Here is an 88,045-nt window from a genome sequence, read left to right on the forward strand (position 1 = left end):
ATGATGTTCATCTCTTGATCCTTTGTGGTGTCAGTGGTGCGGTGGGGCTTCAAGCCCTGCAGGCGGTGTGTCCGCCCAGGACTTCTGCCACCCAATCCGCGATGTAGTGGCCCGCATTGATGCTGTTGTCAAAGCTCGCGTGCTGCGAGCCGCCTTCGCGGTCGGTGAACACCTTGAGTTCTCGCCGGGGGCTATTGACCAGCTGCTCGTAGGTGCGGTGCGCCCACTTCAGCGGGATTTGCGAATCACGCTCGCCGTGCGTGACCAGGAAAGGCACGCGGATCTTCTCGACCACGCCGTCCAGGTGCACGTTCTGCGCGATCCGCATGAAGTCGTCGATGTCCTTGGCACCCCATACCCAGCACACGTGGGCCCAGTAGTGCGGCACCGGGAAGTCGCCTTCTTTCTGCAAGCGGCGTTCTTGCACGTCCCGCCAGTCGTGGTTCGCGCCCCAGGCCACGCCGCAGGCAAAGCGCGGCTCCATCGCCACACTGCGCGGGCAGTAGTAGCCTCCCAGGGACACGCCTTCGCAGCCGATGCGCTTCGGGTCCACGGCGGGGTGTTGCTCCAGCCAGTCCACCACGCGGCTGGCCCAGTGCTCGGTGTCGTACCGCGCGGTCAGTCCGTGCAGACGCAGGGCTTCGCCGGTCCCTGGCTGATCCACCACCAGGGAGGACACGCCACGGTGGGCCAGCCACGCAGGCAGTCCAACCAGGTGCTTCATTTCCTTGGTCGAGTCCAGCCCGTTGAGCTGCACCAGAATCGGCGCCCGCTGGCCCGGCCGGAGCCCCTTGGCCGGGTAATAGAGGGCAGAGAGGTGGGTTCCCTCGTACGGAATTTCCACGCGCTCCAATGGATCGCCCAGCAGGGCCGAGCCTTTGAGGAACAGCTCCAGTTCGCGGCGGTAGATGGTCAGGCGGCCCGGTGCGTTGTGCGCCTGCAGCCGCTCAGCGGTGATCAGGTAGCTCGCAGCGCGCCGGTACTTCTCACCGGCCGAAAGCATGCGACCCCGGGTTTCGTCTTCTTCAGCCAGTCCGCAGAGCTTGTCGGCCATGCGCACCCAGGTCTCGCGAAAAGCCTGCGTGCCCGCAGCGTCCGGGGCCTTGGCGGCCTCTTGCAGGGGGGCGCACATCTCCTCGATTTCGCCGATCCGCGCGCCCATTTCAATGGCGAGATCGACGGACAGGTTCCAGACGTAGTTGGTGGGGAAATACTTGAACATCTATTTCAGACTCAGGGTTGGGAACTGCGGGGGCGCGGCGTGATGCCGATGCTGGAGAAGAAGCGGGCCGTGGCGGGGTCTGCGAAGTCCGGCACAAAGCGGAAGGCCCGGATCTGGCCGCCCTCGATGCGCAGCGCATCGCTGCCGACGATGCGCTCCACGCCCGCCTTCTCATACAGCGGGCTGCGCACCTCCAGCCGGGCGGTCAACTCACTGGCGCGCACCTCCACCGAAAGCACAGTGAGCCGTGCGCGCGGCTGCACCACGGTCTGGTCGATGTAGAGCGCCAGGCAGGTCGGGTTGTCCATCGGCGCAGTGCAAGCCGGGTAGTCCGATCGCTCGACATCCGGGGCGATCAGCGCACGCACCGCACCCATGTCTGCCGCGTGCACGGCCTGCACATAGCGGTCGAAAACCGCCTGCAGCTCGGCGGGCGTGGCGGCATGGACCAGCGCGCAGGCGGCCATCAGGGGCAACGCCATCAGAGATTTGTGGGTCATGGTGTGCAGTGCGGAATGTGCGAGGTCAGTGCTTGATCCACAGAGGAATGGCGATCCCGATGCCCAGCACGTTGTTCTTGGTGGTATTGGCGGCGTAGAGGCCCCGCTGGTAGCTCAGGCTCACGCTGAAGGGGCCGGCGTTGTAGTTGAGCGAGGGCCCCAGCGCAAAGCTGCGTGCGCGGTTGTCCTGGATGGTGGCGCCGCCTTGCTTGTCGTCCGTGAACTGGTGAAGGTACGAACCCACCATGCCCATCTTCCAGGGGCCGACGTTCCAGCCAGCGGTGAATTCGCCCACATAGCCGCTGCCCGAGCGGTAATGGGTGGTGCTGTTTTCACGGTTCACCATCAGGCGGTTGATGAGGCCAATATCCAGGCCGCTCGGATCGGTGTGGCGAATCCCGAGCACCGGCTGGACCGAGGTGTAGCCGGTGGACACGCTGGGCCGGTGCGGGTCGTAGGAGCCATTGGGCAGCGCGATGTCCAAGCCCGCCACGGCATAGGTCTTGTCTGTCAGGCTCCAGCGCAGCACGGCGGGCGAGACGGTGATGTTGGCCACCCCGCTGTGCCGCTCGCCGTGGCCGGCGACGTCGGTGCGCAAGGAGACGGCAGGAATCACCAGCTGCGAATACAGCCGTGCGCCCAGCACCGTCATGTCGTAGGACGCCAGCAGCCGCGTGGTGGCCGAGGTTGCGCTCAGCTTGAACGGGATGGGTCGCTTGTCACCGTGGTTGTCATACAGACCGCTGGAGGTGGTGTGGTGCACCTGCTCCAGCACAAACAACCCGGGAATGGGCGGCAGGCCGGCCACGTATTCGCCGGTCGATCCGACCGGGAAGGGCGACACGCCCCCTTCGAAAGCCTGGGCCTGGGGTGCGCCCAGCAGGCTCAGCAACATGCAGCCCGCCGCCTGCCCGGCGCGGGAAAGTACCGTCTTCATCGTTGTCTCCTTTTTCTACGCATCCAGCCAGGCTGGGCGTGTTTTCGCTTTGCTCGACAGGGCCTCGGTAGCACGGGTGGGCCCCTCATCGGGTCTGCCAGGTGGCAGGACGGGAGCGAGATTAAGATCGGCCTTAACTTAGATCAAATGGATTGATTCCATTCGCAGTATTGATTTCATGAATAGCTCAGGGACTCTGCGGCCCCCTGTTGCACCTGGCTGGGTGCACGGAAGAAACCACATGCCCTCATCGATGCCTGCTGCCCATGCGCTTTAACAAACTGGACCTGAACCTGCTCGTGGCACTGGACGCCCTGCTCACCGAACGCAGCATCAGCCGCGCCGGGGAGCGCCTGCACCTGAGCCAGCCCGCCACCAGCAACGCGCTGGCGCGCCTGCGCACCTATTTCGACGATGAGCTGCTGGTGCAGCAAGGCCGCACCATGGTGCTGACGCCGCGTGCCGAGGGGCTGCTGGACCCCGTGCGCGAGGTCCTGATGCGCATCGACAGCACCATCGCAGAAAAGCCCCGGTTCGACCCCGCCACCTCCACCCGCAGCTTCACCCTGCTGGTGTCCGATTTCACGACCACGGTGCTCATGCAACCGCTGATCGAGCAGCTGTTTCAGGAAGCGCCCGGGGTGCAACTGCACCTGCGTGCGCAGAACAACCGGCCTGTCGAGCAGTTGGAGGAATACGGGGCCGACGTCCTCATCATTCCCGAGCAATACGCCTCGCCCAGGCACCCGAGCGTCACGCTGTTCGAGGAAACCTACCTGTGCATCACCTGGGAGGGAAACCCCCACATCTCCGAAGCGCTGAGCTTTGACGACTACCTGGCCGCCGGCCATGTGGTGGCCGACTATTCGGGCGCGCGGCACATCCCGGCGTTCGACGGCTGGTTTCTCGAACGCTTTGGCGTGAAGCGCCGCATCGAGATCTCGGCGCCCACCATGGCCGCCCTGCCCAGCCTGGTGATTGGCACCCACCGTGTGGCCACGGTGCACAAACGCATCGCCCTGCGTGCCGTTCAGCTTGGCCTGCCCGTGCGCATCTGGGAGCCGCCCCTGGAGATTCCGCCCATGCGCCAGAAACTGCAGTGGCACCGGCACCGCGACAAGGACCCTGGGCTGGAGTGGCTGCGCGAGCGGGCCATGGCCGTGGCCGCACGCATCTAGCCCACCCATGCCGCTGCGCTGCGTGCAGTGCAGTGCAGTGCAGTGCAGTGCGGTGGGGTGGGGTGCGCAAAATGTCCCGTTTTGATCGGAAACCTGGCCGAACACTGCCGCTATGGGCGGGGTGTGCAAGCCACAATCGGAGCCCGTCCACGGCCACTCCCGCAACACCATGCCCTCTTCCCTGCGCCCCCGCGACCTCGCCCTGGCCCTGCTCGTCATCGTGGTCTGGGGCCTCAATTTCGCCGTCATCAAGGTGGGCGTGGCCGGTGTGCCGCCCCTGCTGCTGGGAGCGCTGCGCTACCTGCTCGCAGCCTTCCCCGCACTGCTGTTCGTCAAGCCTCCCAAGGTGCCGCTGAGGCTGTACCTGCTGTACGGCATGACCATGGCCGTGGGCCAGTTTGCTCTGCTGTTCACCGCCATCCACATCGGCATGCCCTCGGGCCTGGCGTCGCTGGTGTTGCAGTCGCAGTCGTTCTTCACCCTGCTGCTGGCCGCGTGGTGGCTGCGCGAGAAATGGCACGGTAACCAGGTGGCGGGCCTGGCGCTGGCGGGCTGCGGGCTGGTGCTGATCGGCAGCGCGCATGGCGCCTCCATGCCCCTGGCAGGCTTTGCGCTCACGGTGGCGGCAGCCGCCATGTGGGGCTGCGGCAATATCGTCACGCGTGCCGTGGGGCGGTATGGGCCAATGAACCAGTTTGCCTTCATCGTCTGGTCCAGCGTAGTGGCGCCACTGCCTTTTGTGGCGCTGTCGCTGTGGCTGGATGGGCCCGCCACGGTGTGGGCGGCCGTGCAGCACCTGTCCTTCCAATCGATGGCCGCCGTGGCCTATATCGCGTGGATTTCGACGCTGCTGGGCTTCGGGCTGTGGACCTACCTCATGTCGCGCTACCCCGTGAACCGCGTGGCGCCCTTCACGCTGCTGGTGCCCGTGGTGGGCCTGACCACGGGCTGGGTGGCGTTTGGCGAGCAGTTGCTGCCCGTGCACTTTGCAGGCGCCGGGCTCTTGATGGCGGGCTTGGTAGTCAACGTGTTTGGCGGCCCGGCCTGGGCGGCCATGATGGGACGGCTGCGCGGCGCCCAGTAGACGGTCGGTCGGACGCAGGCCGCTACACCGCCAGCGGCAACTCGGTGGTCGAGAGCACGTTGCGCAGCACCATGAACGAGCGGACCTGCCGCACCCCCGGCAGGTAGAGCAGCTGCTCGGCATGCAGGCGGTTGAAACTGTCGTTGTCGCGCGTGCGCACCAGCATGAAGTAGTCGAACTCGCCGGTGACCACATGGCATTCCATGCAGCCGGATACCTTGGCAGCCGCCTTTTCAAACTCGGCAAACGACTCGGGCGTGGAGCGGTCCAGCACCACCCCAATCATCACCAGCATGCCCGCACCCACCGCCTGGGGGTTGAGCAGCGCCACCACCTTGTCGATGAGTCCCAGGCGCCTGAGGCGCTCCACCCTGCGCAGGCAGGCGGGCGGGCTCAGATGCACCTTCTCGGCCAGCGCGACGTTGGACAACGACGCATCACGCTGCAGCTGGCGCAGGATGGCTTTGTCGGTACGGTCCAGCTCGGCCGAGACATCAGCCTGCGGCGCATTCTTGGGACGAACTTTTGTTGCGCTCATAGATCACCCAGAGAAATATTTATCCCTGACATTCTGATCCATCAACCTGAAACACTGAAATTTTGGAAAATTTTGCAACCACTTGACGCGCGTGTTTTTCTACGATGAAGGCACTGCAAGCCCCCCCGCTTGCGCCCCCTCTTCATCGACCGGAACACCGCCATGAACCTGCAGAAATTTGCCCGCCATCCGCTCACCTTCGGCCCCTCTCCCATCACGGCGCTGCCGCGCCTGTCGGCCCACCTCGGCGGCAAGGTGCACCTGTATGCCAAGCGCGAGGACTGCAACTCGGGCCTCGCCTTCGGCGGCAACAAGACGCGCAAGCTCGAATACCTGATCCCCGAGGCGATTGCGGGCGGCTACGACACGCTGGTCTCCATCGGCGGCATCCAGTCCAACCAGACGCGCCAGGTGGCCGCCGTGGCTGCACACCTGGGCATGAAGTGCGTGCTGGTGCAAGAGAACTGGGTGAACTACTCCGACGCGGTGTACGACCGCGTGGGCAACATCGAGATGAGCCGCATCATGGGCGCCGACGTACGCCTGGACGCAGCGGGCTTTGACATCGGCATTCGCCCCAGCTGGGAACAGGCCATGGAAGACGTGAAGAAGGCTGGCGGCAAGCCCTTCCCCATCCCCGCAGGCTGCTCCGAGCACCCGTACGGTGGCCTGGGCTTTGTGGGCTTTGCCGAGGAGGTGCGCCAGCAAGAAAAAGAGCTGGGCTTCCAGTTCGACTACATCGTCGTGTGCTCGGTCACGGGCAGCACGCAGGCGGGCATGGTGGTGGGCTTTGCGGCCGACGGCCGGGCGCGCAAGGTGATCGGCATCGACGCATCCGCCAAGCCCGAAAAAACCCATGCCCAGGTGCTGCGCATCGCACAGAACACGGCCAAGCTGGTAGAACTGGGCCAGGAGATCACGGCCGAGGACGTGATCCTGGACACCCGCTACGGCGGCCCCGAGTACGGCCTGCCCAACGAGGGCACGCTCGAAGCCATCCGCCTGTGCGCCCGCCAGGAGGGCATGCTGACCGACCCGGTGTACGAAGGCAAGTCCATGCACGGAATGATCGATATGGTGCGAAAGGGCGAATTCCCCGAAGGCTCCCGCGTGCTCTATGCGCACCTGGGAGGGGTGCCGGCGTTGAACGCCTACAGCTTTCTTTTTCGCAACGGCTGATGCGTCCAGCGAGCAGCGACGGCTGGCACAGCTGGCCGGGCTGTCGTTGATCTGAGCACCTGTTCAAAGGGCCCTTGACCGCCAGGCAAGGGCCCCGCCCGTACCCCCGATCCAAGGAGCCCCCATGAAGTGCTTGCAGCTTGTCAGTCGGCGTAGCGTGATCCTCGTGGCGGCAGCCGCCGCGGGGCTGGGACTCGGCACGTGGCGACTCGCCCATGCCGACGGTTATCCCGCCAAGCCGGTGCAGTTGGTCGTGCCCTTTCCGCCGGGGGGCGCCGTGGACATCGTGGGCCGCACCATCAGCAAGAAGCTGGGCGACCGCCTGGGCCAGCCCATCGTGGTCGAGAACAAGGCGGGCGCGGGCACCGTGGTCGGCGCGGCGTATGTGGCCAATGCGCCTGCCGATGGCTACACGCTGCTGATCAGTTCTGGCTCCACCTTCACCGTAAACCCCGCGCTGAACGCCAAGCTGCCCTACGACCCCGTCAAAAGCTACGAGCCCGTCGGCCTCGTCGCCCGTGTGCCCCTGATTCTGCTGGCCCACCGCGATGTGCCCGTCAACAACCTCCGGCAGCTGATCGCTGCCGTTCAGCGCACGCCCGACAAGTTCTCCTACGGCTCGTTTGGCAACGGAACCACGGGGCATTTCGCAGCCGAGCTGACCTGGTCGGCCGCGGGCATCAAGCTGATGCACGTGCCTTACCGGGGCAGCGCCCCCGCCATGGCAGACCTGATGGGCGGGCAGATTCCCTTCACCATCGACACCGTGGCGGCAGCGCTGCCACAGCTCAAGGCAGGCAAGATCAAGGCCATTGCCGTCACGGGCGCCACGCGGGCCACGCAGCTGCCCGACGTGCCCACGGTGGCAGAAAGTGGCTTTACCGGCTTCTCTGCCGATTCCTGGCTGGCCGTAGTCGCGCCGCGCGGCCTGCCCGCCGAGGCCAAGGCCAAATTGCACAAGGCCCTGGCCGAGACCCTGGCAGACGCCGAAATCCGCAGCAAGCTCATCGCCGCAGGGCTGGAGCCGTCTTACGCCACGGGCGATGCCGTGCTGGCTCAAATCGAGGACGAGCTGCCACGCATGCGTGCGATTGCGCAACGGGCGCAAATTCGGGCGGACTGAACCCGCCCAGCCACGGGCGGCTTGCACTCTTGGCCGTCAGGCCGCCAGCAGCTTCTGCACCCGCTCGCGCAGCAGTGTGGGCTGCACCTCGGTCGATGCCACGGCAGAGCCCACATTCAGCCCCACCCGGCTGTAGAACCCCCGGCGAAACGGCCGCACCATGGCGCCGCCCTTTTCAATGCGGCTGAAGTACGAGCCCCACAGGTTGGTCAGCGCCATGGGGATCACCGGAGCCTCTACGCCCTCTGCACGCGCACGCTCGATGATCTTCATGATGCCGCCCTTGAACTCCTGCAATTGCCCGTCCTTGGTGATGCCCCCCTCAGGGAAGATGGCCAGCAGATCGCCTTCGCGCAACACCTGGGCCGCGCGGTCAAAGGCCGCTTCGTAGGTCTTCGGGTCTTCCTTGTACGGCGCAATCGGGATCGCCTTGGCCAGGCGGAACAGCCAGCCCAGCACGGGTACGCGGAAGATGCGGTGGTCCATCACGAAGTAGATGGGGCGCGGGCTGGCCGCCATGAGCAGCACCGCATCCACAAAGCTCACGTGGTTGCACGCCAAGATGGCTGCGCCGGTGGACGGCAGGTTCTCGTCACCTTGCACCTTGAAGCGGTACACGAACCGCGAAGACACCCAGGCCACAAAGCGCAGCAGGTACTCGGGCACCAGCATGAAGATATAGAACGCCACCACGGCGTTGGCCAGGCCGGTGAAAAGGAAAATCTGCGGCACCGTGAAACCCGTGCCCAGCAAGGCGCCGGCGATGAGCGAACTGCCGATCATGAACAGCGCGTTCAGGATGTTGTTGGCCGCGATGATGCGCGCGCGGTGCGTGGGCTGGCTGCGCATCTGGATCAGTGCATACATGGGCACGCTGTACAGGCCCGCAAACAGGCTGAGCAGCGCCAGGTCCAGCATCACGCGCCAGTGCGCACCCTGGGCCATGAAGGCGGCCAGGCCCATGATCTCGGACGCCGGCAGGCTGCGCGACGCGAAATACAGGTCGATGGAGAACACGCTCATGCCGATGGCGCCCAGCGGCACCAGGCCGATCTCGACGTGTCGGCGCGAGAGCACCTCGCACAGCAGCGAGCCCACACCAATGCCGATGGAGAACACCACCAGCAGCAGCGACGCCACCTGCTCGTTGCCATGCAGCACGTTCTTGGCCAGGCTGGGGAACTGGCTCAGGAACACCGCGCCGAAGAACCACATCCAGCTGATGCCCAGCAGCGAGCGAAACACCACGATGTTCTCGTGCGCCAGCTTGAGGTTGCGCCAGGTTTCGGTGAAGGGATTCCAGTTGATGGTCAGGCCCGGATCGGTGGCCGGCACCGAGGGGATGAACTGCGCCACCGCACGCCCGACCAGTGCCGCCACCACACAGGCCACGGCCACCGTGGTGTGGCCGATGCCCGGGATGGCCACCAGCAATCCACCCGCCACATTGCCCAGCAGGATGGCCACAAACGTGCCCATCTCGACCATGCCGTTGCCGCCCGTCAGCTCACGCTCGTTGAGCACCTGGGGCATGTAGGCAAACTTGACCGGGCCAAACAGCGTGGAGTGCACGCCCATCAAGAAGGTGCACAGCAGCAGGATGGGGATATTGCCCGCGATGAAACCCACGGCCGCCACCAGCATGATGGCGATCTCCAGGTTCTTCACGAAGCGGATCATCTTCGTCTTGTCGTACTTGTCGGTCAGCTGGCCCGAAGTGGCCGAGAACAGCAAGAACGGCAGGATGAACAGGGCGCCGATCACCAGCCCTGCCATGGCCGGCGGCAGCCAGTCCACGCTGAGCTGGTAGGTCACCATCACCGTGAAGGCGAACTTGAAGAGGTTGTCATTGGCCGCCCCAGAGAACTGGGTCCAGAAGAATGGCGCAAACCGCCGCTGGCGCAGCAAGGCAAACTGGTTCGGGTCCTCGTGCGTGGGCGCGGGGGCCACGCTGGTGGAGGCGGTGTCGGGGCTCATGCGTTTCTCCTCGTTTCCGATGGGTTGGCTTGTTGGAATTTTCCGGACCTGCGCTTCATGCGCCGGATCTGCGGGCGACACCCACGGCGTGGGCGCCATTCTGCCCGGACGGCATGACCAGCGACATCGCCGCCGCGTCACTGTGGCGCAAAGCCACCAGCGACCCAAGTGCCGTCAGCACCGGCCAGGCCGCGCCCGCCGCCAGCACATGCTTGAGGCTGTGGCCTGACACCCATCCGCCCGTGGCCTCGAACACCGAGTGGTCTGCCGCCTCCAGCAGCTTGGCCAGGGCGTACAGCACCACCACCACGCCCAGGTGCAGCGCCAGACCATCGACCCGGCGTGGAAGGCATGCCAGCACCAGCACCACCAGCAAACCGCCCAGTTGCACCACGGCCCAGGGCAACAGGTTGCCGGTGTGCACCCAGGCCCACACGGCCATCGGCCCGGCCAGCAGCACGGTGCCAGCGGCGGCCACGCCCGCCCGCGCGCTCACCCGGCTGGCGGCCGCTAGGCCCAGCAGCCCCGCAAAGGGCAGGACCATGCCCAGGCGGTCCCACAGCAGGCCTGCGTCCTGCGGCTGCCAGTGGTACAGAGCAGAGCCTGCGGCGGTGCACAGCAGCCCGCCAAAGAACAGGGCGGCCAGCGCACGGGAGGTGGCGTCCAGCGTGGCCGGCGGCACACGGCGCAGCACCCACCAACCCCATGCACCTGCCAAGGCAAAGGCCAGGTTGCTCAACACATCCAGCGCACAGGGGATGCCCCACAACGTGCGCTGGTCGGCAAAGTCATGCTGGTGCGCACTGGCGGGCAGCACCGGGCCGAACAGCGCCAGGGCAAGTAGTGCAGTCGCGCCCAGCAGCAAGCCGGTTTCGGGACCCGACAGTCGCGATAGCGTTGCCAGGCCGCGCGCACGAAGGGGAGTCACAGGGGAAGAAGACATCACACACACCGTAGAAAGTGAACGATGCCGCGCAGTGTGGGCAGCGGCCGCATCGGCCGCCTCAAAAAGTCGCGCAAGGGGCTACCCACGCACCTTCGGGTATTGATAATCGATACCCAGGAGCCCCGCACCATGAGCACGACCGCCGACCTCGTCACCGCCCTGAAAAAAGAACTCAAGACCGCTCAGATGACCTACGCCGACCTGGCGCAGGCGCTGGGCATGGCCGAGTCCAGCGTCAAGCGCATGCTGGCCAAGGGCGACATGCCGCTGTCGCGCATCGACGCCATCTGCCGCGCGCTGGCGCTGGACTTTGCCGACCTGGCGCGGCGCGTGGCCGACGAGCAGCCCTTGCTGAAAGAGCTGACCCACGAGCAGGAAAAAGCCGTGGTGGCCGACAAGAAGCTGCTGCTGATGGCGATCTGTGTGCTGAGCCAGTGGACGCTGGAGCAGGTGACCGGCTACTACCGCCTGACGGACGCCGAAGGCATCAAGTACCTGGCACAGCTGGACCGCATCGGCATCATCGAGCTGCGGCCGCTCAACCGCTACCGCCTCAAGCTGGCCAAGACCTTCCGCTGGCGCCCACATGGCCCGGTGATGAACTACTTCCGCGACCATGCGCTGCTGGACTACTTTGCGGGCGGCTTTGACGGACTGGGCGAAGGCGTGCTGCTGGTGCACGGCAACATCAGCCGCAGTCTGGCGCCCGCCTTCATGGAGCGCATGCAGCGCGTGGCGCAGGACTTTGCCCAGCAGCACTTGGCCGACCAGAAGCTGCCCGACCGCGAGCGCGAGGGCTACACCCTGCTGCTGGCCATGCGCAGCTGGGAGTTCGAGGCGTTTGCCAGCATGCGGCGGTAAGCCTCCCGCCGATTTCGCGGGCCCCAGCAAGCGGCAGCCGTCGCTGCCCGCCAACTTCTGCCCTTGGTTGAGTGCAGCGGCCGCCTCACAGGTGCGGGGACTGGCCGCAGTGCCATGAACCAGCCTCCAATCACTATCTTTTTGATAGCTATCGGCGCATGAAACACCTGCGCATGGGGCTAAAAACGCCTCAAAACCCTCCTTGCGCCCGGCAAGAGGTGGCTTGACGCCACAAACAGAAACAACTATTCTTTAAATTGCAAATTTAATCAATTTAAGAATAGTCAAATGAAAACCACCCGCCAGCAACAAGACGCCACGCGCCGCCAGATCGTGGCCAGCGCGGTGGATCTCATGACCCGCCAGGGCTTTGACGGCACGACGATGAAAGACATCGCGCGGGCCGCCGGTATCGGCGACGCCACGATCTACAAATACTTCCCCACCAAGGACCGCATCGTGCTGGGCTACCTGGACGACGTGGCCCACCAGGCGCTGGCCGACACGCTGCAGACGCCGGGCTTTGCGGGCTACGGCCTGCAAGAAAAGCTGCAGCGCCTGACCGATGCCGTGCTGGAGCGCCTGCTGGCCGACCGCGAGTTCGTGGCCCAGGTGCGCGGCCTGGCCCGGCGCTCGCCGCTGTCGATGCTGGCCGAGCCGCTGGCAGCGCGCCAAAACCTGCGCGATGCGGTGGCGGGCTTTCTGGAAGCCGCCGAGGCCAGCGGCGAGATCGAGCCCTGCGACTTCAAGGGCCTGGCGGGCAGCCTCTACACCGACTACCTGGCGGGTGTGGTGAGTTACTGGCTGGCCGACACCTCCGACGAATTTGCCGACACCACGCAGCTGGTGGACCTGTCGCTGGGCGTGCTGGTGCAGGCGCTGCGCGGCGGGCTGGTCAACCGCGTGCTGCAACTGGGCGGCTTTGTGCTGCGCAGCCAGATGGCCCGCATGGTGCAACACGGCAGCGGCCTGATGGGCATGCTGCACATGGCCCAGCAGGCCATGGCCAGCGCCCCCACAGCCCGGGCACCTGCTCCCATGGCAGCCGCCGCCGCAAGCCCGGCCACCACGCCTTCGCAGCCCCCCCGAGCACCGCGCAAGCCCCGCGCTGCCACGCCCCCCACCGGGGCACCGGCCGCCCAGCCCAAAGCCACGCCCCGCAAGAAAAAGAGCGCTCCATGAATGCGACCCCTGCCCTCGCCGCGCCCACCACCGCGCGCGCCACACAAGTGCCGCCCGGCACCGCCATCCACGCCACACTGCCGGGCGCAGATTTTTTTGATGCCTACGAGGTGGCCGACCGGCACCCCACACGCTCTGCCCTGCAGTCGTGGCTGGACGTGGCGGCCCGCACCCCGGCATGGACCCGCGCCCTCATGTTCGCGCGCAACAAGGCCGTGCGCCTGGTGGGCCTGAAGGACCTGGGCCAGTTGGACGATGGCCATCCGCACGCCAGTGGCCAGCCTCTGCGCGACGCGCGCAGTTACCGCGTGGGCGACCGCGTCGGCATCTTCCGCATCCGGCATCTGAGCGACACCGAGGTGGTGATGGGCCAGGACGACAAGCACCTGGACGTGCAGGTGTCCATCTGCAAACAGCCCGCCGCCGCTGGCGCCACGCCCCGCGTGGTGCTGAGCACGGTGGTGCACATCCACAACACACTCGGCCATGCCTACATGGCGGTGATCACGCCCATCCACCGTGTCATAGCGCGCGGCACGGCGCAGCGCCTGGCAGACCATGGCCAAAACTGACTCGGAAGCACCCCGCACCGGCAAGCTGGCCCGCAGTGCCATCACGGGGCTGGCGGCAGCGCGCATCGGCATGGCCGAGCTCTCGCACCGCACGCGCAAGCGCTCGGCCCAGGCGCAGGCCGAGCACGAGGCAGCACTGGGCCGCATCCTGTTTGCTGCGCTGGGGCAGCTGCGCGGCTCAGCGCTCAAGGTGTCACAGCTGCTCAGCATGCACCCGGGCCTGCTGCCCGACGGCGTGCGCAGCGAACTGGCTCGCGCCCACCACCAGGCCCCGCCGCTCAACCGAGCCCTGGTGGGCCGCGTGTTCCGCCAGGCCTTCGGGCAGGAGCCAGAGGCGCTGTTCGACCACTTTGAACCCGCTGCATTTGCCGCCGCCAGCCTGGGCCAGGTGCACCGCGCACAGCTGGCCGGCCACGGCACGGTGGCTGTCAAGGTGCAGTACCCCGGCATTGCCGCCACCATTGCGAGCGACATGCAACTGATGCGCGCCGCGCTGCGCGCGCTGGCCCACACCGACATGCCTTTGCCTGCGGATGCCGTGCTGGACAGCGTGATGACCGAGATCGAGGCCACGCTGCTGCGCGAGGTGGACTACCTGCAGGAGGCTGAACAAATGCAGTGGTTCGCCCAGCACGCGGCCAGGCCAGGCGTGGTGATGGCGCAGCCCCTGCTCTCGTACACGCGGGCCCAGGTGCTCACGCAGCAATTTCTGCCCGGCCAGCCGCTGCAGGCCTGGCTGGCCACACAGCCATCGCAGGAGCTGCGTGACCAGGCTGGGCAGCACCTGTGGGACTGGTTCATGCACTGCATTTTTGTGCTGGGGCGGGTGCATGCCGACCCGCATCCGGGCAACTTTCTGTTCGCGCCCGATGGCACGGTGGGCGTGCTCGACTTTGGCTGCACGCGTGCCCTGCCCAGCGCATTCCGGGCGCAGGTGGTGCAGGCGTGGTCGGCCCTGCTGCGCGCCCCCGCCGACCCCGCGCGCAACGCGCAGGTGCTGCAGGCCTACCAGGCGCTGGGGCTCTTGCGCAAGGACCTGACCGTGCAGGCCTACGCCAGCGAACTCGCCCCCGCACTGGCCGAGATGCAGGCCTGGCAGATGGAGCCCTTCACCCAGCCGGTGTTTGACTTTGGCACCAAGACACCGCCGCCCATCACCCCCGGCCAGCACCAGCGCGTGCTGGGCCAGCACCTGGCCCAGGTCCCTGGCGAGATGCCCGCATTCGAGCGCATGTGGATGGGGCTGATGCACCTGCTGACGCAGCTGGGTGCCCGCGTGCACACCCGGGCACCCGAGGCGCTGGCCATTCACCCATGACCAACACGGCGCTGACCCTGGCGGCAGCCGGGCTGGCCCTGGTGGGTGTGGCCCATTCGGTGCTGGGAGAGCTTCTGCTGTTTCGCAGCCTGCGCACGCAGGGGCACCAAACGGCGAGGCGCCTGGAGCCCGGCACTGCGCGGCAGGTGCTGCACACCCCGCACCTGCGCATCCTGTGGGGCACTTGGCATGTGGCCTCTGTGCTGTGCTGGGCGTTGAGCGCCCTGCTCTGGCGCCTGGGCACCGCGCCTTGGGACGCTGCCCTGGGCGCCTGGGCCGCCGATGTGGTGGGCCTTGCCACCCTGGCCAGTGGCGTGCTGGTGTTCTTTGCCACGCATGGCAGACACCCGGCATGGTGTGCTTTGCTGGTGATTGCGGCGCTGGTGTGGTGGCGCTGAAGCAAGCCATCGCGGGCGGGTGAATGGGGGACGCCGACGCAGGATGCCTGGGCAGTCGTGACAAACATCACGATGCAACCGTTTGCCTCCGAAGTCGGCAACACAACTTCACAAAGCTTCGCAATGGGACTACACCGGCTTGACGCAGTGTGCGCACCATGAAGTCTCCGGTTCCGCAAGGAATCACATCTGAGGAGAACCTTATGGCCCGCAAAGCACTTGCCGCTGTGTCCATCGCCCTGCTGTCGCTGGGCGCCGCGAGCGCGGCGCAGGCGCAGACCAGCGCCACCGTTGTCATCCAGGCTGGTACACCCGTCTACCGGCAACCCGCCCCGGTACTCGTGCAGTACCAGGCACCGCCCCCGCCCCGCTACGAGGTGGCACCCCACCCGCGCCGCGGCATGGTGTGGGTGCCCGGCCACTGGGAGTGGCGCGGCCACCGCCATGTGTGGATGCAGGGCTACTGGGTGAAGGCCCGCCCTGGCTACCACTACCGCGAGCCCCGCTGGGTCGAACACGGCGGCCGGTGGAACATGCAGCCCGGGGGCTGGGACCGAGATGGCGACGGTGTGCCCAACCGCCATGACCGGGACCGCGATGGTGATGGCGTGCCCAACCGCTACGACCATCGCCCGGACAACCCCTACCGCCGTTAAGCCGAGGGGCGGCCGCCTGCGGTAGCGCGCAGGCCAGCCCCAGAGCGCCCCCCTGCGCCTACGCCAGGGGCGGCATCGCGCCTACAGCGCGGCGCCGGGTGCCCGTGCACCATCGAAACACCCGGTTCCGCATCGAACCACCCACAGGAGACACTCATGGCCCGCCACCCGCTCACCGCAGCATCCCTCGCGCTTATGGCGTTTTTGGCCTTCGCTCCTGCGCAGGCCGCCACCCAGGGCACCGTCATCATTCAGTCCGGCCAACCCGAGCGCGGCTACCAGACTGCGCCCACCTACCAGGTGATTCCTGCGCCGCCACCTCCGCGCAATGAAGCGATGCCCCGCCCTCGCCGAGGCCAGGTATGGGAAGAAGGCCACTGGGAATGGCGTGGCAACCGCCACCATTGGGTGCGCGGCCACTGGGTGCAGGCGCGCAACGGTTACCAATATCGCCAGCCCCAGTGGATCGAACGCGAAGGCCGGTGGGAGATGCAACGCGGTGGCTGGGACCGCGACGGTGACGGTATCTCCAACCGCAACGACCGGGACCGCGATGGCGACGGTGTGCCCAACCGCCGTGACAGCCAGCCGGACAACCCGCGCCGCAATTGAGGGAGCAGCTCCCGCCGCGACCAGGGCGCTGAGCAGGCCCCGTCCCCGCGGTAGCAGCGAACACTGCTACCGAAGCAACAACACAGCCCGACCGAGCCCCGGAAAGTCCGCCACCACCTCGGTACCTGGCGCCACCAGCACGGTGCCGGTGCACGCCCCCGTGGTGACCCACTGCCCCGCGCGCAGCCCGCCCAGGCTGCGCGCGCCTTCGTTGGCCAGCCACACCAGCAGCCGCAGCGGGTCGCCCGCCGGATTGCCCCAGGTGGCATGCTGCACGGCCACGGCCCCGTTCACCGACAAGGTCACCGCTTGCGCCAGGGGCTGCACGGCAGCGACATCGGTCACCCCAGCCCCCACGATCAACGCCCCGTGGCAGGCCTGGTCGGCCAGACGGCTCCACTCGCCCTGTTGCGCCCAGGCAGCAAAGCGCGTGTCGCACACCTCAATGGCGGCGCGCACCGACACCACCGCCGCCAGCACCTCGGCGGCGCTGTAGGGCGTGGCGCGGGCGGGCAGGTCAACCCCCAGTTCGTACACCAGCTCCGCCTCCACGCCCATCACGGCAAAACCCGCGGCAGACAGAGCAACCGCCTCACCCGCTGCGGCCACCCACACCGAATCGCGCGTGAGAGCGGCCCGCGCGGGTTGCGCCTGGGGCGACGCGGCGCCGACCTTCCAGCCTGCGATCTCCCCGCGCGCACGCACCACGGCGTCCTGCACCGCGTAGGCCTCGGCGGCATCGCGTGGGCGAAGCCCTGCGGGAAAGTCCAGCGGGCGGGGGGTGCGCCCCTCCCGGGTCTGGGTGATGACGGCGGCGCTGGCGACAGGGTCCAAAGTGGCGGGGGGCATGGCAAAACTCTCAGTGGGACAAGGGGTCGGCGGATTATCGGCACCTTCACCAGCGGCCCCGCCCCGCTGCATCAGCAACGATTGCGACCCATTAGCAGCCGGAGTCGATCTTGCGCGCAGGCTTGGCCCCTAGAATCGGCCTCGCAGGAGAGCACGGCAGCCACAGGCCGCCGCTGCACCGAAGGCGCAAACTCCCATACACGCTCAGGTCCCGTACTGCACCATTCATCAAAGCCGTCTGGAGAGCCGCCTCGCGCAACGCGAAGCGCACCGAAGGAGCAAGCCGCAGCCCGGGTGGGTGGCGGTGAATCTCTCAGGTACCAAGGACAGGGGGAGCGGCAGCTAGGGCATTCATGCGCCAGCTGTTAGCTATTGAATTCATAGCTGCCAGCGCATGTTGTTCTAGCGCCAGAGCCCAGAAAGGCTTTGAAAATCATGCGCGTGATCGTTTTGGGCGCCGGCTTGCTCGGCGTGACTTCGGCTTATTTCCTTTCGCAACTCGGCCACGAGGTGACCGTCATCGACCGCCAGGGTGCGCCCGGTGCCGAGACCAGCTTTGCCAACGGCGGCCAGATCTCGGTGAGCCACGCCGAACCCTGGGCCAACCCCAGTGCGCCGCTCAAGGTGCTGCAGTGGCTGGGCAAAGAGGATGCGCCCCTGCTGTTCCGCATCCGCGCCGACATGCGCCAGTGGCTGTGGGGCCTGTCCTTTTTGCGTAACTGCACGCCAGCGCGCACGCGCCACAACATCGAGCAAATCGTGCGCCTGGGCACCTACAGCCGCGACACGCTGCAGCAGCTGCGCGCGGCAACCGGCCTCCAGTACGACCAGCGCACGCAGGGCATCCTCCACTTCTATACCAACCAAAAGGAATTCGACGGCGCGCTGGCCCCGGCCGAGCAGATGCGCCAGCTGGGCTGCGAGCGCCAGGTCATCAGCGCCGACGAGGCCGTGCGCCTTGAACCAGCGCTGGCCCACATCCGCCCACAACTGGCGGGCGCCACCTACACGGCCGAGGACGAATCGGGCGATGCCAACCAGTTCACGCGCGAGCTGGCCAAGCTGTGCGAGACGGCGGGCGTGCAGTTCCGCATGGGCCACCACATCACCGCATTGCGTGAAGTGGCTGGCCGCATAGACCACGTGGAAGTGACCAATGCCGAAGGCCGCTTCGAGCGCGTGCGCGGCGATGCGTTTGTGCTGGCCATGGGCTCGTTCAGCCCGCTGCTGGCACAGCCGTTGGGCATCCACCTGCCGATCTACCCGGCCAAGGGCTACTCGGTGACGATGCCGGTGAAAGACGCCAGCAAGGCGCACCAGGTGAGCCTGACAGACGACGAGTTCAAGCTCGTGTTCTCGCGCTACACCAGCGAACGCGGCGGTGATCGCCTGCGCATTGCCGGCACGGCCGAGCTGAACGGCTACGACCGCCACCTGAACCAGGTGCGCTGCGAGGCCATCGTGCGGCGCGTGGAGCAACTCTTCCCTGGCGCGGGCGACGCGAGCCAGGCCCAGTTCTGGAGCGGCCTGCGCCCCGCCACGCCCAGCAACGTGCCGCTGATCGGCAAGACGAAGGTGGGCAACCTGTTCCTCAACACCGGCCACGGCACGCTGGGCTGGACGCATGCCTGCGGCTCGGGCAAGGCGTTGGCCGACATCGTGAGCGGCCGCGTGCCCGAGGTGGACTTTGCGTTCCAGGGCTTGCAGGGGCGCGCGGCGGGCGCGGCGCTGGTGCCGTCGCGCACGGCGGCCTGAAGTAGCGCGCGATTGCAGCGAGGCAACGCTGCTGCAACCGCCGCGAGAGGCTGCGCCTACTTGGCGGCGCCTGTGGCGTGTGCCACAAACTGCGCCACGGCCAGCATGTCCTTCTCGCTCATGCGCTCGGCATAGGACGGCATCACGCCGATGCCTGCCTTGAGCGCACGCAGCACACGGCCGGCGTCGGGTTTCAGCTCATCCAGCACCGGGCCTACCTGGCCCTCGGCACCGGCGGCCTGCAGTGTGTGGCACACGGCGCAGGCGGGCTGGATCTTGGTGAACAGCTCCTTGCCCCGCGCCAGTTCGGCAGGGTCGGCGGCCCAGGCCGACGCACAGGCGCCAGCCGACCACACCGCCACGGCGAGGCGGCGCGCTCGGTTCAATCCACCCATGTCAGGCCACGGTCACGGTGACGGCGTGGTCGCGCCAGCTGGCGTTGTTGTAGCCGCCCAGGTTTTCCTCGCGCTGCTCGGCCTGCACATTGCCTGCCGTGTCGGTGGCGCGGCTGGCCAGCACATGGTTGCCCACCTCCAGGCGCACGGGCAGCGCAAACTGTCGCCAGGCAAAGGGGCCCAGATCGGGGCCGATGAGCTTGGCCGCCAACCAGGTCTTGCCGCCATCGGCCGACACCTCCACGCCCTTGATGCCGCGCGTGCCGCCAAAGGCCACGCCATGCACCTGCACCTGTCCGGGCTTGAGTGCCCCCTTGTCGGGCAAGGGGCCGTTGATCCACGACTTCACGCCCATCTCCCACACCGAAGGCTGGTCGGGGCTGGCCTTGCTGCCGGGCGGCGACATGCGGTAGCCGTGCGACATGATGCGCGCCTGCGACTGTGCGCTGGTAAACGCCACGCGCTTGACGTACTTGATGTTGTTCACGCCCTGGTAGCCGGGCACCACCAGCCGCAGCGGCCCGCCATGCGCCAGCGACAGCGGCTCGCCGTTCATCTCCCAGGCCAGCAGGGCGTCGTCCATCGCCTTCACGGGCACCGAGCGCTCCACCAGTACCGACAGCGGGTCCACACCTTCGGGCAGCTTCTCGCCCCCCGTGCCGGTCAGGTAGGCGGCACCATCGGCCAGCCCGCCCAGGGCGGCCACCACGTTGCGCAGCGGCACACCGCTCCAGACCACACAACCGGCGGCGCCCACCGACCAGGGGGTGCCGCTGGGCTTGCTGGGGAAAAAGCCCCGGCCATTGCCCGAGCACTGCAGCACGGTGGCCACGGTTTCCACGCCCAGCGTCTTGAGCTCAGCCAGCGTCAGGCTGCGCGGGCTCTTGACCCCTTCGACGGACACCGTCCACGCGTCGCGGTTGTCCAGGATGGCCGCGTCGGGCGCAGGCAGGTTGTTGCGCACGTACAGCTGGTTGGACGGCGTGATGACGCTGGTGCCGAACGCGGAGCGGCGCGTCTCCAGGGTGCTGCTGCTGTGCACGATCAACGCATCCGGCGACTTCCACCCCGCATAGGCGGGCAGCGGCTTGGCCGCAGAGGCTGCGGCCTGCTGGGCCCGCGCACTGCCCGTCCATCCGGCCAGGCCCAGCGCGCTCAGGGCGGCAGCACTTCCAGCCAGCATGTGGCGGCGCGGCAGGGTCATCGAATCTTTCATGGAAACGTCTCCAAATAGTGGGGTGGACAAAACCTTGTAGCCCCTCGCCATTGGGCGGTGACGGGGGATCGGGTCAGCCCGCATTCTGTAGGGCAGCTCCTCCTGCCGCACGCGCGGCGTCGTTAGCAGAAGTAACAAGAACAAAAGATCGGAAACATTCGTACGCAGGTGCGGGGGGCATGGGCATATTCGCGCTTTGTTTTGGGGAGAGGAGCAGCGCAATGAACACCACCAGAAAACCGAACCGAGGCCCGCTGGGACTGCTACTTGTCCTATGGCTGGGTTGCAGCGCAGCCCAGGCCCAGCTGACGGCCATCGTGGCCGTGGAACCCACAGCCCGCAAGGCGGCGCATTCCATCCTGCGCACCGCTGCCGAATCGGGCCTGTCGAAAGCCGCGGGCCAGTCGGTGGCACTGACGACCAGCGACGATATGGCCGACGTGATGCGCGCCACCCGCAGCGCGGGCTATGACATCTTCATTGGCCCCGCCCAGGTGGCGGCGTCTGCGTTGCAACGCGGCTACGAACTGGTGGGCGCAACGCAGAAATCAGACAGATACCTGCTGGTCGGGCTGCAGCAGTTGGCGACAGTGCCTGCGATGAAGGGCCGCAGGCTCTACCTGCCCCAGCAGGACTCGGTCTACACCTACATGGCGCGCGGCATGCTGAACGAGGCAGGACTGTCGTTCCAGGACCTGCGCGCCGTGCAGTACGAAAAATTTCCCCAGGCGGGCCTCACCGCCCTGACCCTGGGCACGGCCGATGCCACCGTGGTGCGCGAGGACGACTGGGCCGAATGGTCTGCGGCGCACCCCGGCATCGCGCGGGTGCTGGCCACGTCGCAGCCCGTTCCGGGCGGGTTCTCCATCGTGGTGAAAAAAGACCTGCCGGCGGATGCGCGCAACAAGCTGGCCCAGTGGTTCAACGCGTCGTCCTCCGCCAGCGGCCTGCCGCCAGTCTCCGTGCGCCCGGAGGCGGTGGAATACCGTCGCGTGGCCGAGCTGGGGCTGTTCACGCCCACCAGCCTGCCTGGGGTCAACCGTGTCACCGCGCGCGAGGCCCAGACCCTGCTGGCGCAGGGCGCCACGCTGGTGGATACCCGCACCGAAAAGGAATTCAAGACCAAGCGCATCCGCGGGGCCGTGTTCGCTGCGTATGTGGAAAAGAGCCTCAAGGACGTGGCCTTCAATGCCGCGCAGGATGACTTCCAGGCGCTGGACAAGCTCCAAGGGCTGGACAGAGCCAAGCCGGTGATTTTTGCGTGCAATGGCGCCGAATGCTGGAAGTCCTACAAGGCCGCCAAGGTAGCCTCCGCCAAGGGCTTCCAGTCGGTGTACTGGCTGCGCGGCGGGTTGCCCGAATGGGACGAAACCGGCCTGCCAACCGAAGGTGGCTAGGAGTCTGCGCAAGGCCTCTGGCCCCTGTCCTTACAATTGGTCGCTTCTCAACTCCCAAGGGCGCGCAAGGCGCCCTTTGTATGGAAATAGCAATACTGTTCGCCCTCATCTGTCTCAACGGCCTGTTTGCCATGTCAGAGATCGCTCTGGTCACGGCCCGCAAAGTCCGGTTGCAAAAGCTGATTGATGAGGGCGATAGCGGTGCCGCCGCGGCCGTGAAGCTGGGCGAAGACCCCACGCGCTTCCTCTCCACCATCCAGATCGGCATCACGTCGATCGGCGTGCTCAACGGTATCGTGGGCGAAGCCGCGCTGGCCGCGCCGCTGGCCTCGTGGCTGGAGCGCCTGGGGGTGCCACTGCCTTACGGCGGCTACGCGGCCACGGGCCTGGTGGTGGTGCTGATCACGTACTTCTCCATCGTGGTGGGCGAACTGGTGCCCAAGCGCATCGGCCAGTCGTACCCCGAGACCTTTGCCCGCCTAGTGGCACGGCCCATCAACTTTCTGGCGCTGGCCACCAAGCCGTTTGTGCTGCTGCTGTCGACGTCCACACGCACGCTGCTGCGCCTGTTGGGTGTGAAGGAAACCAGTGGCAGCCCGGTGACCGAAGAAGAGATCCACGCCATGCTGGTCGAAGGCACCACCGCCGGCGTGATCGAGTCGCACGAGCACACCATGGTGCGCAACGTGTTCCGCCTGGACGACCGCCAGATCGGCTCGCTGATGGTGCCGCGCGGGGATGTGGTGTGCCTGGACATCGATGCTCCGTTTGAAGACAACCTCCAATGCATTGAAGAGTCCGACCATGCGCGCTTTCCGGTGGTGCGCGGCGGCATGGACAACATCCTGGGGGTGATCAACGCGCGCCAGTGGCTGTCCCGCACCCTGCGCGACAAGGCGCGTGGTGGCCTGGCCGACCAGCCGCTGCAGACGGCGCTGTACGTGCCCGAGACCATCACGGGCATGGAGCTGCTGGACAACTTCCGCTTGTCGGACGTGCACATGGCCTTTGTGATCGACGAATACGGCGAGGTGCAGGGCATCGTCACGCTGCAGGACCTGATCGAGGCCATCACCGGCGAGTTCCAGCCGCGCGACCCCGAGACCTCGTGGGCGCTGCAGCGCGAGGACGGCAGCTGGCTGCTGGACGGCCACATCCCCGTGCCCGAGCTGAAGGACCGCCTGAACCTGGACGCCGTGCCCGAGGAAGAGCGCGGCCGCTATCACACCCTCAGCGGCATGATCATGCTGCTGACCGGCCGCCTGCCCAAGGTGACCGACACGGTGCAGTGGGAGGACTGGAAGCTGGAAGTGGTGGACATGGATGGCAAGACCATCGACAAGATCCTGGCCACGCGGCTGACGCCCGAGGAAAAAGCCGAGTCCGACGAGAACGGCGCGGGCTGACCGGCGTTGACGATGGCGGGGGCTGCTGCGCCAGCCAGCCCCCTCCCCTCGTCTACCTCAGGACGGCAAGGGCTCGCCGTCCACAAACACGGTCAACACACCGGTGTAGCCGTACAGATGGTGGTGGGCGATCTCGCCGCCCGCAAAAAAGCCAGCCAGTGGCACATCGCCCAGCGCATGGCGCACGATCTGCAGCTCGGCGCTGGGCCCGCCAAAATGCGGCCCGCCCCGGCCCGAGCAGCTCACATAGATCGCACCGCAAATGCGCCGCCCCGTCTGCGGTTGCGCTCCAGCATGTCCGGCAACGCCCGGCGCAGCGGCCAGTTCCCCTGGCGCGCCGGACGCCACCATGGGCGCGGGTTCCAGCTCCTCCGGCGATAGTTCCTCGCGGATCTCGGCGCAGATGCGCATGAGGTCCGCCCGTGCGGCCGCCACGTTGCGCTGGCAGAACGCCAGGTGCATGCCGGGCTCCACATGGTCGGCCAGGGCCACACCCCGGCGGGAGCCGTCCAACCCCAGGATATGGCGCACGCGCGTGTCGGTGCCAAAGTGGCCCGTGCGGCGCTGGCCCTGTGGCTGCTCACCCGCACTGACCAGCCCGGCCAGCGTGGCGCGCACCTTGCGCAGGGCAGGCTGCGGGTCGCCACTGTCGAGCGACACCTGCAGCGTATCGAGCAGCACATCCAGCGCCGGCTCGCCATCCAGCGCAAGCACCACGTTCTCCTGCGCGGCCGTGATGGTGTGCAGCGCGCCCACGGGCTGACAGCCCTGCGTGACGCGCGACACCAGCGACACGCCCGCGCCAAACGCCACGCCCGAGAGCCCCCCGTCAAACACCCCGCTGGCACCGCCCTGCCCGGCCATGTTGCCGTCGCCGCCCACGGCAAACTGCACGCTGGCCGTGCGGCTGGCGCTGAGGCCGCCAAACAGGTAGCCGGTGTCAGTGCGCGCTGCCATCTCGGTCAGCAGTTCGGCCAATTCCGGCGTGTGGCCGTCGGCATGCACCAGCGCTGTGTGGGCCACAAAGCCTGCGCTGGCATGCGGCGCATGGGCGGGCAGCGGCGCCACGCCAGAAAACACGCGGTACTGGTCGGCCGGCACATCGAGCAGCATGACCGACAGCGCGGGCTCGTCAAAGTACTCGGCATTGTTGGCCGATACGCCCACGCCCACGGTACCGCTCCAGTCGGTCACCTCGGGCAGTTCGCTGCTCAGGTAGTCGAGCAGCGCCTGGGCCTCGTTGGCATAGTGGTCGGTGATGTACAGCAGGCCCAGGGTGGGCGCCGACGCGTAGTCAGGCAGCGCCATCTGGGCGCGCAACTGCGCCAGTACCAGCGCAGCGGCCATGCGCCACTGCGGGTGGGTGGCATGGCCGGTGGGGAAGAGTTTCATGGTGATGGTCTCCAGGCCTGGGCGGGGGTGGGGCAGTGCCGCGCCATCTGCGGGCTGCCACACCGGCCCGCTTTGGCGTCAGCCCGCTCGCTTGCGTGCCGCAGGGCTGCGGGTGCTGCCGGCCTTTGTGGCGGCGGGTTTCGTGGTGGTTTTGCGGGCTGCGGGCTTCTTGGCGGCAGCGGCCTTTTTGGCAGTGCCCGCTGATGACGCGGCGGCGCGCTTGGCGCCGCCCTGCATGGTCTGCATGCCCTTCGCGGCAAACTGGCTGGCCATGCCGGTGGCCGTCTTGAGGGCTTCCTTGGCCAGGCCGGTGGCCATGTTCTTGGTGGTGTCGATGGCGGTCTGCTTGGCCGCGTCCTTCATGGCGTTGGTGGCAATCTGCTGGAACTGGCTCGTGAGCGCGCCCCACCACTGCATAGGGTCCACCACGGCAGGCTCGGCGGCCACCGCTGTCTTGCCCTTGGCTTTGCCTTTGGCGGGCTGAGGGGCGGGCTCGGTGTCAGCGGGCTCCTCCTCGGGCTCGTCGGCAGCGCTGGCGCGGCCCGTCACGCGGGCGGCAGCACCCGCCACGGCCTCGGCGGCGCCGGTCACCGTGTCAGCGGCTTTTTGCACGCCACTCATCACCGTGTCGGCGGTCTTGAGCTTGAAGGCGTTGGCCACGTCGCCCATGCTGAAGTTCATGCCCTTGAGCGTGGCCAGGGTCATCTTCTGCACCTCCAGCGCCTGGATGGTGGCGGCCAGCGCGCGCGAGTTCTGCTCCAGCCAGAACTGCACGGCCTTGAGCTCGTCGATGCGCTTTTCCAGCTCTTCGACGCTGATGGTGGGCGCCACCCAATTGCTGAGGTTGGGCAACTGCGGAATGCTGCTGGACGCCCCCTTGGCAAGGCTTTGCAGAAAGTCAAAACCGGGGACGAATTTGCCGAAACCGAAGTTGGATGTGTCGCTCATGGCCGCTCCGCAAGAGGTGGGTCGTGAGAACCTGCTGAAGGTTCTGAGGAGTCACAGCTTACTCCAATGCGTTGCGCTCGCGAAGGCGCCGCGGCGGCTGTCACCTCAGTGTTTATGCCCATCCATCATGCTGCCCGCCGTGGCGCCACCGGGTGCAGCGGTGCCCACCGGCAGCGTGAGGTTGAGCTTGCTTTCCACGCCCTTGGCGTCCTGGAACACCAGGGTGATGGGCACCGTGCTGTCCTTGGCCAGGGGCGCCTTCAGGTCCAGCAGCATGATGTGGTAGCCCCCGGGCTTGAGTTCCACCGTCTTGCCTGCGGGCAGGTCCAGCGTAGGCACCGCACGCATCTTCATGATGTCGCCTTCCATCTTCATCTCGTGCACCTCGGCAAGGCCGGCTGCGGGCGACTCGGCACGTACCAGGCGAGCACCGTCCTTGGCGGTCAGGCGCATGAATGCGCCCGTGGCCTTCTGGCCCTGCACGCTGGCACGCGCCCAGGCGCCTTCGACCTTGACGGCGGCGGTCTGGGCCCATGCAGGGGCACTCAGCAGTGCGGCAAAGACGGCAGCGGTGTGAAGCAGTTTTTTCATGGTGAATGTCTTTCGGTTTGCGAGAGGAAAAAGGGAAGCTGCAACAGGCTCTGGGTCCGACTGTCAATGATTGTGGGCAGCGGCGCCACCGGTGGGCAGAATCTCCAGCGCAGCGGCAGGGGACTTCAGGTCCGACAGCTGCTGGCCTGCCTTGGGCACGTCGGTCCAATCGTTACGGCCCTCGGTGCAGACCTGGCGCACCGGCCAGTACACGGTGCCCGCCTGCTCCGGCGCCTGGGCCACGAGCACAAACTCGTCGTAGTGAGCGCTCTGCAACATGTCGTCCGGCGTCTTGGCCGTCCAGGTGATGCGCACCACGTCTTCGGTGATGCTGCGGCCGTGGCTGGCGTAGGGCTGGGCCAGCTTGTCGCGCTGCACCTCCAGCGTCCAGCCCGGCTTGGGCATGGGGCGTGCACCGCGCATGCCTGCAGGGATGTCCACCACGACCTGCCGCGTGGGCGACGCGCCGCAGCCGTGGCCGACCTTGAACGCGGCCTTGTAGCTGGCGCCGGCCGGGGCCACCTGGTATTCGAGCACCACATGGGCAGATGCAGTGCCAAACAGGGCTGTAGCGCTAGTCAAACATGCGGCAGCAGCTATCTTTTTCATAGTATTCAGAGACATGGGATATTTTCCTTTCAGAGGCTTACCTTCAGCTCGGCCATGTAGCTGCGCTGCGGGTAGGGGTGGAAGTTCCAGAACTGGTAGTTGTTGACGTTGTCGATGCCCACGGCGGCGCTGACCGCTTTGGTGATCTGGTAGCGCACGCGCACATCGGTGGTGAAGTAGCGGCTCGCGCCCTGGTAGGCAAAGCCGTTGGGGTCACTGTTGTCGAGCGTGCTGTACTGCTTGCCGCTGTAGCGCGCGCCCAGGGTGTACGACCACTTGTCATCGGGCCGGTAGGTGGCCACCGCAGTGGCGCGCCACTCGGGGATGCGGGGCTGCCATTGGCCGACGCTGGCCGGAAACTTGTCGTTGCGCGTGATCTTGGAATCCGTCCAGGTCAGGCTGCTGCCCAGCTCCAGCCCGCGCACAAAGACGTTGGTGGCCTGGTACGACAGCTCAATGCCCTTGGTACGGATGGCATCCACGTTCTGCACGTTGGTCACGTTGGGTGTGACGAGCACATTGGTTTGCGAGTACAGCGCGTCCTTGGTGCGCTCAAGAAACGCGGTCAGGCGCAGCAGGCCATTGCCCATGTCGCGCTCGGCGGTCAGCTCGGTGGTCCAGCTCTTCTCGGGTTTCAGATTGGGGTCGTTGTTGATGAGCGTGCCACTGCCGCTGATGCCGCCCTGGTACAGCTCGGCCACGGTGGGCATGCGCACGGCGCGTCCGGTGGAGGCCTTGAGCACCCACAGGTCGCTGGCCTGCCAGGCCACGGCAGCCTTGGGCGACACATAGGTCTCGTTGCGCTCGGGGTGGCTCAGCGTGGTGGTGGCGTTGCCGGTCTGGCCATTGCTGGCGCTCCAGCGCTCGGCGCGGGCGCCCAGCACGGCCTTCCACCGTGGCGCGATCTTCCAGGTGTCTTGCGCCCACAGGCCAATGAGCTGCGTGTCGCCGTTGAAGGCCTGGCTGCGGGCGCCGGCATCACCGCTGATCCAGTTCGTCGTAGCGTTTTCGATAGTGCGCAGTTGGTAGCTGTCGCGCTGCAGGCCAAAGTCCACGATGTGCGTGCCCTGCAGCCCATCGGGCCGCCAGGTGCCCTTGGCGGCCAGCGTGTTCCAGCCCGTGCCCTTGCTGTTGACGATGCGCCCAGCCCCGCCGTTCAGCGCGGCAGGCAGCGCCACGGTGGCCGCGCGCAGGGTGTCGGTCTGGTAGTCGTAGAGGCTGGCGGCCACCTCCCAGTCAAACACGCCCTGCGTGCGGCTCTTGACCGACAGGCCGTGCATGAAATGGGTGAGGTCTTCGTTGGACACATTGAAGTCCGTGGGCGCGAGCGCAAACGAGCGGCCATTGATGTTGACCGTGCCGCTGTAGACCGCATTGCCGTTGGCGTCGCGCAGGTAGCTGGTGGGGCGCCCCTCGGATGCGTTGTGCCACCAGCCGAAGGTGTAGGCGGCGCGCACGGTGGACGAGAAGTCATAGGCGATCTTGGCCTTGATGTGGTCTTGCTGCGTGTGGTACTGGGTGGCCGTGCCCAGCAGGTACCAGGGCTGGTTGCTGCGGTTGTTGCCCAGCACTGCGCCCGTCACCGGCGTGCCCGCATTGCCCACGGTCCCCGCAGACACGAGGCGCGTGGGGAAGGTGAGCGGCTGGCCTTCGCTGTCGGTCTTGTTGAAGTTCAGGAACCACGACCAGTCGCCATTTCTGTTGCCCACCGAGGCGCTCACCTGCTTGCCCCCATAGGTGCCGTTGGTGCTGTACAGGTCAAAGGGCTGGTGCTGATAGCTGACCTGCCCGTGCGCCTCGAACTTTGTCGGCATGCGCGTGACGTAGTCCACCACCGCGCCCACCGAGTTGCCTGCGTAGGCGGCCGAAAACGGGCCGTAAAGCACGTCCACGCGCTCAATTTCTTCCGGCGTGACCAGCATCCAGCGCGGCGCGTTGGTGGGGCCGTTGCCCAGGTAGTTGCTCAGCAAAATGCCATCGGCAAACACCATGGACCGCGCCGGGTTGCCCGTGCCCGAGGCGCGGGTGGACAGCACTGCGTGGTTGTAGTCGCCGATATAGCGCTTGCGCACCAGCAGACTAGGCAGGTACTTGAGGGCGTCTTCGCTGTCGGTGGCGTTGATCGCATGCTCGATCTGCTCACGCGTCACGCCCTCGATGGTGGTGGGGATCTGCGTGGGCAGCGAGGTGGGCTGGCCCCCGCTGATGGTGACCACGCCCAGCTCCTTGACCGGGGCATGGCTGGTAGTGCTGGTGCTCGTGCTGGTGCTGGTGCTGTCAGCGGTCTGGGCGAATGCGGATGAAGCCCCGGCGGACGCGATGCCAAGGATGACGGGAAAGGCACTGGCCACGGCCAGCGCCATGCGGCTTTTGCGCATGGAAACTCCTGAAAATCAAACCAAATAGGCCGCAAGCGCATGTGAATCATGCGCGAGGAGCTATCGAATCAATAGCAATTTCAGGAGAGTGATGGGGGCCCGCGCGGCGGCAGCGGCGCGGCAGTGCGCGCTGCAATGTGCGCGGCAGGGATGGGGCGCAGGGCATGCGCCAGCGGGTGGACCACAGGCAGCTGGGCCTGGGACGCGGGAGGTGGAGCACCCACGTGCGCACACAACGGGCAGTCCAGCGTGTGGCTGGACAGTTCCTTGGCGCCGTCGTCGGTCTTGACCAGCACCTTGATCGCGCCCGAGCCCGAGCAGATCAGCTCCATGGCCTGCGGGTGCACCAGCGGCGACGCCACGGCCACGCCGATCGACAACACAAACCACGCCAGCACACAGCGGGCGAGCCAGCGAAGGCTGCGGATGGTTTGGAGGGACGGCAACGACATGGAAGCGCCATTGTAGGTGCGCAGTCCACGCCAGCCAGTGCACGGGTCATCTGCGTGACCGCCCCGCACCAGGTGCGGGCCTAGGATGTGCGTTTGCCCCTACAACACATCGGAGACACACCATGCTCACACTCTGCGGCTTTTCGGCCAGCAACTACTACAACAAGGTCAAGCTTGCGCTGCTCGAAAAGGGCCTGCCGTTCACCGAAGAACTGGCCTGGGTGGGCGAGACCGATCGCAGCGCCAGCCCGCTGGGCAAGGTGCCCTACCTGCGCACGCCGCAGGGAGCGCTGTGTGAGTCGGCGGTGATCGCCGACTACATCGAAGCCGCCCACCCCGATCACCCGCTGATCCCGGCCGACCCCTTCCAGGCCGCCAAGGTGCGCGAGCTGATCACCTTTCTGGAGTTGCACCTGGAGCTGGTGGCACGCAACCTGTATCCGCAGGCGTTCTTTGGCGGCACCGTGAGCGACACCGCCAAGGAAAAGGTGGGCACACAGCTGCAGAAGAACATTGCCGCCTTCGGCCAGTTGGCAAAGTTCAGCCCCTACGTGGGCGGCGACACCTTCACGATGGCCGACTGCGCGGCCGTGGTTCACCTGCCGCTGGTCAGCTCCGCCACCAAGATCATCTACGGCAAAGACTACCTGGCCGACCTGCCTGTGCGCGACTACCTCGCCCGCATGGCCGAACGCCCCCATGTGCAGCGCGTGAACGCGGACCGCAAGACCAACACCGCCGAGATGCTGGCGCGCCCGCCCAAGCGCTGAGCCCGCCACGCAGCGGTGTCACCAGGGTGGGGACACCGCACGCCATCCCTTGACCTTGGTCAACCCAGCGCGCCGCGCACAGGCGCACCATGCAGGTATCCGATCACCCCGAGGAGACCCCGCATGGACAAGACCCAAGCCGCACCTTTCCGCCAGCAGTTACTGGCCCAGCAATCCGAGTTGCTGGCCCAGCTGGCCGCGCAGCGCGGTGGTGTCATCGGCCGCGCCGAGGCCGCCGCCGACCACTTCGGACAACCGGAAGACCCGCGTGCCCAGGTTGCCACCGAACGCGAGCTCGAATTTGCCCTGGACGAACGCGAGACAGCACACCTGGCGGCTGTCGAGGCCGCCCTGGCCCGCATCGAAGCCGGCACCTACGGCGAGTGCACGGATTGCGGCACCCACATCACCGCCGCCCGCCTGCACGCCACGCCCGAGGCCGCACGCTGTGTGCATTGCCAGGAAAAGGCCGAGCAACACCGGCGGGCGGCATGAGCGAACGCACGCACTCAGGCTACTTCCTTCCCGTTTTTTGTCACTCCTTTAAGAAAGCCGATTCATGAGCACTTTTCACGCCGTTGTCTGGATGGACCAATCCGAAGCCCATGTGGTGATGTTCGATCGCGAACACGCGGAAGCCCAGCGCATCAAGTCCCGCAGCCACCACAAGCACCAGGGCAAGGCTGACGACCTCGCGCCGTTTTTTTCCGATATCGCCCAGACACTGACCGACACCCGCGAGGTGCTGCTGGCCGGCCCCGGCCTGGTGCGCAACCAGTTCCGCGACTGGGCCGCCAAACACCATGCGGCCGTGGCCGGCGTGGTGGTGGACTCGGTGGCCGCAGACCACCCGACAGACGCCCAGCTGGTGGCCATGGCGCGCCAGTATTTCAAGAAGTTTGACAACATGGCCGCCGATCCGTCGGTCGCCTGACCGGCCTGCAGGCCACGCCAAGGCGTGGCACTGGCTGCTATCCTCTGCGGGATGCGCAGCCTCTTTCACCTCGCCTTTCACGTCACCGACCTGGATGCCGCACGGCGCTTTTACGGCGGCGTGCTGGGCTGCCTGGAGGGCCGAAGCACCGACACCTGGGTGGACTTCGACTTTTTCGGCCACCAGATCTCGTTGCATCTGGGCACGCCGTTTGCCAGCGCCCGCACCGGGCACGTGGGAGACCATATGGTGCCCATGCCGCACTTCGGCGCCATCCTGGAGTTACCCGACTGGCATGCGCTGGCCGCACGACTGAAGGCCGCCGACACCGCCTTCGTGCTGGAGCCGCAGGTGCGTTTTGAAGGCCAGCCGGGCGAACAGTGGACGATGTTCTTCCACGACCCCAGCGGCAATCCAATCGAGATCAAGGGCTTTCGCTCGCTGGACGCGGTGTACGCAACGTGAGCTACACCTTCGCGTCGGCCACCATCCTGCTCCTGCTGATCACCGATCCGCTGGGCAACATCCCCATCTTTGCCAATGCCCTGCGGGGCGTGGCGCCCGAGCGCCGGGCGCGGGTGATCCTGCGGGAGGTGCTCATTGCGTTTGCACTGCTGCTGGTGTTCCTGTTCTTCGGAGCGGAGTTCCTGCGGGTCATGAATTTGAGCGACTTGTCGCTGCAGATTGCCGGCGCCGTGGTGTTGTTTCTGATCGCACTGCGCATGATCTTTCCGTCGGCGGACGGACCACAGGCGGAGCTACCGGGCGAGCCGCTGATCGTGCCGCTGGCCATCCCCGCGCTGGCAGGCCCTTCGGCGCTGGCCACGGTGATGCTGCTGGTGGCCCAGGCCCCCGAGCGGCGATGGGAATGGGTGGGCGCACTGTGCGTCACCATGGCCGTATGTGCCGTGGTGTTGCTGCTGGCCGAACGCATCCAGCGCCTGGTGGGCGAACGCGTGGTGATGGCGTTTGAACGCCTGATGGGCCTGATCCTGGTCGCGATCTCGGTGGAGATGCTGATCCGAGGAATCAAGCAGCTGGCGCACCAGCTGTAGCCCTCGCCAGGAGCCGCTGGCCACGGCCCTCGTGTGTGCGTGGCGCCGTTCACAGCGCCCCGCAGCACCGTATCGCGGCCGCTTCCTTCAGCGACGCTGCAGGATCGGCATGGTCCCCAGAGCAAACACCGAGTTGGGCACGTTGACCCGCGCCATCAAAGGGCGAGGCTTGGGTGCCAGCGGCAGCTTGGCCCGCGCAGCAGGAGCCTTCTCTTCCACGACCGTGCCCTGCTCCAGCGCCTGGGTGACAAGGTCCTGAAGCGTCACCGACTGCAGGTACTCCATCACCCGGGAGTTGAAGCTGGTCCACAGTTCTCCCGTCATGGATTTGACCTGGGCGGCCTGACTGGGCCCCAGGTTCTGCAGCTCGTCGGTCTTGAGGTTTTCTACCGCCAGGATGATTTCAGCCACCGATACCTGCTCCGCTTGCCGCGCCAGGGTATAGCCGCCACCGGGCCCTCGGGTACTGTCTACCAAGCCGGCGCGGCGCAGTGCGCTGAACAGCTGTTCAAGGTAAGACAGAGAAATCCCCTGCCGTGCGCTGATGGTGGACAAGGGCACGGGCCGCATCTTCTGGCGCAGGGCCAGGTCGGTCATGGCGGACACCGCCAGCTGTCCTCGGGTCGTGATACGCATCGTTGCTACTCCTTGTGAACACAGGCAGCTCCAGGCCGCAGCGCAGATCGCCACGGAAGCTGCCAAACGTCAATGTAGAGAATTTCATACTTCGCGTATATTCGTTTTATTGAGTTTTATTCTTCGATTTATGCGAAGCATTTGGGCAGTATGAACTTCAAGCACCTGCGCTATTTCTGGACGGTTGCCAAGGCTGGCGGTGTAATGCGGGCCGGTGAGCAGCTCAACACCACTCCGCAAACACTGTCCGGCCAGATCAAGCAGCTGGAAGAATGGCTGGGCCACGACCTGTTCCGGAAAAGGGGACGGGGACTGGAGCTGACCAGTGAGGGGCGTGTGGCCCTGGGATATGCCGAACAGATCTTCGCGCTGGGCGACGAGCTGGAAAAATCCATCCGGCTGGCGCGTGGACAAGAGAAGCCGCTGGAATTCCGCGTGGGGGTGGCCGACTCGGTAGCCAAGTCGGTGGCCTACCACCTGCTGGAACCCGCACTGGGCATGCCGCAGCGCGTGCACATGACCTGCCATGAGGGCAAGTTTCCCGAATTGATTGCGCAGTTGAGCCTGCACCGGCTGGACCTGGTGTTGGTAGACGAGCCTGTTTCCAACAAGATCGGCGTCAAAGCCTTCAACCACCCACTGGGCACCAGCAGCATGAGTTTTCTGTGCGCCCCCGCCCTGCGGGCGCAGTTGGAGGGGCCGTTCCCCCAGTGCCTGCATGGCGCGCCCATGCTCATCCAAGGCCCCATGTCGTCCGTTCGCCAGCAACTCGACCACTGGCTGAACAAGCACCACCTGCAACCCCGTCTCGTCGGCGAGTTTGACGACAGCGCGTTGATGAATGCGTTTGGGCGTGAAGGCCGGGGCATCTTCACATCCCCCTCCGTGCTGGAAGAGGAGACCACTGCTCAGTTTGGCGTGGAGGTTATCGGCCGCTCCTCAGACTTGGTGGAGGAATTCTTTGCGATCTCCATTGAAAGGCGCATTACGCACCCCTGTGTGGTGGCCATCACCAAGGCCGCCAAGGCAGATCTGTTCGCTCATTGAGCCGGCAGGAGCGCGATGGCACTCTGCGCAGGAGGAACAAGTTGTCATCAACACGCCAGCTCGCGCCCTCATGGAGCACAAGCAACGAGTGAGAGCACAAACAAAAACGCCCACTGTTAAGTGGGCGTTTTGTTTTAGCAATGCTTGCTATTTTTTGGTTGCGCGAGAAGGATTTGAACCTCCGACCTTTGGGTTATGAGCCCAACGAGCTACCAGACTGCTCCATCGCGCGATAAGAAATAAATTATACCCTATTATTCAGCTGCTGCCGAATTATTTTCGGTTTCTGCAGCACGATCGACCAATTCGACCAGGGCCATAGGCGCATTGTCGCCCACGCGGAAGCCCATCTTCAGAATGCGGGTGTAACCGCCAGGACGCACCTTGAAACGCGGGCCCAGGTCGTTGAACAGCTTGGTCACGCTGTCACGGTCACGCAGACGGTTGAATGCCAGGCGGCGGTTGGCGACAGAATCTTCCTTGGCCAAGGTGATCATGGGCTCGATCACGCGGCGCAGTTCCTTGGCCTTGGGGACGGTGGTCTTGATGACTTCGTGCTCGATGAGCGAGTTCATCATGTTCTGCAGCATCGCGAGGCGGTGCGAGCTGGTGCGGTTGAGTTTGCGAAGGCCGTGTCCGTGGCGCATGGTGCTTTCTTTCTACTGTCTATGTAATTAAATCAGGCAGCCGTATCAGGTACTGTCCGAGGCACTGTTCCCCGGAGGGAACGAAAAGTCCCCCTTGCGGGGGACATCAAACCGGGCGCCCAAAATTTGGGCAGCCTTCGATTATAGCTTTGGCTTAACGCTTGTCCAGACCTGCTGGCGGCCAGTTCTCAAGCTTCATGCCCAAGGTGAGGCCACGCGATGCCAGCACTTCCTTGATTTCGTTGAGCGACTTGCGGCCGAGGTTAGGCGTCTTGAGCAGCTCGTTCTCGGTGCGCTGAATCAGATCACCGATGTAGTAGATGTTCTCCGCCTTCAGGCAGTTGGCAGAACGCACGGTCAGTTCCAGCTCGTCCACAGGACGCAGCAGGATCGGATCGAACGTTGCATTGCCACGTGGGCCTGCGGGTGCGTCGAACGCAGCCAGCTCGCCGCCTTCCAGCTGCGCGAATACCGCCAGCTGTTCCACCAGGATCTTGGCAGATGCCCGCACGGCATCTTCGGCAGTGATCGCGCCGTTGGTCTCGATCTCGACCACCAGCTTGTCCAAGTCGGTACGCTGCTCCACACGGGCGCTTTCCACGGTGTAGCTCACACGCTTCACGGGGGAGAACGACGCGTCCAGCACGATGCGGCCAATCGACTTGGTCGACTCGTCGGCATAGCGGCGCAGATTGCCGGGCACATAGCCGCGACCCTTCTCTACCTTGATCTGCATGTCCAGCTTCCCGCCGGCAGACAGGTTGGCGATCACGTGATCAGGGTTGACGATTTCCACGTCGTGAGGGGTCTGGATGTCACGGGCAGTGACCACACCTTCGCCATCTTTGCGCAGGCTCAACGTCACTTCATCACGGTTATGGAGCTTGAACACCACACCCTTGAGGTTCAGCAGGATATTGACTACATCCTCTTGAACACCGTCAATAGACGAATACTCGTGCAGAACGCCTGCAATGGTGACTTCCGTCGCTGCGTAACCCACCATGGACGAGAGCAGGACGCGCCGAATGGCGTTGCCCAGCGTGTGGCCGTACCCACGCTCGAACGGCTCCAGTGCGACCTTGGCACGGTTGTGGCCAAGCTGCTCGACATTGATCGCCTTGGGTTTCAGCAAATTGGTTTGCATTCAGACTTCCTCTCAATACCCCCAGCTCGTTACACCGGTAAGGCTGGTGAAGCGCCTAAACCGCGATGCCTCGCGGTTCAGGGACGGTTTTCTTGAATTACGTACTCGACCGATTAGCGCGAGTACAACTCAACGATCAGCGATTCGTTGATGTCGGCGCCAAACTCATCACGGTCTGGCACCTTCTTGAAGATGCCTTCTGCCTTCTCGGCATTCACTTCCACCCATGCGGGCATGCCCACTTGAGCTGCCAGTTGCAGGGCTTCCACCACGCGATTTTGCTTCTTGGACTTTTCACGCACAGCCACCACGTCACCCGTCTTCACGAGGTACGAAGCAATGTTCACGGACTTGCCGTTCACGGTGATCGCCTTGTGCGACACCAGCTGGCGCGCTTCAGCGCGAGTGGAGCCGAAACCCATGCGGTACACGACGTTGTCGAGACGGGACTCCAACAGGAACAGCAGATTGGCGCCAGTGTTGCCCTTCTTGCCTTCGGCGGCTTCGAAGTAACGGCGGAATTGCTTTTCCAGCACGCCGTACATGCGCTTGACCTTCTGCTTTTCACGCAGTTGCAGACCGTAGTCAGAAGTGCGGGCACCCGAGGTGCGGCCGTGCTGACCAGGCTTGGAGTCGAACTTGGACTTGTCAGCGATCGAGCGGCGTGCGCTCTTCAGGAACAGGTCAGTGCCTTCACGGCGGGAGAGTTTGGCCTTGGGGCCGAGGTAACGTGCCACTTGAGCTTCCTTTGTGTCATCTACCGCAAACCATTGCGGGAGCCGCCTGAGGCGCTTGCGCGTTCACAGGCGGCGGTGGGCTTAGAGAGATTAGATACGACGGCGCTTTTGAGGGCGGCAGCCGTTGTGTGGCACCGGGGTCACATCGGAGATCGATGTGATACGGATGCCCAGTGCGCCCAATGCGCGCACCGAAGACTCACGACCAGGACCTGGGCCCTTGATTTCAACGTCAAGGTTCTTGATACCTTGATCGATGGCAGCGCGACCGGCCACTTCCGAAGCCACCTGGGCTGCGAATGGGGTGGACTTGCGCGAACCCTTGAAACCTTGGCCACCGGACGAAGCCCACGACAGAGCATTGCCCTGACGGTCAGTGATCGTGATGATGGTGTTGTTGAACGAGGCGTGCACGTGTGCAATGCCGTCCGAAACATTCTTCCGGACCTTCTTGCGAACGCGCTGAGCTGCGTTATTGGCAGGAGACTTAGCCATGATGATCTTTCAATCTTTATTTCTTCAGTGCAGCTGCACCCTTGCGCGGACCCTTGCGAGTGCGAGCATTGGTACGGGTGCGCTGACCACGCATTGGCAGACCGCGGCGATGGCGGAAGCCACGATAGCAGCCGATGTCCATCAAACGCTTGATGTTCATCGTGGTTTCGCGGCGCAGGTCACCTTCAATGGTGAACTGCTCGATTTGCTCGCGAATTTTTTCCAGATCGCCGTCCGTCAGATCCTTGATCTTCTTGGAGTAAGCGATACCAGTTGCTTCGCAGATCTTGCGAGCGCGGGTGCGACCAATGCCAAAAATGGCGGTCAAACCGATTTCCGCGTGCTTGTGCGGCGGAATGTTAATGCCAGCGATACGTGCCATATGCGTCCTCTAATACTTTCCAATCAACCTTGGCGCTGCTTGTGACGCAGATCCGTGCAGATCACGCGCACCACACCCTTGCGGCGGATGATCTTGCAGTTGCGGCAGATTTTTTTGACCGAAGCCGAAACTCTCATTGCATTCTCCTAAAACTTTTCCATCCGTCCCGGCTGCTTCGCACGGAACACAATTTGTGCCCGCGAAAAATCGTGGGGCGCCAACTCAACCGATATCCAACTCTTTGCAGGCAGCGCTGGGCGCTGCCCTCGTGATGTCAACCGCCTGCACTGCCTTTGAAGTTCGCCTTCTTGAGCAGCGATTCGTACTGTTGCGACATCATGTAGTTCTGGACCTGGGCCATGAAGTCCATGGTCACCACCACGATGATCAGCAGGGAAGTTCCGCCAAAGTAAAACGGTACGTTGTACTTCAGGATCAGAAATTCCGGCAACAGACACACGAAGGTGATGTACACGGCACCGGCCAAGGTCAGGCGAACCAGGATCTTGTCGATGTAACGCGCAGTTTGTTCACCGGGACGAATGCCTGGGATGAACGCGCCACTCTTCTTCAGGTTATCTGCTGTCTCGCGGCTGTTGAACACCAACGCCGTGTAGAAGAAGCAGAAGAAGATGATCGCAGCGGCATAGAACATCACATAGATGGGCTGACCTGGAGTCAGTGCACCCGAGATGTCCTTGAGCCAACGCATCGATTCACCAGCACTGAACCAGTTCACCACAGTCGCAGGCAGCAAGATGATCGACGACGCGAAGATCGGAGGAATCACACCCGCCATGTTCAGCTTCAAGGGCAAGTGCGACGATTGACCGCCATACACCTTGTTGCCGACTTGTCGCCGTGCATAGTTCACCAGGATCTTGCGCTGACCACGCTCCACAAACACCACGAAGTAAGTCACCAGACCCACCACGATAACGATGAAGATGGCTGCCAGGATGCTCATCGCGCCAGTACGAACCAGCTCCAGAAGACCACCGATCGAACTGGGCAACCCGGCGGCGATACCACCGAAGATCAGGATCGAAATCCCGTTGCCCAGACCACGCTCAGTGATCTGCTCACCCAACCACATCAGAAACATGGTTCCGGCCGTCAAACTGACCACCGCAGTCAGGCGGAAGCCAAAACCGGGGCTCAGAACCAAGCCAGCAGAGCTTTCGAGAGCCACGGCAATACCCAGAGACTGGAACAGGGCCAGGCCCAGGGTTCCGTAACGGGTGTATTGCGTGATCTTTCGGCGACCAGCTTCGCCTTCCTTCTTCAACTGCTCAAACGCAGGCAGCACATAGGTCATCAGCTGCATGATGATCGATGCAGAGATGTACGGCATGATCCCCAGTGCGAACACTGTGAAACGCGACAGCGCGCCACCCGAAAACATGTTGAACAGGTTCAGGATGCCGCCCTGCTGGCCACTGAACAGCTGCTGAAGTTGGGCTGGATCGATACCAGGCACAGGGATATGAGCCCCGATGCGGTATACGACCAGCGCCAGCAACAGAAAAACCAGACGACGACGCAGGTCGCCGAATTTTCCGGTCTTTGCAATTTGAGCCGCGCTAGTAGCCACAGATGCCTTCCTTCAGTGCCACACTCAGGCGACGCTGCCGCCAGCAGCTTCGATGGCTGCCTTGGCACCAGCCGTAGCACCCACGCCAGACAGCTTGACTGCCTTGCTCAGGGAACCGCTCTTGATAACCTTGACCACCTTGACCAGCTCGCCCACCAGGCCAGCTTGCTTCAGTGCCAGCACATCCACTTCGGCCAGGCCAAGTTGGTCCAGCGCCGTCAGCGTAACTTCTGCATTGAACTTGAGCAGGTGCGACTTGAAGCCGCGCTTGGGCAAGCGACGTTGCAGCGGCATTTGACCGCCTTCGAAGCCCACCTTGTGGTAGCCACCAGAGCGGGACTTTTGGCCCTTGTGACCACGGCCAGCGGTCTTGCCCAGGCCGGAGCCGATACCACGGCCTACGCGGCGCTTGGCATGCTTGGCGCCGTCTGCGGGCTTGATGCTATTGAGTTCCATGATCTATCTCTCAGACGATTTTGACCAGGTAGCTGATCTTGTTAATCATGCCGCGAACTTCGGGCGAATCCTTCAATTCGCTGACGCTGTTCAGCTTGCGCAGACCCAGGCCACGGACGGTGGCGCGGTGCGATTCCTTGGTGCCGATCGGGCTGCGCACCAATTGAATCTTGACGGTTTGTTGCGTTGTCATATTCAGGCTCCGGTTCAGGCGAAGATGTCTTCGACTGTCTTGCCGCGCTTGGCTGCAACGTTCGACGGAGTCGTCGAATTGACGAGCGCGTCAAAGGTAGCACGGACCATGTTGTAGGGGTTGGACGAACCATGGCTCTTGGCCACGATGTCGGTCACACCCAGTACTTCAAAGACTGCGCGCATAGGACCACCAGCGATGATACCGGTACCCTTGGGTGCGGGAGCCATCATCACCACCGCCGCGCCATGGTGGCCGGTCACGTTGTGATAGATGGTGCCGTTCTTCAGGGACACCTTGACCATGTTGCGGCGGGCTTCTTCCATCGCCTTTTGCACAGCAGCAGGCACTTCCTTGGACTTGCCCTTACCCATGCCCACGCGGCCATCACCGTCGCCAACCACAGTCAGTGCGGCGAAACCGAGAATACGGCCACCCTTCACGACTTTGGTCACGCGGTTGACCGCGATCATTTTTTCGCGCAGACCGTCGTCACGACCTTCGTCTTGCACTTTGGGTTGAAATTTAGCCATTTTTTATTCCGCTCCGCTTAGAACTGCAGGCCGGCTTCACGGGCTGCGTCGGCCAAAGCCTTGACGCGACCGTGGTAAGCAAAGCCTGCGCGATCAAATGCAACCTTCTCGACACCTGCAGCTTTCGCCTTTTCAGCGATACGCTTGCCGATGATCTGGGCTGCAGCGGCATTGCCACCCTTGCCCGAACCGCCGAGCGACTTGCGCACGTCGGCTTCTGCCGTCGAAGCGCTTGCCAGCACCTTGCTGCCGTCGCCGGAGATCACACTGGCGTAGATATGGAGGTTCGTACGGTTCACGGTCAGACGCGCCACGCCTTGCTGTGCAATGCGGATGCGGGTCTGGCGCGAACGACGAAGACGCTGCTCTTTCTTGGTCAACATGTTGCAGCTCCTTATTTCTTCTTGGTCTCTTTGATCGTGATCTTTTCGTCCGCGTAGCGGATGCCCTTGCCCTTGTAGGGCTCGGGTGGACGAACAGCACGGATCTCAGCGGCGATCTGACCGACGCGTTGACGATCAGCACCCTTGATCACCACTTCCGTGGGGGTAGGGGTGGCAACCGTGATACCAGCGGGCATCTCGATGTTGACCGGGTGCGAATAGCCAACGGCCAGGTTCAGCTTGGAACCGGCTGCAGCAGCCTTGTAACCCACGCCTACCAAGCTCAGCTTCTTTTCGAAACCCTTGCTGACGCCGACCACCATGTTGTTGACCAACTGGCGAATCGTGCCGCTCATGGCATTGGCTTCGCGGGAATCATTGGCAGGCTCAAAGCTGAGCTTGCCTTCATTGCTGGACACCTTCACCAGCGCGTTTTGCGCCAGCGACAGGGTGCCGCCAGAACCCTTCACGGAGATCTGGTCACTCTTCACGGACACATCCACACCTGCGGGGATGGTCACGGGCATTTTTCCTACTCGGGACATTTCAGTTTCTCCTCAATGCCGCGGGTTAGGCCACGTAGCAGAGCACTTCGCCACCGACACCGGTAGCGCGCGCCTTGCGATCGGTCATCACGCCCTTGGGCGTTGTGACAATTGCCACACCCAGACCGTTCATGACTTGTGGAATGGAATCACGGCCTTTGTAGACACGCAGACCAGGGCGGCTGACGCGCTCGATGCGCTCAATCACTGGACGGCCTGCGTAATACTTCAGGGCAATTTCGAGTTCGGACTTGCCAGCTTCGGTCTTGACCTGGAAGCCGTCGATATAACCTTCGTCCTTCAGCACCTGGGCGATGGCGATCTTCACTTTGGAAGATGGCACCAGAACCGTGGCCTTGGAGACCATCTGTGCATTACGGATGCGGGTCAGCAAGTCAGCGATGGGATCACTCATGCTCATGTTTAATCTCTCCTGCCTGCTTACCAGCTGGCCTTGGTGACACCTGGGATGTCGCCATTGAAAGCCAGTTCGCGGATCTTGGCGCGAGCCAGACCGAATTGACGGAAGGTGCCACGTGGACGACCGGTGATTTCGCAACGGTTACGCTGACGTGTGGGGTTTGCGTTGCGCGGGAGCTTTTGCAGGCCCAGGCGGGCTGCATCACGCTCTTCGTCGCTGCGCTTGGCATCGCCAGCGATTGCCTTCAGTTCCGCATACTTGGTTGCGTACTTGGCTGCCAGTTTTTCGCGCTTCAGTTCGCGCTGGATCAAAGCTACTTTAGCCATGCTTCGCCTCAGTTCTTGAACGGGAAACGGAAACCAGCGAGAAGCGCCTTGGCTTCTTCGTCGGACTTGGCCGTCGTGGTGATGCTGATATTGAGACCGCGCAGGGCGTCAACCTTGTCGTACTCAATTTCAGGGAAAATGATCTGCTCTTTGACGCCGATGTTGTAGTTGCCACGGCCATCGAAGGCGCGACCGGAGATACCACGGAAGTCACGAACGCGGGGCAGCGCCACGGTCACGAAACGATCCAGGAACTCATACATCTGCACACCACGCAGCGTGACCATACAGCCAATGGCCTGACCTTCGCGGATCTTGAAACCAGCGATAGCCTTCTTGGCCTTGGTCACCACAGGCTTCTGACCAGCAATCTTGGTCAGATCGGCCACAGCGTTGTCCATCACCTTCTTGTCCGAGACTGCTTCGCTCACGCCCATGTTCAGCGTGATCTTGGTCAGACGGGGAACCTGCATCGGCGAGGTGTAACCGAACTGCTTGGTCAGCTCGGGAGCGATCTTGTCGCGGTAAATTTCTTGGAGTCGTGCCATGTTTACCCCTTAGGCCGCCTTGATTTCAGCGCCGCTGGACTTGAACACGCGAACGCGCGTGCCGTCAGCCTGCACCTTGATGCCCACGCGATCAGCTTTGCCAGTAGCGGCATTGAAGATGGCCACGTTGGACTGGTGAATTGGCATGGCCTTTTCGATGATGCCACCCGTCGTACCCTTCATAGGGTTTGGCTTGGCGTGCTTCTTGACCAGGTTGATACCGTCGATGACGAGGTGAGAGTCATCCTTGCGCAGCGACACAGTGCCACGCTTGCCCTTGTCACGGCCGGTCAGCACGATGACTTCGTCGCCCTTGCGAATCTTGTTCATGGCGCGTCCTTAGAGAACTTCAGGAGCCAGGGACACGATCTTCATGAACTTCTCGGTACGCAGTTCACGCGTCACGGGTCCAAAGATGCGGGTGCCAATGGGCTCCAACTTTGCATTCAGCAACACTGCTGCGTTGCCGTCGAATTTGACGAGCGAACCGTCGCCGCGACGAATACCCTTCGCCGTGCGAACCACCACTGCGCTGTAAACCTCGCCTTTTTTGACGCGGCCACGTGGAGCGGCTTCTTTGATGCTCACCTTGATGATGTCGCCAACGCTTGCATAGCGACGCTTCGAGCCACCCAGCACCTTGATGCAAAGGACGGACTTGGCGCCGGTATTGTCGGCAACCTCTAACCGAGATTCTGTCTGGATCATTTCAATATTCCCAACTTGCACCAGAAGACAACAGCCCCAGAGAACTTCTCAAGGGCTGCAAATCAGCCAGTCAGTCTTGGGCCCGTCGTCCGCACCGCAAACCATTTGCAGCACTTCCCGCTGGGCAGAAACTTCACGTATGAAACGCGAAGCCCTCGATTATTGCAAAAGACTTTTAGGAAGTCAAGCGCGTGTTATGTGGGCACATGCAGATACTGTTGCGCCAAGGCCAGAAAGGCCTCCAGTTGCGGATCGGCGCCTAGCTCCTCGCGCAGGAGGCCTGCGACAACCGGCGCCAGCTCAATCGCCTTGCGGGCATCCAGGAACAGCAGACGCGAACGCCGCGCCAGCACATCTTCCACCGTACAGGCGTATTCGTAGCGGGCCGCAAAGCGCACCATTGCCTCCGTCAGGCCGCCCCCGAGATCCGTCTGCGCTCCGGGCATTGCCCGCACCTCAGCCGCTTCCGTGCCGTAGGAGTGCAGTCCTTGGGCATCGCTGATGCGGTGCTGTACGGGCTCCCGAGGAGTTCCCACCAACGGCAGATGATTGGTCACCCCAGCTGGTTTTTCAGGCAACAGCCCCGTGGTGAAGCATTTTTGCAACACATCTTCGGCCATTGCCCGGTAGGTGGTCCATTTTCCACCCGTCACGGTGATCAGGCCACTGCGGCTGGCCAGCACGGTGTGCTCCCGGCTGATCTTCTTGGTGTTGTCGCCGTCGTCGTCCTGCGGCTTGACCAGCGGACGCAAGCCCACCCAGATGCTACGGATGTCCTCGACGCGGGGCGCGCGGGTCAGGTAGCGCGCGGATTCCTCCAGGATGAACCGCACTTCCTCCCGGAAGGGCTCAGGCTCGCGCACCACATCCTGGCGCGGGCTGTCGGTGGTGCCCAGAATGAGTTTGCCCAGCCAAGGCACCGCAAACAGCACGCGGCCATCGGCCGTCTTGGGCACCATCAGCGCGTGGTCGGACGGCAAGAACTCCCGGTCCACCACAATGTGCACCCCCTGGCTGGGCGCCACCATGGGCTTGACAGGCCGACCGATGGCTTCGCCGTCCATCTGGCGCAGGGTGTCCACCCACACGCCCGTGGCGTTGACCACCGACCGAGCGCGCACCGTGAATTGCTGGCCGCTGTCCGCGTCCTCGCAGACAAAACCCACGACCTTGCCAGCCTCGTGAACCAGCGACCGTGCGGGACAGTAATTGACAACCAAAGCGCCCAGGCTGGCGGCCGTGCGCGCCAGCGCCAAGGCCAGGCGAGCGTCATCGAACTGGCCGTCCCAATATTTGACACTGCCCTTGAGCCCCTCGGTACGGGCGGTGGGCAGACATTGCAGGGTGCGAGCGCGCCCCAGAAACTCCGTAGGGCCCAGGCCAGCCTTGCCTGCAAGCGCGTCATACATCATCAGCCCGATGCCATAGAAGGGCGTTTCCCAAAAACGGTAAGACGGCATCACAAAGGGCAGCGGTTGCGCCAGATGGGGCGCGTTGTGCAGCAGCGTGGTGCGTTCATGCAGCGCCTCGCGCACCAACGCGATGTTGCCCTGGGCCAGGTAACGGACCCCGCCATGCACCAGCTTGGTGGCCCGGGACGAGGTTCCTTTGGCGAAATCGTGTGAATCCACCAGCACGACGCTGAAGCCGCGCGCCGCGGCATCCAGCGCTACCCCCAGGCCCGTCGCGCCACCGCCGATCACGGCGAGGTCATACTGCTGCGGCTGGGCGAGGCGGGCCAGGAGGTCGGCGCGCCGTGTAGGAAGGGGTGCGGAGGCAATGGTCATGGGGTGATTGTCCATGGGCGGAGTAGAAACCAAGGGTTTACCCTTGAATTCCTGACACTCCCGGGGTGAGAACCCGCCCCGCAGCCGCACAGGTGCCGAGGGCAGTATCGAGCAAAAAAGGCAGCCAGAGACCTTGTGAGCCCTGGCTGCCGATCAATGGTGGTTACAACCACACCTTGATCTGTGGATCAGCGCGTCTTGCCGTCCTTCCACGCCTGCAGCAACTTGTCGTAGGCAATGGTTTCGCCCTTTGGCTTCTCATTGGCCAGCTTCTTCCAGGGGGCCTGCTTGTCGCTCAGCCACTTGTTGGGGTCGCTCTTGGGGTTGAGCTTGGGCGCGCAGTGGGCCATGCCTGCGCGTTCCAGGCGGGCCATCACCTGGTCCATCTCGTCGGCCAAGGTGTCCATGGCGCCCTGGGGAGTCTTCTCGCCCGTGACCGCCTGCGCCACGTTCTTCCACCACAACTGGGCCAGCTTGGGGTAGTCGGGCACATTGGTGCCGGTAGGCGACCATGCCACGCGCGCCGGGCTGCGATAGAACTCGACCAGGCCACCGAGCTTGGGCGCGGCGTCCGTCATGGCCTTGGACTGGATGTCGCTCTCGCGGATCGGGGTAAGGCCCGTCAGCGTTTTCTTGAGCGACGTGGTCTTGGCCGTCACGAACTGGGCGTACAGCCAGGCGGCAGCCGTCTTGTTGGCGTCATGGTCCTTGAAGAAGGTCCAGGAGCCCACGTCCTGGTAGCCGTTCTGCATGCCCTGCTTCCAGTAGGGGCCGTTGGGGCCGGGGGCCATGCGCCATTTGGGGGTGCCGTCGGCGTTCACCACGGGCAGGCCGGGCTTGGTCATGTCGGCCGTGAAGGCGGTGTACCAGAAGATCTGCTGCGCGATCTGACCTTGTGCGGGCACGGGGCCGGCTTCGCCGAAGGTCATGCCCGTGGCTTCCTTGGGCGCGTACTTCTTCATCCAGTCCACGTACTTGGTCAGCGCATACACGGCTGCGGGCGAGTTGGTCGCACCGCCACGGGCCACGCTGGCGCCCACGGGAGTGCACTTGTCATCCGCCACGCGGATGCCCCATTCGTCAATCGGCAGGCCGTTGGGTGCGCCGATGTCGGCAGAGCCCGCCATGGACAGCCAGGCATCGGTGAAACGCCAGCCCAGGGAGGGGTCCTTCTTGCCATAGTCCATGTGGCCATAGATGGGCTTGCCATCGATGTTCTTCACGTCGTTGGTGAAGAACTCGGCGATGTCCTCATAGGCGCTCCAGTTGAGCGGCACACCCAGGTCGTAGCCATACTTGGCCTTGAACTTGTCCTTGATGTCCTTGCGGTCGAACAGGTCGGCGCGGAACCAGTACAGGTTGGCGAACTGCTGGTCGGGCAACTGGTACAGCTTGCCGTCTGGCCCGGTCGTGAACTTGGTGCCGATGTAGTCCTTGATGTCGATGCCGGGGTTGGTCCACTCCTTGCCTGCACCGCCCATGTAGTCGGTCAGGTTCATGATCTTGCCGTAGCGGTAGTGCGTTCCGATCAGGTCCGAGTCCGAGATCCAGCCGTCATAGATGGACTTGCCCGACTGCATGGAGGTCTGCAGCTTCTCTACCACGTCGCCTTCCTGGATCAGGTCGTGCTTGACCTTGATGCCAGTGATTTCCTCAAACGCCTTGGCGAGCGTCTTGGATTCGTATTCGTGGGTGGTGATGGTCTCGGACACCACCGAGATTTCCTTCACACCCTTGGCCTGCAGCTTCTTGGCCGCGTCCATGAACCACTTCATTTCGGCCATCTGCTGGTCTTTGCTCAGCGTGGAGGGCTGGAACTCGGTGTCGATCCATTTTTTGGCCTCCGCCTCGCCCGCCATGGCGGCCTGACCCGTCATGACCGCCACTGCCAGTGCCAGCGCTGTGTACCGCGTCTTCATAGTGCCTGTCTCCTCATAGTCATCTCCCCTTTGGATGCAAGGGTCACGCGGCTCCGGGGAAGGGTTGAGCCGCGCGACGGGAACCATTGAAACCAAGGCTGCCTGCAAACACCTCACCCCTTGCGCAGGATGAGCAGCAGCAGCGCCATCGACAACACAAAGCTGATCCAGATCGACGGGTCGCCCTGCAGGCTGAACCACTGGGCCAGCTTGCCGCTGACGCCGACAAAAATCAGATTCACGTAGGCCGCCGACAACAGCCCAATGAACAGCCGATCACCGCGCGTTGTCTCCAGCGGCAAAAAACCCTTGCGCATCGTCGTGGGTGACTTGATCTCCCACACCGTCATACCGATCAGCATCAGCACGATGCAAATGAAGAACACTGCCACGGGCAGCGTCCAGGCCATCCAATCAAACATGTCGCTGCCTCCTCAAACCCGCCCCATCGCAAAGCCTTTTGCGATGTAGTGGCGAACAAACCAGATCACGATCGCACCCGGCACGATGGTCAGCACGCCAGCGGCGGCCAGCGTCGCCCAGTCCATGCCCGAGGCGCTCACGGTGCGCGTCATGGTGGCCACGATGGGCTTGGCATTCACGCTGGTCAGCGTGCGCGCCAGCAGCAGCTCGACCCAGCTGAACATGAAGCAGAAGAACGCGGCCACACCCACACCAGCCTTGATGAGCGGCAGGAAAATGGTCATGAAAAAGCGCGGAAAGCTGTAGCCATCGATATAGGCCGTCTCATCGATCTCGCGCGGAATACCGCTCATGAAGCCTTCCAGAATCCACACCGCCAGCGGTACGTTGAACAGCAGGTGTGCCAGTGCCACGGCAATGTGCGTGTCCATCAACCCCACGGTGGTGTAGAGCTGAAAGAACGGCAGCAGGAACACGGCGGGCGGTGTCATGCGGTTGGTCAGCAGCCAGAAGAACACATGCTTGTCGCCCAGGAACTGGTAGCGGCTGAAGGCATAAGCAGCGGGCAGCGCCACGGTGAGCGAGATCACCGTGTTGATGCCCACATAGATCAGGCTGTTGATGTAGCCCGAATACCAGGACTCGTCGGTGAAGATGGTCTTGTAGTTGTCCCACGTGAAATGCTGGGGAAAAAACGAGAACGTCGAGAGAATCTCCGCGTTGGTCTTGAAGCTCATGTTGACCATCCAGTAGATGGGCAACACGGCGAAGACCAGGTAGGCAACGAGAAAAATCGACCGCTTCTGGAAGCGCTTTTCATTCATGGCCGGCTCCTTCGTTGCTGGCGGTACCCACGCGCTGCATCCAGTTGTAGAGGATGAAGCACAGCAGCAGGATGATGAAGAAATAGATCAGCGAGAACGCTGCGGCAGGGCCCAGGTCGAACTGGCCCACGGCCTTGGTCGTCAAGTACTGGCTCAGGAACGTGGTGGCATTGCCCGGCCCGCCGCCGGTCAGCACGAACGGCTCGGTGTAGATCATGAAGCTGTCCATGAAGCGCAGCAGCACCGCAATCATCAGCACGCCACGCATCTTGGGCAGCTGGATGTAGCGGAACACCGCGAACTTGCTGGCGCCATCGATGCGTGCCGCCTGGTAGTACGCGTCGGGGATGGAGCGCAACCCGGCAAAGGCCAGCAGCGCGACCAGCGGCGTCCAGTGCCACACATCCATCAGCAGCACCGTGAGCCAGGCCTGTGTGGCGTTGCCGGTGTAGCTGTATTCGATGCCCACCTCTTGCAGCAGCCTGCCCATGAGGCCGATATCGGCACGGCCATAGATCTGCCAGATGGTGCCCACCACGTTCCAGGGGATCAGCAACGACAGCGCCACCACCACCAGCACGGCGGACGACTTCCAGCCCTGCGCAGGCATGGACAGTGCCAGCAGGATGCCCAGCGGAATCTCCACCGCCAGCACGGCCAGCGAGAAGGTGAGCTGGCGCAGCAGCGCGGCGTGCAGTTCCTCGTCGCGCATCACCTGTACGAACCATTCCGTGCCCACGAAGACGCGACGCTCGGGGCTGATGATGTCTTGCACCGAGTAGTTCACCACCGTCATCAGCGGCAGGATGGCCGAGAAGGCCACACACAAAATCACGGGCAGGATCAGGAACCAGGCCTTCTGGTTCACGGGTTTGGTCGTGGTACTCATTGGAAACCTCCGTGCTGCGCACTGCGGTGCTGAGCGCCTTCGGGCGGCCGGGCGGCGCTCATGGTGCGACCTCCGCGGTCAGCAACTGCTCGTTCTGGTAGAAGCAGGTGTGGGTTCCCAGCACCTGCAGCCATGCCGTGTCACCGGCCGATGGAAGCCGCGTCTCGGGCGTGAAGCGCGCCTTGACGGTGTGCTCGCCCACCTTGGCGGTCAGCATCTGATAGGTGCCGATGTCCTGCACTTGCACCACCTTGCAAGGCAATGCGCCCGGCTGCTGCGGCTGGGCCAGCGCCAGGTATTCGGGCCGGATGCCGACCTGCAGGGCACCGTTTGGCAGCGCACGGCCCACGGGGCTGGCCAGGCGGTGCCCGGCCACGGTGAGACTGTCGCCCTCGCTGTGCGCAGGCAAGAAGTTCATGCCTGGCGAGCCAATGAAGTGCCCCACGAAAGTGTGCGCAGGCCGCTCGAACAAGGCATCGGCCGACCCCACCTGCACGGCTTTGCCGCGCGTCATCACCACCACCTGGTCGGCAAAGGTCAGCGCCTCCACCTGGTCGTGGGTCACGTAGATCAGCGTGAGCTTGAGTTCGTGGTGGATCTGCTTGAGCTTGCGGCGCAGCTGCCACTTGAGGTGCGGGTCGATCACCGTGAGCGGTTCGTCGAACAGCACGGCCGCCACATCGGCGCGCACCAGTCCACGGCCCAGAGAGATCTTCTGCTTGGCGTCGGCCGCGAGGCCCGCCGCGCGCTGGTTGAGCTGGCCGCTCATTTCCAGCATCTCGGCGATCACGCCCACACGCTGCTTGATCTGGTCCTCGGGCACCTTGCGGTTGCGCAGCGGGAAGGCCAGATTCTCGGCCACCGTCATGGTGTCGTAGATCACCGGGAACTGGAACACCTGGGCAATGTTGCGTTCTTGCGGGCTGGCGCGCGTCACGTCACGCCCGTCAAACAGCACCTTGCCGTGCGACGGCACGAGCAGGCCCGACATGATGTTGAGCATGGTGGTCTTGCCACAGCCCGAGGGGCCGAGCAGCGCATAGGCACCACCGTCCTCGAACTCCATCTTCAAAGGCAGCAGCGCGTAGTCGCCGTCCTGCTGCGGGTTGGGCTTGTACGAATGCGCCAAGTCCAGGCTGATGCGGGCCATGTCAGCGACCTCCTTGTGCAGTAGCGGGCCGTGCGGGCGCCCAAGCCAGTCGGCCATCAGCACCAAACACATAGACCTGGGCAGGGTCCAGGTGCAGCGTGATCGGCGTGCCCAGTTCAAAGTAATGCACACCGGTCAACTGCGCCACCAGGTCACCCCAGGGTGTGGCCGCGTGCACAAAGGTGTCGGAGCCCGAAATTTCGGCCAGCTCGACCACTCCGCCCACACTGATGTCACCCGGGCGGGCCACCACGCGCAGCGCACTGGCGCGCACGCCTGCCGTGAGCCCTGCGGCCGTGGCCACCCCTTGCGGCAGATGCACGACCAGCTCCACCCCACCCTGCAGACGCACCCCGGAAGGGGCCGCCGAGGCAGCAATGAGGTTCATGGGCGGGTCGCTGAAAGCGCGCGCCACACGCAGCGAATTGGGGGAATGAAACACCTCGGCGGTGGGGCCATACTGCAGCAGCTGACCTTCGTCGAGCACTGCGGTGTAGCCACCCAACAGCAGGGCCTCGCCCGGCTCGGTGGTGGCATAGACCACGGTGGACTGGCCGGCGGCAAACAGCTGGGTCAACTCCTCGCGCAGTTCTTCGCGCAGCTTGTAGTCCAGGTTCACCAGCGGCTCGTCCAGCAGCATCAGCGGCGCACCCTTGGCCAGCGCACGCGCCAGCGCCACACGCTGCTGCTGCCCGCCGGAGAGTTCGGCCGGGTAACGATCCAGAAACATGTCAATGTGCAGGCGGCTCGCGATCTCACGCACCCTGGCGTCGATGTTCTTTTCACCGCGCAGCTTCAGGGGCGACGCAATGTTGGCCGCCACCTTCATCGAGGGGTAGTTGATGAACTGCTGGTACACCATGGCCACATTGCGGTCGCGCACGGGCATGCCAGTCACATCCACACCATCGACCTTGACGGTGCCCGACGTGGGCGTATCCAGCCCGGCCATGATGCGCATCAGGCTGGTCTTGCCCGCCTGGGTCGCTCCCAGCAATACCGTCACGGCATTGGGCTGCAGCGACAGGTTCATGTCGTACAGCCAGGTCTGCGCCCCGACTTTTTTGCTGATGCTGTCCAACGCCAGCTGCATGAAGCATCCTCTTCCGGCCCTGAGGCCTGTGTGAAAGGGCTGCACACACGCACGGCAGCCCTCAAATTTCGATCTTTTTCATTTTTGTTCCTTTTTGTTCGAATCGAATCAAGGTTTACCCTTAATCAATTCGTTTTTGTTCGATTTACAGTCTTTAGCGTGCCACCGGGCACCAAAGCGAATGTTTCAGATTCGTTACGATTCGGTGACATAACACTGCGCACAACACCCCACCGTGAACACCAATCCCCGCCAACTCCAACTCCTCGAAGAAGTGCGCGCGCGCAAGTCCGCCACGGTGGAACAACTTGCCGACACCCTGGGGGTCACGCTGCAGACGGTGCGCCGCGATGTGCAGCGCCTGGCGGAGTCGGGACTGCTCACGCGCTTTCATGGCGGCGTGCGCGTGCCCAGCTCCACGGTGGAGAACCTGGCGCACACCCAGCGCGAAAACCTGCATGCCGAAGGCAAAGCGCGCATTGCGCGCGCCGTGGCGGAACAGGTGCCCAACGACTGCTCGCTGATCCTGAACATCGGCACCACCACCGAGGCCATTGCCAAGGCGCTGCTGCACCACCGGGGCCTGCGTGTGATCACCAACAACCTCAATGTGGCCGCGATCCTGAGCGGCAACCCCGAGTGCGAGGTCATCGTGGCCGGCGGCGTGGTGCGCGCCCGTGACCGGGGCATCGTGGGCGAAGCGGCGGTGGACTTCATCCGCCAGTTCAAGGTGGACATTGCGCTCATCGGCATTTCAGGCATCGAGCCGGACGGGTCGCTGCGCGACTTCGACTACCGCGAGGTGAAGGTGGCGCAAACCATCATCGAGCACGCGCGGGAGGTCTGGCTGGCAGCCGACTTCAGCAAATTCAACCGCCCGGCGATGGTGCAACTGGCCACGCTGGCGCAGATCGACCGCCTGTTCACCGATGCACCACCGCCCGAGCCCTTCCCCGCCCTTCTGCAAGATGCTGAAGTCATCTGCACGGTAGCTGCATAGCTTCACCTATCCTTTGCCCTCATGACCTACCTGCTCGCTCTCGACCAAGGCACCTCCAGCTCCCGCAGCATCGTTTTTGACGAAAGCGGCCACATCGTGGCGCAGGCGCAGCTGGAGCTGCCGCAGATCTACCCCCAGCCCGGCTGGGTGGAGCACGACCCGCTGGAGATCTGGCGCACCCAGATCACCACCGCGCGCGATGCGCTGGCCAAGGCGGGCATTGCGGCCAGCGACATACGCGCTGTCGGCATCACCAACCAGCGCGAAACCACCGTGCTGTGGAACCGCCAAACCGGGCAGCCCGTGCACCACGCCATCGTGTGGCAGGACCGGCGCGCCGAACCCGCCTGCGCCCAGCTGCGCGAACAAGGCCATGCCGCCACCATCCAGGCCAAGACCGGCCTGCTGGTGGACGCCTACTTCTCAGGCACCAAACTGCAGTGGATGCTGGACCATGTGCCCGGCGCGCGGCAAGCGGCCGAGCGCGGCGAGCTGGCCTTTGGCACGGTGGACAGCTGGCTGATGTGGAAACTCACCCACGGCAAAGTGCACGTGACGGATGTGAGCAACGCCTCGCGCACCATGCTGTTCAATGTGCACACCAACCAGTGGGACGACGAGCTGCTGGCGCTGCTGCGCATTCCCAAGGCGCTGATGCCCGAGGTGCTGCCGTCCAGCGCCCACTTTGGCGACATCGCGGCCGACCTGCTGGGCCACGCCATCCGCATTGGCGGCGTGGCGGGCGACCAGCAAAGCGCGCTGTTCGGCCAGGCCTGCTTCACCGCCGGCATGGCCAAGAACACCTATGGCACGGGCTGCTTCATGCTCATGCACACGGGCGGCACGTTCCAGACCTCGCAGAACGGCCTGCTCACCACCAGCGCAGCGCAGGCGACGGCGCAACCTGAATTTGCGATGGAAGGCAGTGTGTTTGTCGGCGGCGCGGTGGTGCAGTGGCTGCGCGACGGGCTGCGCGCCATCTCCACCAGCAACGAGGTGGAGTCACTGGCCCAAAGCGTGCCCGATTCGGGCGGCGTGATGATGGTGCCCGCCTTCACCGGCCTAGGCGCGCCCTACTGGAAGCCTGACGCACGCGGCACCATCACGGGCCTCACGCGTGGCACCACGCTGGGCCACATTGCGCGCGCGGCGCTCGAAAGCATTGCCTACCAGAGCGCCGCCCTGCTGCTGGCCATGAGCCGCGACGCCGTGGCCGCCGGCGGCGCCCCGGTGAGCGAGCTGCGTGTGGACGGCGGCGCCTGCATCAACGACTTGCTGATGCAGTTCCAGGCCGACCTGCTGGGCATCCCGGTGGTGCGGCCTGCAGTCATCGAGACCACCGCTTTGGGCGCGGCCTACCTGGCGGGGCTGTCGAGCGGCGTGTACCGCAGCACGGATGAACTCTCGCGGCTGTGGCGCGCCGACCGCCGCTTTGTGCCCACGCTCGGCAGCGCGCGTGCACAGGAGCTGATGGCGGACTGGGAACACGCCGTGCGCCAAACTGTTGCAGAGTAGCCCCCCTGAGTCGCCTTCGGCGCCTTCCACCGCTCTCGCATCGCTGCGCGTTGCGGGCGGGGGGACGCTCCCAGCGCCCCTACCTGGGAATGCTGGCGGCCCTTGCGCGGGAGCACTGGCATGGGCCGCGCCAGTTGCGCAGGCCATTCGGACAATCACAGGTCTCCGGCGCTACCATGGCGCCTCCCTTTCTCGCCTGACCGTAGCATGACCTCCTCCGCTTCCGCCGCAGCAAACTCCCAACTCCCTACCATCGCCTTCATCGGCGGCGGCAACATGGCCAGCGCCATCATCGGCGGGCTGATCCGCCAGGGCCACCCGGCCAGCCAGATCGAGGTGGTCGAGCCCTACGCCCCCACGCGCGAGGCGTTGCTCAAGAACTTTGGACTCACGGCGCAGCCCGAGGCGGGCGCCGCACTGCAGCGCGCCAGCATCGTGGTCTGGGCCGTCAAGCCCCAGACCTTCAAGGACGCCGCCGCGCAGGCCAAGGCACACACCCAGCAGGCCCTGCACCTGAGCGTGGCGGCGGGCATCCGCTCGGACAGCATCGCCCAGTGGCTGGGCACCGAGCGCATCGTGCGCACCATGCCCAACACGCCCGCGCTGGTGGGCAAGGGCATGAGCGCGATCTACGCACGCCCCGCCGTGACCAGCGCCGAGCGCCAGAGCGTGGAGGCCATCATGGCGTCCACCGGCGAATTCCTGTGGGTAGAGAGCGAGACCCAGCTGGACGCTGTCACCGCCCTCTCAGGCTCGGGCCCGGCCTATGTGTTCTATTTCCTCGAAGCCATGACGCGCGCTGGTGTGGGCATGGGCCTGACTGAAGCGCAGGCGCACCAGCTGGCCGTGGGCACCTTTGTGGGCGCCTCGGAGCTGGCCCGCCGCTCCCATGAACCCCCGGCCGTGCTGCGTGAACGGGTCACCTCCAAGGGCGGCACCACCTATGCCGCCCTGCAGTCGATGGAAGCCAGCGGCGTGTCGCAGGCGTTCGAGGCCGCCATGCGCGCTGCCGAAAAGCGTGCCAACGAACTCGGCAACGAGTTCGGATCTTGATGTTTTGGGGCGGTAGCGCTAGTCGATCAAGCGCTGACTGCTATTAATTTGTGAGCACCACCCGCACCAGATAGCTGCCCGCAATGCCCGCAAACACCGTGGCGCCCAGCCAGTGGTTGATGCGGAACGCCTTGAAGCAGCCCTCGCGGGTGCGGGTGCGGATCAGGGTGAAGTGCCACACGGCCTGGGCCAGCGCCACCGCAAGCGCTACATAAAATATAGCGCCCAAGGCATACGGTTGTAGCACTACCGCCCAAATACCCAAGAAAAGCAGATAAAACACCACGATGGCGGCCACATCCAGCCGCCCGAGGGTGATGGCCGAGGTCTTGATGCCGATCTTGAGGTCGTCGTCGCGGTCCACCATGGCGTATTCGGTGTCGTAGGCCAGCACCCAGAACATATTGCCCAGCCACATCCACCACGCCACCGCAGGCACGCTGCCCTGCACGGCGGCAAACGCGATGACGATGCCGAAGTTGAACGCAATGCCCAGCACCGCCTGGGGCATGGAGATGATGCGCTTGGTGAACGGGTAGGCAATGGCCACCAGCACGGCGGGCACCGACCAGGCGATGGCGGCGGTGTTGGTGGTGAGCACCAGGCCAAATGACACCAGCGCCAGCAGCGCCCCCAGGCCCAGAGCCTCCTTCACCGACACCGCACCGGTGGTGACCGGGCGCTGCGCAGTACGCTTAACGTGTTTGTCAAAGTCGCGGTCGGCCACGTCGTTCACACAGCAGCCCGCGCTGCGCATGAGGATGGTGCCCAGCACAAACACCGCCAGCAGGTGCCAGCCCGGGAAGCCGTCGGCCGCAATCCAGAGCGCGCTCAGCGTGGGCCACAGGCACACCAGCCAGCCAGCGGGGCGGTCCCAGCGGATCAGGTCGAGATAGAGCGAAAAACGGCTGCGGGGGGAAACAGGGGACGACGACATGATGGGACCATTACAAGAGCAGGCTCCGCAGCAAGACGCTGCGGCGGGTGGCGGGCCACGGGCGCACAGAATGTAGCAGCAGCGCCGCGACTGGGGCACGCATCCCCGGGGCCAGGTAACAGCCCCAGCGCGAGCACAAAACCCGTTAAAGTCTCCGCTCGTTCCGCCAACGCACCGCCCCCTGGGGCACCCACGCATGCCCCATACATCGACCTCCCAGGCCGCCACGCGTTTTGCTGTCCCCCGCGGAATGCTGGTGGGATTTGTGATTGCTGCCCTCGCCACGGTGCTGATCGCGCTGGTGAACTTCCGCACCGCCCAGGTGCGCGCGCAAGCGGTGGAAGCCATGGACGAGACCACGGTGACCATGCGCCACCTCAACCTGTTCGTGTCTTCGCTGAAAGACGCCGAGACCGGGCAACGCGGCTATCTGCTGACGGGGGACGACACCTATCTGCAGCCCTACAACCTGTCCCTGGGCGCCATGGAGCGCAACATGGCGCGCCTCAAGGAGCTGACGGACGACAGCGCCGTGCAGCGCCGCCTGGTGCTGCAGATCGATGACCTGCGCCACGAAAAACTGCGCGAGCTGGGCGAGACCATTGAACTGCGCCGCTCCAAAGGCCAGGAGGCCGCCGTGGCCGTGACCCGCAGTGATGCCGGCCGGGTGCTGATGGACCGCATCCGCGACCTGGCGTCGGACCTGTCCACGCTGCTGAACCAGCAGCTGGAAAGTGACCGCAAGCAGTGGGTAGAAGCGGCCTCGATGTCCACCTACTACTCCTGGGGCGGCTCGTTCGTGCTGCTGGTGCTCATCTGCCTGTCGGCCGCCGCCAATGCACGGGAGTACCGGCTCAAGGCGCAGCAGTCGTGGGTGGCGGCCGGCCTCAACGGGCTGAGCCAGCGCATCCAGGGCGACCACCGGCTGGAGGACCTGGGCCAGCTCACGCTTGAATACCTGGCGCAATACCTGCGCGCGGCCGTAGGGGCAGGCTATGTGGCCGACTGCAACGGCGCGCTCACCCTGTTTGGTGGCTACGCCCTGCCCCGCGAACGGCTGGAGCAGCGCCTGCTGCCCGGCGAGGGCCTGGTGGGCCAAGTCGCGCGCTCGCGCCAGATGCTGCATGTGCGCGATGTGCCCGCCGGGCACCTGATGGTGTCGTCCAGCACGGGCCAGTCCGCACCGACCGAACTGCTGCTGGCGCCTGCCATCGAGAACGGCGAAGTGTTTGCCGTGATCGAGCTGGGCTTTCATCGCCCGGTGACCGAGCCCGAGCGCACCCTGATGGAACGCGCCTCGGGCATTCTGGCGGTGGCGATCCGCGCTGGGATTGACCGCAACCGCCTGGAAGCCTTGCTGGAAGAAACCCAGCGCCAGTCCGAGGAGCTGCAGACCCAGCAAGAAGAGCTGCGTGTGAGCAACGAGGAGCTGGAGCAGCAAAGCCGCATCCTGCAAGAGTCGCAGGCCCAGATGGAGGTGCAGCAGACCGAGCTGGAGCAGACCAACGCCCACCTGGAGGCGCAGACCCAGCAGCTGGAATACCAGCGCGAGCAACTGCTGCGCGCCCAAAGCGCCATGACGGACAAGGCGCGCGAACTGGAGCTGGCCAGCCAGTACAAGAGCGAGTTCCTGGCCAACATGAGCCACGAGCTGCGCACACCGCTCAACTCCACCCTGATCCTCGCCAAACTGCTGTCCGACAACAAGCCAGGCAACCTGAGCGCCGAACAGGTGAAGTACGCGCAGACCATCTACGCGGCGGGCAACGACCTGCTGGCCCTCATCAACGACATCCTCGACCTGTCCAAGATCGAGGCCGGCCAGGCCACCGTGTCGGTGGAAACGGTGACGCTGTCCAAGGCACTGCAAACCCTCATCGACCCGCTGCGCCCGCTGGCGCAAGAGAAGGGCCTGACGCTCACGGCCACCGTCGCGCCCGACGCACCCGCCATGCTGGACACCGACCCGCAGCGCCTGGGGCAGGTGCTCAAGAACCTGCTCTCCAACGCGCTCAAGTTCACCGAGAAAGGCTCGGTGGCGCTGCATGTGTCGCGCAACCCGAACGACACGCTGTCGTTTGCCGTCAAGGACACCGGCATCGGCATTCCGGCGCACCAGCAGGAACTGATCTTCGAAGCCTTCCGCCAGGCCGATGGCAGCACCCACCGCAAATACGGCGGCACAGGCCTGGGCCTGTCGATCTCGCGCGATCTGGCGCAGCTGCTGGGAGGCTCCATCCACGTGCACAGCACGCCGGGGGAAGGCAGCGTCTTCACGCTGGTCCTGCCCCAGAAGCTGGTGCCTTCGTCGCCTGAAGCTGCGCCGGCAGCACTGCTGGCGGCGGCAGCTCCAGCCCACACGGCGGCACCGGTCGTCGTACCGGTTCCTTCGGCTCCCGCGTTGCCATCCGAGGCGGCCCCCACCGCACCCGCAGCCCCGCGCCGCGCGAGCGCGCGCAGCATTCTGGTGATTGAGGACGACGTGCGCTTTGCGCAGATCCTGAGCGACCTGGCGCGGGAAATGGACTTTGACTGCCACCTGGCCCACAACGCGGCCGACGGCCTGGCCTATGCGATACACAGCCTGCCCAGCGCCATCGTGCTGGACGTGAACCTACCCGACTTCTCGGGCCTGGGCGTGCTCGACCAGCTCAAGCGCAACCCGGCCACCCGCCACATCCCGGTACACGTGGTCTCGGTGGCCGATTACTCGCAAGAGGCCTTGGGCCGGGGCGCCGTGGGCTACGCCCTCAAGCCCGTCAAGCGCGACGAACTGGTGCATGCCCTGCAGCGGCTGGAAGCCAAGTTCACCCAGAACCTGCGGCGCGTGCTGGTGGTGGAAGACGACGAACGCCAGCGCGAGAGCGTGCGCCACCTGCTCACCAACGACGACGTGGAGATCGTGGGCGCCGGCACGGCAGCCGAGGCGCTGGCGCACCTGCGCGGATCCACCTTTGACTGCATGGTGATGGACCTGAACCTACCCGACCTGAGCGGCTACGAATTGCTGCAGCAGATGACGGAGCAGGACGGCGTCTCCTTCCCGCCCGTCATCGTGTACACAGGCCGCGCCCTGTCGCGCGACGAGGAGCAGCAGCTGCGCCGGTTCTCCAAGTCCATCATCATCAAGGACGCGCGCTCCCCCGAGCGGCTGCTGGATGAAGTCACACTGTTCCTGCACCAGGTGGAGTCGGAGCTGTCGGCCGAGCACCGCCAGATGCTGCAGGTGGCCCGCAACCGCGAGACCGCCCTGGAAGGCCGCAACGTGCTGGTGGTGGAAGACGATGTGCGCAACGTGTTTGCGCTCTCCAGCATCCTGGAGCCCACCGGCATCCGCGTGGAGATTGCGCGCAACGGCCGGGAGGCCCTGCAGGCGCTGGAGCGCGCCGGCAGCGGCGGCCACCCTGCGATTGACCTGGTGCTGATGGACATCATGATGCCGGAGATGGACGGCTACACCGCCATGCGCGAGATCCGCAACCGCCCCGAGTGGCGCCGCCTGCCCATCATCGCGCTGACCGCCAAGGCCATGAAGGACGATCAGGAAAAATGCCTGGCCGCCGGGGCCAATGACTACATCGCCAAACCGCTGGACGTGGAGAAGCTGCTGTCCCTGGTGCGGGTGTGGATGCCCAAGTAGGCCCCGCCATGCCCCATCGCAAGGCCCGCACCGCAGACATCGAGCAGCGCCTGCTGATCGATGCCATCTACCACCGCTACCACTACGACTTCCGGGGCTACGCACAGGCGTCGCTCAAGCGGCGGCTGGCGTCGGCGCTGGTGCAGTTCGACTGCAAGACGCTGTCGCAGCTGCAGGACCGTGTGCTGCACGAGCCCGCCGTGTTCCCTGCGCTGCTCGAATACCTCACCGTGCAGGTGAGCGACATGTTCCGCGACCCCAGCTACTTCCAGGCGCTGCGCCAGGAGGTGGTGCCACTGCTGCGCACCTACCCCTCGCTCAAGGTCTGGGTGGCCGGGTGCAGTGCGGGGGAAGAGGTGTATTCGCTGGCCATCCTGCTGCAGGAAGAAGGCCTGCTGGACCGCACGCTGATCTACGCCACCGACATCAACCCGCACGCGCTGCGCGCCGCCGAGGCGGGTGTGTTCGACCTGTCCCGGGTGCCTGCCTTCACCGAGAACCATGCGCGATCCGGCGCCCGCAGTTCGTTGTCGGACTACTACGCTGCCGGCTATGGCCGCGTGGTGTTCGACAAGGGCTTGCGCGAGCACATGGTTTTCTCCGACCACAGCCTGGCCACCGACAGCGTGTTTGCCGAGGTCCATCTGGTGTCCTGCCGCAATGTGCTCATTTACTTCGAGCGCGACCTGCAGAACCGTGCACTCGGGTTGTTCCGCGAGTCGCTGTGCCACCGGGGCTTCCTGGGCCTGGGCTCCAAGGAGTCATTGCGGTTTTCTGCGCACACCGATGCCTTCGAGGACTTCGTGCTGGAGGACCGCATCTACCGAAAAAAGGCCGGACGATGACCAGCCCCGCCCTGGCGCCAAGGCCATCGTCACCGGGGGGCTACCACGCCGTCGTGGTGGGTGGCTCTTCGGGCGGTATTGATGCCCTCTTGCAGCTGCTGCCCACGCTGCCCGCCACACTGCAGGCCGCGGTTCTGGTCGTGCTGCACCTGCCCCGGGACCGGCGCAGCCTGCTGGTGGACATCTTCCAGCCCCGCTGCGCCCTGGCGCTGCGCGAGGCGCAGGACAAGGACGCCATCACGCCAGGCTCGGTCAGCTTTGCGCCCCCGGACTACCACCTGCTGGTCGATGCCGGGCCCCGGGGACCGCATGTGGGGCTGTCGCTGGACGCCCCTCTGCATTTTTCCCGCCCCTCCATCGACGTGCTGTTCGAATCGGCGGCAGACCACTACGGCCCCCGGCTGGTGGGCATCCTGCTGTCGGGCGCCAACGAAGACGGTGTGCACGGCCTGCAAGCCATTCAGGCGGCTGGCGGCCTCACGATCGTGCAAGACCCCGCCAGCGCCAGCATGCCCACCATGCCGCAGGCGGCCATCGCGGCCTTGGCGGTTGACCACATCCTGCCCCCCGAAGGCATTGGCAGGCTGCTGGTGGACCTGCACCGCCGCCAGCAGCTTTGATACGGGCATATGCGTCCTTCCTTGAGAACCCCATCCACCCTCCCCACCGCCCATGCCCCAGACCGACCGCACCAAATGCCTGCTCGTTGACGATGTCGAGGAAAACCTGATCGCCCTGGAGGCGCTGCTGCAACGCGACGGGCTGGACATCCTCAAGGCCCAGTCGGGCCCCGAGGCCCTGGAACTGCTGCTGGCGCATGACGACGTGGCCCTGGCCTTGCTGGACGTGCAGATGCCCGACATGAACGGCTTCGAGCTGGCGGAACTGATCCGGGGCAGCGAGCGCACCCGGCACATTCCGCTCATCTTCATGACGGCGGGCTCACGCGAGCAGAACTGGCAGTTCCGGGGGTACGAGAGCGGGGCGGTGGACTTTCTCTACAAACCCATCGACCCGCACATGCTCACCAACAAGGCGAGCGTGTTCTTTGAACTGCACCGGCGCAAGCAGGCGCTGGCGCACGAGCTGCGCGCGCGCACCGAGGCCTTGCGCATCAACGAAATGTTCATGGCCGTGCTGAGCCACGACCTGCGCACACCGCTGCAGTCCATCGTCGCGGCGGCCACCGTGCTCAAGCGCCAGCCGCCCCCCGACAAGGCGGTACTCATGGCCGATCGGGTGCTGGGCGCCAGCCAGCGCATGGGCCACATGATCGAAGACCTGCTGGACGTGACCCGCATCCGCCAGGCGGGTGGGCTGGCCCTTCAGCTGGGCCCTGCCCACATGCAGGCGCTGGTGCAGCGCACGCTGGACGAGGTGGCCACCAGCCACCCGGAACGCCCCATCGATTCCACCCTGCAGGGAGACCTGGCAGGCACCTGGGATGCGGAGCGCCTGTGCCAGGTGGTCACCAATCTGGTCGGCAATGCACTGCACCACGGCAGCGCCGACCACCCCGTACGAATTGCGGTGGACGGGACCCGCCCCGAGCAGGTGAGCATCACGGTGGCCAACGGCGGCACCATCCCCCCCGAGCTGTTACCGCATTTGTTCGACCCTTTCCGGGGAGGAGAACGCGAGCCTGGCCGCCACCAGGGTCTGGGGCTGGGGCTTTTTATTGCACACCAGATCGTGCGGGCCCACCGTGGAACCATCGAAGCCAGGTCGCAAGACAATGTCGCCACCTTCCAGGTGACACTGCCGCGCCATTCGCCAGCGCGCCCGCACCGCAGTTGACCATGCCAAGCACGCGCAGCCAGCGTGCCCACCAGCAGACAAGCCGACCGCCGGAAGCCGTGAAGGCGCTACCAGGGTGATATGACAGGGGGGAGACAAACCGCGAGCGGGCGGTGCCCGCAAGCGTCAGCCGGCGGCCGAGGCCAGCGCGCTTTGGATGGAATCGAGCAGCTGCTCCAGCTCTTCCAGTTCGAAGGGTTTGAGCAAGGCGCGCACGTTCGGCCCCCAATTGCTCGGATGGCTGCCCAGTTCATACCCGGAACACAGCACCACCCAGCGCTGCGGATCATCTGCCAGCAGTTGGCGGGCCAGATCCGTGCCCGAAAGGCCGGGCAGGCTGACATCTGTCACCAGCACGTCAAAGGGGTCGCCAGCATCCAGCGCCAGCGCCTCTTCGGCAGAGGCGCAGGGCGTGACCGTCCGGCCTTCGCCTTCCATGAGCATGCCGATGGTCTCGCGCAGCTCCGGGTTGTCTTCAACGTACAGGATTCGCATACATCACAGGGAGTTGATCCGCCATGCCGTCCTGCGGAAAGGGAGCATGACCAAAACCCGCATCATGCGCAGGCGACCGTGCTGCGCCGTGTAGGACAAGGCGCTATTCTGCGCGCCTGTGCCATCTCCCTCGCGCGCAGCCGGGCCGTGCGTCGACCGACGCGCGCAGGGGAAGGAGAGCCCTTTTATTCTTCCAGCAGCGAGCGCAGCATCCACGCCGTCTGTTCGTGCACCGTGAGGCGCTGGGTCAGCAGGTCGGCCGTGGGCTCGTCGCTGGCCTTGTCGGCCAGAGGGAACAAGCTGCGCGCCGTGCGGGCCACGGCTTCGTGGCCCTCAACCAGCACACGCACCATGTCCAGCGCCTTGGGGGGCTTGGCGGGGGCGTCAGGCACCGTCGCCAGCTTGCCAAACTCGGCATAAGAACCTGGTGCCACATGGCCCAGCGAGCGGATGCGCTCGGCAATCGGATCCACCGCGTTCCACAGTTCTGTGTACTGCGCCATGAACATGGTGTGCAGGGTGTTGAACATGGGGCCCGTGACGTTCCAGTGGAAGTTGTGGGTGGTGAGGTACAGCGTGTAGGTGTCGGCCAGCAGGCGCGACAGGCCCTGAGCGATGGCAGCGCGATCCTTGTCGCTGATGCCGATGTTGATGCTGGGGGCAGAGGTTTTGCCGGATGCGGCTTTGCCAGGAGCTTTGGCCATGGGGAGGTTCCTTCCGTGCGGAGAACATGAAACACCCCGCGCTGTGCGGGGTCCTCAAATACTGTAGCGCAAGCAACTGGTCCCCCATGTCAGCCAAGGCCGATGCCTTGCACCTGGGTCAAGAAAACGCAAGCGGAGCCAAGCCCCACAGGCTTATTGCATGTGCGGCAAGTTGCCAATGCGCACCAGCATTTCGGTGAACATCTGCATGTCGGCATCCAGGTCCGCCACTTCCTTGAACTCCTTGGCATTGTGGGCGGTGTACTTCTTGCCAGGCATGGCAGGGCCAAAGTTGATGGCGTTGGGCATCAGCTTGGCGGTGGTGCTACCGGCCGTGGGCACGGGCTTGGCTTCGAGGCCGGTGGTGTCGCCAAAGGTGTTGAGCAACGTGGCCAGCCAGGCGCCCTTGGGGTCGCGGGCCATCCAGTTGCCTTGGTTGTGGTCCACCTCCACCGCCACGCCGGCCTGGGTGCCCCAGGCCTTGATGCGTTCGGTGGTGGCTTTGGCCAGTGCTTCGGGCGTGTTGCCACGGGGCATGCGCACGTTCACCAGCACATCGACCTTGCCATCCTTTTCGCGGATGAGGTTGGGAGACATCGTGAGCGGGCCCATGAAGTCATCGCTGTAGGCCAGCCCCATCGTACGACCCAGGTAGTCGGTGCCATACAGGTCTGTGAGGTAACGCACGGCCTGCGCGTAGCCGTTGGGGGCCAGCGCTAGGTCCGACTCCTTGAGAAACAGCGCCAGGCGCGGTAGCGGGTTCACGCCCTCTTCGGGGCGAGAGCCGTGGGCCGATGCGCCCGTGACCTTGACCAAGACGTCTGCACCTTCACGCGCCACATCGATGCTGAACTTGCCGCCCTGGCTGGTGTATTTGCCGATAAAGGCGTCCTTGCCAGCGCTGAGCTGGCGGGTGGTGGCATCGGCGTTGCCGCCACGCAGGCGGGCCGTGGCCGTCTGGGGCACGGCGTTGGCCGATGCGGCGCCCGCCATGGCCACGATGGTGGGCTGGTTGCCTGCCGCGGCGCCCAAGGCAAAGGTGGTGCGCAGCGCACCCGAGCCCTTCTCGGCCACCACCGCAGGATATTTGCTATCGAGCACGATGTTGTACTCAGGCAGCGAGGTCTTGGCGCGGTAGTACTTCATCGCGTCGCCACCGGTTTCTTCGGTGGTTTCGATCATGAGTCGGATGGTGCGCGCCAGCGGCAGGCCGCTGTCCTTGACAGCCTTCATCGCAAACAGCACGGTGGCGATGGAGCCCTTGTCGTCAATGGAGCCCCGGCCATACAGGTTGCCGCCCACGCGGGTCAGCTGGAAGGGGTCAAGCTTCGTGCCATCGTCCAGCACCCATTCGTCGGCCACCACGGGTACCACGTCGGCATGGGTGAGGATGCCGAACTCTTCGGGGCCACTGCCGGGCAGCTTCACTTCAAAGATGCGGTTGTCCACATTGCGGTACTGCAGGCCAAAGTCCTTGGCCATCCCTTCGACCAAGGCACCGAACGCAATGATGTGCTTGTCTTCGTGCGGCGGCACCTTGTCGGCCCGCACCGTGGGAATGGCCACCATCTTCGCCGTGGCGTCGATCACCGCCGGCTGGTTGCGCAAGCGGTTGTGCAGACCCAGCAAGCGGCTGATGTTGACCAGGTCATCACCCACCAAAGGCTTGTGCGCCAGGTATGCCGACACGGCGGTCTGCAGCTGGGGCTGCATCTGTGCAGCCAGCGCCAGGAACTGGCGAAAGTCCGCTGCTGCAGCGGCAGCAGGCGCGGCCGCAATGCGGTCGAGCGCAGGCTTCTTCAGCGTCTGGGCTACGGGTGGGGGGGTGGGGGTGGAGCAAGCCGTCAGGGCGGCAACCAGCGTGGCGGTAAGCCAGAGCGTCTTCATAAGAACCTCTTGTGGGGGCAAAGGCACCGACCGCCGATGGGCAGAGGGCGCCGTGGAGCAGGGCCTGCCCGGGCCGGGTGGACCTGCGCAGGGGCGGCGGGAGTGTAGCGCCGATTCCAGGAAGCGAATCAGTGCCCAGCAGCCGTTCAGGACAGTCGCGTCACGCCTGGCAGCTCGCACGCATAGATGGCGTTGCGCAGGGCGGCAATGGCTTCGTAGCGCGTGAAGCTGCGGCGCCACGCCAGCACCACGCGGCGCACGGGCGGTGGGCCACCGTCTTCCTCACGGATGGGCAGGTAGCGGATGTAGGTCTCGTCGCTCTTGCGCCGGCGCGACACCGTGAGCAACGCATCGCGCGGCACCGACAGGCGTGGCACCAGCGTCACCCCCATGCCGGCGGCCACCATGTGCTTGATGGTCTCCAGCGACGAGCCCTCAAACGACTTGCGGATGCCCTCGGCGTTGCTCGCAAAGCGCGCGAACTCGGGGCACACCTCCAGCACATGGTCCCGGAAGCAATGGCCCGCCCCCAGCAGCAGCATGGTTTCGTTTTTCAGCTCGGCAGCCGTGACCGACTTCTTGGCCGCCAAGGGGTGCGTGCTGGGCACGGCCGCCATGAAGGGTTCGTCATACAGCGGCGCCATGGCCAGGCCGGTGTCGGGGAAAGGCTCGGCCAGGATGGCGCAGTCGATCTCGCCCGTGCGCAGCATCTCCAGCAGCTTGACGGTGAAGTTCTCCTGCAGCATCAGCGGCATCTGCGGGGTGCGCGTGATGGACTGGCGCACCAGCTCGGGCAGCAGATAGGGCCCGATGGTGTAGATCACGCCCAGCGTGAGCGGACCGGCCAGCGGGTCCTTGCCGCGCTTGGCGATTTCCTTGATGGCCGCGGCCTGCTCCAGCACGCTTTGCGCCTGGCGAACAATGTCCTCGCCCAGCGGGGTCACCGTGACTTCGCCCGCGCTGCGCTCGAACAGCTTCACGTCCAGCTCTTCTTCCAGCTTCTTGATGGCCACCGAGAGCGTGGGTTGCGACACATAGCAGGCGTCGGCCGCATGGCCAAAGTGCTTCTCGCGGGCCACCGCAACGATGTACTTGAGTTCGGTGAGGGTCATGGTGTGTTCCTGCGGGCCACGTCAGTGTCGTTCTGAGCGTCTCATGCCTTGAGATAGTCCGATTTTCCACCCAACCAGCGCGCCACGTGTTTGGCGGCCAATTCCGGGTAGCGGTCCAGCATCTGGGGGGCCAGTTCACGCGCCCATTCCAGCAGATGGGTATCGGTCGCCAGGTCGGCAAACCGCAGCAGCGCATCGCCCGACTGGCGGGCGCCCAGAAACTCGCCGGGGCCCCGGATCTCCAGGTCGCGCCGGGCGATCTCGAAGCCGTCGTTGGTCTCGGCCATGGCGCGCAGGCGCTCCTTGGCGGTTTCGCCCACGCGGCCGCTGTCGTTGGTGGCGTACAGCAGCACACAGGCCGAGGCCGCCGCGCCGCGCCCCACGCGGCCGCGCAGCTGGTGCAATTGCGAGAGGCCAAAACGCTCGGCATGTTCAATGACCATGAGCGAGGCGTTGGGCACGTCCACGCCCACCTCGATCACCGTGGTACTGACCAGCACGCCCATCTGACCACTGGTGAAGAGCGCCATCACGGCCTTCTTCTCAGCGGTGGGCATGCGCGAGTGCAGCAGGCCGACCATGCAGCCCGGCAAGGCCTCGCTCAGGTCGGCGTGTGTGGCGGTGGCGTTGGAGAGGTCCAGCGCCTCGCTCTCTTCGATCAGCGGGCACACCCAGTACACCTGCCGCCCGGCCTCCACCTGCGCGCCGATGCGTTCGATCACTTCGTCCTTGCGGCTGTCGGCAATCAGCTTGGTCACGATGGGCGTGCGGCCTGGCGGCAGCTCGTCGATCACCGACACGTCCAGGTCCGCGTAGTAGCTCATGGCCAAAGTGCGCGGGATGGGCGTGGCGCTCATCATGAGCATGTGCGGCTCCATGCCGTGGGCCGCCAACTTTTGTCGCAAGGCCAGCCGCTGCGCCACGCCAAAGCGGTGTTGCTCGTCGATGATGGCCAGCGCCAGGTTCTTGAACTGCACCTGGTCCTGGATCACGGCGTGCGTGCCCACCACCAGCGCCGCCTCGCCGCTGGCCACCAGCGCCAGCATGGCAGTACGGTCCTTCTTCTTTTGCCCGCCCACCAGCCAGGCCACTTTGCGGCCGTGTGCGGCCAGCAGCGGTTCGAGCCAGCCGATCATCTTGGCAAAGTGCTGCTCGGCCAGGATTTCGGTGGGTGCCATCAGCGCGCACTGCCAGCCCGCGTCCATGGCCAGGCAGGCGGCCAGGGCCGACACCACGGTTTTGCCCGAACCCACATCGCCCTGCAGCAGACGGTGCATGGGCACCTGGCGGGCCAGATCGGCCGCAATCTCTTCGCCCACGCGGCGCTGGGCCGCCGTCAGGTCAAACGGCAATACGCCCATCAACTGTTCGTGCAATGGCAAGGCGCCGTCGGCACTGCGCCGGGGCCGCAGCACCGGCGCGCGCAGCATGTCGCGTTCGCGCCGCGACTGCTGCTGCGACAGCTGCTGGGCCAGCAACTCCTCGGCCTTCAGGCGCTGCCAGGCGGGGTGACTGTGGTCCTCCAGCGTGGACAGCGCCACATCCGGGGTGGGGTGGTGCAAAAAAGTGAGCGCCTCGCGCAAGCTGAACCTGCGCTGCAGGCCATTTAGGCTATACATCCGTGCCACCGGTGGCTCCGCACCGGGTGGCAGGGTGTCCGACAAATCCACCCGCGTCAGCGCACTGACCACGGCGCGGCGCAGATAGGGCTGGGGCAGCCCCGCCGTCGTGGGGTACACCGGCGTCAATGCCGCAGGCAACTCGCCCCCTGCCACACGGAACGCCGGGTGCAGCATCTGCCGGCCCCAGAAGCCACCCTTGACCTCGCCCCGGATGCGCAGGCGCGCGCCTACGGAGAGCGTCTTCTGGTGGGAGGGGTAGAAACTGAAAAAGCGCAGTTCGCACGACCCCGTGTCGTCCTCCACCTGCACCAGTAGCTGGCGGCGCGGGCGCAGCTGGATCTCGCTGGCAGTGACCGTGGCCTCGATCTGCACCGTTTGCCCGTCGCGCGCATTGGCCAGCGGGGTGATGCGGGTTTCGTCCTCGTAGCGCAAAGGCAGGTGCAGTGCCAGGTCGATGTCGCGGCGCAAGCCCAGCTTCTGTAGCGCCTTCTGTGCCACCGAGGCAGCGCCCTGGCCGCGCGCTGCCGGTGCGGCAGCAGGCACGGTGGTTTTGGCGAGGGCTGGGGTGGCGGCGGGCATATGGAGCAAATTGCTAGGGAAAACGAGCGGAGATCGCAGCCCGAAAAGGCTACCATGGTTACCATTGCTAACGCCTGATAACGGCGTGTTTTCGAGTCCGGGGCCCCCGCCATGCTCAAGCGCATTCAAATCCAACACCTGACCCTGGGCATGTACCTGCACGAGTTTTGCGGCTCGTGGATGGACCACCCCTTCTGGCGGGCCAAGTTCCTGCTCAAGGATCCCAAGGACCTCGCCCGCATCCAGGCCACGGCCATCCAGGAAATCTGGATCGACACCGACAAGGGCCTGGACGTGGCGGAGGGCACTGCATCCATGTCCCGCGAGGAGGTGGATGCGCAGATCGAGACCGACTTCAGCCGCCTGGAAGACTTGCCCCCCATCAAGGTGACACTACCGTCGCCCCCCCCGCCACCCAGGCGGGACCGCAAACCGGCCGACATGCACAGCGAACTGAAGATGGCCGCCGCCATCTGCGTCAAGTCCAAGGAAGCCGTGGTGTCCATGTTCAACGAGGCCCGCATGGGCCGGGCGGTGGACTCTGCAGGCGCCCAAAGCCTGGTGGAGGAGATTTCGGACTCCGTCACGCGCAACCCCGGCGCACTCATCAGCCTGGCGCGGCTGAAGACGGCCGACGACTACACCTACATGCATTCGGTGGCGGTGTGCGCACTCATGGTGGCCCTGGCCAAGCAGCTCAAACTCAAGGAAGACCAGCAGCGGCTCGCTGGCATGGCGGGCCTGCTGCACGACCTGGGCAAGGCGGCCATCCCGCTGGCCGTGCTCAACAAGCCCGGCAAGCTCACCGACCAGGAGTTCACCGTGGTGCGCAGCCACCCGGTGGAGGGCTACCACATGCTCAAGGAGGGCGGCAACGTGCCCGACGCGGTGCTGGATGCCTGCCTGCACCACCACGAAAAAATCGATGGCTCGGGCTACCCGGACAAACTGCAGGGCGACGGCATCAGCGTGATCGCACGCATGACGGCCATTTGCGATGTGTACGACGCCATCACCTCCGACCGGCCCTACAAGCGCGGCTGGGACCCGGCCGAGTCGCTGCGCCGCATGGCCGAGTGGACCAAGGACCATTTCGACGCGCGCATCTTCCAGGCGTTTGTCAAAAGCATCGGCATCTACCCCGTGGGCTCGCTGGTGCGGCTGACCTCGGGCCGCATCGGGGTGGTGACGGAGCAGTCCCCCACAGCGTTGACTACCCCGATGGTCAAGGTGTTCTTCTCGACCAAATCCGATCTGCGCATTCCGCCCGAGGTGGTGAACCTGGCCGCCCCGGACTGCAACGAGAAGATCGTGGCACGCGAAGACCCCGAGAAGTGGCGCTTTCCCGACCTGGACGAGCTGTGGTCCGGCTTCTCCGACAAGGTCTGGTAGCCCATGCTCGCACTGATCACCCTGACGCTCAACCCCGCCCTCGACCTGGCGACCACCACCGACCACGTGGCCCCCACACACAAACTGCGCTGCGGCCCGGTGCGGCGGTTTGCGGGGGGCGGCGGCATCAACGTGGCGCGGGTGCTGCACCGCCTGGGCGCGGACGTGAGCGCGTGGGCACTGGCGGGCGGCGCGGCGGGCGCCCAGGTGCAGCAGTTGCTGGCCGACGAGGGCGTGCTCACGCGGCTGCAGCGCATTGCGGGCGACACGCGCGAGAACTTTTCGGTGGTCGAGACCAGCACGGGCCAGGAGTTTCGGTTTGTGCTGCCCGGCCCCACGCTGCAGGCCAGCGAGTGGCAGGCCTGCCTGGATGCGCTGGCTACCCACACACCGCCACCCCGCTGGCTGATTGCCAGCGGCAGCCTGCCGCCTGGCACGCCGGACGACTTCTACGCCCAGTTGGCGCGCGCAGCATCCGGCCGGGGCGTGCGGGTGGCCGTCGACACCTCGGGGCCGCCGCTGGCGGCGGCATTGCAGGCCGGGGTGGCGCTGGTCAAACCCAGCCTGCGCGAGCTGCGCGACCTGTTGCAACAGCCCCTGGAACAGGCGGCCGACTGGTGCACTGCCGCCCAGTCGCTGGTGCGCAGCGGCGCCGCCGACACCGTGGCCCTGTCGGTGGGCGAGCAAGGCGCCGTGCTGGCCACGCGGGAGGGGGTATGGCAGGCGCCAGCGCTGAACGTGCCCGCTACGACCGGCACCACGGGCGCTGGGGACTGCTTTTTGGCGGCACTGGTCTGGGCACTGGACCGGGGCGATGCGCCCGCCGAGGCGCTGCGCTGGGGCGTGGCCGCAGGCGCTGCCGCCTTGCTGCACCCGGGCACCACCCTGGCCCAGGCCGATGACGTGCAACGGCTGGTGCACAGCGTACCGGCACCGGTGGCATTCACCACCTCGCCCTAGCACCGCGCCTGCAGGGGCTGCAGCCCCGTGGGACAATCGCGCCTTCCGCAATTTTTTACCTTGGCACGGGCCCGTTCGGCCCTCAAGCACGATGACTGATCTCTCCAGCGGCGCAACCAGTGCGCCCCTCGCCTCCGGCGGCCCTTCCACGCCCCGCGTGTTCACCCTCAGCGACTTCGACTTCTCGCTGCCCCCCGAACTCATTGCACAGCACCCCGCGCCCGAGCGCAGCGCCTCGCGCCTGCTCGATGGCCGCGCCATGCAGCCGGCAGACCGCATCTTTCGCGAGCTGCCCGGACTGCTGCGCGAGGGCGACCTGCTCGTCTTCAACGACACGCGCGTAGTCAAGGCGCGCATCTTTGGCGAGAAGGCCAGCGGCGGCAAGCTGGAGTTGCTGATCGAACGCGTGCTGCCCGCCGAGGCTGGCAACCCGGGCAACGAAGTCGTGGCCCACATGAAGGTCAGCAAGAAGCCCCTGCCCGGCAGCGTGGTGCACATGGCCGGTGGCCGCAAGGCGGGCGGCTTTGATGCGCAGTTGCTGGGCCGCTGGCCCACCGAGGACGGCCCGCTGTTCCGCTTTGCGCTGCACGGCCCCGCAGGCGAGTCGCCCTGGGAGCTGATGGACCGCCACGGCCACCTGCCGCTGCCGCCCTACATCGAGCGCCAGCAAAACACCGACCACGACCCCGACGAGGCCGAGGACAGCCAGCGCTACCAGACCGTGTTTGCCCGCAACCCCGGCGCCGTGGCAGCGCCCACGGCCGCGCTGCATTTTGACGAAGGCGTGCTGACCGACCTGGCGGCGCGCGGCATCGAGCGCGCCAGCGTCACGTTGCACGTGGGCGCAGGCACCTTCCAACCCTGCAAGACCGAGAACCTGGCCGAGCACCAGATGCACAGCGAGTGGTACGAGATTCCACTGGCCACGCTGGCCGCGCTGGAGCGCTGCCGCCAACGCGGCGGCCGCGTAGTGGCGGTGGGCACCACCACCGTGCGCACACTCGAATCCTGGGCGAAGACGGGCCAGGCCTCGGGCGACACCAACATCTTCATCACACCGGGCTTTGCATTCCAGGTGGTGGATGTGCTCATCACCAACTTCCACCTGCCCAAGAGCACGCTGATGATGCTGGTGAGCGCGTTTGCGGGCTACGCCCACATCATGGGCCTGTACCGGCACGCCATTGCGCATCAGTACCGCTTCTTCAGTTATGGCGACGCCATGCTGCTGGAGCGTGCGCGCGGCACGCCGTGAGTCCACCCGGCCCTGCGTCGTCGACCAGCCCTGCAGCCCGCCGGCGTGCGGCGCTGGCAGGCATCGCGCTGGCCGTCACGGCCTGCGCGTTCTTTGCGCTGCTGGACACCGCGAGCAAGCTGGTCAGTGTGGGTGTGCCCATCGTCATGGCGCTGTGGATGCGCTATGTATTCCAGTCGCTGCTGACCACGGCCTTCGTGCTGCAACGGGCGGGGCGCCCAGCCCTGCGCACCACACAGCCCCGCTTCCAGGCCTTGCGCGGCGCGCTGTTCGCCATGACCAGCCTGTTCGGCTTCATCAGCCTCACGGCCTTGCCGCTGGCGGAGTTCACGGCCATCGTGGCCACGGTGCCGCTGTGTGTGACGGTGGTGGCGGCCCTGTGGCTGCACCAGCCGGTGAGCCCTTTGCGCTGGCTGCTGGTGGTGACGGGCCTGGCGGGCACGCTGGCCATCATCCGGCCCGGCGGTGAGGCCTTCACCTGGGCGCTGCTGTGGCCGCTGTGCATGCTGGCTGCGGGCACCGGCTACCAGGTGCTGAGCAGCAAGATGGCCGGGCACGAGAGCCCCGCCACCACGCAGCTCTACACCAGCTGGATCGCCACTGCGCTGGTGTCGCTGGGCGTGCCGTTCTTCTGGCAGCCGGTGAGCGACCCGTGGCTGTGGGCCGGCATGTTCACCATGGGCCTGTCGAGCGCGGTGGGCCACATGCTGCTGCTCAACGCCTATGCGCGCACCACGCCAGTGACGATCGCGCCGTTCCTGTATTCACAGATCGGGTTTGCCATGCTGGCGGGCTGGCTGGTGTACCGCCATGTGCCCGATGCGTGGTCGATGGCGGGCATTGCGGCCATCGTGCTCAGCGGCGCGGCCAGCGCCTGGCTGACCGTGCGCGAGACACGTTAAGCACCAAAACAGCCGGTAGCGCTAGTGCAATATGCCTGAGCAGCTATATATTCAATAGCATCAAGCCCGCCGCCTGGGCAGGGATCAGAACGCCACCGCGTGCCCGTCCTTGCGCGGGTCCGAACCTGCGATGTAGCTGTTGCCGTTCCTGAGCACCAGCTGGGCGCCGCCAAAGGCGAACACGCCGTTGCCCTCTTCCACCGTCACCTCGTGCCCGCGCGCGCGCAGCGCGGCGACCACGGCGGGGTCGAACCCTGGCTCCACCGCCACACCCTTGCCGCCGGTGATGCGCCAGCGGGGTGCATCGGCAGCTGCCTGTGGGTTCTGGCCGTAGCGCAGCACGCGCAGCGCCATCTGGGTGTGGCCCTGGCTTTGCATGGGGCCGCCCATCACGCCAAACGCCATCTGCGGCGTGCCGTCGGCATGCATCGCAAAGGCCGGGATGATGGTGTGCGAGGGGCGCTTGCGCGGCGCCACCTGGTTGGCGTGGCCCGGGACCAGGTTGAAGCCATGGCCCCGGTTCTGCAAGCTAATGCCCGTGCCCGGCACCACCACGCCCGAGCCAAAGCCCATGTAGTTGGACTGGATGAACGAGACCATCATGCCGGACGCGTCGGCCGCCGCCAAGTACACCGTGCCGCCGGGACGCGGCGCGCCGTAGCCGGGGTCGCCAGCGCGCGTGGTGTCGATCAGTGTGGCGCGGCTGCGCAGGTAGTCGGGGTTCAGCAGCGCATCGGGTTTGACGTGCATGGCGTCGATGTCGGCGTTGTACTGGTGCAGGTCGGCAAAAGCGAGCTTCATGGCCTCGATGCTGGCGTGCACGGTCTCCACATCGTCCACCGGGTGAGCGCCGATGCCATGCGCGTCGAGCATGCCCAGCGCCATCAGTGCGGCAATGCCCTGGCCGTTGGGCGGAATCTCATGGACCACCGAATCGCCAAACCGCTGCTGGACGGTGCCCACCCAGTCGGCCTGGTGGGCGGCCAGGTCGGCCATCGTCATGGCGCCGCCATGGGCCTGCGAATGTGCTGCGATGCGCTCGGCGATCACGCCGCGGTAGAAAGCCTCGCCCTCGGTCTCGGCAATCAGCTCCAGCGTGCGCGCATGGGCTTCGCTGCGGAAGATTTCGCCCGCCTGGGGCACGCGACCATTCGGCATGAAGCACTCGGCAAACCCGGGCTGCGTGCCCAGCTTGGCCGCGCCCAGCGCCCACAGACGGGCGATGGTGGGCGACACCGGGAAGCCGTTGCGCGCATAGTCGATGGCGGGCTGGGCCAGTTGTGCAAACGGCAGCTTGCCCAGGCGCTTGGAGAGCGCCACCCAGGCCGACACGGCACCGGGCACGGTGACGGCGTTCCAGCCCGTCTCGGGGATGCCGCCCAGCTTCTCGAAGTATTCAGGCGTCCATGCCGCAGGCGAGCGGCCCGAGGCATTGAGGCCGTGCAGCTCCTTGCCATCCCACACGATGGCAAACCCGTCGCTGCCCAGGCCGCAGCCCGTGGGCTCCACCACCGTGAGCGCCATGGCAGCGGCAATGGCGGCGTCCACCGCGTTGCCACCCGCCAGCAGCATGCGAAGGCCCGCCTGCGCGGCCAGCGGCTGCGAAGTGGAGACCACGTTGCGGCCCATGACCGCGCTGCGGTTTGAGGCGTAGGGAAGGGACCAGTCGAGGGATGGGGTATTCATAGCGTTCTGACTCTGTTGCCCCGCACAGGGCGGGCTGCATGAAACCGGCGCGGCGCAAAGCGAGGGACGCCGAGGAAGGGCCGCCCCGCACCGAGGGCGTCGTCCCCCTTCCCGAATGGCAACGCCATTCGAGAGAAGGGGGAAGCGGCAAAGCCGCTCAGGGGGATGTCACTCCAGGGTTATTTTGTGCTGGCGAATCACCGTCGCCCAGCGATTGCTATCGGCCTGCACCATGGCACCAAACTGCGCGGGCGTGCGCGGTGCGGCGGGCTCCACGCCCAGCTTGGCCAGGCTCTCGGCCACTTCGGGCGCCTGCACGGCTTTGGCGAAGGCCTTGTGCACCTTCTCCACCAGCGCGGGGGATGCCCCGGCAGGCAGGTACACACCAAACCAGGTCACCGACGAATAGCCGGGCAGGCCAGATTCGGCCAGCGTGGGCAGCTCGGGCGCCAGGGTGCTGCGCTTTTCGCTGGTCACGGCCAGTGCGCGCAGGCGGCCGGCCTTGGCGTGCGGCATGCCGGTGGGCAGCGAGTCAAACAGCACATGCGTCTGCCCGGCAATCAGGTCCGGGATGGCCAGGGCCGTGCCCTTGTAGGGGATGTGCGTCATCTCCACACCCGCCTGGGCGCTGAAGGCGGCCGTGTTCAGGTGCACGATGGTGCCGTTGCCGCTGGTGGCGTAGTTGAGCTTGCCGGGGTGGGCCTTGGCGTAGGCAATCAGTTCGCCCACGGTCTTGACCGGCAGGCTGTTGGTGACCAGCAGCACGCTGTGTGCGTCGGCCACATGGGCTACTGGCGTGAAGTCCTTGCGCGGGTCATAAGCCAGCTTGGGCATGAGGTGGGGCGAGATGGCATGTGTGCTGCTCGTGGTCAGCAGCAGGGTATAGCCGTCGGGTGCGGCCTTGGCCGCCTCGGCCGTGCCCAGGGTGCCGCCAGCGCCGGGCTTGTTGTCTACCACCAGTTGCTGTCCCAGGTCGGCCGCGACGCGCTGGGTAACGGTGCGGGCCACCAGGTCGGTCGCGCCGCTGGCTGGGAAGGGCACGATCACCCGCACGGGGCGATCCGGCCAATTGGCTTGTGCCTGCGCGGCAGATGCCAGCACCAGCAGGCCGGCCAGGCCCCAGACACCACGGCCCCAGGAAAGTAGACGCATACAGAGCACTCCCGCAAAGAAATCGGACACAACAGAGGATGGAACCATCTTAGGAAGCTGCGCCTTGCTTGACCAACAGCATTTCAGCAAACTGCTTTGCCACCACGGCAAACCGACGCATACTGAACACCTCCCTCTCCACCCCTTCCTCCATGCGTCCCCACCTGCTGCAAGACACCACCCTGCGCTACTTTCTGGCCGTGGCGCAGAGTGGATCGCTCACCGAGGCCTCGGCCCGGCTGCATGTGGCCGCCTCGGCACTGAGCCGCCAGATCGCGGGGCTGGAGGCCCAGCTGGGCACGCCCCTCTTTGAGCGCCACCCGCGCGGCATGGTGCTGACGGCGGCGGGCGAGATCCTGGCGGTGCACGCGCGCCGCACGTTGCTGGACGCCGAGCGCGCGCTGGGCGAGATCGGCGCGCTGCAGGGCCTGCGTGCGGGGCAGGTGCGTCTGGCCACATCGGATGCGTTTGCGAACGAGCTGGTGCCGCGCCTGTGCATAGAGTTCCAGCGCACGTACGCAGGGGTGCAGTTCAGCGTGATCGCCTTGCCCACGGCCCAGGTTCCCGACGCCGTGCGCAGCGGCGCAGCCGACATCGGCCTGTGCTTCAGCCGCGCACCGCACAAGGACATTGACGTGGCCTACCGTCAGAGCGCGCCGGTGCTGGCCCTGCTGCCCCCGGGCCACCCACTGGCCAGCGCAGGCAGCGTGACCCTGGCGCAGATGGCCGGGTACCCGCTGGCCCTGCCCCCGGCCGAAACCACGGTGCGTCAGATGATCGACATCGTCTGCAGCCGCCAGGGCCTGCAGCTGGAGGCCGTGCTCATCAGCAACCACGCCAAGACGGTGGTCAACTTTGTACAGCTGGGCGGCGGCCTGTCCGTGGCCAGCGAGATCGCCGTGCGCCACCTGGTGGCCGAAGGCGCCATCGTGGCCCTGCCCATCAGCGACCCCGGCATGGACCTGCGCGACATCGAACTCCAGACCCTGGCCGGGCGCAGCCTGCCGGTGGCGGCGCAGGCGTTTCTGGAGCTGCTCAAGGAACGGCTACCGCAGCCGTGGTAGCCCTTGGCGTGGGTTATTCGCTGGGCTGGTCATCCATCGGCAGACCGAGGCGAATCGGGCCGCCGGGCGCTTTGGCATCCACCGGCACCCCGCCGCGCGTGACGCGCAGGCGGTGCTGCTGGGCCAAAACCTGCGCCACCTGCCTGACTTGAGGCATGTAGTGGCGCCAATCACCGCCCTCTGGCACCAACGCCCGAGCGACCTCTGACGGGCAGATCGTCGTGTGCGGCTTGCGCTGCGCCAGCAAGGCGAAGATTTGCGCCTCCACGTCTGCGTCGGTCATGGCGCGCGCGCGGTGTTGCGAACCCTGCTCAGTACCCGTGCTGCGCGCGAAAATCCCGCGCCTTGCCAAAGTGCCCGTTGCCAATGAAGGGCACCGGCGGGCGCAGGGCCGACAGCGGCGAGGGGTGGTTGGAAGTGAGCACCAGGTGCCCCCGGTCTGCGGGAATCCACGCGCGCTTTCCCTGTGCGTGCGAGCCCCAGAGCATGAACACCACCGGACGCGGGCCCTCGGCCACGTGGCGGATGACGGTGTCGGTCAGCTCTTCCCAGCCCTTGCCCGCATGGCTGGCGGCCTGGCCCTCTTCCACCGTGAGGCAGGTGTTGAGCAGCAGCACGCCATTCTTTGCCCACTTGACCAGGCTACCGCCGGGGTTCGGGAACGGGGGAAACGCCACCCCCAGGTCGCGCTGCATTTCCTTGAAGATGTTCTGCAGCGAGGGCGGCAGCCGCACGCCCGGCGCCACCGAAAATGCCAGACCCTCGGCCTGGCCCCGGCCGTGGTACGGGTCCTGCCCCAGGATGACCACGCGCACGTCTTCGGGTGGCGTCAGGTCCAGCGCGCGCAACGGTTGGGGCGGAAAGATCGCAGCCCCGGCCTGCAGCCGCGCCTGCAAGTGAGCGAGCAACGCCTGCCCACGCGCGCCTGCAAAAAAGGCGTCCACCAAGGGCTGCCAGCCAGGGGCCACCGGCCAGTCGGCGGGTTGGGCCGTCTGGAGTTGCGTGGCAGGCATTTCAGAGGGATTCATGGCGAAATGGGCTGGTAGCGCTAGTTAAATATGCTCCAGCAGCTATCAAAAACATAGTGATCGATCACTATCAAGCGAACAGCTTGGCCAGCGCCAGGCCAGGGTCGTCGGCCCGCATGAAGGCCTCGCCCACCAGGAAGGCGTGCACGCCCGCGTCGCGCATCGTCTTCACATCGGCGGGCTTGAGAATGCCCGACTCGGTGACCAGCAGACGGTCTTGCGGCACGTCTTTCAACATGCCCAAAGTCGTGTCCAGCGTGACCTCGAAGGTGCGCAGGTTGCGGTTGTTGATGCCGAACAGCGGGGTCTTGAGCTTCAGCGCCCGCTCCAGCTCGGGGCGGTCGTGCACTTCCACCAGCACAGCCATGTCCAGGCTGCGCGCGATGGCTTCAAAGTCGGCCATTTGCGCGTCGTCCAGACAGGCGGCGATCAGCAAGATGGCGTCGGCGCCCATAGCCCGCGACTCGTAGATCTGGTACGCGTCCACCATGAAATCCTTGCGCAGCACCGGCAGCAGCGTGCTGGCGCGGGCCTGCTTCAGGTAGTCGGGCTGGCCCTGGAAGAACTGGCGGTCGGTCAGCACCGACAGGCAGGCGGCACTCACCTTGCCGTCGCCTTCCATGTAGCTCTGCGCAATGTCAGCGGGCTCGAAGTCAGCGCGCAGCACGCCCTTGCTGGGGCTGGCCTTCTTGACCTCGGCAATCACAGCCGCCTGGCCCTTGGCGATCTTGGCCCGCAGCGCGCCTTCAAAGTCGCGCGTGAGCACGCGGCTCTCCGCATCGGCGCGCATGGCGTCGAACGGCAGGCGCTTTTTGGCGGCGGCCACTTCTTCGTGCTTGACGGCCACGATCTTGTTGAGGATGTCACTACTCATGGTTGGCTGCCTTGTCGGTTTCGGCGGGCTCAGCGGAGCCCTGTTTCAGAATGCGGGTGAAGACGCGATGCATTACGACCCCGGCCACGATGAACAGGGCAGAGACGCCCAGTGCGATCCAGGTGCCCGGGTCGTGCCACATGGCTGGGTCAGGCCGCCGTATCAGACCGCTGTGGCCAGCGCATGCGTGCGCGTGACCACCTGCTCCAGCTTCGCCAGCGCGGCGCCGGAGGCAATCGCAGCGCGTGCCTTGGCAATGCCCGTCTGGATGGACTCGGCCACGTTGGCGGCATAGAGGGCCACGCCTGCATTCAGGCAGACGATGTCCTGCGCGGCACCGGGTTCGCCTTTCAGCACGCCGATCAGCATCTCACGCGACTGCTCGGGTGTTTCGACCTTGAGCGCGCGGTTGCTCGCCATCGGCAGGCCGAAGTCTTCAGGGTGGATCTCGTATTCGGTGATCTGGCCGTTCTTCAGCTCACCGACCAGCGTGGCGGCGCCCAGGCTCACTTCGTCCATGCCGTCACGGCCGTACACCACCAGCGCGTGTTCGGCGCCCAGGCGCTGCAGCGCGCGCACCTGGATACCGACGAGGTCGGGGTGGAACACGCCCATCAAGATGTTGGGCGCACCGGCCGGGTTGGTCAGCGGGCCCAGGATGTTGAAGATGGTGCGCACGCCCAATTCCTTGCGCACCGGGGCCACGTTCTTCATGGCCGGGTGGTGGTTGGGCGCAAACATGAAGCCGATGCCCACTTCAGCGATGCACTGGGCGATCTGCTCGGGCTTCAGGTTGATGTGGATGCCCAGGGCCTCCATCACATCGGCGCTGCCGCTTTTGCTCGACACACCGCGCCCACCGTGTTTGCTGACCTTGGCGCCCGCAGCGGCGGCTACGAACAGAGAGCAGGTGGAGATGTTGAAGGTGTTGGCACCGTCACCGCCCGTGCCCACGATGTCCACCATGTGGGTCGCGTCCTTGACGTGCACCTTGGTGCTGAACTCGCGCATCACCTGCGCGGCTGCGGTGATCTCGCCGATGGTTTCCTTCTTCACGCGCAGGCCGGTGATGATGGACGCGGTCATGACGGGTGAGAGTTCGCCGTTCATGATGAGCCGCATCAGGTGCAGCATCTCGTCGTGGAAGATTTCGCGGTGCTCGATGGTGCGCTGCAGCGCTTCCTGGGGGGTAATGGGCATGGAATGTCTCCTGGTATTTATGCTGAGGGCTGGTCCGTGAAGGCCAGCTTGAGCCCGAAGCCGATGAACATGGCACCGGCCACGCGGTCCAGCCAGTGCATGCCGCGCTGGATCACCCCGGCGCGCCGTGCCATCCACGATGCCGCCAGCGCCCAGCCCACATTGACGGGGACGGCGTTGAGGTTGAACAGCACGCCCAACAGCACAAAGGCCAGCGCCTTGTTGTCCGCGCCCGGCGCGATGAACTGCGGCACAAAGGCCAGGAAGAAGATCGCGACCTTGGGGTTGAGCACATTGGTCCAGAAGCCACCGAGGAACACCTTGCGCAGCGGTGTGTGCTGCGCAGGGGCCGCCTGCGCGGCTGCCAGCGCTGCGCTGTTGCCCCCATCGGCACCGGGCTTGGACAACAGCATGCGCACACCCATCCACATCAGGTACGCAGCACCGATCCACTTGAGCACGGTGAACGCCGTGGCCGATGCGGCCAGCAGCGCACCCACGCCCACGGCGGCCGCAAAGATGTGCACAAAACACCCAGCCGTGATGCCCAGGCCCGCCACGATGCCCGCGCGGGTGCCGGACTTGAGCGCGTTGGTCACGATGTAAAGCACATCGGGGCCTGGCGTGAGGTTGAGCAGCCAGCCTGCGGCAATGAACATCACCAACTGGTGGGCGTCAATCATCATGTGCGCTGCTCCAGAAAGTTCTTGAGCATGGCGTGGCCGTGTTCGGTGAGGATGCTTTCGGGGTGGAACTGCACGCCTTCGATCGCCAGCGTCTTGTGGCGTACGCCCATGATCTCGCCGTCCTCCGTCCAGGCCGTCACCTCCAGCACATCGGGGCAGGTGGCGCGCTCGATGGCCAGCGAGTGGTAGCGGTTGACGGTGAACTGCTCGGGTAGCCCGGCAAACACGCCCTTTTGCGTGGTGGTGATGACGCTGGTCTTGCCGTGCATCAGCTCCTGCGCGCGGATGATGTTGCCGCCGAAGGCCGCGCCAATGCTCTGGTGGCCCAGGCACACGCCCAGGATGGGCAGCTTGCCGGCAAAGTGCTTGATCGCGGCCACGGAGATGCCCGCCTCTGCGGGCGAGCAAGGGCCGGGCGAGATGACGAGGCGGTCGAGCTGGCCCGCGTTCAGACGCGCCTCGATCTCGGCCACGGTGATCTCGTCGTTGCGGAACACCTCGACCTCGGCGCCCAGTTCACCAAAGTACTGGACGATGTTGTAAGTGAAGCTGTCGTAGTTGTCGACCATCAAGAGTTTCATGCGGCGCTCCCGGCAAGGGCGGGCTCGCGCAGACGGGCGAACTCGCGGTGTTCATAGGCAATGCAGGCTTCCATGAGGCTGCGGTAGATGGCTTCCATCACGTCGGCGTCACCGCCTTCGGCCTGGGCGCGCTCGCGCACGCGGGCCACGATGGCCTCAATGCGCGCTTCATCGCGCACCTGTTCCACACCTTGCTTGATGCGGGCGGCCTGGGTCATGTAGCCCACGCGCTCCACCAGCAAGGGCACCAGGACGTCGTCCAGCGCGTTCACTTCGCGGCGCACGTCCTGCATGGTGGCGCAGGGTTTGACTCGGGTGATAGCGAGGGTCATTCCAGCCCCTCCTCGACCAGCTCTGCGGCACGCAGCAGCGCACGGGCCTTGTGTTCGGTTTCTTTCCATTCCAGCTCGGGCACCGAGTCAGCCACCACACCGGCAGCCGCCTGCACGTAGAGCGTTCCGTTCTTGATGATGCCGGTGCGGATCGCAATCGCCACGTCCATGTCGCCCGCGTAGCTCAGGTAGCCGCAGGCGCCGCCGTAAAGGCCGCGCTTGGTGGGTTCGAGCTGGTCGATGAGCTCCATGGCGTGCACCTTGGGCGCGCCGGTGAGCGTGCCTGCGGGGAAGGTGGCCTTGAGCACATCCATGCTGGTCATGCCCTCGTTCAGGATGCCTTCGACGTTGCTCACGATGTGCATCACGTGGCTGTAGCGCTCCACGGCAAAGGCTTCGGTCACCTTCACGGTGCCAGTTTGGGCGATGCGGCCGATGTCGTTGCGCGCCAGGTCGATCAGCATCACGTGCTCGGCACGTTCCTTGGGGTCGTTGATGAGTTCAACCTCGGTGGCCTTGTCCTTCTCGGGCGTGGCGCCACGCGGGCGGGTGCCCGCCAGCGGGCGGATGGTGACCTTGGTGCCTTCGTCGGTCTTCTCCTGGCGCACAAGGATCTCGGGGCTGGCGCCCACCACATGGAAGTCGCCAAAGTCGTAGAAGTACATGTACGGCGACGGGTTCAGCGAACGCAGCGCGCGGTACAGCGACAGGGGCGATTCGGTGTAGCGCTTGTGGATGCGCTGGCCCACCTGCACCTGCATGAAGTCGCCCGCAGCGATCAGCTCCTTGGCGCGCTCCACAGCGGCCAGGTAGTCGGCCTTGGCAAAGTCGCGCTGGGCGGGGTGGCTTTCGGTGGCCTTGACCACGGGGGCGCTCACCGAATACTTGAGCTGCTCTTTCAGTTCGCGCAGGCGCTTCTTGGCCTTGGCGTACGCCTCCGGCTGGGCCGGGTCGGCGTAGACAATGAGATACAGCTTGCCCGAGAGGTTGTCGATGACGGCCAGCTCCTCACACTGCAGCAGCAGGATGTCGGGGCAGCCCAGGGTGTCGGGTGGGCAGGTGGTCTCCAGCTTCTTTTCGATGTAGCGCACCGCGTCGTAGCCGAAGTAACCGGCCAGGCCGCCGCAGAAGCGCGGCAGGCCGGGGCGCAAAGCCACTTTGAAACGCTTTTGGTAGGCCTCGATGAAGTCGAGCGGATTGCCTTGTGCGGTTTCGACCACCTGGCCGTCCGTCACGACCTCGGTTTTGGCCTGCGCCCCAAAGCCACTGGCCCGCAACAGCGTGCGCGCGGGCAGGCCAATGAAGCTGTAGCGCCCGAAGCGCTCGCCGCCCACCACGGATTCGAGCAGGAAGCTGTGCTTGCCGCCGTCTTTGGTGTGCGCCAGCTTCAGATAGAGCGAAAGCGGAGTTTCCAGGTCCGCAAAGGCCTCGGCCATGAGCGGAATGCGGTTATAGCCTTCGCTGGCCAGGCTTTTGAATTCAAGTTCTGTGATCACGGGGAGGGCTCCCAGCTGTCGCAGCGCGTGTCCCTGTGCAATAGAAAAGGGGCGCTGTGGTCCATTCAATCGGCCTCACCGCATCCGGGTGGAGGCCACGGGTGCACGCTGGGGCTGCTGCCCAGGTGCCATCAGGCGTTCAAAGCGACAGGCTGACGCCAGGGCCAGGCTCCCCGGTCGCTGCAACCTGTGATGAACACGTGGTGAATGAACATGGGCCAAAGTGTAGCAAAGCTTTTTTAGCGGGCTGATTCGACAGATCTCACAGCGAGATCGCACAACCGCTCGAAAACCCTGTTGCGGCCCGACAGGAGCGCTGCAACAATTTGAAACGAACGACCGTTCTTTTTTAGGAGCTGCGCATGAAATTCCTGACGCGATGCGCTGTGATGGCGGGAGCTTGCCTGTTGGCAGCCAGTGCCATTGCCCAGCCCATTACCGTGGCCGACGTGAAATACGAAGAAACCGCCAGCCTGAGCGGCAGCACCCTGCAGCTCAACGGCGCAGGGGTGCGCTACAAGGCAGTGTTCAAGGTATACACGGCGGGGCTGTATCTCGAAAAGAAAGCCGGCACACCCGCCGACGTCATGGCCCAGAAGGGCCCCAAGCGCATGAGCATCACCATGCTGCGCGACATCGACTCCACCGAGCTGGGCAAGCTGTTCTCGCGCGGCATGGAGGACAACATGGACCGCGCGGCATTCTCCAAGCTCATTCCTGGCGTGCTCCGCATGAGCCAGATCTTCTCGGACCACAAGAAGCTGGTGGCGGGAGACCAGTTCCAGATCGACTGGATTCCGGGTACCGGCACCGTCATCACCGTCAAGGGCAAGCCGCAGGGAGAGCCCTTCAAGGAACCCGAGTTCTTCAACGCGTTGCTGGGTATCTGGCTGGGCAATGCGCCAGCTGACTGGAAGCTCAAGGACGCGTTGCTGGGCAAGACCGCCCAGTCATCGTCCTAGTCCTCCTAGGGCAAACACCCACGCCCTCCCGGCAAAGGCTGTCGCGCGCCCGACAGACGCGCCCCCTACCCGGGAGTAGCCTGTGCCTCAGCCCCCGCTCCAGCCATTGCCCAACCTTTCCAGCCCTTTTTGACAACGCGACAACCGGCCTCCCGCTGCGTGCACCCGCAGCGCCCGAGGCCACGGCCTGAACCGAGCTTTGTGCGCTATCCGCGCCCCGCAACGAGCCGTCTGTAACGCCCCTTCTGCCCCCAGCCCCTTACGCGCCAGACACCACCATGAAACTCAGCAACCTTTCCGTCGGCCTGCGCCTGGGCGCATCCTTCGGCGCCATCCTTCTCATCACAGCTCTCATTGCGGCCACAGGGATGTGGCGCATTGCCAGCCTGCAACGTGCCAGCGAGCGCGTCGCCACGCAGGAGATCGAGCAGCAAACCCTGGTGGAGGACTGGGCGTCGGACATCCGTCTGAACTGGGTACGCACTGAGGCCTTCCTCAAGGCCATCGACCGCGACTACATGGACAAGCTCACCGCCGACACCCAGGCGACGGCGAAGGGCATGGAAGCCAAGGTCAAGCGCATTGAGGCACTGGTGCAAGGCGACCAGGCCAAGGGGCTTCTGGCAGCAATTGCGACGGCCCGGCAGGCCTACAACGACAAGCTCAACGAAATCCGGGAACTGCACCGCGGTGGCGAACCCAACGTGCCCGCCCTCGTGGACAAGGACCTGCGCCCGCTGGCCGACAAATACCTTCAATCCCTCGACGACCTGCGCAAAACCATGGCCGCCCAGCTGGCCGAAAGCCAGGCAGACACCTCCACCCTGGCCAAAGCCAGCCAGGTGCTGTTGGGCGTAGGCACGCTGGTGGCCGTCGCGCTCGGCGCATTGATGGGCCTGACCGTCACGCGCTCCATCGTGCGCCCCTTGCAGCAAGGCCAACAAGCCGCCGAAAGCATTGCAGATGGCGATCTGACCCACCCCATTACCACCAGTGGCAATGACGAAACCGGCCAGTTGCTGCAGGCACTGTCCACCATGCAATCGCGCCTGGCCACCATCGTGGGCAACGTGCGCAACAGTGCCGAGGGCGTGGCCACGGCCAGTGCCGAGATTGCATCCGGCAACAACGACCTGAGTGCCCGCACAGAACAGCAGGCCAGCGCACTGGAGGAAACCGCAGCCTCCATGGAAGAGCTGGGCTCCACCGTGCGCCAGAACGCCGACAACGCCCGCACCGCCAACCAGCTGGCCATGAGCGCCAGCACCGTGGCCGTGCAGGGCGGCGACGTTGTGGCCGAGGTGGTGGACACCATGAAGGGCATCAACGACAGCAGCCGCAAGATCGCGGACATCATCAGCGTGATCGATGGCATCGCCTTCCAGACCAACATCCTGGCGCTGAACGCGGCTGTGGAGGCCGCACGCGCGGGCGAACAGGGTCGGGGCTTTGCCGTGGTGGCGGGCGAGGTGCGCAGCCTGGCGCAACGCAGCGCCGAGGCCGCCAAGGAGATCAAGGGTCTGATTGGAACCAGCGTGGAACGCGTGGAGCGCGGCACGGCACTGGTGGACAAGGCCGGCGCCACGATGACCGAAGTGGTCAGCGCCATCCGGCGCGTGACCGACATCATGGGCGAAATCAGCGCCGCCAGCAGCGAACAAAGCCAGGGCGTCTCACAGGTCGGAGAGGCCATCACGCAGATGGACCAGGCCACCCAGCAAAACGCCGCCCTGGTGGAACAAAGTGCTGCCGCCGCCGACAGCCTCAAGACCCAGGCAGGCCAGCTGGTGGATGCCGTGGCGGTGTTCCGCCTCTCGGACAACGGCACGCGCCCCGCCAGCACCGTGCCCGCCCCCGTACGCAGCAATTCCCCCGCGTCATCACGTCTGGATTACCGCAGCGTGGCACCGCGCCAGCTGACCGCCTGAACAGGCAGGCTCGGCCAGCTCAGGCGAGCTGCGCCAGCGTATCCACAAAACCATCGGCATCCACGGCCCGCACGGGCTGGCCGTGGTTGTAGCCATAGGTGACCAGCACCACCGGGCAGCCCGCAGCCCGCGCGGCCTGTGCATCGTTGCTGGAGTCGCCCACCATGAGCGTGCGCGCAGGGTCGGTACCCAAGGCTTCGCAGGTCTTGAGCAACGGCAACGGATCGGGCTTCTTGCGCTCGAACGAGTCGCCACCGAAGACCTTCTCGAAATAGCCGTCAAGCCCCTTGGACTGCAGCAAGGGCAGCGCAAAGTCCCGGGGCTTGTTGGTCAGACAGGCGAGACGCAGACCCCGGGCGCGCAAAGCCTGGAGCCCCGCCTCCACACCGTCATACACCCCGGCATACTGGCCATTGATGGCGAGATAGTGGCGTTGGTAGCTGGCCCAGGCCGATGGATACAACGCTTCAATTTCAGTAGCAACAGAGGCATGATTTATCTGCGCCAGCACGTGGTGGAGCACTGAACGCAGCAAATGCTCCGACCCCTTACCCACCATGTGCTCGATGGTCTGTGCCGCAATCGACGGCAGCTCCAGTTCGCGCAGCATGCGGTTCAGTGCCTCGTTGAAATCACCCATGGTGTCCACCATGGTTCCGTCCAGGTCGATGATGGCGGCGTCCACGCCGGTGTGGGAAACCGGAATAATGTTGGAAAACACGAAATAAAGTTAGAAAAATTCAGCTTCGAATCCTAACAACTCTGGGAATAGAGTTGAAAAGACCAAACTTGGGCTTTGGACAGCCAAGCTCAGCCCCTCTTCTTGGCGTGATTTCAGTCGGTCAAATAGTCCATATGCTTATGGGGCAGTTGCAGGCTGGTCGCGGACACTCACTCCGTCTTTGCGAATGCGAACTATCGGCCAGAAGCGGCCATTCGATTGCGTAGCTACTCGTAGAACTTGCCGCCATACAAAATGGCAGCGCAACGAAGCCAAGGGTTGTTCAAGTCCCCCTCTACAACAGCCACCCCACAAGCTGCTGCCGCACCAAGAAATCCGTCTACAGTGCTGTGTTCCCAGCCTAATGCACCAGCGCCATATGGCTTGCTCGGCGTGATTGCCTCAATTTCTCGCGCCTCCGCGAAGTCAGCAGCCAAAGCGTCGACGAACGTCCGGAACGATTCTTCGTCATTTACACGACCGAGGAGCTTGTCGAGGTCTTGAGGCATTTGTGCGTTCTAGAGTTTACGGAGAGCATAGCTCTGGTGCGAACGAATGACAGCTATCAGATGAACTGAACGTCGGCTTCGGGCCCGAAGGCGACCGTGGATCAGAGTACCGCAACGCGATCATTGATTCATCACAGGGTGGCTCGTGCCCTGAACCCAGCCAGTTCCTGGCTATAGTTTGCCTACTGAAGTTAGCCGGGTTCTGTGGATTTTTCCATCCTTCCCACATACCGCTCATGACATCCCCACCACTTACAACCCGTGAGTACGCCTACTTTCATGTCACGGGGCCAGGCACGCATGAGGACGTGACAGCGTTGCTCGGTCTGAGACCTTCAGAAGCGTGGAATGTTGGTGACATCAATCCGCGCAACGGGCGGCTGCGAAGCTCAATGAGCTGGCGGATGAATAGCGGCTTTGACGACACCAGTCCTCTCGCGGATCACATTGCCGCCCTTTTACATCGGCTGCAGCCTAAAGCATCGGATCTCCGACAGCTATGGGTTGAGCACGACCTTACTTTGCAGTGCGTGGGCTACTTTCCGGCAAGCGGGCACGGGATGCACTTCGACCGCGAGCAAGTCCGTAAAGCTGCTCAACTAGGGTTAGCACTGGATCTTGACTTTTACTACGTGGATGACCACGAACATGAAATCTAAACTGGTAGCCTTCCGGACGCGATTCGCGTTGAGGTCTGCTTTCGCTTTATAGCAACGACTGCTCCTGGCCGGATTCTGCCCCACGACGAGGGACGCTAGCGGGCCCGAAACGGCTTCTCAGCCTTCCTGCTTCAACGCTCCTACGTAGCAAGTGCAATG

95 protein-coding genes, 1 tRNA gene and 1 riboswitch (1 of these 97 cut by a window edge) are annotated in these 88,045 nt (G+C 65.0%); of the genes, 35 read left to right on the forward strand and 61 right to left on the reverse strand.

The window, feature by feature from the left end; translation table 11 throughout:
• The 4 genes in view from N4G42_RS21865 to N4G42_RS21880 are tightly spaced (at most 38 nt apart) and all read right to left on the reverse strand, a layout consistent with a single transcriptional unit that may run on beyond the window.
• A protein-coding gene (locus tag N4G42_RS21865) for a VOC family protein (RefSeq protein ID WP_260668717.1) crosses the window boundary here: on the reverse strand, positions 1 to 11 show its 5' end (the start). The gene continues 931 nt to the left of window position 1, outside the view; the window shows 11 of its 942 coding nt (coding positions 1-11); the start codon lies at positions 9 to 11; its stop codon lies beyond the left edge, outside the window.
• A gap of 38 nt (positions 12 to 49) precedes the next feature.
• Complete coding sequence (locus N4G42_RS21870) at positions 50 to 1,222, reverse strand: alpha/beta hydrolase family protein (protein WP_260668718.1); 1,173 nt, start codon at positions 1,220 to 1,222, stop codon at positions 50 to 52.
• Between the two features lie 11 nt (positions 1,223 to 1,233).
• On the reverse strand, positions 1,234 to 1,722 hold the full coding sequence (locus N4G42_RS21875) for a hypothetical protein (protein ID WP_260668719.1): 489 nt from the start codon (positions 1,720 to 1,722) through the stop codon (positions 1,234 to 1,236).
• Between the two features lie 25 nt (positions 1,723 to 1,747).
• Positions 1,748 to 2,659 (reverse strand): transporter, encoded by a 912-nt coding sequence (locus N4G42_RS21880; RefSeq protein ID WP_260668720.1) that lies wholly within the window; start codon positions 2,657 to 2,659, stop codon positions 1,748 to 1,750.
• A gap of 266 nt (positions 2,660 to 2,925) precedes the next feature.
• On the opposite strand from N4G42_RS21880, the gene N4G42_RS21885 reads away from it, so the two are divergent.
• Both N4G42_RS21885 and N4G42_RS21890 read left to right on the forward strand, forming a co-directional pair.
• Complete coding sequence (locus N4G42_RS21885) at positions 2,926 to 3,837, forward strand: LysR family transcriptional regulator (RefSeq protein ID WP_056065468.1); 912 nt, start codon at positions 2,926 to 2,928, stop codon at positions 3,835 to 3,837.
• 169 nt (positions 3,838 to 4,006) lie between these two features.
• Complete coding sequence (locus tag N4G42_RS21890; RefSeq protein WP_056065464.1) at positions 4,007 to 4,921, forward strand: EamA family transporter; 915 nt, start codon at positions 4,007 to 4,009, stop codon at positions 4,919 to 4,921.
• A 22-nt stretch (positions 4,922 to 4,943) separates the two neighbouring features.
• Here the strand turns inward: N4G42_RS21890 and N4G42_RS21895 are convergent, their stop codons facing one another.
• A complete protein-coding gene (locus N4G42_RS21895; protein WP_056065461.1) occupies positions 4,944 to 5,459 on the reverse strand; it encodes an Lrp/AsnC family transcriptional regulator in 516 nt (171 codons plus the stop codon).
• A 162-nt stretch (positions 5,460 to 5,621) separates the two neighbouring features.
• Here N4G42_RS21895 and N4G42_RS21900 point away from each other — a divergent pair, with 162 nt between their 5' ends.
• Together N4G42_RS21900 and N4G42_RS21905 are read left to right on the forward strand one after the other, a co-directional pair.
• Positions 5,622 to 6,638, forward strand: a complete 1,017-nt coding sequence (locus tag N4G42_RS21900) for a 1-aminocyclopropane-1-carboxylate deaminase (RefSeq protein ID WP_116750176.1) — start codon at positions 5,622 to 5,624, stop codon at positions 6,636 to 6,638.
• Positions 6,639 to 6,762: 124 nt separating this feature from the next.
• The gene (locus N4G42_RS21905; protein ID WP_260668721.1) at positions 6,763 to 7,761 is read left to right on the forward strand and encodes a Bug family tripartite tricarboxylate transporter substrate binding protein; all 999 of its coding nucleotides are present in this window, start codon (positions 6,763 to 6,765) and stop codon (positions 7,759 to 7,761) included.
• Positions 7,762 to 7,797: 36 nt separating this feature from the next.
• On the opposite strand, the gene N4G42_RS21910 is transcribed toward N4G42_RS21905, so the two are convergent.
• Together N4G42_RS21910 and N4G42_RS21915 are read right to left on the reverse strand one after the other, a co-directional pair.
• Positions 7,798 to 9,738 carry an MFS transporter gene (locus N4G42_RS21910; RefSeq protein ID WP_260668722.1) on the reverse strand — a complete coding sequence of 647 codons (1,941 nt, stop codon included), beginning with the start codon at positions 9,736 to 9,738 and terminating at the stop codon, positions 7,798 to 7,800.
• A gap of 55 nt (positions 9,739 to 9,793) precedes the next feature.
• On the reverse strand, positions 9,794 to 10,681 hold the full coding sequence (locus N4G42_RS21915) for a hypothetical protein (RefSeq protein ID WP_260668723.1): 888 nt from the start codon (positions 10,679 to 10,681) through the stop codon (positions 9,794 to 9,796).
• 132 nt (positions 10,682 to 10,813) lie between these two features.
• Between N4G42_RS21915 and N4G42_RS21920 the strand changes: the two genes are divergently transcribed.
• The 7 genes from N4G42_RS21920 to N4G42_RS21950 all read left to right on the forward strand — a co-directional run bounded on the left by N4G42_RS21920 (position 10,814) and on the right by N4G42_RS21950 (position 16,283).
• The gene (locus N4G42_RS21920; protein ID WP_056065456.1) at positions 10,814 to 11,545 is read left to right on the forward strand and encodes a helix-turn-helix domain-containing protein; all 732 of its coding nucleotides are present in this window, start codon (positions 10,814 to 10,816) and stop codon (positions 11,543 to 11,545) included.
• 288 nt (positions 11,546 to 11,833) lie between these two features.
• Positions 11,834 to 12,727, forward strand: coding sequence for a TetR/AcrR family transcriptional regulator (locus N4G42_RS21925; RefSeq protein ID WP_260668724.1), 894 nt, complete (start codon positions 11,834 to 11,836; stop codon positions 12,725 to 12,727).
• A complete protein-coding gene (locus N4G42_RS21930; protein WP_260668725.1) occupies positions 12,724 to 13,299 on the forward strand; it encodes a DUF2867 domain-containing protein in 576 nt (191 codons plus the stop codon). The genes N4G42_RS21925 and N4G42_RS21930 overlap by 4 nt, the downstream gene beginning before the upstream one ends.
• Positions 13,286 to 14,617 (forward strand): ABC1 kinase family protein, encoded by a 1,332-nt coding sequence (locus N4G42_RS21935; RefSeq protein WP_260668726.1) that lies wholly within the window; start codon positions 13,286 to 13,288, stop codon positions 14,615 to 14,617. The genes N4G42_RS21930 and N4G42_RS21935 overlap by 14 nt, the downstream gene beginning before the upstream one ends.
• Positions 14,614 to 15,015 (forward strand): hypothetical protein, encoded by a 402-nt coding sequence (locus tag N4G42_RS21940; RefSeq protein WP_056065444.1) that lies wholly within the window; start codon positions 14,614 to 14,616, stop codon positions 15,013 to 15,015. The genes N4G42_RS21935 and N4G42_RS21940 overlap by 4 nt, the downstream gene beginning before the upstream one ends.
• A gap of 203 nt (positions 15,016 to 15,218) precedes the next feature.
• Positions 15,219 to 15,671 (forward strand): YXWGXW repeat-containing protein, encoded by a 453-nt coding sequence (locus N4G42_RS21945; RefSeq protein WP_056065441.1) that lies wholly within the window; start codon positions 15,219 to 15,221, stop codon positions 15,669 to 15,671.
• A gap of 156 nt (positions 15,672 to 15,827) precedes the next feature.
• On the forward strand, positions 15,828 to 16,283 hold the full coding sequence (locus N4G42_RS21950) for a YXWGXW repeat-containing protein (protein WP_056065438.1): 456 nt from the start codon (positions 15,828 to 15,830) through the stop codon (positions 16,281 to 16,283).
• Positions 16,284 to 16,349: 66 nt separating this feature from the next.
• Here N4G42_RS21950 and N4G42_RS21955 read toward each other — a convergent pair whose 3' ends face one another.
• Positions 16,350 to 17,132, reverse strand: a complete 783-nt coding sequence (locus N4G42_RS21955) for a 2-keto-4-pentenoate hydratase (protein WP_260668727.1) — start codon at positions 17,130 to 17,132, stop codon at positions 16,350 to 16,352.
• A gap of 228 nt (positions 17,133 to 17,360) precedes the next feature.
• Positions 17,361 to 17,472, forward strand: a riboswitch (glycine riboswitch).
• 95 nt (positions 17,473 to 17,567) lie between these two features.
• Between N4G42_RS21955 and N4G42_RS21960 the strand changes: the two genes are divergently transcribed.
• Entirely contained in the window at positions 17,568 to 18,887 is a 1,320-nt protein-coding gene (locus N4G42_RS21960; protein WP_260668728.1) for a D-amino acid dehydrogenase, read from the forward strand.
• A 56-nt stretch (positions 18,888 to 18,943) separates the two neighbouring features.
• Here the strand turns inward: N4G42_RS21960 and N4G42_RS21965 are convergent, their stop codons facing one another.
• Entirely contained in the window at positions 18,944 to 19,282 is a 339-nt protein-coding gene (locus tag N4G42_RS21965) for a c-type cytochrome (RefSeq protein ID WP_056065430.1), read from the reverse strand.
• A gap of 1 nt (position 19,283) precedes the next feature.
• The gene (locus N4G42_RS21970) at positions 19,284 to 20,498 is read right to left on the reverse strand and encodes a sulfite oxidase (protein WP_260668729.1); all 1,215 of its coding nucleotides are present in this window, start codon (positions 20,496 to 20,498) and stop codon (positions 19,284 to 19,286) included.
• Positions 20,499 to 20,719: 221 nt separating this feature from the next.
• On the opposite strand from N4G42_RS21970, the gene N4G42_RS21975 reads away from it, so the two are divergent.
• A complete protein-coding gene (locus tag N4G42_RS21975; RefSeq protein ID WP_260668730.1) occupies positions 20,720 to 21,895 on the forward strand; it encodes a rhodanese-like domain-containing protein in 1,176 nt (391 codons plus the stop codon).
• 80 nt (positions 21,896 to 21,975) lie between these two features.
• The gene (locus tag N4G42_RS21980; RefSeq protein WP_056065422.1) at positions 21,976 to 23,301 is read left to right on the forward strand and encodes a hemolysin family protein; all 1,326 of its coding nucleotides are present in this window, start codon (positions 21,976 to 21,978) and stop codon (positions 23,299 to 23,301) included.
• 57 nt (positions 23,302 to 23,358) lie between these two features.
• Here N4G42_RS21980 and N4G42_RS21985 read toward each other — a convergent pair whose 3' ends face one another.
• The 6 genes from N4G42_RS21985 to N4G42_RS22010 all read right to left on the reverse strand — a co-directional run bounded on the left by N4G42_RS21985 (position 23,359) and on the right by N4G42_RS22010 (position 29,671).
• Positions 23,359 to 24,693, reverse strand: coding sequence for an FIST N-terminal domain-containing protein (locus N4G42_RS21985; protein WP_260668731.1), 1,335 nt, complete (start codon positions 24,691 to 24,693; stop codon positions 23,359 to 23,361).
• 78 nt (positions 24,694 to 24,771) lie between these two features.
• Entirely contained in the window at positions 24,772 to 25,641 is an 870-nt protein-coding gene (locus N4G42_RS21990; RefSeq protein ID WP_260668732.1) for a PhaM family polyhydroxyalkanoate granule multifunctional regulatory protein, read from the reverse strand.
• 105 nt (positions 25,642 to 25,746) lie between these two features.
• Positions 25,747 to 26,232: a copper chaperone PCu(A)C gene (locus tag N4G42_RS21995; protein ID WP_260668733.1), complete on the reverse strand. Its 486-nt coding sequence runs from the start codon at positions 26,230 to 26,232 to the stop codon at positions 25,747 to 25,749.
• A 63-nt stretch (positions 26,233 to 26,295) separates the two neighbouring features.
• On the reverse strand, positions 26,296 to 26,856 hold the full coding sequence (locus N4G42_RS22000) for a YcnI family protein (protein WP_260668734.1): 561 nt from the start codon (positions 26,854 to 26,856) through the stop codon (positions 26,296 to 26,298).
• Between the two features lie 14 nt (positions 26,857 to 26,870).
• The gene (locus tag N4G42_RS22005) at positions 26,871 to 29,219 is read right to left on the reverse strand and encodes a TonB-dependent receptor (RefSeq protein WP_260668735.1); all 2,349 of its coding nucleotides are present in this window, start codon (positions 29,217 to 29,219) and stop codon (positions 26,871 to 26,873) included.
• 80 nt (positions 29,220 to 29,299) lie between these two features.
• On the reverse strand, positions 29,300 to 29,671 hold the full coding sequence (locus N4G42_RS22010) for a DUF2946 family protein (protein ID WP_199170767.1): 372 nt from the start codon (positions 29,669 to 29,671) through the stop codon (positions 29,300 to 29,302).
• Positions 29,672 to 29,793: 122 nt separating this feature from the next.
• On the opposite strand from N4G42_RS22010, the gene N4G42_RS22015 reads away from it, so the two are divergent.
• The 5 genes from N4G42_RS22015 to N4G42_RS22035 all read left to right on the forward strand — a co-directional run bounded on the left by N4G42_RS22015 (position 29,794) and on the right by N4G42_RS22035 (position 32,430).
• Entirely contained in the window at positions 29,794 to 30,441 is a 648-nt protein-coding gene (locus N4G42_RS22015) for a glutathione S-transferase (RefSeq protein ID WP_260668736.1), read from the forward strand.
• 123 nt (positions 30,442 to 30,564) lie between these two features.
• Positions 30,565 to 30,936 carry a TraR/DksA family transcriptional regulator gene (locus tag N4G42_RS22020; protein WP_056747886.1) on the forward strand — a complete coding sequence of 124 codons (372 nt, stop codon included), beginning with the start codon at positions 30,565 to 30,567 and terminating at the stop codon, positions 30,934 to 30,936.
• Between the two features lie 64 nt (positions 30,937 to 31,000).
• Entirely contained in the window at positions 31,001 to 31,375 is a 375-nt protein-coding gene (locus N4G42_RS22025; protein WP_260668737.1) for a hypothetical protein, read from the forward strand.
• A gap of 51 nt (positions 31,376 to 31,426) precedes the next feature.
• Positions 31,427 to 31,840 carry a VOC family protein gene (locus N4G42_RS22030; RefSeq protein ID WP_260668738.1) on the forward strand — a complete coding sequence of 138 codons (414 nt, stop codon included), beginning with the start codon at positions 31,427 to 31,429 and terminating at the stop codon, positions 31,838 to 31,840.
• Positions 31,837 to 32,430 (forward strand): MarC family protein, encoded by a 594-nt coding sequence (locus N4G42_RS22035; protein ID WP_015016008.1) that lies wholly within the window; start codon positions 31,837 to 31,839, stop codon positions 32,428 to 32,430. The genes N4G42_RS22030 and N4G42_RS22035 overlap by 4 nt, the downstream gene beginning before the upstream one ends.
• Positions 32,431 to 32,517: 87 nt before the next feature.
• Here the strand turns inward: N4G42_RS22035 and N4G42_RS22040 are convergent, their stop codons facing one another.
• Entirely contained in the window at positions 32,518 to 33,066 is a 549-nt protein-coding gene (locus N4G42_RS22040; RefSeq protein WP_056065396.1) for an Rrf2 family transcriptional regulator, read from the reverse strand.
• A gap of 150 nt (positions 33,067 to 33,216) precedes the next feature.
• Between N4G42_RS22040 and nhaR the strand changes: the two genes are divergently transcribed.
• Complete coding sequence (gene nhaR, locus N4G42_RS22045) at positions 33,217 to 34,113, forward strand: transcriptional activator NhaR (protein WP_260668739.1); 897 nt, start codon at positions 33,217 to 33,219, stop codon at positions 34,111 to 34,113.
• 155 nt (positions 34,114 to 34,268) lie between these two features.
• Here nhaR and N4G42_RS22050 read toward each other — a convergent pair.
• From N4G42_RS22050 to N4G42_RS22170, 25 genes are all read right to left on the reverse strand, one after another.
• Positions 34,269 to 34,345, reverse strand: a tRNA-Met gene (locus N4G42_RS22050).
• A gap of 22 nt (positions 34,346 to 34,367) precedes the next feature.
• The gene (gene rplQ / locus N4G42_RS22055) at positions 34,368 to 34,760 is read right to left on the reverse strand and encodes a 50S ribosomal protein L17 (protein WP_008906513.1); all 393 of its coding nucleotides are present in this window, start codon (positions 34,758 to 34,760) and stop codon (positions 34,368 to 34,370) included.
• Between the two features lie 154 nt (positions 34,761 to 34,914).
• A complete protein-coding gene (locus N4G42_RS22060) occupies positions 34,915 to 35,907 on the reverse strand; it encodes a DNA-directed RNA polymerase subunit alpha (RefSeq protein ID WP_005793666.1) in 993 nt (330 codons plus the stop codon).
• A gap of 113 nt (positions 35,908 to 36,020) precedes the next feature.
• A complete protein-coding gene (gene rpsD / locus N4G42_RS22065; protein ID WP_008906515.1) occupies positions 36,021 to 36,644 on the reverse strand; it encodes a 30S ribosomal protein S4 in 624 nt (207 codons plus the stop codon).
• Positions 36,645 to 36,734: 90 nt separating this feature from the next.
• Positions 36,735 to 37,139 carry a 30S ribosomal protein S11 gene (gene rpsK / locus N4G42_RS22070; RefSeq protein WP_005793662.1) on the reverse strand — a complete coding sequence of 135 codons (405 nt, stop codon included), beginning with the start codon at positions 37,137 to 37,139 and terminating at the stop codon, positions 36,735 to 36,737.
• Between the two features lie 16 nt (positions 37,140 to 37,155).
• Positions 37,156 to 37,521 (reverse strand): 30S ribosomal protein S13, encoded by a 366-nt coding sequence (gene rpsM / locus N4G42_RS22075; RefSeq protein ID WP_008906516.1) that lies wholly within the window; start codon positions 37,519 to 37,521, stop codon positions 37,156 to 37,158.
• A 23-nt stretch (positions 37,522 to 37,544) separates the two neighbouring features.
• Complete coding sequence (gene rpmJ / locus N4G42_RS22080) at positions 37,545 to 37,658, reverse strand: 50S ribosomal protein L36 (RefSeq protein ID WP_005793651.1); 114 nt, start codon at positions 37,656 to 37,658, stop codon at positions 37,545 to 37,547.
• A gap of 137 nt (positions 37,659 to 37,795) precedes the next feature.
• Entirely contained in the window at positions 37,796 to 39,115 is a 1,320-nt protein-coding gene (gene secY / locus N4G42_RS22085; RefSeq protein ID WP_056065391.1) for a preprotein translocase subunit SecY, read from the reverse strand.
• Positions 39,116 to 39,139: 24 nt separating this feature from the next.
• On the reverse strand, positions 39,140 to 39,571 hold the full coding sequence (gene rplO / locus N4G42_RS22090) for a 50S ribosomal protein L15 (protein ID WP_260668740.1): 432 nt from the start codon (positions 39,569 to 39,571) through the stop codon (positions 39,140 to 39,142).
• A 10-nt stretch (positions 39,572 to 39,581) separates the two neighbouring features.
• Entirely contained in the window at positions 39,582 to 39,764 is a 183-nt protein-coding gene (rpmD, locus tag N4G42_RS22095) for a 50S ribosomal protein L30 (RefSeq protein ID WP_005793644.1), read from the reverse strand.
• 14 nt (positions 39,765 to 39,778) lie between these two features.
• Positions 39,779 to 40,297 (reverse strand): 30S ribosomal protein S5, encoded by a 519-nt coding sequence (gene rpsE, locus N4G42_RS22100; protein ID WP_015016014.1) that lies wholly within the window; start codon positions 40,295 to 40,297, stop codon positions 39,779 to 39,781.
• Between the two features lie 17 nt (positions 40,298 to 40,314).
• Positions 40,315 to 40,680, reverse strand: coding sequence for a 50S ribosomal protein L18 (gene rplR / locus N4G42_RS22105; protein WP_005793639.1), 366 nt, complete (start codon positions 40,678 to 40,680; stop codon positions 40,315 to 40,317).
• A gap of 11 nt (positions 40,681 to 40,691) precedes the next feature.
• Positions 40,692 to 41,225: a 50S ribosomal protein L6 gene (gene rplF, locus N4G42_RS22110; RefSeq protein ID WP_056065384.1), complete on the reverse strand. Its 534-nt coding sequence runs from the start codon at positions 41,223 to 41,225 to the stop codon at positions 40,692 to 40,694.
• Between the two features lie 25 nt (positions 41,226 to 41,250).
• A complete protein-coding gene (gene rpsH, locus N4G42_RS22115; protein WP_005793636.1) occupies positions 41,251 to 41,646 on the reverse strand; it encodes a 30S ribosomal protein S8 in 396 nt (131 codons plus the stop codon).
• A gap of 20 nt (positions 41,647 to 41,666) precedes the next feature.
• Positions 41,667 to 41,972, reverse strand: coding sequence for a 30S ribosomal protein S14 (rpsN, locus tag N4G42_RS22120; protein ID WP_015016017.1), 306 nt, complete (start codon positions 41,970 to 41,972; stop codon positions 41,667 to 41,669).
• An 8-nt stretch (positions 41,973 to 41,980) separates the two neighbouring features.
• A complete protein-coding gene (gene rplE / locus N4G42_RS22125; RefSeq protein ID WP_005793632.1) occupies positions 41,981 to 42,520 on the reverse strand; it encodes a 50S ribosomal protein L5 in 540 nt (179 codons plus the stop codon).
• A gap of 9 nt (positions 42,521 to 42,529) precedes the next feature.
• Complete coding sequence (gene rplX / locus N4G42_RS22130) at positions 42,530 to 42,850, reverse strand: 50S ribosomal protein L24 (protein ID WP_008906524.1); 321 nt, start codon at positions 42,848 to 42,850, stop codon at positions 42,530 to 42,532.
• Between the two features lie 9 nt (positions 42,851 to 42,859).
• Entirely contained in the window at positions 42,860 to 43,228 is a 369-nt protein-coding gene (gene rplN, locus N4G42_RS22135) for a 50S ribosomal protein L14 (protein WP_007861702.1), read from the reverse strand.
• A gap of 194 nt (positions 43,229 to 43,422) precedes the next feature.
• A complete protein-coding gene (locus N4G42_RS22140) occupies positions 43,423 to 45,015 on the reverse strand; it encodes a glycerol-3-phosphate dehydrogenase/oxidase (RefSeq protein ID WP_260668741.1) in 1,593 nt (530 codons plus the stop codon).
• 188 nt (positions 45,016 to 45,203) lie between these two features.
• Positions 45,204 to 46,934, reverse strand: coding sequence for an ABC transporter substrate-binding protein (locus N4G42_RS22145; RefSeq protein ID WP_056065378.1), 1,731 nt, complete (start codon positions 46,932 to 46,934; stop codon positions 45,204 to 45,206).
• Between the two features lie 113 nt (positions 46,935 to 47,047).
• Complete coding sequence (locus N4G42_RS22150) at positions 47,048 to 47,356, reverse strand: DUF2160 domain-containing protein (RefSeq protein WP_056065375.1); 309 nt, start codon at positions 47,354 to 47,356, stop codon at positions 47,048 to 47,050.
• Positions 47,357 to 47,368: 12 nt separating this feature from the next.
• Positions 47,369 to 48,181 carry a carbohydrate ABC transporter permease gene (locus N4G42_RS22155; protein WP_121941179.1) on the reverse strand — a complete coding sequence of 271 codons (813 nt, stop codon included), beginning with the start codon at positions 48,179 to 48,181 and terminating at the stop codon, positions 47,369 to 47,371.
• A complete protein-coding gene (locus N4G42_RS22160; protein ID WP_056065369.1) occupies positions 48,174 to 49,070 on the reverse strand; it encodes a carbohydrate ABC transporter permease in 897 nt (298 codons plus the stop codon). The genes N4G42_RS22155 and N4G42_RS22160 overlap by 8 nt, the downstream gene beginning before the upstream one ends.
• Positions 49,071 to 49,128: 58 nt before the next feature.
• Complete coding sequence (locus N4G42_RS22165) at positions 49,129 to 50,220, reverse strand: ABC transporter ATP-binding protein (protein WP_260668742.1); 1,092 nt, start codon at positions 50,218 to 50,220, stop codon at positions 49,129 to 49,131.
• Between the two features lies 1 nt (position 50,221).
• A complete protein-coding gene (locus tag N4G42_RS22170) occupies positions 50,222 to 51,313 on the reverse strand; it encodes an ABC transporter ATP-binding protein (RefSeq protein ID WP_260668743.1) in 1,092 nt (363 codons plus the stop codon).
• Between the two features lie 235 nt (positions 51,314 to 51,548).
• On the opposite strand from N4G42_RS22170, the gene N4G42_RS22175 reads away from it, so the two are divergent.
• The 3 genes from N4G42_RS22175 (at position 51,549) to proC (ending at position 54,881) form a co-directional block, all read left to right on the forward strand.
• Positions 51,549 to 52,313 (forward strand): DeoR/GlpR family DNA-binding transcription regulator, encoded by a 765-nt coding sequence (locus tag N4G42_RS22175; protein ID WP_056065359.1) that lies wholly within the window; start codon positions 51,549 to 51,551, stop codon positions 52,311 to 52,313.
• Between the two features lie 21 nt (positions 52,314 to 52,334).
• Positions 52,335 to 53,828 carry a glycerol kinase GlpK gene (gene glpK, locus N4G42_RS22180; RefSeq protein WP_260668744.1) on the forward strand — a complete coding sequence of 498 codons (1,494 nt, stop codon included), beginning with the start codon at positions 52,335 to 52,337 and terminating at the stop codon, positions 53,826 to 53,828.
• A 207-nt stretch (positions 53,829 to 54,035) separates the two neighbouring features.
• Positions 54,036 to 54,881, forward strand: a complete 846-nt coding sequence (proC, locus tag N4G42_RS22185) for a pyrroline-5-carboxylate reductase (protein ID WP_260668745.1) — start codon at positions 54,036 to 54,038, stop codon at positions 54,879 to 54,881.
• Between the two features lie 43 nt (positions 54,882 to 54,924).
• Here proC and ubiA read toward each other — a convergent pair whose 3' ends face one another.
• A complete protein-coding gene (ubiA, locus tag N4G42_RS22190) occupies positions 54,925 to 55,818 on the reverse strand; it encodes a 4-hydroxybenzoate octaprenyltransferase (protein WP_260668746.1) in 894 nt (297 codons plus the stop codon).
• A gap of 196 nt (positions 55,819 to 56,014) precedes the next feature.
• On the opposite strand from ubiA, the gene N4G42_RS22195 reads away from it, so the two are divergent.
• Genes N4G42_RS22195 through N4G42_RS22210 form a run of 4 tightly spaced genes read left to right on the forward strand, consistent with a single transcriptional unit; the run spans position 56,015 to position 62,100 of the window.
• Positions 56,015 to 59,458 carry a response regulator gene (locus N4G42_RS22195; RefSeq protein ID WP_260668747.1) on the forward strand — a complete coding sequence of 1,148 codons (3,444 nt, stop codon included), beginning with the start codon at positions 56,015 to 56,017 and terminating at the stop codon, positions 59,456 to 59,458.
• 8 nt (positions 59,459 to 59,466) lie between these two features.
• Positions 59,467 to 60,303, forward strand: a complete 837-nt coding sequence (locus tag N4G42_RS22200; protein ID WP_260668748.1) for a CheR family methyltransferase — start codon at positions 59,467 to 59,469, stop codon at positions 60,301 to 60,303.
• Positions 60,300 to 60,923 carry a chemotaxis protein CheB gene (locus N4G42_RS22205; RefSeq protein WP_260668749.1) on the forward strand — a complete coding sequence of 208 codons (624 nt, stop codon included), beginning with the start codon at positions 60,300 to 60,302 and terminating at the stop codon, positions 60,921 to 60,923. Before N4G42_RS22200 ends, N4G42_RS22205 begins: the two co-directional genes overlap by 4 nt.
• A gap of 52 nt (positions 60,924 to 60,975) precedes the next feature.
• A complete protein-coding gene (locus N4G42_RS22210; protein WP_260668750.1) occupies positions 60,976 to 62,100 on the forward strand; it encodes a hybrid sensor histidine kinase/response regulator in 1,125 nt (374 codons plus the stop codon).
• A gap of 126 nt (positions 62,101 to 62,226) precedes the next feature.
• Here the strand turns inward: N4G42_RS22210 and N4G42_RS22215 are convergent, their stop codons facing one another.
• The 5 genes from N4G42_RS22215 to recG form a co-directional block, all read right to left on the reverse strand.
• Positions 62,227 to 62,595: a response regulator gene (locus N4G42_RS22215; protein ID WP_056747877.1), complete on the reverse strand. Its 369-nt coding sequence runs from the start codon at positions 62,593 to 62,595 to the stop codon at positions 62,227 to 62,229.
• A gap of 185 nt (positions 62,596 to 62,780) precedes the next feature.
• Positions 62,781 to 63,299 carry a Dps family protein gene (locus N4G42_RS22220; protein ID WP_056065336.1) on the reverse strand — a complete coding sequence of 173 codons (519 nt, stop codon included), beginning with the start codon at positions 63,297 to 63,299 and terminating at the stop codon, positions 62,781 to 62,783.
• 153 nt (positions 63,300 to 63,452) lie between these two features.
• The gene (locus N4G42_RS22225) at positions 63,453 to 65,186 is read right to left on the reverse strand and encodes a dipeptidase (RefSeq protein ID WP_260668751.1); all 1,734 of its coding nucleotides are present in this window, start codon (positions 65,184 to 65,186) and stop codon (positions 63,453 to 63,455) included.
• A gap of 146 nt (positions 65,187 to 65,332) precedes the next feature.
• Positions 65,333 to 66,298 carry a LysR substrate-binding domain-containing protein gene (locus N4G42_RS22230; RefSeq protein ID WP_056747872.1) on the reverse strand — a complete coding sequence of 322 codons (966 nt, stop codon included), beginning with the start codon at positions 66,296 to 66,298 and terminating at the stop codon, positions 65,333 to 65,335.
• Between the two features lie 41 nt (positions 66,299 to 66,339).
• Positions 66,340 to 68,499, reverse strand: a complete 2,160-nt coding sequence (gene recG / locus N4G42_RS22235) for an ATP-dependent DNA helicase RecG (RefSeq protein ID WP_260668752.1) — start codon at positions 68,497 to 68,499, stop codon at positions 66,340 to 66,342.
• Positions 68,500 to 68,610: 111 nt separating this feature from the next.
• On the opposite strand from recG, the gene N4G42_RS22240 reads away from it, so the two are divergent.
• The 4 genes from N4G42_RS22240 (at position 68,611) to N4G42_RS22255 (ending at position 73,008) form a co-directional block, all read left to right on the forward strand.
• Complete coding sequence (locus N4G42_RS22240) at positions 68,611 to 69,891, forward strand: HD-GYP domain-containing protein (RefSeq protein WP_260668753.1); 1,281 nt, start codon at positions 68,611 to 68,613, stop codon at positions 69,889 to 69,891.
• Positions 69,892 to 69,894: 3 nt separating this feature from the next.
• Positions 69,895 to 70,851 carry a 1-phosphofructokinase family hexose kinase gene (locus tag N4G42_RS22245; RefSeq protein ID WP_260668754.1) on the forward strand — a complete coding sequence of 319 codons (957 nt, stop codon included), beginning with the start codon at positions 69,895 to 69,897 and terminating at the stop codon, positions 70,849 to 70,851.
• Positions 70,852 to 70,942: 91 nt separating this feature from the next.
• A complete protein-coding gene (gene queA / locus N4G42_RS22250; RefSeq protein ID WP_260668755.1) occupies positions 70,943 to 72,106 on the forward strand; it encodes a tRNA preQ1(34) S-adenosylmethionine ribosyltransferase-isomerase QueA in 1,164 nt (387 codons plus the stop codon).
• A complete protein-coding gene (locus tag N4G42_RS22255; protein ID WP_260668756.1) occupies positions 72,103 to 73,008 on the forward strand; it encodes a DMT family transporter in 906 nt (301 codons plus the stop codon). The genes queA and N4G42_RS22255 overlap by 4 nt, the downstream gene beginning before the upstream one ends.
• Positions 73,009 to 73,092: 84 nt before the next feature.
• On the opposite strand, the gene N4G42_RS22260 is transcribed toward N4G42_RS22255, so the two are convergent.
• Together N4G42_RS22260 and N4G42_RS22265 are read right to left on the reverse strand one after the other, a co-directional pair.
• Complete coding sequence (locus N4G42_RS22260) at positions 73,093 to 74,694, reverse strand: gamma-glutamyltransferase family protein (protein ID WP_260668757.1); 1,602 nt, start codon at positions 74,692 to 74,694, stop codon at positions 73,093 to 73,095.
• Between the two features lie 168 nt (positions 74,695 to 74,862).
• Complete coding sequence (locus tag N4G42_RS22265) at positions 74,863 to 75,846, reverse strand: Bug family tripartite tricarboxylate transporter substrate binding protein (protein ID WP_260668758.1); 984 nt, start codon at positions 75,844 to 75,846, stop codon at positions 74,863 to 74,865.
• 152 nt (positions 75,847 to 75,998) lie between these two features.
• Here N4G42_RS22265 and N4G42_RS22270 point away from each other — a divergent pair, with 152 nt between their 5' ends.
• The gene (locus tag N4G42_RS22270) at positions 75,999 to 76,910 is read left to right on the forward strand and encodes a LysR substrate-binding domain-containing protein (protein ID WP_260668759.1); all 912 of its coding nucleotides are present in this window, start codon (positions 75,999 to 76,001) and stop codon (positions 76,908 to 76,910) included.
• A gap of 13 nt (positions 76,911 to 76,923) precedes the next feature.
• On the opposite strand, the gene N4G42_RS22275 is transcribed toward N4G42_RS22270, so the two are convergent.
• From N4G42_RS22275 to trpE, 9 genes are all read right to left on the reverse strand, one after another.
• Positions 76,924 to 77,193, reverse strand: a complete 270-nt coding sequence (locus N4G42_RS22275) for a DUF3253 domain-containing protein (protein ID WP_260668760.1) — start codon at positions 77,191 to 77,193, stop codon at positions 76,924 to 76,926.
• Positions 77,194 to 77,221: 28 nt separating this feature from the next.
• Entirely contained in the window at positions 77,222 to 77,938 is a 717-nt protein-coding gene (locus tag N4G42_RS22280; protein ID WP_108497474.1) for a uracil-DNA glycosylase, read from the reverse strand.
• 70 nt (positions 77,939 to 78,008) lie between these two features.
• Entirely contained in the window at positions 78,009 to 78,812 is an 804-nt protein-coding gene (gene trpC, locus N4G42_RS22285; protein WP_260668761.1) for an indole-3-glycerol phosphate synthase TrpC, read from the reverse strand.
• Positions 78,805 to 78,954 (reverse strand): hypothetical protein, encoded by a 150-nt coding sequence (locus tag N4G42_RS22290; protein WP_260668762.1) that lies wholly within the window; start codon positions 78,952 to 78,954, stop codon positions 78,805 to 78,807. The genes trpC and N4G42_RS22290 overlap by 8 nt, the downstream gene beginning before the upstream one ends.
• Positions 78,955 to 78,974: 20 nt before the next feature.
• The gene (gene trpD / locus N4G42_RS22295) at positions 78,975 to 80,012 is read right to left on the reverse strand and encodes an anthranilate phosphoribosyltransferase (protein WP_260668763.1); all 1,038 of its coding nucleotides are present in this window, start codon (positions 80,010 to 80,012) and stop codon (positions 78,975 to 78,977) included.
• 17 nt (positions 80,013 to 80,029) lie between these two features.
• Complete coding sequence (locus tag N4G42_RS22300) at positions 80,030 to 80,695, reverse strand: LysE family translocator (RefSeq protein WP_146872137.1); 666 nt, start codon at positions 80,693 to 80,695, stop codon at positions 80,030 to 80,032.
• Complete coding sequence (locus N4G42_RS22305) at positions 80,695 to 81,279, reverse strand: aminodeoxychorismate/anthranilate synthase component II (RefSeq protein ID WP_121941202.1); 585 nt, start codon at positions 81,277 to 81,279, stop codon at positions 80,695 to 80,697. Before N4G42_RS22305 ends, N4G42_RS22300 begins: the two co-directional genes overlap by 1 nt.
• On the reverse strand, positions 81,276 to 81,611 hold the full coding sequence (locus N4G42_RS22310) for a chorismate mutase (RefSeq protein WP_108499139.1): 336 nt from the start codon (positions 81,609 to 81,611) through the stop codon (positions 81,276 to 81,278). The genes N4G42_RS22305 and N4G42_RS22310 overlap by 4 nt, the downstream gene beginning before the upstream one ends.
• Complete coding sequence (gene trpE, locus N4G42_RS22315; protein ID WP_260668764.1) at positions 81,608 to 83,107, reverse strand: anthranilate synthase component I; 1,500 nt, start codon at positions 83,105 to 83,107, stop codon at positions 81,608 to 81,610. Before trpE ends, N4G42_RS22310 begins: the two co-directional genes overlap by 4 nt.
• Before the next feature lie 362 nt (positions 83,108 to 83,469).
• Here trpE and N4G42_RS22320 point away from each other — a divergent pair, with 362 nt between their 5' ends.
• Both N4G42_RS22320 and N4G42_RS22325 read left to right on the forward strand, forming a co-directional pair.
• Positions 83,470 to 84,069 carry a chalcone isomerase family protein gene (locus N4G42_RS22320; protein ID WP_260668765.1) on the forward strand — a complete coding sequence of 200 codons (600 nt, stop codon included), beginning with the start codon at positions 83,470 to 83,472 and terminating at the stop codon, positions 84,067 to 84,069.
• 278 nt (positions 84,070 to 84,347) lie between these two features.
• Positions 84,348 to 85,997, forward strand: a complete 1,650-nt coding sequence (locus N4G42_RS22325) for a methyl-accepting chemotaxis protein (protein WP_260668766.1) — start codon at positions 84,348 to 84,350, stop codon at positions 85,995 to 85,997.
• A gap of 19 nt (positions 85,998 to 86,016) precedes the next feature.
• Here N4G42_RS22325 and gph read toward each other — a convergent pair whose 3' ends face one another.
• Both gph and N4G42_RS22335 read right to left on the reverse strand, forming a co-directional pair.
• Positions 86,017 to 86,718 (reverse strand): phosphoglycolate phosphatase, encoded by a 702-nt coding sequence (gene gph / locus N4G42_RS22330; protein WP_260668767.1) that lies wholly within the window; start codon positions 86,716 to 86,718, stop codon positions 86,017 to 86,019.
• A gap of 227 nt (positions 86,719 to 86,945) precedes the next feature.
• Entirely contained in the window at positions 86,946 to 87,227 is a 282-nt protein-coding gene (locus tag N4G42_RS22335) for a hypothetical protein (RefSeq protein ID WP_260668768.1), read from the reverse strand.
• A 236-nt stretch (positions 87,228 to 87,463) separates the two neighbouring features.
• Between N4G42_RS22335 and N4G42_RS22340 the strand changes: the two genes are divergently transcribed.
• The gene (locus N4G42_RS22340; RefSeq protein WP_260668769.1) at positions 87,464 to 87,886 is read left to right on the forward strand and encodes a DUF4279 domain-containing protein; all 423 of its coding nucleotides are present in this window, start codon (positions 87,464 to 87,466) and stop codon (positions 87,884 to 87,886) included.
• Positions 87,887 to 88,045 lie beyond the last annotated feature (159 nt).

Source organism: Acidovorax sp. K2F (assembly GCF_025246485.1).
In the GTDB taxonomy this organism is placed as follows: domain Bacteria; phylum Pseudomonadota; class Gammaproteobacteria; order Burkholderiales; family Burkholderiaceae_C; genus Acidovorax; species Acidovorax delafieldii.

Coding starts and splice junctions, on each gene's coding strand:
- N4G42_RS21870 (WP_260668718.1), bottom strand. CDS start 1,222: ATGTTCAAGTATTTCCCCACCAACTACGTCTGGAACCTGTCCGTCGAT.
- N4G42_RS21875 (WP_260668719.1), bottom strand. CDS start 1,722: ATGACCCACAAATCTCTGATGGCGTTGCCCCTGATGGCCGCCTGCGCG.
- N4G42_RS21880 (WP_260668720.1), bottom strand. CDS start 2,659: ATGAAGACGGTACTTTCCCGCGCCGGGCAGGCGGCGGGCTGCATGTTG.
- N4G42_RS21885 (WP_056065468.1), top strand. CDS start 2,926: ATGCGCTTTAACAAACTGGACCTGAACCTGCTCGTGGCACTGGACGCC.
- N4G42_RS21890 (WP_056065464.1), top strand. CDS start 4,007: ATGCCCTCTTCCCTGCGCCCCCGCGACCTCGCCCTGGCCCTGCTCGTC.
- N4G42_RS21895 (WP_056065461.1), bottom strand. CDS start 5,459: ATGAGCGCAACAAAAGTTCGTCCCAAGAATGCGCCGCAGGCTGATGTC.
- N4G42_RS21900 (WP_116750176.1), top strand. CDS start 5,622: ATGAACCTGCAGAAATTTGCCCGCCATCCGCTCACCTTCGGCCCCTCT.
- N4G42_RS21905 (WP_260668721.1), top strand. CDS start 6,763: ATGAAGTGCTTGCAGCTTGTCAGTCGGCGTAGCGTGATCCTCGTGGCG.
- N4G42_RS21910 (WP_260668722.1), bottom strand. CDS start 9,738: ATGAGCCCCGACACCGCCTCCACCAGCGTGGCCCCCGCGCCCACGCAC.
- N4G42_RS21915 (WP_260668723.1), bottom strand. CDS start 10,681: ATGTCTTCTTCCCCTGTGACTCCCCTTCGTGCGCGCGGCCTGGCAACG.
- N4G42_RS21920 (WP_056065456.1), top strand. CDS start 10,814: ATGAGCACGACCGCCGACCTCGTCACCGCCCTGAAAAAAGAACTCAAG.
- N4G42_RS21925 (WP_260668724.1), top strand. CDS start 11,834: ATGAAAACCACCCGCCAGCAACAAGACGCCACGCGCCGCCAGATCGTG.
- N4G42_RS21930 (WP_260668725.1), top strand. CDS start 12,724: ATGAATGCGACCCCTGCCCTCGCCGCGCCCACCACCGCGCGCGCCACA.
- N4G42_RS21935 (WP_260668726.1), top strand. CDS start 13,286: ATGGCCAAAACTGACTCGGAAGCACCCCGCACCGGCAAGCTGGCCCGC.
- N4G42_RS21940 (WP_056065444.1), top strand. CDS start 14,614: ATGACCAACACGGCGCTGACCCTGGCGGCAGCCGGGCTGGCCCTGGTG.
- N4G42_RS21945 (WP_056065441.1), top strand. CDS start 15,219: ATGGCCCGCAAAGCACTTGCCGCTGTGTCCATCGCCCTGCTGTCGCTG.
- N4G42_RS21950 (WP_056065438.1), top strand. CDS start 15,828: ATGGCCCGCCACCCGCTCACCGCAGCATCCCTCGCGCTTATGGCGTTT.
- N4G42_RS21955 (WP_260668727.1), bottom strand. CDS start 17,132: ATGCCCCCCGCCACTTTGGACCCTGTCGCCAGCGCCGCCGTCATCACC.
- N4G42_RS21960 (WP_260668728.1), top strand. CDS start 17,568: ATGCGCGTGATCGTTTTGGGCGCCGGCTTGCTCGGCGTGACTTCGGCT.
- N4G42_RS21965 (WP_056065430.1), bottom strand. CDS start 19,282: ATGGGTGGATTGAACCGAGCGCGCCGCCTCGCCGTGGCGGTGTGGTCG.
- N4G42_RS21970 (WP_260668729.1), bottom strand. CDS start 20,498: ATGAAAGATTCGATGACCCTGCCGCGCCGCCACATGCTGGCTGGAAGT.
- N4G42_RS21975 (WP_260668730.1), top strand. CDS start 20,720: ATGAACACCACCAGAAAACCGAACCGAGGCCCGCTGGGACTGCTACTT.
- N4G42_RS21980 (WP_056065422.1), top strand. CDS start 21,976: ATGGAAATAGCAATACTGTTCGCCCTCATCTGTCTCAACGGCCTGTTT.
- N4G42_RS21985 (WP_260668731.1), bottom strand. CDS start 24,693: ATGAAACTCTTCCCCACCGGCCATGCCACCCACCCGCAGTGGCGCATG.
- N4G42_RS21990 (WP_260668732.1), bottom strand. CDS start 25,641: ATGAGCGACACATCCAACTTCGGTTTCGGCAAATTCGTCCCCGGTTTT.
- N4G42_RS21995 (WP_260668733.1), bottom strand. CDS start 26,232: ATGAAAAAACTGCTTCACACCGCTGCCGTCTTTGCCGCACTGCTGAGT.
- N4G42_RS22000 (WP_260668734.1), bottom strand. CDS start 26,856: ATGTCTCTGAATACTATGAAAAAGATAGCTGCTGCCGCATGTTTGACT.
- N4G42_RS22005 (WP_260668735.1), bottom strand. CDS start 29,219: ATGCGCAAAAGCCGCATGGCGCTGGCCGTGGCCAGTGCCTTTCCCGTC.
- N4G42_RS22010 (WP_199170767.1), bottom strand. CDS start 29,671: ATGTCGTTGCCGTCCCTCCAAACCATCCGCAGCCTTCGCTGGCTCGCC.
- N4G42_RS22015 (WP_260668736.1), top strand. CDS start 29,794: ATGCTCACACTCTGCGGCTTTTCGGCCAGCAACTACTACAACAAGGTC.
- N4G42_RS22020 (WP_056747886.1), top strand. CDS start 30,565: ATGGACAAGACCCAAGCCGCACCTTTCCGCCAGCAGTTACTGGCCCAG.
- N4G42_RS22025 (WP_260668737.1), top strand. CDS start 31,001: ATGAGCACTTTTCACGCCGTTGTCTGGATGGACCAATCCGAAGCCCAT.
- N4G42_RS22030 (WP_260668738.1), top strand. CDS start 31,427: ATGCGCAGCCTCTTTCACCTCGCCTTTCACGTCACCGACCTGGATGCC.
- N4G42_RS22040 (WP_056065396.1), bottom strand. CDS start 33,066: ATGCGTATCACGACCCGAGGACAGCTGGCGGTGTCCGCCATGACCGAC.
- nhaR (WP_260668739.1), top strand. CDS start 33,217: ATGAACTTCAAGCACCTGCGCTATTTCTGGACGGTTGCCAAGGCTGGC.
- rplQ (WP_008906513.1), bottom strand. CDS start 34,760: ATGCGCCACGGACACGGCCTTCGCAAACTCAACCGCACCAGCTCGCAC.
- N4G42_RS22060 (WP_005793666.1), bottom strand. CDS start 35,907: ATGCAAACCAATTTGCTGAAACCCAAGGCGATCAATGTCGAGCAGCTT.
- rpsK (WP_005793662.1), bottom strand. CDS start 37,139: ATGGCTAAGTCTCCTGCCAATAACGCAGCTCAGCGCGTTCGCAAGAAG.
- rpsM (WP_008906516.1), bottom strand. CDS start 37,521: ATGGCACGTATCGCTGGCATTAACATTCCGCCGCACAAGCACGCGGAA.
- rpmJ (WP_005793651.1), bottom strand. CDS start 37,658: ATGAGAGTTTCGGCTTCGGTCAAAAAAATCTGCCGCAACTGCAAGATC.
- rplO (WP_260668740.1), bottom strand. CDS start 39,571: ATGGAACTCAATAGCATCAAGCCCGCAGACGGCGCCAAGCATGCCAAG.
- rpmD (WP_005793644.1), bottom strand. CDS start 39,764: ATGACAACGCAACAAACCGTCAAGATTCAATTGGTGCGCAGCCCGATC.
- rpsE (WP_015016014.1), bottom strand. CDS start 40,297: ATGGCTAAATTTCAACCCAAAGTGCAAGACGAAGGTCGTGACGACGGT.
- rplR (WP_005793639.1), bottom strand. CDS start 40,680: ATGTTGACCAAGAAAGAGCAGCGTCTTCGTCGTTCGCGCCAGACCCGC.
- rplF (WP_056065384.1), bottom strand. CDS start 41,225: ATGTCCCGAGTAGGAAAAATGCCCGTGACCATCCCCGCAGGTGTGGAT.
- rpsH (WP_005793636.1), bottom strand. CDS start 41,646: ATGAGCATGAGTGATCCCATCGCTGACTTGCTGACCCGCATCCGTAAT.
- rpsN (WP_015016017.1), bottom strand. CDS start 41,972: ATGGCTAAAGTAGCTTTGATCCAGCGCGAACTGAAGCGCGAAAAACTG.
- rplE (WP_005793632.1), bottom strand. CDS start 42,520: ATGGCACGACTCCAAGAAATTTACCGCGACAAGATCGCTCCCGAGCTG.
- rplX (WP_008906524.1), bottom strand. CDS start 42,850: ATGAACAAGATTCGCAAGGGCGACGAAGTCATCGTGCTGACCGGCCGT.
- rplN (WP_007861702.1), bottom strand. CDS start 43,228: ATGATCCAGACAGAATCTCGGTTAGAGGTTGCCGACAATACCGGCGCC.
- N4G42_RS22140 (WP_260668741.1), bottom strand. CDS start 45,015: ATGACCATTGCCTCCGCACCCCTTCCTACACGGCGCGCCGACCTCCTG.
- N4G42_RS22145 (WP_056065378.1), bottom strand. CDS start 46,934: ATGAAGACGCGGTACACAGCGCTGGCACTGGCAGTGGCGGTCATGACG.
- N4G42_RS22150 (WP_056065375.1), bottom strand. CDS start 47,356: ATGTTTGATTGGATGGCCTGGACGCTGCCCGTGGCAGTGTTCTTCATT.
- N4G42_RS22155 (WP_121941179.1), bottom strand. CDS start 48,181: ATGAATGAAAAGCGCTTCCAGAAGCGGTCGATTTTTCTCGTTGCCTAC.
- N4G42_RS22160 (WP_056065369.1), bottom strand. CDS start 49,070: ATGAGTACCACGACCAAACCCGTGAACCAGAAGGCCTGGTTCCTGATC.
- N4G42_RS22165 (WP_260668742.1), bottom strand. CDS start 50,220: ATGGCCCGCATCAGCCTGGACTTGGCGCATTCGTACAAGCCCAACCCG.
- N4G42_RS22170 (WP_260668743.1), bottom strand. CDS start 51,313: ATGCAGCTGGCGTTGGACAGCATCAGCAAAAAAGTCGGGGCGCAGACC.
- glpK (WP_260668744.1), top strand. CDS start 52,335: ATGACCTACCTGCTCGCTCTCGACCAAGGCACCTCCAGCTCCCGCAGC.
- proC (WP_260668745.1), top strand. CDS start 54,036: ATGACCTCCTCCGCTTCCGCCGCAGCAAACTCCCAACTCCCTACCATC.
- ubiA (WP_260668746.1), bottom strand. CDS start 55,818: ATGTCGTCGTCCCCTGTTTCCCCCCGCAGCCGTTTTTCGCTCTATCTC.
- N4G42_RS22195 (WP_260668747.1), top strand. CDS start 56,015: ATGCCCCATACATCGACCTCCCAGGCCGCCACGCGTTTTGCTGTCCCC.
- N4G42_RS22200 (WP_260668748.1), top strand. CDS start 59,467: ATGCCCCATCGCAAGGCCCGCACCGCAGACATCGAGCAGCGCCTGCTG.
- N4G42_RS22205 (WP_260668749.1), top strand. CDS start 60,300: ATGACCAGCCCCGCCCTGGCGCCAAGGCCATCGTCACCGGGGGGCTAC.
- N4G42_RS22210 (WP_260668750.1), top strand. CDS start 60,976: ATGCCCCAGACCGACCGCACCAAATGCCTGCTCGTTGACGATGTCGAG.
- N4G42_RS22215 (WP_056747877.1), bottom strand. CDS start 62,595: ATGCGAATCCTGTACGTTGAAGACAACCCGGAGCTGCGCGAGACCATC.
- N4G42_RS22220 (WP_056065336.1), bottom strand. CDS start 63,299: ATGGCCAAAGCTCCTGGCAAAGCCGCATCCGGCAAAACCTCTGCCCCC.
- N4G42_RS22225 (WP_260668751.1), bottom strand. CDS start 65,186: ATGAAGACGCTCTGGCTTACCGCCACGCTGGTTGCCGCCCTGACGGCT.
- N4G42_RS22230 (WP_056747872.1), bottom strand. CDS start 66,298: ATGACCCTCACCGAACTCAAGTACATCGTTGCGGTGGCCCGCGAGAAG.
- recG (WP_260668752.1), bottom strand. CDS start 68,499: ATGCCCGCCGCCACCCCAGCCCTCGCCAAAACCACCGTGCCTGCTGCC.
- N4G42_RS22240 (WP_260668753.1), top strand. CDS start 68,611: ATGCTCAAGCGCATTCAAATCCAACACCTGACCCTGGGCATGTACCTG.
- N4G42_RS22245 (WP_260668754.1), top strand. CDS start 69,895: ATGCTCGCACTGATCACCCTGACGCTCAACCCCGCCCTCGACCTGGCG.
- queA (WP_260668755.1), top strand. CDS start 70,943: ATGACTGATCTCTCCAGCGGCGCAACCAGTGCGCCCCTCGCCTCCGGC.
- N4G42_RS22260 (WP_260668757.1), bottom strand. CDS start 74,694: ATGAATACCCCATCCCTCGACTGGTCCCTTCCCTACGCCTCAAACCGC.
- N4G42_RS22265 (WP_260668758.1), bottom strand. CDS start 75,846: ATGCGTCTACTTTCCTGGGGCCGTGGTGTCTGGGGCCTGGCCGGCCTG.
- N4G42_RS22270 (WP_260668759.1), top strand. CDS start 75,999: ATGCGTCCCCACCTGCTGCAAGACACCACCCTGCGCTACTTTCTGGCC.
- N4G42_RS22275 (WP_260668760.1), bottom strand. CDS start 77,193: ATGACCGACGCAGACGTGGAGGCGCAAATCTTCGCCTTGCTGGCGCAG.
- N4G42_RS22280 (WP_108497474.1), bottom strand. CDS start 77,938: ATGAATCCCTCTGAAATGCCTGCCACGCAACTCCAGACGGCCCAACCC.
- trpC (WP_260668761.1), bottom strand. CDS start 78,812: ATGAGTAGTGACATCCTCAACAAGATCGTGGCCGTCAAGCACGAAGAA.
- N4G42_RS22290 (WP_260668762.1), bottom strand. CDS start 78,954: ATGTGGCACGACCCGGGCACCTGGATCGCACTGGGCGTCTCTGCCCTG.
- trpD (WP_260668763.1), bottom strand. CDS start 80,012: ATGCCCATTACCCCCCAGGAAGCGCTGCAGCGCACCATCGAGCACCGC.
- N4G42_RS22300 (WP_146872137.1), bottom strand. CDS start 80,695: ATGATTGACGCCCACCAGTTGGTGATGTTCATTGCCGCAGGCTGGCTG.
- N4G42_RS22305 (WP_121941202.1), bottom strand. CDS start 81,279: ATGAAACTCTTGATGGTCGACAACTACGACAGCTTCACTTACAACATC.
- N4G42_RS22310 (WP_108499139.1), bottom strand. CDS start 81,611: ATGACCCTCGCTATCACCCGAGTCAAACCCTGCGCCACCATGCAGGAC.
- N4G42_RS22320 (WP_260668765.1), top strand. CDS start 83,470: ATGAAATTCCTGACGCGATGCGCTGTGATGGCGGGAGCTTGCCTGTTG.
- N4G42_RS22325 (WP_260668766.1), top strand. CDS start 84,348: ATGAAACTCAGCAACCTTTCCGTCGGCCTGCGCCTGGGCGCATCCTTC.
- N4G42_RS22335 (WP_260668768.1), bottom strand. CDS start 87,227: ATGCCTCAAGACCTCGACAAGCTCCTCGGTCGTGTAAATGACGAAGAA.
- N4G42_RS22340 (WP_260668769.1), top strand. CDS start 87,464: ATGACATCCCCACCACTTACAACCCGTGAGTACGCCTACTTTCATGTC.